The sequence below is a fragment of the Halorubrum salinum genome (assembly GCF_024494575.1).
GTDB classification, from domain to species: domain Archaea; phylum Halobacteriota; class Halobacteria; order Halobacteriales; family Haloferacaceae; genus Halorubrum; species Halorubrum salinum.
This window is the reverse complement of sequence record NZ_JANHDO010000003.1, coordinates 55,489-164,642: the sequence shown is the minus strand read 5'-3', so window position 1 is coordinate 164,642 and position 109,154 is coordinate 55,489. Positions and strand designations below refer to the sequence as shown.

Below are 109,154 nucleotides of genomic sequence, written 5' to 3'. Positions count from 1 at the left end.
CGAGCTACGACGACGAGACGGAGCGCTCTCGGAGCGTGTCGATCTCGCGTTCGAGCGCGTCGGTCTCGGCGACGCCCACGAACCGGGCGTCGACGGTTCCTTCCAGCGTGAACAGCGTCGTCGGCCCACCGACGACGTCGTACTCGGCGTCGAGCAGCGTCGCACAGTCGGGACCGTACACCGACAGCGCGAGCACGCCGTCCGGGGGATCCGCGCCGAACACCTCGCTCAGATTCGGCCGGATCGCCTCGCACGGCCGACAGTCCTGACGCCAGACGTAGACGACACATCGGTCACACAGGTCGACGAGCCGAACGGCGTCCTCGCCGTGAACCGGGACGAACCCCTTCGGGGCCCCCGACGCAGGCGGCTGGCCGGGGTTCGACGACGTGAGGAGCACCGCCGTGACGAGCGCCTGCGTCGACGAGACGCTCGGATGCCGCTCGCGCAGGGTCGCGTAGGCCGCGAGCAGTTCGGGATCGGCGTCGGCGGGCAGGGCGTCAGGCGGGTCCGGGAGGTCCGCGAGCGCGTCGTCGCCGCCGCCCTCTGCGATCGCCGTGGTGCGGTCCGACACGGTCTCGCGAAACTCCTCGCTCGGAGCGAGCCCGGACGGCGTCGCCTCGAATACGCCTGATGTCAGCAGTTCGTCGACGGTGTCGGTTGTAGTCGTCATCGTGTGATTGGATCGGTGTTCGAGGGTTGCAGACTCGATTCTCCGGACATCTCAGGGGTCTAAGCCGAGTTCGTCGATGCAGGGGAACTGTTCCGCCGAGGGGACCTCGCCCTGGGGCCAGAGGGGATCGAGGTCTGCGTCCGGCGGGTAGTGAAGGTTGCCGTCGCCGTCCCATCCCCATCCCTCCTCTTCGAGCATCGCGCGGGCCGCCTCGACGTCGCCGCCCGAATCGGGGTGCTCGTACAGCATGTCCTCGGGCGGGAACCGCGGGTGGTTCTCCGAGATGTACGTCGGGAACATGTCCGGTTCGACGCGGTTGTCGAACGCGGTGTTCACGAGCAGGTCCCGGTTGACCGACGCGCCGACGGCCTTGCGGAACTCCGTGAACTTGCAGGGCGCGGTGTGACAGATGTACTGGAGGTTGTAGGAAGTGTGGGTCCCGGTGAACTCCGCGTTGGCGTTGTCGATCTCCTCGTTCACCCGCGTCGCGTTGGGCGGTGAGATCTCCACGCCGACGTGGGCCTCGCCGGCCCCCAGCGCGTTGATCATCGACTCCTCGTTCCGGTACGCCTCGAAGATCACCGGCTGTGCGACCTGGTACTCCGGATGCCCGTCGTGCGGCTCCGTGACGACGCGTTGTCCCTGCTGGATGGAGGTGACTTCGAGCGGCCCCGACGAGACGATCGGCGTCTCGAACGTCGCGTCGCCCGGATTCTCCACCGCGCCGGCTTCCTCGAAGGATTCCTGATGGAGGATCCCCCAGCGCATGAGCGTCGTCTCGGCGAACGGGATGTACGGTTCGGTGAACGTGAACCGGACCGTCTGCTCGTCGACGGCCTCGATCGCGTCGTACGGCACCGGCGCTGCGCCGGGGTACGCGCCCGCGTCGCCGCCGCGCAGGATCTGTTCGAAGGTGAACTTCACGTCCTGTGCGGTGACCGGGTCGCCGTTGGTGAAGGTCGCGTCGTCGAACAGCTCGACCACGACCTCCTGACTGCCGACCACGTCGACCGACCCGAGGAGTTCGACGACCTCGAAGTCCTCGTTGTACTTGTGGACCGGCGAGTGGATCATGTGTTGCCACATCGCTTCCGGCATCGAGGCGGTGTGCGTCATCCAGTTCGTCGTCTCCGTCGCGATCGGGTCGATCCCGACGATCAGTTCCTCGCCGTCGGTCAGCTCCGACTTGAAGAGCCACTCCGCGTTCGAGCGGGCGAGCCCCCCGGTTCCGATCCCGTTTATCTCGACCATGTCCGTCCGCCACGCGCCGATGTTCGCCACCGGACAGAGGTTGTCGATCGCACAGTCTTGCGACATGTACGCGATCGTCTCGTTTAATCCCTCCTCGCGCTCTTCGGGGGTCTCGGCGTTCGTCTGTTCGATCAGACGCCGCGTGTACTCACAGTCGGCGTAGTTCGACGTGTTGCTCTTGCCGTTCGCGCCCGCCCAGTCGAGCCGCATGTTGTTCAGAAGCTCCTGCGGGTCGAGCCGGTCGGCCGCCGGAACCCACCACGTGAACGAGATGTTGTTGGCGCGGTTCGAGTCGTTCGCCTGTTGGCCCGTGTTCGTCCCGAGGTCCTTCGGGACGATGTCGACACCGGTCCCCAGACTCTCGATCCCCTGACTGATTATCGGGGCCATCTGCTCTTGGGTGGTGGTGAAGCCGCCGTAGTCGGACCAGTACTCCATCTGGAGCGTGGAGACGCGCTCGCCCAGTTCGCCGTCGGATCCGGACGAGCTGCCGCCGTCGCCCCCGTCGCCGCCGGAACAGCCGGCGAGGCCGACTGCTGCGGCCCCGCTGAGCGCCTGAAGGAGCGTTCTCCGTTCGATCGATCTCTCGCCGTCGCCGGTCTGCTTGGTGTGAGCAGCCATACCACAACACTATCTGGGTAGCTTATAAATTTTTCGTCTAAAATCGATAGACTGTAGCACTATGTGCGTAATTAGTGAATATAAACAATATTGAGTGCCGCCGCTGTTGGATTTCGTAAACCGAGCCGGATCGATAGGCCGCCTATCCTTCGAGCCGGATTCGCGGATCGATCACCCCGTACACGAGGTCGACGACGAAGTTCGAGACGATGACGAACGCCGCCACCACGAAGAACACGAACTGCACCGTCGGGTAGTCGCGCGCGAGCACTGCCTCGACGAGCGTGAAGCCGATCCCCGGCCAGTTGAACACCGTCTCGATGAGCACGAGCCCGCCGAGAGCGCGCGCGAGCGAGACGGGGTAGATAGTGAGCACCGGGATGCTGGCGTGTTTCGCGATGTGCCGGAGCCGCGTCAGCGTCGGAAGCCCGGTCAGCCGGTAGTACTCCGTGAAGTCCTCGCCCATCACTTCGACGACGCTGTTGCGCATGATCAGCGTCGGGATGAACAGGTACCGACAGACCACTGCGGTGAACGGGAGGACGTAGTGGGCGGCGAAGTCACGAGTGAGGTACGGCTCCCACCACGCCAGCCCCTCGGTCGACCCCGGAGACGTCATCCCCGAGGTGGGAAACAGGTTCAGCCAGACAGCGAACACGATGACTAGGAGGATCGCGGTGAAGAAGGCCGGCGAGGAGCCGACGCCGATGATCGGGACGGTTCCGAAGCGCTCGAACGCGCTCCCGCGGTTGCTCCCCGCCACGGTTCCGATCGCGACGCCGATCACGTACGTGAACGTCATCGCCGGCGCGACGAGGATGAACGTGTTGAAGATGCGGAGCTTCGTGAACTCCCACACGTCCACGCGGTACACCGGTGACTCCCCGAGGTTCCCCTGCACGAGGTTCGCGAGGTAGTGGTAATACTGCATGTACAACGGTTCGTCTAAGTGCCACTGCTCGCGGATCGCCTGCAGCGCCTCCTCGTTCGCCCCCGAGGCCGCCATCTGTGCGGTGAAGTCTCCCGGCATGGACCGGAACAGCACGAAAAGCGCCGTCATGACGAGCGCCAGCATCATCACGGTCTGTACCGACCGGACAGCGAAATACCGCCGCAGCGACGACATCTACCGCTCACCCCCGCCGTCGCGTCCGCCTCTTTCGTGATCGCCGGTGCTCCGCGCCGCGTCCATCGTTTCTGTGGTACGTGCTCTCATTGGTGCTCCGCGTGTGCCACGCTTCCGGTCGCGTCCGATCCGCTGTCACCCGTGGCGTCCGTTCCCCCGCCACCCGCGACCGTCGTTCGGTCGATCTCCGTGTGGTGGTGACACGCGACGTGCCACTCGGGCTCCGCCTCGACCTCCGGCGGAGTGGTCTCACAGACGCTCTCGAACCGCTCGCGAAGGCGCTCGATGGCGAGGTCCTCGTTGCCGTCGGCCAGCGACGTGAGCGCCGAGCGGAGCGTCGACTCGTTTTTCCCGGTGAGTTCGTGGTCGAAGTACTCGCGCTGGACCGCGTCGACGAGCGCCGACCGCTCGTTCACCTCGACGATCTTTTCGATCCGTTCGAGGCCGACCTCCTCGCGTTCGAGGAACTCCCGGAACGACATGATCTCCCGGTACGCCTGCTGGTCGATCTCGATGTCGTCCGGCGGAATGACCTCCGGACACCGGTCTCTGAACCGACACCCCTCGCCGATGTCGATCGGGTCTCGCGGCGCGCCGGACATCTCGGTCCGCTCCCGGTCGTACGTCGGGTCGGGCACCGGGATCGCCGAGACGAGGGCCTCGGTGTACGGATGTTTGGGATCTTCGAGGAGCCGTTTCGTCCGTGCGGACTCGACGAACCGACCGAGGTACATCACCTTCACCGTCTCGGCGATGTACGACACCGTCGAGAGGTCGTGTGAGATGTAGATCATGGAGACGTCGAAGTCGTTGATCAGCTCCTTCATCTTCGTCAACACCGCGGCCTGCGTGGAGACGTCGAGCATCGACACCGGCTCGTCGGCGAGGATGACGTCCGGGTCGAGGATCAGCGCGCGGCCGATGGAGACGCGCTGTTTCTCGCCGCCGCTGAGGTTCGTCGGCTTCCGGTCGAGGTATTTTTCTGCCGGCTGGAGTTCGACCTGCTCTAACACCTCTCGCACCCGCTCCTCTTTGTTCCCGATCCCGTGGATGTCGAGCGGCTCCGCGAGCGACTCCCGGACGGTCATCTTCGGGTTCAGGGAGTTGAACGGGTCCTGGAAGATCACCTGAACGTTCCGCCGGTACTCCTTCCAGTCCGCCTTGTCGAACTCGGAGACGGGAGTCCCCTTGTATACGATGTCCCCGGCCGAGATGTCGTGGAGCCCGATGAGCGTGCGCAACAGCGTCGACTTCCCGCAGCCGCTCTCGCCGATCACGGCGACCGACTCGTTTTCCTGCAGCGTCATCGAGACGCCGTCGACCGCCTGAATCTGGGACGGCTCGCGACGCATGATCATGTCGACGATGTCCGTGTTGCCCTCGAAGTACTTCTTGAGGTTCTTGATCTCCAACACGGGCTGGTTCGCGCTCATGGTCAGTCCACCTCTCCCATCTGTGCGATGCTCTGTGCCCCGGATCCGTCGTCGATCGGGGACGCGTCGGACCGGTACATCTCGTATGCCTCCTCCTTCCGGACGCAGGCGGTGACGTGGCTCGGATCGCCGTCTTCGACGGACTCGGTCGGCGGTGCTCCCTCCCGACACTCCGGCGCGGCCCACGGACAGCGGTCCGCGAAGCTACAGAAGTCGACTTCGCCCATCAGCTCCGGCGGGTGGCCCTCGATCACCTCGAGCTCCCGCTTCGGCTCGCGAATGTCGGGAAACGCCTCCTTGAACATGAACGCGTACGGGTGCCGCGGGTTGGCGTGGACCGCGTCCGTCGTCCCGCGCTCGGCGATCTGGCTCGCGTGCATGATGGCGACGCTGTCACAGGACTCGAAGATCACGCTGATGTCGTGGGTGATCAGAAGCAGGCTGATGTCGAGTTCGTCTTTCAGCCGGTCGAGGTACGTGAAGATCTGGTCTTGCATGATCACGTCGAGCGCCGTCGTCGGCTCGTCCGCGATGACGAGCTCCGGTTCGAGGAACAGCGCGAGCGCGATGATAGCTCGCTGTTGCATTCCCCCGGAGAACTGGTGTGGGTAGTCGTCGATCCGGCTCTCTTGGAGACCGACGATGTCGAACGTCTCCTTGAGCTTGTCCCGGATCTCCTCGTCCGGCAGGTCCGTGTGAACGTTGCCGATCTCGAGCGCCTGCTCGCTGACCCGCTGGAGCGGGTCGAGACTGCTCATCGCGCCCTGCGGAATCCACGAGATCTCCTTCCAGCGGATACGCTGACTGAGTTCTTTGTCGGAGAGGTCTTGTATCTCCTCGCCGCGGTAGGTGATCGTCCCGCTCGATACCTGACCGTTGTCGTCGAGCCCGCCGATGATCGCCTTCGCCAGCGTGCTCTTTCCGGAGCCGGACTCGCCCGCGAGTCCGAAGAACTCCCCTTCGGAGATGCTGAAGGAGGCGTTCGAGGTGGCCGTCAGCATGCCGTCGTCGGTCTCGTACTGTACGGTGAGGTCGTCGACTTCGAGTAGTGGCTCGCTCATGTTAGGCTGCGATCGCGTTGTTTGCGGTCTCACTGTCGCCTCCCTCGTAGCCGCGTCCGAACATGAACGTGGCCAGCACCGTGATCGCGATGAGCAGGCCCGGCGGGGCCGACCACCACCACGCGGTCGACATGTACCCGGAGTTGAACGCGTTCCGGATCATGACTCCCCACGAGGGGATGAACGGGTCGGCGACGCCGAGGAACGTCAGGCTCGCCTGCAGCATGATCGCGTACCCAACCCCGAGCGAGAGGAAGAACACCGCCATCGGGGCCACGTTGGGGAGGATGTGTTTGAAGATGATGTGGGGCGTGCTCGCGCCGCTCGCCTTGGCGACCTGCACGAACGGGTACTGTTTCACCTTCAGCGTCTGCGCCCGGATCACCCGGGCGGCACCGCGCCAGAGTATCAACCCGATCACCATGATCGACGGAATGAACCCCACGCCCAGGAACGTGATGAGCACGATCCCGAACGGGATCAGCGGAACGCCGTACACGAAGTCGGTAAAGCGCATCAACAGCGTCTCGGTGCGGCCGCCGACGTAGCCGGCAGTCACGCCGATGGCGGTCCCGATCGACAGGATCATGCCGCCGCCGATGATGCCGGTGAGGACGGTGGGACGAGCACCGATCAACAGCCTCGTCAGCACGTCGTACCCGTTGAACGTCGTTCCAAGTGGGTGCGCGAGCGACGGGGGTTCCGCCCGAAGCATCTGTCCCGTCTGCGGGTCGAAGTGGATCTCCTCGACGCCGTAGGGAGCGAGCATCGGACCGAATACCCCCATCAGGAGGATGGTGACGAGGATGCCGAAATAGAAGGCGGTCATCCGGTCGTTCACCATCGAGCGGATACCTCCCCAGAGGTTCCTGACGATGTAGTTGTCCCCGACGTTTTTCACACGACTCTGATCAGATATTGCGCGCACTAGCGCGTTATCTGAAACTTTCTTGGCGATATCCATCAACAATCCGGGGGAAACACGCCTACAAAAGTGCTTTGATTAAATCACCTAAAACACACAGGGAGACACACCAACTGATCCGAGTGGTCCTCAGTACGGTGGCCCGAAGTGCGGCTCCGATCGGAGCGACAGCGTTCGTCCGATGCCGTCAGCGACCGCGTTCCGGTACACCTCGATACCCCACGCGACGTCTTCCATCGGCAGCCCGAGCGACGATAGGATCGACCGCCCCGCCGTCGGTTTCGTGTCGGTCCCGGCGGCGAGTTCGTGCAGGGCGCGGACGTCGGAGAGCGCGAGCGGGCCGTCGTCGCTCTCGACGGCGGCGGCGTACGCGGCGGTGAACTCCCAGCCGACCTGCCGCTCGAACTCCAGCGGGTGCCGGCGAACGTCACAGAACACGCGGTCGTCGTCGAACGCGTGCAGGTCGACGCGGAGGTCGCCCAGCTGGATCACGGTCGAGTCGTCGTCGAGCCACGAGGCGTCGATCCGCGGCGGCGGATCCGGCGACGCGGCGGCGACGGTGACGTCTGCGCCGCGGACGGCCCCTCGGATCGAGTCTGTCGCCGTGACCGACGCCGCGAGCCGTCCGTTCATCGCGTCGCGGAAGGCGGTCGCCTTCCACTCGTCCGGGTGGTAGATCCGTATCTCCGCGAGCGACGGCAGGGTCGCGTCGAGCGCGAGCGCCGACGTCTGTCCGACCGCGCCGGGGCCGAGTATCGCCGCGGTCGTCGCGCGCTCGCCCTGTAGGTATCGCGCCCCGAGCGCCGCCATCGCCCCGGTCCGCATACCGCTCACGACCGCCCCGTCCATCACGGTCAGCGGTCGGCCGGTGTCGGGGTCGCTCAAGACGAGCACGGGGCCGGAGCGCGGTGCCGAATCCTCGTCCGGCCGGGCGGTGACGGAGCCGTACCACTTGACGCCGACCGCGTCGATGTCGCCGCCGACGTACGCGGGCATCGCACCGAACCGACTCCCCGGCCGGAGCCGCTCGGCGTCGGGGGCTGCCAGCCCGTCCGGAAACGTCGTCATGTGCCCGTGCAGGTAGTGGCCGTTCTCGCCCATCACCACCCGGTCTCGGTCGTACAGTTCGAAGACGTCGTCCATCCGTTCGACGCAGCGACTCGCGTCCGTCGCGCCGGCCTCGATCGCTGCCTCCTGTGAGAGGAACCGCACCTCGCCGGAACTGTCTGGCTCCATCGTCCGCCGCAAGGACGGAGGCCGGCATAGGTGTTCCGGCGGGAGACGCGAAGCGACGAGGCCCGGGACGAGCGGTCGCTCACGGGGGCGACGAGCATGTAGCGGCAACATATAGCGAATGCGACCGATATACAAGGGATGACGTGACAGCTACTGCCGTGTTACACCAAGAGCCATTGGCGGACGTCGCAGACGACCTGCGGAGCGGGCGGATCGACCTCGACGCGTACGTGGACGAACTCGAAGAGCGGGCTGCGGCCGTCGACCCGGAGATCGAGGCGCTGGTCGCCGAGGAGGGTCGGTGGGAGCGTCTTCGAGACCAGGCGGCCGCGCTCACCGAGCGGTATCCGGACCCCGCCGACCGGCCGCCGCTGTACGGGGTCCCCGTCGGGGTGAAAGACATCTTCCACGTGGAGGAGCTGCCGACGCGAGCCGGCTCCGATCTCCCGCCCGGGGTGATCACGGGCGACGAGGCGGCCGCGGTGACGGCGCTTCGGCGCGCCGGCGCGCTCGTGTTAGGTAAGACGGTGACGACGGAGTTCGCGCACATGTCGCCCGGACCCACCCGGAACCCGCACGACACGGACAGGACCCCCGGCGGGTCGTCCAGCGGGTCGGCGGCGGCGGTCGCGGCCGGGCTGTGTCCGGTCGCGTTCGGGACGCAGACGATCGGTTCGGTGATCAGGCCGGCGGCGTTCTGCGGAGTGGTGGGATACAAGCCGAGCTTCGGCCGAATCTCGACTGAAGGCGTCATCCCGCTGTCGGAGTCCGTCGACCACGTCGGCGTCTTCACGCAGGACACCGCCGGGATGAGCCTCGTCGCGCCTCTGCTCTGTGATTCGTGGCGGACGCTGCCCGCGCCGACGGAGCGTCCGACGATAGGCGTCCCGGACGGCGCGTACCTCGAACAGGCCTCAGATACCGCACTCGACGCGTTCGAGGACCACCTCGACGCGCTGACCGCGGCCGGGTACGACGTGGTCCGCGTCGACGCGATGTCCGACATCGACGCCGTCAACGAGCGGCACAAGCGGCTCGTCGCCGCCGACGCCGCCGTCGCACACGAGGACTGGTACCGCGAGTACGGCGAGCGGTACGCCGACGAGACGAGCGACCTGATAGTAGAGGGGCTGGAGGCGACGATGGAGACGGTCGCGGTCGGGCGACGGAGTCGGGGCGAACTCCGCGGTGACCTGACCGACTCGATGGACGACTGTGGGATCGATCTGTGGATCGCGCCGGCCGCGCCCGGATCGGCCCCGGAGGGAATCGACAGCACGGGCGACCCGGTAATGAACCTCCCGTGGACGCACGCCGGCCTCCCCACGGTCACGGTCCCTGCGAGCACGACGGACGAGGGGCTTCCTCTCGGCGTTCAGTTCGCGGGTCGACTCGGCGCCGACGAGGACGTGCTCCGGTGGAGTCACGGCGTCTCGGACGCGCTCTCGGCCTGAGAACTCGACTCGACGCAGGCCTCCTCGTCCGCGGAGGGCGAGGGCGGCTCCGTCGCGATGATATAGATCAGGCGCGTGCTCTTCGTCTCAGGTGCGCGCTCTTCGTCTTCTATCGGAACGGCTAGTCAGCCGTCGACGTCGCGGTCGCGAGTACGGCGTTCGCGACGGTGTTCGCCGCCCTATAGCAGTCGTCCCAGCTCGTGAACTCCTCGGGCGTGTGACTCTTTCCGCCCTCGCTGACCGCGAAGACCATCGCGGTGTCACACACCTCGTTGACGTGAGAGGCGTCGTGGTTCCCGCCGCTCAACAGACGCATGCTCTCGTAGCCGAACTCGTCGGCGACGTCTTGGACGGTCTCGACGCACCGGTCGTCGAACTCGGCGCTTCTGGTCCGGGCCGTTTCCTCGATTTCGCACTCGACGCCCTCTCGGTTTGCGGCCGCCTCGGCCTCCGAGGACAGTCGGTCGACCGCTCGGTCCACCACTTCGTCTGTCGGATCGCGGACGTCCCACGTCACCGTGGCCGTCTCCGGAATGATGTTGATCGAATCGGGCGTCACGCCGACGGAGCCGACCGTGGCGACGGTCCGCTCACCGAGCCGACCGGGGAGTCGTCTGATGTGAGCGAGTAGCTCGGCCGCCGGCACGCTCGCGTCGTGACGCAGGTGCATCGGCGTGCTCCCGGCGTGGTTGGCTTCGCCCGTGAACGTCACCTCGCCCCACGAGAGTCCGACGACCCCGGTCACGACGCCGACGTCGTTCTCGCTCTCGTCGAGGTAAGGACCCTGTTCGATGTGGAGTTCGAAGTAGGCCTCGTACGGTTCGGCGGGTTCGACGGGGGCGTCGCCTCGGTAGCCGATGCGCTCTAGCTCGTCGAGCAGGCGAACGCCGTCGCGGTCGGTGCGGTCGTACTCGGTCTCCAGATCGAACTCGCCAGACCACACGCCGCTTCCCTGTAGCCCGGGCTGGAACCGTGACCCCTCCTCGTTGGTCCAGTTGACTATCTCTATCGGGTGGGCGGTCTCAGCGTCCTCGTCGTCGAGTGTCCGGAGGAGTTCGAGCGCCGCGACGACGCCGAGCTGTCCGTCGTAGATGCCGCCGTTGGGCTGTGAATCGAGGTGCGAGCCGATCAGGACAGGGGACGCGTCGGGATCCGTTCCCGAACGCCGACCGAAGACGTTGCCGAACGCGTCGACCCGGACGGTCAGATCCAGCGCTCGAAGCTGTTCGACGAACCAGTCTCGCACGGCCTTGTCTTCGTCGGAGAGCGCGAGTCGGTGTAGCCCGCCGTCGTCTGTTCCGCCGATCGCCGCCTGCGTTTCCATCGCATCCACGAGGCGGTCTCTGTTGAGTGCAACCGTCACAGGTGCGTCAACAGGGACCACGATAATAACCGTATCGCTCATCACAGTAACCAGACTGCCGGTGTCCGTCCGTTCCGGTGTCATCGTCGTGTTCAGCCAGTCAGAACGGGTATGGCCCCGATCTGCGGGAAAGTGTGGTTCTACAGGGTTGTTCGAATTGTATCTGAATAAACGATCGTCTCTATTCGGAATCTATACCGAGTAATAGGTGTGATACAGAGTATTATTCCGTATATGCGAACAGTTAACACAGGCGCCGGCGGTTGATCGCCGTATGAACGACGCTGCCACGAGGGAGAACGCGGGGACGCGGAGGTCAGTGTCGAGGGCGATCGAGATAGTCGACACCCTCGCCCGTCGGGGAAGCCTAGGTGTGACAGACCTCGCCGGGGTGCTCGACCTCTCGAAGAGCACCGTTCACGCATATCTGAAAACGCTGGAGCAGTCCGGCTACGTGGTCAGAGACGGCGAAAAGTACGCGCTCGGGTACGAGCTGTCGCTTTTGGGAGAGTCGGTCAGGAATCAGAGTCAGCTCTATCAGATAGCTCGTGACGAGATCGACGATCTCGCGGCCGAAACCGGACTGTACGCACACCTCACGGTTGTGGAGAACGGACGCGGGGTCAATCTGTATCAGGCGAAAGGCGAAGACGTCGGGCGATATGACTACCAGACTGAGAAGATACAACGGCCCGAGCCGCTACACGTGACCGCCACGGGCAAAGCGATACTCGCGTCTCTCTCACGGGAGCGCGTCGAGTCGATACTCGATCGGCACGGACTGCCCCAGCGTACACCACACACGATCACCGACAGAGACGCGCTCTTCGAGGAATTGGCGGCGATCGACGAGCGGGGGTACGCGTACAACGACGAAGAAGAGGTCGAGGGGTTCCGAGCCGTGGGTGCGCCGATATGCGGACAGGACGGCGAGGTTCTGGGAGCACTGAGTGCGTCCGGCCCGACGAGCATCCTCCGCGGCGATTTCTTCCGCGAAGAGACCAGGGACGCCGTGACTCGGACCGCGAATCTGATCGAAGTGACGATCACCATGTCGAACACGTTCCCCTCGAACTCCTGAAGGGCCACACCAACCGTGATACGGAGTGCCAAGGAACTGTTCAGTCTGTGCGAACAGACACGCGGACCGGCTTTCCGTCAGTCACTTTCCTGAATCGCACCGCTGAGTGCGGATACATCTGCATCCCGAACGCCGGCGGGCCAAGCCGGTTCTCGGCGGAACCGAAGACGACGTCTCGCGACGTTCGTTGATGCTCATTACAAACGTACGAGTGTAATTTCGAGGCGGCAGCGCGTGCTGTTCGCATATGACGAACGTATGGATAGACTTCGTCGAACTCGCCGCACACTCACCAGAGGGCGGTATATTTTTAACAGATAACGATATTGTTCGGATTGGTGGTAGAGTGAGTATCTTCGCTCCACGTCCGTATCGCTCCCGCCGCGGGTCCGGTGAGCCACCACAAGAGACGAACACAAACTATGTTATCGATAAACATCGACGGAACGACGTTCACCGCAGATCTCCACGAGGATCGAGCGCCGGAGTCGGTCGCGGCCGTTCGCGAGTTCCTGCCGCTCGAATCGGAGATCATGCACGTCCGCTGGAGCGGCATCGCGACCTGGATCGACATCGACGAGATATCCCTCCCCGAGATCCCCCGAGAGAATCACACGGTTTACCCGTCGCGTGGGGAGCTCCTGTTGTACCCGGGGTATCGCAACGAACAAGAGATCCTCCTCCCGTGCGGGCCGACCTGCTTCAAGAGTCCGGCGGGCGAACTCGCCGGCAACCACTTCGCGACGGTAACGGCGAGCGCCGAGGCGTTGCGAGAGATCGAACGGGCCACGCTTCGCGACGGCGTCCACGACGTCCGGATCAGCGAGGTCGACCGGTAGCGGCTGGGTAACTTCGCGACAGTGCTCACGACGGAAGTACCGACGCACGTAGCAATAAGTACCATATACAAATATAGTCTGTATTTCTGGTATTTTTGACGCACGAAACGAGCGCCACGCCACAGATACTGCGGGCCTCCGTAGCCGATAGAGAGACTCATTCAGAGTCAGTGCCTCTAAGAGACACTATCCGCTCTACGGCTGCATACTGTTTCGGTGTTCGATTCGCAGATCATTGCACGAATTCGTACGAGATTAGTTGTACTTACTGACCCAATAATCGATATATATGAGTTCTTTGCTACGTTAATCAATATATTTACCTACGTATGTGCGTAAATAGCCACATATAGTCAGATTCAGAGAACCGTTTCGACTGCGCTGAGCGTTCGACAGTCAGAATAGTAAAAATACAGTTAGAAACAAATTATACTAAATATACTGTTAGAAAAGTCTGTTCTCGATTATTTCTGATATCGACTCATCGTTGCTGGTCGGTCGGCCGGACGAGCATCTCGTTGACGCTGACGTGCTGGGGTTGAGTCACCGCGTACGTGATCGCGCGTGCGATGTCTTCGCTCTGGAGCGGCGTCATCGAGTCGAGGAGACCTTCTTCGAGCTGTGCTTTGATCTCGTCGTCCGGGATGTGCTCCGGGAGTTCGGTGTCGACCGCGCCCGGTTCGATGATCGTCGTTCGGACGCCCTCGGCGGTGACCTCCTGACGGAGGGCCTCGGTGAACGCGTTGACTCCGAACTTCGTCGCGTTGTATCCCGAGCTGTTCGCGTTCGCGTTCCGGCCGGCCGTCGACGAGACGTTGACGATGTGGCCAGCGCCCTGTTCTTGCATCACCGGAAGGGCGGCGTGAGTGAGGTTCATCAACCCCAGAAGGTTCACTTCGACCATCTGCCGGAAGTTCGCGCGGTCGGCGCGCTCTACGGGTTCCAAGAGCATCACGCCCGCGTTGTTCACGAGGACGTCGATCGATCCGAACGCGTCGAGCGTCGACTCGACGAGCGCGTCGATGTCGGCTTCCTCCGTGACATCGGTCGGGACGGACAACGCCGTTCCGCCGTCCGCTTCGATGCGGTCGGCGAGCGCGTCGAGTTCGTCCTCGCGACGGGCAGCGAGGACGACGCTCGCGCCCCGAGAAGCGAGGGCTTCGGCCGTGGCCTCTCCGATTCCGGACGACGCGCCGGTCACGATCGCTACCCGTCCGTCGAGGTCGGAACTGAGATCCGTTGACATCGTCGTCCGCGACGGGACAGGACGAGATAACCGTGATGCTAGCAGTACCGAACAGTGCTACCGACACACGTATCCCGCGAGACTATGCGGGGCTGACGTTCGGTCTGACTGCGGCGATTCGGCAGCGCGAGACTCTCGCGGGCGGCGTCGATACGGTCGGATCTACTCCTCGGGGCCGTCGTCCACGGGCGCACGTCCGCAGATGCTCACGAGGTCGTGAAGGTCGTCGATCTCGTAGGTCGGGTGACAGGTGAGCTCCGTCGATCGGCGGTGGGGTCGCCGGATGAACGCGGAGTCGATGCCGGCGTTGTCGGCCGCGCGGATGTCGGACTCGTTGTCGCCGACGAATATCGCCGTCTCGGCGTCGAGCGCGTCGAGCGCGCGTTCGAGGTAGTACGGCGACGGCTTCTTCCGTGAGAGGCTCGCTATCGACGGTTCCCGTCCGTACGCGACCTCGAACCGGCCGGACAGTCCGAAGTGGTCGAGGACGGCCTCGACCGTCTCCTGCTGGTTCGAGGAGACGACGCCGAGCGAGGCGTCGAGGTAGCGAAGGGCGTCGACGTCCTCGTACGGGGTCTTCTGTCCCCGGCGTGCGGCGGCGATCTGTGCTGCCGCCGCGACCTCGTCGCGGATGCGCCAGAACTCGGTCGGATCGAGGCCGTACCGCTCGCAGATCGCCGATAGCGTCGCGGGGTCGACGCCCACGGCGATGTCGTCGACGTGGGCCAGATCCGGGTCTTCGACGCCGGCGCTCACGAACGCGTCCCACGCGGCCTCCCGGAGCGTGTCGAACGAGGTCCGTCCGACGAGAACTCCGTCCTTGTCGAGGACGACGGCGTCGTACACGTGCCAGTATCCGTCGGTAACCGGCAAAAACCTTTCACTATTCGGAGTACGCGCAGTTCGAGGCCTCAGGCGGCCGGACACCGCGTCGAGAGGGAGTGTCTCACTCGACGCGACGACTCCCGCACTTTCAATACCCGGCCCGTCGAACTTCCGAACTGGACCATGGACATCGTTGATATTGCAGCGCCGGAATACGTCGAGGTGGAGGTCGATGAGCGGCTCGCGAAGGTCCGTTCTATCTTCGAGCGGGAGAATCCGAAAGGGATCGTCGTCGTGGAAGACGGCGAGTACGCGGGCGTCGTCGGAGAAAAACAACTCATGCGCTCGCGGATGGAAGACGACACGAAAGTGTCGGCCGTAATGAAGCCCGCCCCGTCCGTCGACCGGCACGAGGACGTCCGCGAGACGGCGCGGCTCCTCGTCGAAGGCGACGTGAAGATCGCACCCGTGTACGAGGGCGAGAAGCTGTACGGGATCATCACGGTCGACCAGATCCTAGAGGCCGTCATTGACAGCCTCGACGCGATCACCGTCGCCCAGATCGCGACCGAAGACGTGATCGGGATCAACGAGAAGGACAGCGTCGGAAGCGCGATCAACCGCCTCCGCGAGAACGGGATTTCGCGGCTGCCGACGCTCGACGAGGACGGACAGCTCGTCGGCGTCGTCACCACGAACGACATCGTCGAGTTCGTCGTCCGCGACCAGGAGCGACAGGGCAGCGGCGACCGCGCCGGCGACATCGACCGGATGCTCGACATCCCCGTCTACGACATCATGTCGAGCCCAGTCGTCACGGCGACCGCCGACGAGACCGCACAGGCCGTCGTCGAGCGGATGTTCGACAACGACATCTCCGGGCTGGTCGTCACGCCAGACGACGCCGACACCGTCGCCGGGATGGTGACGAAAACGGACGTGCTGCGCGCGCTCACGTTCACCGAGCAGGACTCGATGGACGTCCAGATCACCAACGTCGAGCTGCTCGACACGACCAACCGGGAACACATCGTCGAGTCCATCGAACAGGTCGCGGACAAGTACGCCGCGATGCAGGTCATCCACGCGCACGTCCGCTTCCACGCGCACAAAGAGAAGCTCCGCGGCACGCCGCTCATCCAGTGTCAGATCCGGCTCCGGACGAACGAGGGGCAGGTCGGCGGCTCCGGTGAGGGGTACGGCGCGGAACACGCCTTCCACGTCGCGCTCGATAAGCTGGAGCGGAACGTCCTAGAGATCAAGGGCGTCAACGCCGACGAGGAGTACCGCGGGCAGCTCCTCCGCAAGCTCGGCGAGTTGTAGCCGGGACTCCTCCGTTTCGCCGCGCCTGAGACGGCGTCTGTGGACGCTCGCACCGATCACACTTCTCGCCTCGCGAGCAGCGCAGCCACGAGCAGTGCGGCGACGCCGACCGCGCCACCGAATCCGGGGACGCTCCCGTCGGTCGTCGCCGACCCGCCACCCGACTCGCCCCCACCGTCCACGTCACCGGATCCGGCCTCGGTTTCGGCTCCATCGCCGGCGGCGTTTGCGCCGCCGGCCGAGTCGTCCGTCTCGTCATCTCCGTCGGTGGCGTCTACCGGCGTATCCTCGCCCGCGTTTTGATCGGATTCGTCCGGGTCCGCCGTCTCGTTCGCGGTGGTGTTCTCCGGTTCGTCCGGTTCGTCGGTGGTGGGCGGAGCGATTCCGCCGCCACCACCTCCGCCACCGCCTCCGCCGCCGCCCCCTCCGCCTCCGCCGCCGGCCGTCGTCTCCTCGTCCACGCTCACGACCGAGAATGAGCGGGTCCGCGTGTCATGGGGTGTCTTCGCGGTCGCGTCGTACTGACCAGTCGAGGCGTCGTCCGCGACCGAAACGGAGAACGTCGTCGTCCGGCTCTCTCCTACGGGCACGCTGGAGAACGTGCGTGACTGTGAGCTTCCGCTCGGAGAGACGTCGAGCGAGACGGTCACGTCCCCGCGCGACCCGCCGGTGTTCTCGATCGTGACCGCGAAGTCGCCGCCGGAGCCCCGTTCGATCTCACTCGGCCCGGTGAACTCTGTGATGTCGAACTCCGGCGGGAGCGAGAGCGTGAAGTTCACGTCAGCCGAGCCGTTCGCCGACAGCGATACCGTTCGCCGCTCGTCCGCGTACCCGTCGGCCGACGCGGTCACGCGGTACTCGCCGCGATCCGTTTCAAGCGAGTATTTCCCTTCGGAATCGGTCGTGTCGGATGCCGTCCCGGCGGTCACCGTCGCGTCTGCGATCGGGTCTCCGCTGTCCGCCGCGGTCACGCCGCCGGAGAGCGTGGCGGGCAGCGGATCGAGTTCGATCGGCCGGGAGGTCGTACGGTTCGGTTCGATCGCCACGCCCGTCGCGTTCGCCGAGGCGAAGTCCGTCGCGTTCACGGAGAGGGTGTGCGTCCCCGGCCTGAGGGGCGTCTCGTACGCCCCGTCGTCGGTCGCCGTCACCGTCGCGACGGTCGCGTTCGTCTCGTTTCGGACCGTTACGGTCGCGTCCGTCGGCCCCGCCAGCCCGTCGGTCGCGCCGACGACGCCCGCGAGGGTGCCGTTCCGGAGCGCGAGCGAGAGGTTCGCGGTCGCGGTGTCCCCGGACCCGTTCAGACCGACGGTCGTGGTCGCCGGCGCGTACGTCGCGTTGCTCGCCGTGACGTTCAGGTCCGCCGCCGGCACGTCGACCGCGTACGCTCCGCGGGCGTCGGTCGCCGTCTCTCCGACGACCTCGGTGCCGTTCCGGACGACGACGTCGACGTCCGCGAGCGTCGCGCCCGTCGCCTCGTCGGTGACGGTGCCGTTAACCGTGCCGACGGCCGCGGCGACTCGGACCTCAGCCGCCGCCTCGTCGTCCGGCGACGCGACCGACAGCGTCGTCACGCCGGTACCGAACGCGTCCGGGACCGTCCCGTTCAGCGTCACGCTCGCGGCGTCGCCCGAGTCGAGCGAGACGTTCGCGTCGTCGAGCGTTCGGGTGTCGCTCGCGTTTTCGGGGTCCGTCAGCCGAAGCGAGACGGTTCGGTTGTCGCCGGCGACCACGCCCCAGTTCGTCGCGTTCGCCGTCGCTTCGAGCGTCGCGTTCCGCTCTACTATCGCGGGCGCGGAGACGTTCGTCACCTCGTAAAACGCCGTGTCGACGACGTCGACGTCGGCGGTCGCGTTCGAGTCGTCGGTGTACACGCCGTGCTCGTAGGTCACGTTCGTCGGCGTGTCGGCGGGAACGGCGTATTCGAACGACACCGTCGTCTCCTCACCGGGGTCGAGAGAGACGGTCGTTTCGTCGCCTGAGGTGCCGTTGAACCGGTAATCGACGGTTCCAGACCCCGGATCGAGCCCGGTGTTGTTGACCGTCGCGGTCGCCTCGATCGTCGCCCCCGGCGCGGTCTCCGCGGGTGCCTCGAAGCTCGTGACCGTCAGGTTCGAGTCAGGTTCCGTGATCGCCGACACCGCGGCGTACGCGTCGACGATCCCGGTTCCGTAGTCCGTGTCCGGGTCCGTGGCGTCCGAGGGGTGGTCGGCCGTGTCCCGGAGCGTGTCGTACAGCTCGTTGCCACCGACGTCCCGCGTGCTCGCCGAGATCATGAGGGCCGCGACGCCGGAGGCGTGTGGGGCCGCCATCGAGGTACCTGATTTCATTCCGTAGGTGCCGCCGGGCTCTGCCGAGTACACGTCGACTCCCGGTCCCGTCACGTCTGGAACGACGTACTCGTCGGGCCACTCTGCGGGGGCGTCGCTACCCCACGCGTCGCTCGTATCGACCCGTTCGCCACCCGAAAAGGAGGCGACGTCGCGGTTCGAGTCGACGGCTCCGACGGCCAGAGAGTCGTATACGTTTCCGGGGGTACTCGACGGGTCGGTGTCGTGATTCCCCGACGACGCAACGACGACTTTTCCCGCACTCCGAGCGTTCCTGACCGGATCGATGAACTCCGAGTAGTATCCGTCGGCACCGAGGCTCATTTGGAGCACGTCCACCTCCGAATCCTCCGTCGCGTGTTCCATGCCGCCGAGGATGCGCGTGAACGTCGTCGATCGTTCGTCGCCGGGAAACACCTTGATAGCGTGAACCGTCGCGTTCGGGGCGACGCCGATCGCGGTCCCACTCGCGTTGCCGCCGGCGACCGACCCGGCGACGTGCGTCCCGTGGCCGTTCAGGTCGTACGGAGTGTCGCTGGTCTGGTTAACGTCGCCATTCTCGTCGATCTCCGCCCACCCGGTCACCCTCAGGTCCGGGTGGTCGGGGTCGACCCCGGTGTCGAGTACGGCGACCGTCGCGCCCCCTCCCCGAGTGTCGAACTCCGCCCACACCTCGGGCGCGCGAACCATCTCGACGCCGTAGGTCGCGTCGACCGACGCGGTGGAGACGGTCTGGGCGGTCGGCGTCGGCGAGTCGAGCGAGCCGGCCGTCGGTCCGGTCCCGCCACTCCCCGCGCTCGCCGCCGCGGAGTCGAGTTCGACGCGGAAGTTCTCGTGGACGCGCTCGACGCCGGGAACGTCGAGGAGCCGGTCGATCGGCACGCGGTCGGTGTCGACCGTGACCAGCTTCGCGTTCGCGAGCCAGAATCCCCGGTCTACCGAGATCGCACCGTTACCAGCCGCAAATCGGTCGAACTCGGCCTGCGCCCCGGCGGCGTTCGTTTTGAGGTCGGCCGTCGAGACGCCGGTCCCTCCGTTCGCCCGGCTCCGTTCGATCTGTGCGGTGTCCTCGAACCGCACGACGACCTCCACCGTCCCGTTCGCCGACCGGAGTCCGGGTCCGATCGCGTTCCGGCCGGTGTGTGAGCCCCCGTCGACGGCAGCCGCGAGCGAGACGGACGGTGCGGTCGCTTCGTCGCCGACGGCGTCGTCCGCTCCCGCCCCGATACCGTCCCCGTCGGCGGCGACATCCGTGCCGCCGATCGGTTCGAGACCGGCCGCGACCGCCGCCGGCGTGACGGCCGCCGCGAGGACGCACGCGACGACGAGAACCACGACCGCGGGCGGTATGCGGCCCCTCCGATCGCTCATTGGAAGGTGGGCGGTCGCGGCGAGGTTAAATTTCACGGCTCACGTGAAGCCAAAAATGACAGTCGGACGGTACGAATCGCCGATCAGGCGTCGGTTCCCTCGGCGAGGCCGTCGGCCACGATCCTGAACGTGGCCGACTCGCCGGCGGGTTTCGACCGGTGTTTCTCCAGCGTCGCCCGGCGGTTCCCTCCCCTAAACCGGTCGACTCGGACGATCGCACCGGTCCAGTGGTTGAGGGTGTTGCCGCCGAGCGCGCGGTCTCGGTCGCTGTCGGGATCGCTGAACACCTGGTTCGTGATCACGACGGCCAGATCGTGTCTGCGGGCCAGAGAGAGGAGGTGCGTCACCTGTTTCGCCACCGCTCGGAGAGAATCGCCCGTCTCGGCGTCGTCGGCGCGTTCGAGACGGTAGAAGCCGGTGGCGGAGTCCACGACGATCAGGTCGACTTCCGGAGCGAGCTCCGCCGCGTCGCGGACCGCCTCGCGCTGGTCGTCGAAGTCGTACGCCTCCGTGATGATCACCCGAGAGGCGATCTCCTCGACCGTCTCGTCGGCGTCCGGGCGGTCCAGACGTCCGGACGCCACCTGCTCGAACCGGTCGATAGAGAGTCCCTCGGTGTCGACGTATAGCGCCCGGTCGCCGCGAGCCGCGACCTCGACCGCGGCCGCGAGCGCGAGATTGGTCTTTCCCGCCGCCGGCGGTCCGTACACCTGCGTGACGACGCCGCGCTCGAACCCGCCGTCCAACAGGTCGTCGACCGGACCGCAGCCGGTCGGGATCGGATCGGTCACGTCGGAGTCTCACTCGCCCTCGTATTTAAACGGTCGATCGCGGTGAGCCGTGTGCTGGCGAGGACGGAACACGATCCACGTGCTGTCGGGGACGAAACACGATGCGTCTTCGCGGCCGCGAACCGAGGGATGTCACTCGGGGTGTGGAGAGTACGTGAGAAATCGGAATCGGTCGCCGATCGCGTCGAGCGACGCCGGAATCCGGTAGTTAGTTGCGGACGAGGTTCGTCGCGCGGGGTCCCTTGGGCGAGGACTCGATGTCGAACTCCACTTCCTGACCCTCTTCGAGGTCCGGGCCGCCGACGTCTTCCATGTGGAAGAACACGTCTTCGTCGTCGTCGAGGTCGCCGTCGTCAGTCGAGATGAAACCGTAGCCGCCAGTGTCGTTGAAGAAATCAACCTTACCGTTTGCCATTGCAAACAAACGTACCGCCCGTTGGGGGATAACCCTTGCGAGGGTCACGGTACCACGACCTGTGGCGGCCGATCGTCACGCTCGGTGACCGACGTTCGACACGGTCGGGGAGCGCAGATCGCGGAGATCGGTTGTGCTCATCGCGTGCGATCAGCCGCGAGGTTCATTTACGAGCGTCCACGAACCCACCGTAACAATGGATCGCCGCACGTACCTTCGATCGGTCGCCGGTGCGACCGGCGTCGCCGCCAGCGCTGCGACCGCCGGCTGTCTCGGAGCGCTCGGGTCCTCCGGAGCCGAGGGAACGGTGCTCGGCCCTCCCGAGCAGGACCTGAGCGAGGCCTCACATCCCAGCTACGGAGACGAAATGCCGAACTTCACCGTCCCCGATCCGATCGCCGGCGAGGACGTCACCGTCGCGGACTACGAGGGCGAGCGCGCGGTACTGTGGACCTCCTTTTACACCAACTGTCCCGACGGCGTCTGCCCGGCGCTCATCCTCCGGCTCCGCAGGGCGCAGGCGGCCGCCGCCGAGGGCGGGTACGGAGACGAACTCGGGCTCCTCGCGCTCACGTTCGACCCCGAGCGAGACACCGCCGACGTGCTCCGCGAGTACGCCGGCCAGCAGGGCGTCGACTTGGACGCCGGCAACTGGCACTTCCTCCGACCGGAGAGCTACGAGGCGGGCCAAACGCTGCTAGACGAGAAGTTCGGACTCGTGATCGAGAAGACCGACTCGCCGTACGAGAACCTGGAGTACCAGTTCCCTCACTACGGGCTGATACTCCTCGCGAACAAGCAGGGGATCGTCGAGCGCGCGTACCCGAGAGGGCCGCAGACGGACATCGAGGCGCTCGTCGAAGACGTCGAGCGGGTGGTCACCGCGTGAGGCGTCGCCACCTCCTCGCCGGGCTCGCGAGCGTCGGCGCACTCGGTGGCGCGGGCGCGGTCGCGACCGGGAACTCTCCCGCTGCACTGGGGATCGGAGGCGACGGCGCAGAGCCCGTCGAACCGGTGACGCTCGCCACGATCGACGCGCCCGGGAGCCGCGACGGAGAGGTGAGGCTGCCCGCGGACGGACGGCCCACGTTCGTCGACTTCTTCGGCACGTGGTGTCCGCCGTGCGCGGAGCAGATGCCGGCCTTGGGAGAGGCACACGACCGCGTCGGCGACGAGGTGTTGTTCGCCTCGGTGACGACGGAGGACGTCGGCGGGTCCGTGAGCGAGTCGGACGTCGCGGACTGGTGGCGCGAACACGACGGCGACTGGCTCGTCGCCGCAGACGTCACCGCCGAGCTGGCGGCGAAACTCGACGTGGGGGGGTACCCCACCGCGGTCGCGCTCGACGCCGACGGACGGATCGCGTGGAGCGACTCCGGCGTCCACACCGCGGACGAACTCGTCGCCGGCATCGAAGCGGCACGGAACCGATGAACTCCCCGCACCTCCGTCGCGGCCGCGGCGATCGGCCACTCCGATGACCGACGTCTCGCTCGCGACCAACGTCCCGTTCGCGCTGGCCGCCGGCGTGGCGACGTTCTTCTCGCCGTGCGCGTACCCGCTGTTGCCCGGGTACGTCGGCTTCTACGTGAACTCCGTCGACGCCGAGAGCGCGTCGGTGCTCGGCGCGGGGGTCCGCGGGGTCGCGGCCGCCGTGGGCGTGCTCGCGACGTTCGCGCTGCTCGCGGGCGCGACCGTCCGCGTCGGGTACTCGACGCTCTCGAACATCACCGTCTTCGAGACGCTCGTCGGCGCGCTGCTCGTCGTCTTCGGGCTGCTCGTGGCCGCCGATCGGGCTCCGTCGCTCTCTGTCCCGCTCCCGAAGCGCCGCGCCGGCGTGCTCGGTTTCGGCGTGTTCGGGGCGGGATACGCCCTCGCCGGTGCCGGTTGCGTCGCACCGGTGTTCCTCGGCGTCGTCGCCCGCGCGATCGCGCTGCCGACGGAGACTGCGGTGCTCATCGTCGGCGTCTACGCCGGCACCGTCGCCGTCCTGATGGCCGCGACGACGGTCGCGACCGGCGTCGGTCTCGTGAGCAACGCGAACCGGGTGATGTCACACGCCGGAACCCTGAAACGGATCGCGGGCGCGGTGATGGTGATCGCGGGCGTCGGCCAGCTGTACCTCGCGCTCGTCGTCTACTGAGGGAGACACGCTCTACCGACTGTCGATGCGGATCGGGGCTGTCGATACGGCCGAGCACCGAGACCGCCGCCACGGCATGCCCACCATTAAAATACGATACGGGAGAATCATCACGCAGCCGAACCCGACGGCACACAGCCGGCACAGACGGTTCGGTCCCCGCACATGAAACTCGATCAGTTCACCGCCGCGAACGCACCGACGGACAGCGCAGAACCCTTCCAGCGCGAGAACAGCTACACCCTCGACGTCGACGTCGACGGCACCGTGATGGCGAAGGCCGGATCGATGATCGCGTACACGGGCGACGTGTCGTTCACCGGAAAGGCCTCCGCCGAGGGAGGAATTACCGGCTTCCTCAAGCAGGCAGCCACCGGTGAGGGGACGCCGATCATGGCCGTCGAGGGAGCGGGTCACGTCTACTTCGCCGACGGCGGCAAGAAGGTACAGGTCCTCGAACTGGACGCCGGCGAGTCGATCACGGTCAACGGCGAGGACGTGCTCGCGTTCGAGGAGTCGCTGTCGTACGAGATCAGCACGATAGACAGCCTCGCCGGCTCGTTCGCCGGCGGCTTCAGCAACGTCTACCTCCAAGGCCCCGGCTACGTCGCAGTGACGACCCACGGCGACCCGATCGTCTTGGAACCCCCGGTCGCGACGGACCCCAGCGCGACCGTCGCGTGGAGCGGCACCTCGCCGAGCGTCGAGGTGAACCGCAGCCTCTCCGACATGGTCGGTCAGGAGTCCGGCGAGCGATACCAGATGCGCTTCGACGACTCCGACGGGGTCGTCGTCGTTCAGCCGTACGAAGAACACGTCTGAGTGCGGGCATCGATGGACGAGACCGCCGACCGCGACGCTGACGCCGACCGCGACGCTGACGCCGACCGCGGGCGCGGAGAGCAGCGCGACGGCCGCGTGGCGGAGACCGACGACGACTCGGCCGGCGTCCTCACGCGGGTCAAGACGGTCGTCACGGAGGCGGTCGGCGTCGTCGTCGACGCCGTGATAGACGCCGTATGATCGGGGTCGATGGTGTGACCGGAGTCGACGACGGGACGCTGGCGGTCGTCGCCCACCGAGGATTCGCCGGCGAGAACCCAGAGAACACGGTCGCAGCCGTCGAGGCGGCGACCGCGACCACACCGAACGGGACAGCGGACGAGGCCGAGTCGAGCGGACCGAACCGCCGGCGAGCCGACTGGGTCGAGGTCGACGTCGTCCCCACCGCCGACGGCGACGTGGTCGCGATCCACGACGTCGAACTCTCGGGACGCGGCGGGCGCAGCGGAACGACCGGCCTCACCGACGCGACGGGCGTGGTCTGGGAGACCGACACAGAGACCGTCACGAGCGCGACGGTGTTGGAGAGCGGCGAGACCGTTCCGCTCCTCGCGGACGTGTTCGACGTCGTCCCGCCCGACGTCGGCGTGAACGTCGAACTCAAGAACCCGGGACGACGGGACCTCCGGCCGGGCGAGAAGCTGGATGGAGAGGCGCTCGCGGAGCGAACCGCCCTCTGGAGGCCGTTCGTCGAGCGCGTGCTCGACGTCGTCGACGGCCACCGGAACGACCACCTGTTCTCGTCGTTCTGTGAGGGGGCGCTCGCGGCTGTCAGGCAGCTGTCTTCGTCCCCGGTCGCGCCGTTGGTGTCGGATTCGATCGAGGACGGAATCGCGGTCGCTCGCGCGTACGACGCCGAGGCGATCCATCCCCCGATCGACGCGGTTCGAGGGACGCCCTTCTTCGACGCCGCGCGGTTCGGTCACGCCGACGACCTCGTATCCGTCGCGCACGCGGACGGCCGAGCGGTGAACGTCTGGACCGTCGAGACCTGGTATCAGGCCGCTCGGGTCGCGTCGGCCGGCGTCGACGGGATCATCGCCGACTACGCCGCGGTCGCGCCCGAGTGAGTGCCGGCGATCAGCGCGCGGCCAGCCACTCGGCGAAGTCGCCGGTGAGGAACTCGATGTAGTCGACGACACCGAGGTACAGCGAGATAGCCACGACGACGACGATCGGGACGCGGACGATCCAGATCCACGCGTCGCCGAAGGGTCCGAGGTCACCGATTCCCTGTGAGAGTTCCTCGCGAGCGATGTCCGGGACGACCCAGCCGACGAACAGCGCGAGAAGCAGCGACCCCAACACGAGCAGGACGCCGTCGGCGAGCAGGTCGAAGAGGTCGAGGAAGATCAGGTCGATCGTCACCGGAACCCCGAGGAGGAAGACCGCGACGCCGAGCGCGGCCGCCGCCGGAACGCGCGAGACGCCAAGCTCGTCGATCAGGTAGGAGACGAGCACTTCGAGGATGCTGATCGCAGAGGAGAGCGCCGCGATCCCGACCATTCCGAAGAAGACGACGCCGAGGAGGCGACCGCCGGGGATCCCGGCGAACGCCGTCGTGAGGCTCACGAAGATACCGCCAGGTCCGCCCGCGCCGGGTTCGAGGCCGGCCGCGAAGAGGAACGGGAAGACGACGAAGCCGACGAGAACCGCGACGAGGGTGTCGAGGCTGGCGATCACGCCCGCGTCAGCGACGAGATTTCGGTCCTCGCCGAGGTACGAGGCGTAGGTGATCATCACGCCCATCCCGAGAGAGAGAGTGAAGAAGGCCTGTCCGGCCGCGGCCGGGAGGATGCTGGTCCAGTTGGCGATGAGGTACCCGAAGTCCGGCGAGAGGTAGTAGCTGTACGCCGCCGCCGACGCGTCGAGGGTGAACCCGTACGACGCGAGGCCGACGAGGAGCACGAGGATCGCCGGTACCATGATCTTCACGCCGATCTCGATGCCACGGCGGACGCCGGCGGCGATGATGGCGATGACGAGCGCCATGAACACGGCGTGAAAGAGCAGGGTGTCGATCCCGGTGGCGACGGTGCCGAAAAGCGCCTGCGCCTCGCCGGTGTCGGCGATCGCGTAGCCGTCGAGAACGCCGATGAGCGTGTAGCGCAGGAACCATCCTGCGACGACGCTGTAGTACGATAAAATGACGAAGCCGATGGCCACGAACAGCCAGCCGAGAGAGTTCCACGCGCCGCTGCCGAGAGCGCGGATCGCGCCGACTGGGTTCAGTTCGGTGTGCCGCCCGATCACGAACTCGACGAGGATCGCCGGGAGACCGATCAGCGCGACGAAAAGCAGGTAGACGAGGAGAAACGCTCCGCCTCCCTCCTGTCCGGTGATGAACGGGAAGCGCCAGATGTTCCCGAGTCCAACTGCGCTGCCGACCGCGGCGAGGATGAACCCCGCCCGTGTCGCCCATGTCTCGCGTGCCATGTGTGTCGGATCGGCGACTCCGGACCGTCTAAAACGTGTCTCTCCGGCGCTCTAACCAGTAACGAACGACGATGAACGACCCGATCGCGGTCTCCGGACCGTGAATTTAATACTCGGACGGGAACCTCACGGGGTATGGAACGCGTAGACGTCGCAATCGTTGGGGGCGGGCCGGCTGGCTCCGCCGCAGCGCACGCCGCCGCGACCGGCGACGCGGGTGCCCTGGTCTTGGAGAAGGGGGTACCGCGGGACGATCGGGACCGCCTCGGTCCCGACTCCACAGACGCCGCCGGGATCTTGGACTACTGGGTCGATATCATGGGTATCCACCCCGACGAGTTCGACGACGGCGTCCTCCAGCGGGAGCTGAACCGCGCCGAGTTCCGTGGCCCCGACGAGGCCGCGACGCTCACGTCGACCGGGATCGACTCCTCGTACGACGAGTTCGGCTACACCTTCCACCGCGCGCGGTTCGACGACTGGCTTCGCGACCGAGCGGAAGACGCCGGAGCCGAGTACCGCGCCGGGGTGTCCGTCCGTGGCATCGACACCGATCCGTCGATCGAGCCCGGCGCGGCCGACGCGGACCGTCCCCGCCACGTCGTCGAACTCGCCTCCGGCGAATCGATCGGGGCCGACTTCGTCGTCCTCGCCGACGGCCCCCAGCGCACGGTCACGAACCGCGTCCTCGACGAGTACCTGCCCGCGGACGCGCCCGCCTCGGAGCGGCTCGCCTCGCGGACGGCGAACCACATCGCGTATCAGGAGTACCGCCGGGTCCCCGAAGCGGTGTACGAGGAGGTGAAGGACGCGATCGTCTTCTGGTGGGGCGTCATGCCCGGCGAGACCGCGTACCCGTGGATCTTCCCGAACGCGGACCGCGTCTGTCGGGTCGGGCTCACGATGCCGATCGGCTTGGACATCGACGAGTTCGACCGCGACGCGTACGCGCTTCTCGATTCCGACGACGACTCGATCCCGCAGGGCGGCGAGTACATCCGGCGACTGCTGGAGTGGCAGTACGGCGACGAGTACGACATCGAGGAAGACTTTCCGATCGTCGAGGACGCCGGCAAGCGCGACGGCACGGAGACGTACCCGATCTCCTCGACGCGTCCGATCGATTCACCGACGGACGCGGGGATCGCGGTCGCGGGCGGGGCGATGGGGACGACCTCCGCCTTCCACGAGGGGGGCGACCACGTGGCGGTCCGCACCGGCGCGATCGCGGGCGAACTGGCCGCCGAGGGCGACCTCGGATCGTACAACAGGCGGTGGAAGGAGGCGATCGGCGACGAGGTCGTCCGGAACGTGACGATGGCGGATATGGTGGCGGAGTACGACCCCGACGACTGGAACCGGATCATCGGCGCGGCCGACGCGATGCTCGCGGCGGAGGCGGGCGACGGCCTGCTCGCACAGCCGTACCGCTCCGGCTGGGAGTCCGTGAAGCTGCTTTTGGCGTACAAGTGGAACAAACGCCGCGTCAAGAAGAGCTACGTCGGCATCGACGAGAGCGAGTACGTCTACTGACCGAGCGGCCGGACCCGCCGGGCGTCACTCTCCGTTCTTCGCCGCGTCACCGGATCACCGGCGCGGTCAGCTCCCGCGACTCGGTCGAGACTCCGTCGACCGCGACGGGCTCGACCTCGTGTGTCGGCCACTGACCCGTCTTCGTGAGCGTCTCGGTCCGATCGCTCGCGACGAGGTGGGTGTCCTCGCTTTTCGTTCCCTGTACGGTGGGGTTCCACGCGTAGCCCATCGGACGGCTCACCGGCTCGTCGCTCTCGGGCGTCGCGATCCACTCGCGGCCCGCGAACCCGGCAGCGCCGCCCTGATGGTGTTCGCGCCACTCGCCCGGATGTCCCACGGCGTCGTACGCCTCGCGGATCGCCGCGAACACGTCTCCGGCGGTGCCGCCGTCGGCCGCGGCCGCCTCCGTCGCCGCGAGCGCGGTCGCCTCGACGCGGGCGGCCGCGCGGTGACGCTCTTTCAACCACTCCGGCGCGTCGAAGGCGACGGTGCGCGTGAGCGAGGCGTACAGCCCCGCGCGCTCGGCGGTGATAGAGACGAGCGCGTAGTCCCCGAGCGTGGCGTCCGTCGGCGTGTAGTGTCGGTACGCCTGCGCCCGCTCGCCGCCGCCGACCAACACGACGGGGGTGTTCACGTCCCGTGAGGAAAGCGAGATGTCGATGCCGGCGGCGACCTCGTACTCCGGGTCCTCGGGTTCGAGGTTCCGGCAGACGGTTTCGAGGGCGGCGGCCGCCTCGCGGCCCAGATCGCGGTACCGCTCGACGTCGCCGTCGGTGAGCGGCTGCCGGAGGCGGCCGCCGTCGACGCGCTCGAACTCGGGGACGTCGAAGTCCGCGGCCGCGGGGGCGGGCGATCGGGCGGCGACCTCCTCGGCGAGCGACGAGGCGTGCCACGGGAACGACTCGACGTGGAGCCGATCCGGCAACTCCTCGTCTGCGAGCCTGTCGGCCTCGTTGTTGGCCGCGATCACGCGGAGTTCGCCGTCGTAGCCGGCCGCGGCGACCCCGACGTCTGCGTCGCCGTCGACGACGTTGTCGCCGCCGGTGAGCCACGCGAAGCCGTTCGGCTTAGCGAACCAGACCGCTTCGAGTCCGCGACGATCGAGGTACTCGTCGAGCCTGTCGGTGCGAGCGGAGAGATCGACCATGCGAGCACACACTCGTCGAACGCAAAAAGGCGGTCGAAAGCGCGTCACCGGGGGAGACGTGTGGGCAGGCGGCGGCGCTCGGATCGACTGACCGCGCCCCACCGCGGGCGGCCGAAACGAAAGGTTCAATTATATCCCCCGGATACCACGAGATGCGATTGAACGCCCCGCGGGTTGGTAGTCTAGTCCGGTTATGACACCTCCTTGACATGGAGGAGGCCGGCGGTTCAAATCCGCCCCAACCCACTCACTTATAAGCGGAAACCGCACGACGGCGAGAGACACTTATACCGTCGGGAGGGGGTCTTTATGAGTGCCCCCGCGGAGACGACTGGCGAAACCCGCTCCATCTGCGAATTCTGCGGGTTCTTCATCGACGAACCGGAACAGATCTGTCCGGCTCGCGATGAGGGGGTGTGCCGGCCATGAGGTACTGTCCGGAGTGCGGAGCGAAGCTTAAGCGGACGTCGAAGCCCGGCAGTGCGATCCCGTACGACGCGTGCCCCAACTGCAGCTACGGGGGTGAGCTATGAGCGTCGAGACCTCCGTCGAGGAGCAGCGCGAGCAGATCGCGAACCAACTCGGCGAGCCCGAACAGCTGCGATTCCCGAGCGGATGGACAACGTCGACGAGCTGGCACCGCGCACAGGCGGCGAAGTCGGATGTCTCGCCGGCGAACCCGGCCGAGTTCGACGTGCTTCTCGGATACGTCGATGGCCGCGACGAGATCACGCACCATCGCGTTCTCTTCGCGCTCTACGGCGGCAATCTCGTCGCCGAATGCGAGTGCGACGGCTGGAGCTACCGCGGCTGGTGCGCTCACGTCGCGCTGCTGTGGTGGCGCTGGTCTCGCGACCAGCTCGGCGTCACAAATCTCGACACCGGTCGGACGTACCTCTCGCCGCCGTGGTGGTTCGACTTCTCCGGCGCGGAGGCGCAGGTCGAACTCCCCGTGACCGACCACATGGTCGTCACGGACGGGGGTGAACGATGAACCCCCGTTTCGACTGTTTCGTGTGGAACAACTGGAGTAATACAGAACTGTACACCTGTATTACAGCATATAACGCAGAATTAGAGGCCTTTGAAGCCTCTACCTCTCGAATCGGTTTCGTTAATACAGGTACGGGGGGGTACAGAAATCGGTGTCCACGTGGCGCAGGTGCGTGTGTGAGCGCGAACAGAGGGCGGCGCGCGCGCTGGGGCGCATTATGCGGCCGACTGGGCGTGCTCGCAGGCGAGGGGGTGGCAGCATGAGCGAAGACGGAACGGGGCTGGTGTCGTTCCGCGTCGACGATCCAGAGCTGGCGGGGGCGATCGAAGATGCAGCCGAGTCGGAAGGATCGAAGTCGGACGCGATTCGGAACGGACTGCGTGCGGCTTTCCTAGGCGATGGAGGGAGCGAGACCGGAGACGAGAGTGAGATCTCGGTGAAGGCCCGCGAAGGTCACCGTCTGCTCGTGGAGTGGACGGGCGTCGGCGGGTGGATGGAGCTGGAGACGGCCGAGTCGATGCTGGCGAACAAGATGAACATCAATACGGATGCGATTCGGCGGCTGGTGGTGAAGCCGCTGAAGGGCGGTGACATGGTCCGGCTGCACCAAGGCGTGAAACACGTGTGGCTCATCGTGGGTTCGGCGGAAGGGGGAGATGCGTCGTTCGTCGACGAGACGCCGGCGTCGACGTCCTCGACGGAGTCGGAAGCAGCAACCGACGGCGGGGAAGCACGCGAGCGCCTTGAAGAGCTTGCGAACGCGGAGGTGGGCGAATGAGCGCCACTGACGATGTTCGGAGCGGGCCACACGAATGTCCGTTCGAGGAGGACTACTACGCGTGGGTGGCCGGCGGGACAGCCTACGTCCGCGGATACCGCGTCGACGCGACGTGCGGAGACTGCGACTCGCAGCTCGACGTTCAGTTCGGAGAGCACACGTTCCTGTTCACGTGTCCGGAGTGCGTCGTCTGGGGTGATGACGCGGTCACGGAGTCGTCGAGAGCGATCCCGCTCGGATGGCGGGTTTCGATTCGGAATACGACGGATCTCACGGAGTGGTCGGTCTACCTCGCCGGTTCGCCTGTCGAGATGGAACCGGTGCCGCACGGCGTTGAGGCGCGCGGATCACTGACTGACGACGGCGACGAGGAGCACGTGCTCCACGTAGCGCTCCCGGAAGAAGGCCAAGAGTACGACGTGGAATCAAACGGAGGTGACAGCTGATGTCACCCGAGATCTCGGTCGTCGGTGCGGCCGAGAACGTGGACATGAGCGGTCCGTCCGATCCGGAGCCCTACGAGGTCGACACCGACGAGCGGCGGGTCGTCTCGTGCTACTGCTGCACGTGCGAGTCGACGGCGACGCTGCTGCTGGAGGTCGGAGACTCGGATCCGTGGGAGCACGACGCGGAGAACGCGAGCCACGTGGTCGACTACTGGAGGGAAGCATGAAGATCTCGAATGACTGGCTCGCGGGGATAGGAACGGGGCTCGGAGTCGGCGCTGGAGCCGCGATGGTCACGGCGCAAGGCGGCGCAGTGCTGGGTGGAATCGGCGTCGCAGCCGTGGCGTACGCCATCGGCGTTCGACGCGGACGCGACGACGTCGACGAGAACGCCGAGAACGGCGACACCGACGAGGTCGCGACGGACGGCGGCACAGCACCGCGCGAGCCACAGCCGGGGTCGGCGTCGACGCAGCCGACGGTCCTCGACGTCGAGATCTCCGGGGACCGAGTGCTCGGAACGGCCGAGCGGGGCGACGTCTCGATCGTCGTGGAAGCGCCGGCGGGGATCTCCGCAGACGAGTTAGAGCAGACGCTGAGCGGCGTGCCGGAGAGCATCGAGCGGACGACTGAGCGGTTTGCGGGAGCTACGACTATGAGTGCCAACACCACCGAGATCGACGGGAGTACCGACGCCGAGGACGCGACTGACGACGATGTCGGAGGTGGTGCGTGATGGCAGCCGCTGACGCGGACGTGGAGAGCACCGCAGACGACGACCAGACGCCGGAGACCGAGGCCGAACCGGTCGACAACATGACGGTCATCATTCGTGCCGAAGTGCTCCAGCAGGTGATCGACCAGCTGCTGACTGTCGTCGACGAGGCGATATTCCGGATCGGCCACGACGGGCTGTCGGTCGCGGCTGTCGACCCGGCGAACGTCGCGATGGTCGACCTCGAAGTGGAGGAGGGAGCGTTCGAGTCAGTCGGCGACGGGATGTTCCCGATCGGTATCAACATCCAGAAACTCGACGACTACGTCGACGGAGCGAGCGGCAGCGACCAGGTGAAGCTCTCATACAGTCCTGAGAAACGGTCGATCGAGATAGAGCACACGAACGTCGAAGTCGAAATGGCGGGGATCGACCCGGACGCGATCCGGCAGGAGCCGGAGATTCCGGAGATCGACCACAGAGCGGAGTTCGAAGTCGACGCGAAGGTGTTCCGCGACGCGGTCGAGAACGCCGACCTGGTGACCGATCACGTCAGGTTTGAAGCCGATGTCGACGCCGAAGCGCTCGCAGTCAGCGGAGAAGGTGACATCGACGAAATCCGGACAGTGATCGAATCCGACGATCTGCTCGATGCGAACTTCTCCGAGAGGGTCGAGTCTCTCTTCTCGGTCGCATATCTGATTGGTGGATCGAAGGGCGGGAGCAAGTACAAGGGGATGCTCAAGCCGCTGAGCAGTGGAACGGAACTGGCCGGTAAACTCGACGACGAGATGCCGGTGTTCCTGACCTACGAGTTCGCAGACGGCTTCGGCAACGTGCAGATGATGCTCGCCCCGCGGGTCGAGAATAAATGAGGTGATGATCGTGTGCAACACTATCACCTCGGCGAGAACCGCGTTCAGCCGTACGCTCGGTTCGAGCACGCGAAGGCCGGTGACGGGAGCGGAGCCGGCTACGAGCGCTGGCGGTCGACAGAGCACCGACCGCACACACCGACAGCCGGACGGGAGGACGTCTACGTCGCGCATCACCGGCTGCTCGCAGTCGTCGAGTGCTACTCGCTCGACGAGCCGATCGAGTCGGTCCTCGACGATCTCGCGGAGAAGGACGTTCACCACTGCAACGGCGTCAAGTGGGACAACCGCCCGGAGAACATCGAGCCGGTCGAGCACGCTCGGCACGCGTCGATCACGCAGGAGCAGGTTCGGGCGTGGGCCGAAGACGAGAAGCGCGAGCGCCGGCGGCGTGCAGCTGGCGTCTCGGACGACGATGTCTGCGACGGGTGCGGCGAGCCGGCGGAACCGCTCGCGACATCGCCCGGATTCGCCGGCGAGCGGTGTCTGGAGTGCGCGAAACAGGAGTCGGATGGAGAGCCGATCGAAGTCTAACGGAGGTCAGCCATGAGCAACGAGAACCTAGAGCGGATCGCGGATGCGATGGAGCTACAGAACGCGCTGTTGATGCAGTTGCTGCAGGATCAGCGGCGTGAAGCGGAGCGCGAGCGTCCGGGTGAAACGTCGAGGACAGACCGGGCGACAGCGACGGCAGTTGCTGACTCGTACGGCGACCTGTACGGTGGTTCGATCGGCTCGTGGGAGTTCAAGCCGGTGGCTGAGCAGGTGGAGAAGATGGGTGATTACGATGGGTGACGGCGGTGTCGCTGTCGGTTCCTACGCAGATCTCGGACCGGACCGCAGCCAGCCGGTCGATCGGAACCCGACGCTCTGCTGTGAGATCTGTGGCGACGCGCACAGCTGGATGGATTACTGGAAAGACCGCGTTCTCGACGGGAGTGGTCGGAGTGATGTGCCGCTGTGGTGCGTTGAGTGCGAAGATGAGATCCAGCGGATGCGGCGTCGGCTGTCGATGAACAGGTCGCTCGACGAGTGGGGTGGTGCCGATGCCTGAGCCAGATGCAGAATCAGAGGCTGAGATCGATCGACCCGCATGGCTTCCCGACGAGTACGACCCCGACGCGCCGCTTCACGAGCGGCTGAAGATCCTCGCGCCGATCGAGGGTGGGATCGAACTCCACGCCGAAGGCGACCGCGTTACGGAGGTTATCGGCGAGCCGCGCGAACTCACCGAGATCGGCTCCGGAGCTGTCCGACTCAAGACCGGAACCGGTCCCGATACTTTCAGTTGGGACTGGGAAGTGACGGCGCCGCCGGAGGGTGAGCCATACCTGCAGAAAGTCGACCCGGACCAAGATATGGAGGACTACATGGACTCCAAGAAGACGCGAATGGAGGGCATGGACATCCGCGTCTACGGCGTCGACGCCGAGGCGTGGCTTAACCGAGGTGACGCCTAATGGCCGCGGAAGACGACGGAGAGATTGCGCAACCGAAGGAGTACGACAACCCCGATCTTACCTGCGACCGCTGTGGAGTGACGGCGACCAAAGGGTACGCCGGACAAGACGAGTGGATCGACTTGTGCGATTCCTGCTTTAACACCCTTAAGGAGTGGTTCTAATGCCCTCTGATAAATTTGGAGACGGTACTATTCGTGCCGTCGACCTGTTCTGCGGCGCGGGCGGGACGCTCGAAGGGCTGTCGCAGGCGTGCGACGAGCTCGGCGTCGACCTCCAAGTCACCGCGGTCAACCACTGGGAGACCGCGATCGAGACGCACAAGCGAAACCACCCGAACGGCGATCACCACGTCTCGAAGGTCGAGGAACTTCACCCGCCCGATGTCGTCGAGGAAGGCGGCGTCGACGTGCTGATCGCGTCGCCCGAGTGTACCCACTTCTCTGTCGCTCGTGGCGGGAAGCCGGTGAACGAACAGAAGCGCGCGTCTCCGTGGCACGTCCTCGACTGGGTCGAGAAGCTCCAGCCGGAGAACGTGCTGCTGGAGAACGTTCGCGAGCTCCAGTCGTGGGGTCCGGTAGACGACGACGGCCAGCCGACGCGGAACGGCGAGATCTTCGAGACGTGGATCAACGCGTTCCACTCGATCGGTTACTCTGTCAGCTGGCAGGTGCTGAACGCCGCGAACTACGGCGACCCGACGACGCGGAAGCGGCTGTTCGTCGTCGGCCGCCGAGGCCAGCGCGCGTCGTTCCCCGAGCCGACCCACAGCGACGCCGACGACGAGCTGCCCGACTGGCGACCGGCCGCGGAAGTCATCGACTGGTCCGACGCCGGCGAGAGCCTCTGGAAGCGCGACCGGCCGCTCGTGAACAACACGATGCGCCGGATCGCCGAGGGGATCCGGCAGCACTGCGACGACCGCCTCGAACCGTTCGCTGACGCCGTCGCCGAGCTCGGGAAGGAAGATGTCGCAGCGCTTCAGGAAGACGTCGTAGACGCCGGCGAGGCGCACGAAGTTGCCGAAGAGCGCTGCGAGCCGTTCCTCGTGAAGTACTACGGGACGTCGACGGCGAAGCCGATAGACGAGCCGATGGACACGGTGACGGCACAGGGCGGGAAGTACGCGCTCTGTACGCCGTACCTGCTCGGGCAGCAGTCCGGAGCGACCGCGCGGAGCGTTCTCGACGAGACGGTTCCGACCGTCGCGACACGCGGCGCGATCGGCCTCTACAACCCGACGACGTTCATCCTCCCGCGGAACGGCTCCCGCGGCGGGCTTCACTCGAACGCGACGTACGAACCCGACGAGAGGCCGCTCCACACGGTCACGGCTCGGAACCAAGACGGCCACGTCGTGACGCCGTTTCTCGTCGAGTACTACGGGAACGGCTCCTCGAACAGTATCGATGAACCGGTGCCGACCGTGACGACTCGAGATCGCTTCGCGCTGGTCGTACCGGAGGCTTTCCCGTACGGGCTCGACATCCGCTTCCGGATGCTCCAGCCGCGTGAACTCGCGGCAGCGATGGGCTTCCCGTCGGACTACGAGTTCGCGGGTAACAAGACCGAGACGACGAAGCAGATCGGGAACGCCGTACCGGTGAACCTCGCGAAGTCGCTCACGAAGCAGCTGCTCGTCGGCGACGAACCGTCACTCCAGACGTTCGCCGATCAGGAGGTCGAGGCCGATGACTGATCGCGACCGTGCCTCGATAGCTCGCGAACACCTGCTCGGCGCGACGGTGTGGGCCTACGGGGGCGGTGCGGCCCGTGTCCGGCCGTGGACCAGTGCGAGAGACGTGCGGTCTCCAGGGAGATTAGCCGATGCCGAGTGAGGAATCCGCTGTAGGGGTTGTACGGACAGACATCACCACGGTCGATCACGGGGAGTGTTGGCTGTTCAAGTGCGAGAGGGATGCTCAGACATGGGTTTACAACGGAGACGAGTTCGCGGCGAAAGTCTGTGAACAGTGTCACGACCAACTGACAGACACGGCAAAATGGGAGGATGGGAATGAAGTCGTCTGATCAGTCTTCGGGCGCGATCTCGCGAATTGTCTCGTGGATCGACGAGTTGCTATCAGGCCCGAGAGTTGCGTTCGTCAGGGTGTGTGAGGTTTGCGGCAATGAGTTTCAACGCATCCAATTTGAACGGCCTGAAAAGGACCTCTGCCGGGAGCATTGGGAACAGAACAAGCCGCCGCGGTACAACGACTACTACCCGCCGAGAGAGTACTGGAGGTCTATCGACGATGCCGAGTGAGACGGCCATCAACCGCGCTGCGGCGGTGGCCACGTTCGCGATGGTCATCTTCGTCGCTGAGGTCACCGGCCACCCGGCGGCCGACCTCTTCTTCCAATCGGTCGAGGTGGCTCTCGCACCGCTCGTCGCATTCGCTGATGGTCTGGGGTCGCTCCTCTCTCCGGGAGCGGAAATAGCGTCGGCAGGCGGCAGTTCGATGTTCGAAGCCGTCTCGCAACTTCCGGTCCCTATTATGATGGCTGCCGTTTTAATCGTCTTCAAGGGCATTCTGGACACGGTTACTGAGCCGGTTACCCACGAACAGCCAGTGACCCTCACCGGAGATGAACAGTCCGAGACCGAGGACGAGCTGGCCGGGACGGTCACGGTATGGAGCGCCGACGGCGAAGCGCTCCGGTTCGATGAAGACGAGTTCGAGCCCCGCCGGCTCCGCGTCGGCGACCGCCTCACGTGGGTCGCAGATCACGAGGGAGAGCCGGTCGAGCTCGACGTAGACCGTCTCGGATTCGACCCTGCCGAGCGTGCGCGGCAGGCCTACGTCGACGACGAGATCGATGAGGACGAGCTGGAGCGCCGGCTCGGTCACGACTTGGAACTGGAGGTCGAGGATGTCGAGTGACGCGCCGTCTCTCGTTGAGAACCCAGTCCAGATGATTGTCGCTGGAGCAGTCCTCGGCATGGTGTTCTCGGCATTCTCGATTCTCTTCGAGCCGTTCTTCCAGGCGTTCGCTTTCTTCGGCCGTCTGATCCTTCAGTACGCGACGCCGAGCGGGCTGTTCAGCGTTCTCGTGCCGGGAGTACTCTCTCTCATCTTGATCTTCGCACTCCTGAACGTCGCAGCTTCACGCGCCCGTCTTGGGCCGGTGCTCACGCCGTTCGAGGCCTTCGCGAGTGCGCTGGTCTCGTTCTTCGACGCGGTCGCGGATAGGGCGCTGTCCCCGCTCCGCGAGTCGGACGATGACGCACAGCAGGTGATCGATGTCATCCACCGCGAGTACCGCGAGGGCGAGATCGGCGACGTCGAGCTGGAGCAACGTCTCGACGAGGCGCTCTCCGAGCAGGAAGATGTGGAGCCGGCTGTCGAGGTGGAACATGCCGAGTGGGCAAGAGACGGATGAAATAGAGTAGGACAGCCGACATACTTATTCGTTTGACCAACCAAGTAGGTAGTACAACGGAACCTACGGCGTCAGTCAGCACTCGGGGGGAAAACCTGCGAGTCAGATACCGATGGCCGTAGGTATCTCTGACCGCAATATCACTGTTCTTGGGGCTTCCCTTCTCGCCATCGGATATTATCTCAACGTGGTCGACGCTACTCTACTGAAATTCTGTGTGGGGATCCTGATTTTGAAATTCACGGACCAGATCTCGTACCGAGACGAGTAGGAGGTGCTAATCCGGGGGAGAGTCCCTACTGCTTTTTCACAGAGATATTATCCGAACCACAGTGAGGGCAGTAGGACCAGCTGACTGAATCACCGCTTCGCTCTGGGCTAACATTCGTTTTTGCGATACAGTCGTAGCACTCAATTACCGCTGCCTTCGTGACGCTGACCATGACTGGATTACCTGAATGAACACATTAGTTGTTTGGGTGGAATCCAGAACAGCGTTTGAGAAGTAACCTCTAGACTGCTGTTTTTGTAACACCGTTCTTTAAGTAACTGGCCGTGTGTTTCTACCCATGGCCGAAATTCTCGCCTACGCCCGCGTTTCGACTAGCGACCAGAGCCGCGACGGTCAGCTCGATTCGATCCGCGAGCACTACCCGGACCTTCCCGCCGAGAACATCTACGCCGATGTCGGCTCGGGAGACGACCCGACTCGTGACGAGTATGTCGAGCTCCGCGATCGCGTCGACGACGGTGACGCCGAGAAGGTGGTCGCGGCGAAACTCGATCGGCTCGGACGCTCGACCGCGGAGGTTGCCGACTTCGTCGACACGTGCTCTGACCAGGGGGTCGGACTTCACCTCGTGCAACAGGGGTTCAACGTCGACCCCGACGACGAGATGGGTCAGATGATGCTGAAGTTCATGTCGATGGTCGCGGAGATGGAGCTGAAGCTGAACCGCGAGCGTCGACAGGAGGGGATCGAGCGGGCAATCGACCGAGGCGTGCAGTTCGGAAAGGCACCGCACGGGATGACCAAGAATGAAATGGGCGTTCCGGTGCCGGGAGAGGGATTCGAGCGGGTGCAGGCGTTCATCCGGGAGGTACGGAAGGGACGGGCGAAGCGTCCGACGGCACGCTTCTTCGAGATCCCGGAAGGGAGCATTGCGACGATCCTCGAACGCGCCGACGAGCTCTACGGCGTCGAGTTCGATAACGATGAGTGGACGCTCGAACGCGCGAAGGTTGAGGCCGGAGAGAAGGATCTCTCTGACCTCGGTAAGTAGCGCTCTAAAAACTGGAACCGAGTCGGCCTACTGAACAGGCTCGACCCGAGCCGAACCGTCGTCGGTCTCCTCAAACGCGAGATGACCCTCGATGATGCTACCGTCGTCATCGACGAGTCCCATCTCACGGAGCGTCTCTTTCGGGACCGTCACTCGCCCACTACCGCTCCCGGTATCGCTAACCTTCCTAATCTCACACATCGAATTATATTATTCACGTAACTCACTTATAGGTTCTGTACAGTCTGGTCATATTTTGCAGATCTACCAGAATACGGACGTTTAGGCCCCCAACGACCGGATTTCGGGTCGCACCATGACCGGTGTAAACCCGATCGGAGGTGTGCGCTGCGCGTGAGCAGCGCCGCCGACGACGATGACGGCGCGGAGGAGCGGCGCTGGAGGGACTGGAGCGTGGTTTTTGCGGGGGCTGACTCGTGACCGACGGGCCTAGAGGGCTCGTCGTCAGCGATCGCTTCCGCGAGTACCTGCAGACCTTCAGACAGCGGTACCCGCTCGACACAGAATTGGCACAAAAATACGGTTTGCCCACCGGAAACGGGCATTTTCGGAATCCAATGACACGAATTCGCAGTAGCGGCGGCTACGGAGGTAGCGCATGAACATCGACATCAAGAAGGCGGGACTCGCGGCGCTGCTGGCGCTGACGGTACTCTCGTCGATGGTCGCGATGCCGGTCGCGGCGGCCGGCGGGATCGGCTGGGGTGGCGACGCGAAGACGCCGAACCCCGGCATCGAGACGGACGTGACGATCGACGAGTGGTCGAACGCGGAGTTCGACAGCGCGCTCGAATACTACGACGACTCGGGTGAGGCGGCTGAACTGCCGGCCTCGCTGAACGAGTCGAACGACAACCCGGTCACGCTGACGGCGACCGACATCGACTTCGACGACCGAGACCAGTTCCCGCGCCTCGACAGCGAGGACGGGGACAACTCGGCGTCGGCACTCGACGCGAGTGAGTGGACGACCTCGGGCGCGACCGTCTCCGACTCGACGACCGCGCCGGGCGTCGACGCGCTGAACTACGCCGGGACCGCATCGAGCGACTCGGCGACGTACAGCAACGTGAGCGTGGCAGACGGCGAGAAGTCGTACGTCACGATCGCGGCGGACATCAACTCGGCGAGCGGCACGCCGACGCTGCGGCTGACCGACGGTGACGGCGACTACGTCGAGGTCACCCTGTACGACTCGACCGCTGACGCAGACTCGGACATGGTCCTCGCGAACTCGACGGGCGAGGGCAAGGTGCTGCAGCAGCAGGTCGGCGACATGACCGTGCAGGGGACCGGCGACGGCTCCTTCGGCTCCACCGAGGAGATCTCGCTGCACGGCGACCTCGACGCGGACGTCTCGGTGCTCGACGCGGAGCGGACGCGAGCGCTGACGTTCGGCGAGCGGCTCGAAGACACGGACGACGACGACGAACTCGAAACGGTGACGATCACCGAGCCGCGCGGAGCGTACTCGGTGTCGGGAATGGACACGTTCGACGAGGTCATGTCGGATGCGACGATCTACGGCGTGACCGCGGACGCGGAGTTCGCCGCGAGCGACCTCGAAGACGACGAGGACGTGAGCGCGGAGTTCGGTGCGTCGAGCGACTACCCGCAGTGGGACCAGCTCGGTGAGCTGGCGTTCCGTATCGAACTGCCGACCGCGTTCGACCTGAGCTACGCGTCGCCGACGCTGGTCGACGAGCCGACGCTCCCGAGTGAGCGGTACAAGGCGGTCGACTTCGCGGAGGGAACGGGAGACACGGCGTTCGACGAGATCGACTACTCCTCGGTGGCGTCGAGCTACGACGGCTCGGAGACGATCACGCTCGACTCGACGGTGTCGACGGACACCGAATACGTGATCGCCTACGACGTCACGCTGACGAACGACGAGGTCACGGCGATCGAAGAGGCGGCCTCGGCAGCGGGCGGCGCGGGTATCATGGCCTCGAACAGTGGTGGCCCGATCTCTGGCTTCATCGGGTTCATCACCTCGATCCCCGGCATGATCCTCTCGGCACTCACTGGGATCGTCGGGATCCGCGCCTTGGGCGGAGGGTCGTAATGTCCTCGTCGGGACTGCCGTCGGGCGACAACCCATCTCCGAACGCCGTGCTCGGTGGGACGATCGAGTACCTCTCGAACGGGGGGTCTCTCGGGACGCTCCTGCAGGGAGCGATCTTCGGGACGATCGTGAGCTTCGCGACCGGCGGCGTGAACCTGATCCAGAGCGCGTTCGGGCTGGTGGTCGCACCGCTCGACGCGCTTAGGGCGTCGGTGAGTCAGTTCGTCGATTCGGCGATCCTCGCACCACTCGGCATCATCGAGACGACTGCGGAGGCGTCGGCGTCGGCGACGGCTTCGGAGTTCGGACCGTTCGCGATCATCGTCGGAGTCGGGCTCGTGCTCGCGTCGTTCTGGATGATCACGCAGTACCTCGAGGAGCCGGAGACCGGCGACACGCTCGCGATTCCGGGGCTCGGCGACGCACCGGACATCCCCGGCCTCCCGCTCGGAGTGACCGAGGAGAACGAGGACGAAGACTGATGCGGCACCCATCGCGATCCAACCGCGCGCTGGCGGGGGTGGGTAGCGGTGGCTGACGGCGACGACGTGACCGACGTGGATGTCGACGAGTCGTCGTTCCTCACGGGCGTCTCGTCGATCGAAGGCGTCGACTTCTCAGCGGCGTCGGGCGTCGACGTCCGACGGCTCGCACAGGCGATCGTCGGAACGGCGCTGTTCACCGTCGGTCTCGGCGTGAACACCGTCGTCTCCGGCGTGACGGGTGCGGTGGCCGGTCTTATCGACGGCGTGCGGGAGTTCGTCGCCGGCGGGACGAACGTCGAGTGGTTCGGCGGGGTGCGAGTCGAGACCGAGAGCGTCGGCCTCATCGACGTGATCTTCGGGACCGGGATCGCGGCGCTCCGCGGTATCTGGTCGTTCAACGTCGACACGTTCGGCGTGCTCGCGTACCCCGTCGGCCTCGCGATCGTGCTCGGGACGTTCGTCATCGTGAGCCGCGGGATCGGAGAGATCCGGGAGGTGACCTGATGTCGGGATCTGATGGCGGTGGCGGAATCACCGGCTGGGCTGACCTCTCGCCGCCGCCGATCATCGAGCAGCTGATCGACAATCCGCAGACGGTGATCCTCGGCGCAGTGCTGTCGGGTATCGTCGAGGCGGTGTTCGGCGTGGTCTCACAGCTGATCGACATCGTGCTGCTGGTCTTTGGTGGCACCCGACCGGGTCAGTTCAACGCGCCGGGAGAGACGATCGGGCTCGCGGACGTCCCCGTGGCGATCGCCGAGGGTATCGGCGGTGCGGGAGAGTCACTCGGGACCACGATCCTCGTGACGATCCGCGGGTTCAACGCGGGCGTGTTCGAGGCGGCTGGCGCGCTCGGACCGTTCGCGCCGCTCGTCGTGGTCACGGTGATCGTCGTCGAGGTCGTCGTCGCGGTCTGGCTGTTGCAGAGACTCGTGTATCTCCTCGCCGACTGGCTGCAGCTTGGAGGGCTGACTGAATGACACTGAAAGAAATCGCGAAGGATCCGCTGGCACAGGTGACCGCGGGGCTCGGCGGGATCGCCGCGGCGCTGCGGCCGGAGATCCTGCTCGGGGTGGCTGACGGGCTGTTCGTGTCGGCTCCGCAGTTGTTCACCTCGGTCACGGTGACGGGGCTGACGCTCCCGCAGGTGTTCCCGCCGGACTCGACGACCGACTGGGTCGTCGTGGTCGCCGGGATCATCCTCATCGGCTACCTCGGCCGGCAGATCCTGCAGAACATCGACAAAGAGGTATCATGACAACCACAGAGAGCGGACGAACCGAGTCGAATCGGACACGAACGAACGGAGGTGAATCATGTCGGCGCTGACGGTGGGGCTCGGCGTCCTCGCAGTGGGGGCGCTGGTGTACGCGCTCGGGGTCGAGCGGACTCGCGAGGCGGCGTCGACGGCCGGCTCGGCGGCCTCGACGGCGGGCGGTGCGGCGTCGCGGGCGGCCTCGTCGAGCGTGGCGGCAGGAGCGGCCGGCCTCGGTATCGGACTGCAGTTCGGGAACGAGCTGATCACGGCGATCCTCGCGGAGCCGGGGTTCGCGCTCGCGGGCGTTACCGGGCTGTTCGGAGCGCTCGGGACCGGCGGGTTCCTCGGCCTCTCGGGGCTGCAGTTCCTCTTGCTGGGTCTCGGCGTGTTCGCCGTCGGCTACGCGATGTTTGGAGGTGGAGAATAGTGTCTCCGTATCAATCAATCTCGGAGTCGCGCACTGGATGGATCTCCGCGGTCGTGATGGGACTCATAGGGACTGCAACCTTCGCGACCATGACTACGGCCGCTGACGATCCACTCGGTGCAGCAATCGCGGTGGGGAGCGTCGCTCTGGCGCTGCTGGCGTTCACGGATGCCTACCTGATCGCTGGTAAGCTCGACCGAGCGGAAGCGACGGAGGCGAGCCGATGAGCCGCGGCACCGCGGTCGCCGCGGTAAGTCTCGCGGTCCTGTGTGTGCTCTCCGCGCTCGGGGCGGCGATGCCCGCGATGGCGGCCGGGGTGCCGGCACAGGTCGAGGGCGGCGATGTCGAGTTCGACGCACCGGGACCGTTCGAGATCTCGGAGCTGCGGACGGGCGGGAACCAGCCGGCGGCCGCGCCGCCCGCGGTCCGATACGTGGGCGGGAACCCGCCGACCGGCGCGATGGCGCTGCGGTACACACCGGCGGGACCGCTCGAAAACGAGCGTGTTCACCTCGAACGCGGTCAGACACTGAACACGGACGAGATAGAACTCTACTCGACGGTGTTCGGGGAGGAGACGACCGGCGAGTACGAGGCGGTCATCGTGTTCTGGGAGCCGTCGACGCAGACCGTGAACGGGACGACGGTCGAGTACGCGGCGGACCAGGAGGTGCAGCGTGTGACGGTCGATGTCGAGTCGGGGTACGCGACCGCGCCGATCGCGTTGAACTCGCACTACAACGAGTCGGTGGAGGCGACGATGTGGCTCGAACGAGGCGGCGAGGTCGTCGACGGCGCTCGCTGGCGGTTCACGCACGCGTCGGCTCCGGCGTCTCAGCAGGTGGAGATAGAGACGCAGGCTGACGCGTGGTGGTACGTGTTCCGGACGGCGATCCTGCCGGGCGTGGCGTCGATCGTGATCGGGCTGTCGGCGGCGCGAGGGACGCTCAAGCGAGCGGGACGCGGACCGGGGTACTCGCTCGGGACGTACGGGATCTTGACCGGCGTCGGCGTCCTCCTCGCGCTCGCCGGACTCTACTACGAGCTGGCGGTCGTGGTGGAGCACGTCGACATCCTGTTCGGGCTGTCGTTGCTGCCGATCGCCTACGGCGGCGGGCTCCGGATGCGAGAGCCGACGGAGAACATCGCCTTCGAGCGGAAGGAACTGACCGACGCGTTATCGCTTCGGCGCGGTGAGACGGACAAAGAGCCGGACCCGGATGCGGTTCCAGACGGCGGAGAAACCTCGCCGTCGCCGACGGACCGCGTTACTCTTGACGAGGACGGTTACCATGATGAGCTGTACGAGGATCTCTCACTGCTGAAGACGATCCGAGCACCGGACGGAAGCGGTCGGCTCCTCCCGAAGAAGGGGTTCCGCCCGTTCTTTGCTCGGTTGTTCTCGAACGCAGCAAAGCTTGACCTCTCGGACCTTAGGACTCGAGTTCGGGTTCGAGGCTCGGCGTCACAGAAGGTGTACGTCGATCCGGACGAGGAACGTGCAGTTGAGCACAGACCGGCGCGGCTACGGCGGCGGATGCCGGTGTGGCACCGGCTTCCCGAGCCAGCGGAGGGCGAGAGTCTATCGCCGGTGACGAGAGGGCTCTACGGGCTCCTCACAGTCACGACGCTGGCGTTACCGCTCATCGGATGGCAGGCGGGGGCTGCGGCGGCCAACACGCCTGTCGTGGGCGCTGTGGTTGGCACTATGCTCCTCGCAGTGGAGAGCTACGAGGCTGTCGACGGGTCGATCAGCTTCACGCCCGCTCCGCGGCACGACATCACGGCGGACGCGTCGCTCACGGTCATGCAGAGCGAGCACGCCGACGCGAAGACTATCGACGAGTTAGAGGAGGTCGCGTGGTCCGAGCGGTCTCGCACGGCGTTGGAAGCCCGCGAGGTCGAACGGCGTCGCAACAAGACGCTCGTGCAGCGGCTCTCCGAGGGCGAGGTCGGGATGAACCTCGACATCCTCGGGATGGACTCGAACGCTGGCTCCGGGTTAGAGACGGATGGCTCGCTGTCGAATAGGGACACAGATACACGGAGTGCGGAGGCTGACGATGACGACTAACGAACACACCGAGGATCGGCGGACAACGCGGAGGGCGCTCGAAGTTCTCGACCGCGACCAAGACCGACTCTTGTACGATGGCGACGATCAGCGAGATCCACCGATACGGTCGTTGAGTGACGGATTCGACACGTATCGCGAGGCGCTCGTGTGGTATCAGGCGGCCGGAGTGCGAACGCTCGGACACGTCGAGACAGTTCTGAAACCGGAGTATATGCTCCCGCTGGCGGGTGTTCTTGAGCACCTCGTCGACGCGGACAGTCCCGAGTCGCAGTACGTCCGCCGGCGTCTCGTGGAGGAACTTGACGATACGTGCGATATGGCGTATCGCCAGTTCCGCGAGCGAGCGCAGGAGACGATCGAGTCGGACACGGAGCACGACAGGCAGGTGGATGGGTACGAGAAGAACCCGCTAAACAGACCAGCGTTCAAAGTGCTCGACGACACGCAGGCGTCGGCACTCGACAGTCTGTGGTCCGGTTTTGCGGACCGAGAGGCGCTCGGACGCTGGGTGCGGAGCCTATCAGCGCCGACGAATGGGGAGAAACCCGAACGGCTCCTCGAACGGATAATCTCGTCGCCGGTGATGCTTGAGGCGCTTCTCGACGAGGCGTCGAGCGAGTCAGTCGCGCTTCGGTACCGGTTCGCTGTCGGTATCATCATGCCGTCGTTTTTCAGCGCGGCTCGGTCGCTCAACGGGAGCGAGCGTTCGGAGGTGCAGACTGACACGAACCACGGAGAGTTCCAGCAGGGATAATCATGAGTTCAAAACATCAGGACGGCGGACGGCAGGGACGACCGCCAGACGGAGTCGAATGGGGCGAGAACACGAAACAGACGCACCCGGAGTACCCGGAGCCGGAGCCGAAACCACCGGGATGGCACAACAAGAACACGGACGCAGACAACATCCGGCGACGGTTCGGTATCGCCCCGTTCGAGAACGACTACAACTGGGATCCGTATCCAAACTGTTTGATCCACGAGACGCGGACCGAGGATCGCGGGACGGACCACGTCGGCGGAACGAACTGGCTCGCGGTCGGTGAGAAGGGCTCCGGAAAGTCGACGTGGGGTCTCTACTGGGCGACGCGGCTCATGGAGGTGAACGACGAGGCGGTCGTCTGGCGCGGCGCTCCGACGCGCTCGGAGTGGCTGCCGCTAAAACCGTGGACGCGGCTGTTCCTCCCGGAGAACGCAGACGTCGACGCGACATGGAAGCCGAAGGTGATCACGGAAGATCTCGACGGCGAGGCTGCCGACCTCGACGACGTCGTTCGCGAGGTGATCTACTACGAGGACCCACGCGACATCAACGAGCAGCTGCAGCCGGGAACGTTCAACGTCGTGTATCCGGACCCGTCCTTCAGCGGTTGCGGCGAGATCATGGCGGAGTCCGACTACATGGCGCAGCCGGTCGAGTGGACGCCGAAGTGGAACGCGACAGAGGGCGACGACGCGACGCCACTGGTCCACTGGTGGTTCGCGTACTGTATCGCGAAGCTCGAATACGGACCGTACGGGTGGGTCTCTCTCATCTTCGACGAGACGGCCGACTTCGCTCCCGACAACGTCCGAGCCGATCGACACGAGTCGTACGAGAAGGTGAACGCCCTCCGCCGGGTGATGGCCGACTCGCGGAAATTCCACTTCTCGCTGTTTTTCCTCGCGCATCACGAGGAGAACCTCCACTCGAAGATCCGACGGACGATCCAGTGGCGTGTCGATATGCCGGACGGGACGTCGAACCCGTGCAAAGAGAACCACGATCGTCCACCGCTCGGCTACAACCAGATCCCGATGAAACACGATCTCCTCTCGATGCGAGACGTCGGGCACTGCATCTTCTGGACCGAGGGGAACTTCAACCCGATAACGTGGGACGATATCCACGAATTTCCGGAGGATGACCACCGCTGGCTGAAGATTTCGCTCTCACAACCTTACGCACGCGCGGGTGGGGAAGTGACTGCACAGGGGGGGCCTGCCGATGACTGACGAGACAGATAGCAACTCCGACGACGACGAACAAAATCGAGAGCTGGTCGCGTGGCTGAAAGCGACACTGGTCGCGATCCTCACGCGGTCGAAAACAGCGGTCGAACAGTCGATCGACGAGATCGCGCCGCAGGTGCGTGGCGCGCTCGGTCGGCTGCGTGTGCCGTCGGGCGCGGTGAAACCGCTCGCGCTCGCGACCGTGCTCATCGTGGCCGCGGTCGCGTTCCCGGCCGCGCCGTTCGCGGGAGATACGAACAACTCGACGCAGGAGCCGGTCACGGGCGAGACGTACGAATCGGTCGGCAGTGACGACCTGCGGCAGGTGGTCGCCGACCGGCTCCGTGCAGCGACGACGCAGGCTCCGCAGGCTCCGAGCGAGGTGCGGACAAGTGCGGGCTCACAGACGATGCGCGTAGAGACGAGCGTCGTCGACGGCGATCCGGCGCTCGTGCTTGAGGACGACCGGACGCACGAGGGGCGCTGGGTCGCGATCGACACGGCGTGGTTCGAGAGCGAGATCGGCGAGGTGCCGCAGACCGCGCGGATCGAGCACGAGAGCGACGGGACGTACTCGACGCCGGTTGAGGTGCGTGGCGACGAGGCGACGTTCTACGTCGAGGGCTTCTCGACGAACACCGTCACCTTCGACGGCGTGCTCTCGGTGAGCGCGAGCCCGGCGGTCGACGGCGACACGATCAGCTACGACGCGCCGAACGGCGGCGACGACCTATCGATCGATCTGACGGGCGTCGCGAATACCGGGTCCGTCTCCGAGAGCGGATCGTCGACAGGATCAACGGCGATCGACGTGGCCGGCACCCAAGAGCCGACAGGACCGGCGGGCGGAGAGCCACAAATATCAGTCTCAACTCCGTCGACGGTCACATACTCGGAGGGGTGGTCGATAAGTGGCCCAGCGGATTATACCATCCCGTCTGATTGGGAATCGGGATCGACGTTTGTGAGAGTGACCGGAGAAGGAGCAGCAAACACAAACATAGATATTGAGCTGTTTAAAAATGGGAACTCGGTCGGAACAAAAACCGTTGAGACTGACGGGATCGGCTACGCTAACGCGGAATGGTCGGGAATATCGACGGCTCCGGGAGACACACTCACGGCGTCTGTGTCGAGCGGCAACGATCCGATCTTCAGGTCCGTCGAAGTGACGACCGATTATGACTATGACACGACGATCGAAACAGACACAGGACGGTCGGCGACCATCACAGGATCAGGCTCACAACCGATTGATCTAACAGGAGACGAGACGAGCCTGACGGTCTCACACAACGGCGATAGTTTAGAGTCGTGGTCACTCGATTACAATGCGACTGTCGAGACGACTGATCCCGTCGTGGAATATAACGGCAACTCTGTCGGCTACACCGGCACGCTCGCGGAAGGCGAAACCACGTCGCTCGCAGTGAACGACTCGTGGATCAACGAGGGGACGAACGACCTCTCGGTCTCGCTGCCGTCGGTGTCGAGCGGACCGGTGCCGCAGGTCGGCGTCGACGTGGCTCACGATGTCTCGGAGAGTCGGACGATCGACTACTCCGCGGAGGCGTTCAGCGAACGGTACACAACGAGTAAGACGTGGAGCGAGAACACGTCGAACGCGACGCTGACGGTCCCGTGGGCGTCGTCGAGCGTCGTCTCCGTACGGGACGTTTCGGTCACCTACGAGGACTCGACGGGCTCGGAGCCGTCGCCGCGACCGACGCCGACACACCGCCTCGAAAACGGCTCGGTGGTCGTCGAACTCGGCGACGTGCAAGCCGGGTGGACAACCACGATCTCGGCGACGGGCTCGAAGGTGCAGGTCGACGGCGCGGACCTCGAAGTGGTGAACGCGACGGCCGCGGGCGACGACCTCGACAGTCGTATCCGGCTGAACAACCCGTCGTCGGATGTCTACCTGCGAGTGGGCGAGACCGAACAGGGTCAGCAACTCCACTACCTCGCGAACGCGTCGTGGAGCAACGAGGAGGCGTCGCAGATCACGGCGGGCGGCGAGAACGAGATCCGCATACCGAACGCGCCGGATAACGGCGAGGCACAGCTGCGGACGCTCCCGCTCGCGTTCGATGTCGAGACCGGAGCGATCGACGTGGACATACCGGACGGACGGCTCAACGAGGAGGAGCCGGTATACCGGGTGTCGGCCGGTGATAGCACGGGCGACAGCTACGACGTGACGTTCGTCGACGCGGCGGACGGACAGCCGTACATCCTGTGGTCGGAGACGCGAGAGATCGTCCTCGACGAGGGGATCGCGTCGAGTCCGTTGACGCTGTCGGCGAGCGACTCCGACGAGACTCAGATCATCCAGTTCCGCGAGGACGACGGGGCCGTCACGAGCGACGGCGGGACGGGACCGGTCGGAGCGATCGGTCCGATGGTCACGACCTCGTCGCCGTTCAGCGGGCTCACGGGGCTGCTGCCGGGACCGAACGTGTTCCTCGTCGGGCTCATCGGACTCGCCGGGCTCGGCGTCGTGGCGAGGCAGACGCGGCTGTTCGACGACGGGACTGCCACGGGCGCGGTCGCGAACTCGGCCGAGGACGTGGGCGAGCGCGCTGGCGGGTTGCTCGGCCGCGCGCTCTCGAACGAGCTTGTGCTCGCGGCTCTGACGCTCGGGGGCGGCGTGTGGTTGCTCACGTCGGGGGCGTTCACGCCCACGGAGCGGCTTATCATTTCGATCGCGACGGTTCCGGTCGCGATGTTCCTCGTCTTGCAGCAGTTCGACTCGTTCGACATCCGCGTGTGGATCGGTTCGACGCTGCTCGTCGCGGGGCTCGGTATCGCGGCGATCGCACCGGAGGTGTTCGAGACGATCGCCGAGGAAGCGGGGATCGTGATCGTCGTCGTCGCCGGGTATCTGGCGTATCAGGCCATCTCTGCGTGGCGCGCAGAAGCGTCGACACCAGACTCGGTGACAAACCTCGAAATCCAGACGTCGGAGGACGACGATGGCAACTGAGGTGCCGCTCCTCGTGGCCGGGATTCTCTCGGACTACTTCCGAGAGAGCGTCGTCGTCGCGATCCTCGCGGGTGTCGTGCTGCTGCGGGTCCGGCGGTACAAGTCGGTCGCGGCTGGCGGCGCTGCGGCAGCTGGGTCGGCGGCGACGGTCGTGACGGGGGTGGTGGTGTCGCTGCTGCTGATCGTGGCGCTCGGCTACTGGGATCCGCCGGTCTCGGAGATCGTCGGTGACGCGCTCGGCGCGGGGCGAGCGCTGTGGTCGTTCGCTGGCGAGTGGCTCGTCGAGCAGACGCTGGGGCGGCTCGACTCGCTGGCTGGCGCGTAGGCGCTCTCAGAATATCGGCCATTTCTCGGCGCGTGCTGGCGCGCTGAGAGCGTTCGGCGAGCGACGAGGGGTTACGGACGTATTCCACAAACCCCGGTTATTTTACTCAACGGCTCAACAGTTCTCAACGTGCAACGTAGAAGTCTCCTCCAAGCGCTCGGCGTCGGTGGTGCGGCGTCAGTAGCAGGATGCGCGGATAGTTCGACTGTCGAACAGAGCGGCGGGCCTAACACGACGGAGCAGACCGAGGGCGGAGTCTCGATCGACGGTCTGAGCGACGAGCAACTCCATGAGGCGTACCTCTCTGATTCGCTTGCAGAGTTCGGTATCCTGACGTGGACGCGGAAAGAGCAAATTCGAGTCTACGATGAATCTGAGGACGATGTCGCGTTCGTCGACGCAGAGAACGGGTGGTTTCTAGAGGTCTCACTCACGGTGTACAACGCTGGCGGTGACGTGATGTCGGTTCCCGGACGAGACCGATTCAGTCTCTATCACGACGGAGAAGAGCACACGAGGATAACACAGCTCCCGAGCGATGAGTTCGGTTTCGAAGACACAAGAGAGAGCTATATCGGATTCTCAATCGATCCCGGATCGTGGTACGTGACTTCTGAGACTGAGGCAGATACATCTGCACAGGTTAATCTCCTATTCGATGTGGGTTCCGAGCCGATCGAGTGGGCGATCAACGTGACCGACGCGCTCGAATCACCGCCCGAGCAGGACCAGTACGTCTACTACGCGGAGTAACGCAGACTGATATCCGGGACGAAATTCTAAAGTAGTACCTGTCAGATTGAATTTGTGGTATGAGTAAACAGGATGGCGGGGTTATCCCCGCGCAGCGAGGGCTACACGCTTCATACAAGAAAAACCACCGTCTGGGTGTCTCGAATGCCTAAGAAGACGAGTTGGGAGGATCTCACAGACAAAGAGCAGGACATTATCGAAACGGCCGTCGAGAATCCCGACATGACGCACGAGGAGGTAGCAGAGGAAACGGACTCGTCGGTCTCGTACGTGGGTAAAACCCGCCGTGAGTACGAAGATCACGTCGAGGTCACAGAAGAAGACACAGGCGGCGGAGCTGGAGGCGCAGTTATTTTGCTGATTCTCGTCCTCGCTGCGCTCTATTGGGCGTCGAGCACGGGAATCATCTAAGAGCTACCCGAATCCGAACCACCAGTCGGGGCCCGTCGCTTGGCTCTAAATTCGAATAACATCCAGACCGACTCTATGATCAAATAACCGATTAGACTAACACAGACGCGAATCGATAGACAAGTAGACAGACGGCTACCCGAGATGAGCAACGCTCAGTACCAAGTTGACGGGACGCCAACATGGGCGGTAAGAAGGATCGTTGAGATAGCGGTCCTGCTACCCTTTGGTGTGCTCACGGTCGGGATGATGGCGTCGCCGGCACTTCTACTACTCTGGCTTTATTCCGAGGTGGCATTCACCGCGGGAGTAATCACGACTCTGTGGGTCGGAGCGCTCTCAGGAACAAAAATCGCCCGTGGAGCAGATATAGGGGAAGCCACGGATGGCAGTATTGAAGCTGAGCAACCGACAGATGCACTAGTGGCCCTCTTCGCGTTGTTAATCACGGTCGCAGCCATGATCTCATCACACGTTATCGGGGTAGCGATAATCTCGGCGGGGCTCACATCCGTGATGCCTGCCTCTATCGTAGTGGTTTTGCCACTTGTGGTGAGCCTCGCGGACATGGCTCTCGCGAGAAAGACTGGCTACTCGATTTTCGTTCTTGGATTCGGGCTCGCCTACGTGGCACTGCGCATAATCGAAATCGTGATAGATGTCGAAAAAGACGTATTCGCCGGAATCGGGAAGCCTGTGCTACGTCTGTTCAACTCCTCTCGTCATTCATTTCGTTAACCCACTGACCGAACCGTTCTGTGAGGGCATTCGGGCCTGTCGCTTCGGTCTGGTTCCACCGACAGAAAACGAATATTCCAGCGATAGCGCCTGCGACGGTAAACGCCGGTGCATCTGGGGGAACACCTGCAGCAGCTTCTAGAAGGCTCTCAAGTGGAACAATAAATCCGAGTATAAATGAAAGCGGGTACGCGATAATTGCAGTGAGGGCAATCTCAAACACGAGTTTCAACACTAATCCAGCAAGGAGCAAAAGCGTCCCACCTTCTTCGATCCACTTGCCGGCGGTTTTCCGAAGTGTCATCAGAAACCCGCCCACCGTTCAGGGCGCGTCGCGTGCGGCGGCCGAAGAGCGGGAAGCGGGCGGACGAGATCGGCGTCGAGGTGCCCGGCGAGGTACGCGAGGCCCCACGTCGTGATCGACCAGTAGTCGTCGAGGTCACCGCGATCGTGGTGCGCGACCCAGCCGGCCTTAGCGAGCACGCGGAGTCGAGTTCTGACGAGCCCGCCGAGCAGCTCGCAGTCGTGAGCGATCTGCCACCACGAGGACGCACCCTCTCGGTCGAGGTACTCAAGGATGCGATCGTCTTCGTTGACCATCCAGTTGGAGGACTTTTTCATATCAGGTGTGAGCGCTCTCGTCGCCGTTTTCGGGCCCGTCGGTGATTGTCTCTGGGTCAAGTTCGCCGTCGAGATAACTCTCACCTTCGGGAGTTGTGACGTAAACACCGTTTCCGAGAGGTTGGAGGAGGCCGTGCTCGGAGAGCTTTTTCAGTCGCTTTGAGACTTGAGAGGCTGAGATATGCACGTAGTCGTGCTCCGAAAGTGCAGTCGGGCTTCCGGAACCCTCCTCCCGGATAATCTCAAGGATCCGGTCATCCCAGATGGTCATCCAGTCGGCACTTTTCCTCATATTCACGAGATGTTATAGATGCATCTTTGTTTCATCGGATTTGTTATAGACAAATTACCGAGTTGCTGGCAACTTTCCATTAGATTTATAACATCAGCTTTCGTTGACGAAATCACGGAGCCCGAGTGAGAAACCGACGGCTCGCGAGATCTAGTAGGAATCCCGGCCGCGGTGTTGGAGCACCCGGCCGGGTCGGGTTCTGTGCCGATACCACAGAACCATGCCATCGAAGGCAACTGCGGGCGTGACAGCCCGCGCGACGGTCGAGGAACCGAGCGGACATAACAACGGCGGCTGCGCGTTTTGCCCAGCGGACGCCGACGGCTACGACGCTGCCGCAGAGGCGGCGCTGTGCAAGGAGTGTTCTGACGCGTTCGAGTCGTTCCGCGTCAACGTGCTGGGGGTGCGCGATGAGTAGCGCGACACGGGGTGACGGCGACGACGTCGAGCTGAGCGGACCGGGCTCGGTCGCGGATCTGACCGCGTTCCAGCGGGACATTCTGCGGCTCCTGGCTCGGGAGAACCACCAGAAGGGACTCTCGATCAAGGGGAAGCTCGAAGCGTACTACGGGACGAAGGTCCACCACGGAAGGCTGTACCCGAATCTCGACACGCTGGTAGATCGCGAACTCGTCGAGAAGTCGAAGCGCGACGAGCGGACGAACGACTACGCGCTGACTACTCGGGGTCAGCGCGCGCTGAAGCGCCACGATCAGTGGATCGACGGAGGTGGCGCATGAAGTTCGGTCGCATCCAAGACGGCAAGGCGACGGCCTACACAGCGGGCGTCGAACGGCTGCACCCGGACGTGGAGAAGTGCCTGAAGCGCGCGGGATACCATTCGGAGACGACGCTGTATGTCGTCATGGCAGGCGGTGAGACGTACGCGTCCCACGACCGCTACGCGATCGCTCGGGAGCTGCCCGGCGACGCCTCATGGGTAACCGATGCGCTGCTCGAACTCGAACAGGAGTACTTCGAGGTGGCAGTGTGAGCCGAGACGATCGCGACGGGTTCGACGCCCGCGACGTTCGGGAGGGCCGCCTCGACGACGTGACGGTGACGCAGGCAGTGGAGGGCTGGCGATGAGCCGGCGGGCCACCGTCGAACTGCGGACGGCTCGCGGTCGGATCGTCGAGGAGGTCGAGGCTCCGGTGGTCGCGACGGACGACGCGATCGTCGACCACGGCCGTCGACAGGCCGGAATCTCGCCAAGCGAGTTCAGATCTGGTCGGGTGGTTGAGCCGTGAGCGCGAAGCTGTGGCGGTGCGACCAGTGCGATCGGCTCGTAAACCGATTCGTGAACGGCTGTCTGTGCCCGGATTGCGGGTGGTACTGTGGCCAGAGCGTGAGGTTCGCATGAGTCGTGAGACTCCGGATTTCACTCCACGTGAGGCCGTCGACAGGTGGATCGACAGGCAGCGGATCGACAAGGCAGACCAGACAGTGATAGGTTACAGAGGTCGGCTCAAGCACTTCGTGGACTGGTCTGAGGAGAACAGGATCGAGTCGATGGGGGAGCTGACGGCGTGGGATATCGAGAGTTACGAGACCGCGAGACGCTCTCGGGATCTGGCGACGATAACGCTTCGAAACGAGATGCTCACGTTCCGCCAGTTCCTCCAGTACTTCGCTTCGATCGGCGTTGTTGACGAAGATCTTCCGGAGAAGGTTGAGCTCCCTGATGTGAAAAAGTCCGAGCAGACGGACGACACGTTCCTCGGTGAAGATAACGCTCGCTCGCTGATAGAGGCGTTCCGGAATGGCGAGACGAGTTTCGACCGAGGTCACGCCTTCCTCGAACTGGCGTGGTACACGGGTGCCCGGATGGGTGCTCTTCGGGGGCTCAACCTTTCAGACGTGGATTTGGAGGCTGGCCACGTCCATTTCCGGCATCAGCCGGACAAGGACACGCCACTGAAGAATACGATCGACGGAGAGCGTGTCGTCGGTATCTCACAAGACGTGTGCGATGCGCTCCGGAAGTACATCCGGAAGTCTCGGGTCGACTCGACGGACGAATACGGAGATCGGCCGCTGTTCACGACTCCACATGGCCGCATCTCGCGAAACGCAATGCGGACAACGAGCTACTACGCGACGGTTCCGTGTCGGTTTGGTGACTGTCCACACGACAAGGATCGGGAGACGTGTGAGTTCTTCTCGGTGAATCAGGCGAGCAAATGCCCGTCATCGAGGAGCCCGCACCAGATCCGTTCCGGGTCTATCACGTGGCAGTTGAATCGGGGCATGCGGGCGGATGTTGTCTCGGAGAGGGTGAACGCGTCGGTCGACGTGATCGAGGCGCACTACGATCAGGCGTCGCCGGTTGATGAGTTCCGGCAGCGGCGGCAACGGCATCTGAAAAAACTGCAGTTCAACGAGGAAGATCAAAATGAGTGACGACACAACAAGAACAGAGGAATCGCGAGACGGATGGGGCAAATCCGCCCCAACCCATTTTTGTCGACCCCGCAACCGCGAGCGGAGTGACCGTGACACCGCGAGTCTCACCGGTTCCTGGTGCGTCACGGGTTCCGAAATGACTATGCCTCGGACCGACGAACCGGCCCGCATGGACTGGCCACACGACCCCGACGGAGAACAGGGGAGCGAGGGAGGACGGAAGTACGGCCACGCCGTCCTCGCGAAGAAGATCGACGAGGAGGAGGACTTCCCGCTGACGGCGACGGAGTACGTCGAGCAGTACGGCGACCATCCCGTCCGGATCGACTTCGAGACCGTCGTTTCCGTCGAGGAGATATTCGACAGCGTCGAGAAAGAGGAGTTCGCGGATTTCGTGGAGTTCCACCAGGAACTCGGACGAGCGATGCGCGAGAACGGCTACTGGTTCTACGAGGGCGCAGAGCAGTTCGTTAGCGGCGACGCCTGAGGCGGGTTCGCTCCCGGTTTTCGCGGTGAGTCGCCGACCAGCCGCCTGCGTCAGGCCCCGCGGTACGTCTCTCCGAGGAGCTTTGCGAGCAGTCCGACCGTCGCGAGCCCGAGCGCCGCCGCGAAGGCGACGACGAGCCCGGTGAGGAGGTCGACCCCGCCGCCCACCTGTTCGACGACGAAGTTGACGGCCAGCCCCCCCGAGACCGCGAGCAGCGCGACGCCGCCGAGGTTCGCGAGCGTCGAGGTGCCCTGAGGCACGGCCTCGGAGTTCAGCAGGTACATCACGACGACGATCGCGAAGGGAGTTCCGACGGTGCCGAGCGCGAGGACGAGCACGAGCTGTCCGAGGACCTCGCCGCCGATGAACGCGCCCGGGGCGGAGAGCAGCGCGACCGCCACGAGCAGCCCGCGGTACCGCGGGTCATCGACCGTGGTCTCCCAGCCGAGCTTGTCCGCGACGAGGAACGGCGGAACGAGCGTGTTGCCGCCGAGCGTCGAGACGGCCGCGCCGCCGAGCCCGAGGAGGAACAGCCACTGGGCCGCCGGGCCCGCCAGCGGACCGAGCGCCTGCGCCGCGCCCACCGTCGAGAGGCTCGGGTCGGTGAGGACGCTCGCGGTGACGAGGAACGTCGCCACGCTGTAGACGCCGAAGGCGACGAGCATCGAGGCGACCACGTCGACCGTCGCGAGGCCGTACTCGCCGCCGGTCCACCTGCGCGCCCGCATCGTGTACGAGTGCATGGTGATGAGCGTGATGTGGACCGCACCGCCGAGGATGCCCGCGGCGACGACCCCGCTTCCGGCGGGCAGCGTCGGGACGAGCCCCGCGACAGCCCGTGACGGCTCGATCGGGACGACGAAAAGCGACGCGACGAACGCGACGACGACCGCGGTGACGAGCGCCTTCGCGACGAACTCGACGAACCGATACCCCTTGCCCGCGAGTCCCACCACGAGGACGAGCGCCCACACCGCGCCACAGATCCGCGCGTCGACGCCCGTGATGGTCGCCGAGACGGTCGCCACGGTGTTCATTATCACGAGCTGTGCGACTCCGGCGGCGATGACCACGTCGGCGACGAGGATCCACGCCCACCACTCGCCGAGGTGGCGCTCGACGACCGCGACGATGCCGCGCTCGGTCAGCAGCCCCAGCCGCATCGCGAGGTACTGTGCGAGCGTGCCCGCGGCGGCCGAGAGGACGACGACCCAGAGCAAGGCGTAGTCGAACCGCGCGCCAGCGGTGATCAGGCTCGCCATCGACGCCGGCCCGGCGGCGATGGCACCGGCGATCCACGACGGTCCCATGCCGCTGAGATACTCGCGAAGGCGGTCGCCCCACGGCGCGGTCGCACCCGAGACTGTCTGAGACATACTCCGGTGGTAACACCCTAGAATAATACGTTTGCCCTTCTCGTCGCCGACGTGGTGAGTGTCCACACCACTCGCGATCCTCGGCGACATTAAACACGGTTCAGGACCGAGAGGGCGACGCCATCGCCGCCTCGACTCTTTTAAGCGTTCCCGGGACGACGAACCGACCATGAGCGACGAACGGATCGTCATCCTCGCCCACGAGAAGTTCCCCGAGCGCGCGAAGACTGCCCTCGGCGTGATGCGCTACGGCGACCAAGACGTTCGCGCTATCCTCGACCGCGACCGCGCCGGCGACCGCGTGAGCGACCACGTCCCCGACGTCGCGGACGCGCCGATAGTCGAGTCGTTCGCGGACGCGCACGCGGCCGCCGACGGCGCTCTCGACGCCTTATACATCGGGATAGCCCCTATCGGCGGCGGCTTCGACGAGTCGTGGCGCGACGACGTCGAGGCCGCGATCGAGGCCGGCTGCGACGTGGTGAGCGGCCTCCACTACTTCCTCAACGAGGACGACGAGCTGGCCGCGTTGGCCGACGAACACGGCGTCGACCTCGTGGACGTCCGCGAGCCCGACGACGACCTCACGGTCGCGACCGGGGCCTCCGGCGACGTCGACGCCGACGTGGTACTGACGGTAGGGACCGACTGCTCGGTCGGGAAGATGACGGCGTCGCTGGAGATCGTCTCTGCGGCTCGCGATCGAGGGATAGACGCGGCGTTCGTCCCGACCGGCCAGACCGGCATCATGATCGCAGGCTGGGGGAACCCGATCGACCGGGTCGTCTCCGACTTCACCGCGGGCGCGGTCGAGGACATGCTCGTCGAGGTCGGCGACGACCACGACCTGCTCGTCGTCGAGGGACAGGGCAGCATCGTCCACCCCGCCTACTCGGCTGTCACCTGCGGGATCCTCCACGGGTCGATGGCCGACGGGCTCGTCCTCTGTCACGCGGCCGGCCGCGAGGCGATCCACGGGTACGAGTCGTTCGACCTCCGACCCGTCACCGAGTACGTCGACCTGTACGAGGGGCTCGCCGACCCGATCAACGAGACGGCGGTCGTCGCCGGAGCGCTCAACACGAAGGACGTCGCGGACGACGAGGCGGCGGCCGACGCGGTCGCCTCGTTCGCGGACGACGCGGGCGCTCCGGCCGCCGATCCGGTCCGCGACGGCGCGGAGGCGATCGTCGACGGTATCGTCGACGCGGGACTCGGGATCTCCGACGAGAGCGCGGCGAGCGCGGACGAGGGCTCCGCCGACGAATGAGCCTCGACACCGAGTTCGACCGGGTGTCGCTGCCGCTCTCTGACCCGTTCACCATCTCGCGGGGGACCCAGACCGAGGCGGAGAACGTGATCGTCCGCGTCACCGACGAGGGGGGCATGACGGGCGTCGGCGGTGCCGCCCCGTCGGCGCACTACGGCGAGACCGCAGCCACGGTCGAGGCCGTGCTCCCCGACCTGCTCGCGGTCGTCGAGGCGGTCGGCGACCCGCACGCGCTCCACGAGATCGAATCGCGGATGGCGGGCGTCGTGAACGACAATCCGGCCGCCCGCTGTGCCGTGTCGATCGCCGTCCACGACCTCGCGGCCAAGCGGCTCGGCGTCCCGCTGTACCGGCTGTGGGGGCTCGATCCGTCGTCGTCGCCGGCCACGTCGTTTACCGTTGGGCTCGACGAGACCGACCGCGTCAGAGAGAAGGCCGCCGACGCGGCCGCGGCAGGTTACCCGATACTCAAGCTCAAGCTCGGTACGGACCGCGACCGCGAGCTCGTCCACGCGGTCCGAGAGGCCGCTCCGGACGCCCGGCTCCGCGTCGACGCCAACGAGGCGTGGACGCCGCGGGAGGCCGTCGAGAAGAGCGAGTGGCTCGCCGACCGCGACGTGGAGTTCGTCGAGCAGCCGGTACCCGCCGAGGACCCAGAGGGCCTCCGCTTCGTCTACGAGCGGTCTGCGCTCCCGATCGCCGCCGACGAGTCGTGCGTGACCTCCTCCGATATCCCCGCGATCGCCGACCGGTGTGACATCGCGAACCTGAAGCTGATGAAGACCGGCGGGCTGCTGGAGGCGAGACGGCTGATCGCGGCGGCGCGCGCACACGGGCTGGAGGTGATGTGCGGGTGTATGATCGAGTCGAACGCGTCGATCGCGGCGGCCGCGCAGCTCGCTCCGCTCGTCGACTACGCCGACCTCGACGGATCGCTGTTGCTCGCCGAAGACCCGTACGACGGGATCAGCGTGGATAACGGCGACATCCGGCTCGGGGACCAGCGCCGGGCGGGGACCGGAGCCCGGAGACGTCCGGAGGAGTGAGCCGCTCCGTGCGGTACGGCGTCAGTTCCGCGGCTCGTCTGCGTCGGCCTCGGACTCCTCGAGCTCGACGTCGAGGTCGGCGTCGTCGACGCTCGCGTCGCCGTCGAGGTCGGCCTCGAGGTCGTCCGCGTCGATGTCGCTCTCGATGTCCGAGAGTTCGGCGTCGATCTCCTCGTCGGTGCTCTCGGACTCGGCGTCCGCCGCCCCGTCGCTCTTGCCGAGTTCGCCCTTGAGCGTCTCCAGTTCGGCGTCGACCTCGCTGTTCGTCGAGAGGCTTTCGAGCTCTCGGTCGATGCTGTCTTTATCCGAGAGCGCGTCCTCGAAGGCCCCGGAGTCTTCGAGCTCGTCCATCGCCTCCGCGCGCGCCTCCATCTCCTCGGTTCGCTCTTCGGCGCGCTCGATGGAGCGGCTCACGTCCTCCATCTCGTCGCCGACGCCCGTCATCGCCTCGGAGACGCGCGAGGACGCCTCGGCGGCCTCGTAGCGGGCCTTCATCGTCTCCTTTTTGGTGCGGAACTCCTCGATCCGGTTCTGGAGCTTGTTCTTCTTCTCGACGAGCTGCTCTTGGGTGTCGTTCAGGTCTGCGATCTGCCCTTCCAGCTCCTCTATCTGGCTCATCTTCGACTTCTTCTTTTCGAGGGCCTGACGGGCGAGGTCGTCGCGGTCCTGCTGGACCGCCTCGCGCGCCTGTCGGTTGTGCTTCTCGACGTTCTCTTCCAGCTTGCGCTTTTGAATCTCCAGGCGCTTCTTCTGGGTCGTCAGATCCGCGATCCCCTGTTTGACGTCCTGGAGTTCGTCGCGCATCTGTTCGTACGAGTAGTCGAGCGACTCCGTCGGGTCCTCCGCCCGGTTGAGGAGGGCGTTCACCTTCGATCGGATGACGTAGGAGGCGCGAGAGAGGATTCCCATATCCGGCATACACGCTCCACCGGTTAAAACCTCATGTGGTCCGCCCCGGAAGAGCGGGTGTGCCGGGATTTCAGCCGTTTCGGCGCGGGATCTCCGTCGGCGTACCGGTGCACGCTCGGGTCCCGAGTTGGGACGTCCTCGGACGTATCCTGAAGGCTTATTCGATACGTGGTACTAATATCCGTATGACTGTCGACGGGTTCCCTCATCGGGACGGCCCATCGGACGACGCGACGCCGGACCGGCTCACCGCGCCGGCGTCGAGACCCGGCCCGACAACGGCCGCCGGGCCGAGCGAGAGGCGATCATGACGCGGGAACCATTGCGGATCGGCGTCTTGGGGTATCGGTTCATGGGAAAGGCGCACGCGAACGCGCTGGCGCGGCTTCCGATGTTCTTTCCCGAAGCGCCGGCTGTCGAGCGTCACACGCTCGTCGGGCGCGACGAGGAGGCCCTCGCGGCCGCGGCCGATCGGTTCGGCTTCGCGAACGTCGCGACCGACTGGGAAGACGCGCTCGACGAGGTGGACGTGTTCTACAACCTCGGGCCGAACCACGTGCACGCGGAGCCGTCGATCGCGGCCCTCGACGCCGGCGTCCCGGTCCTCTGTGAGAAGCCGCTCGCGCCCACGCTTGAGGAGGCCGCGGCCATGCGTGACGCGGCGGCGGCGGCAGACGTTCCGGCGGGGACCGCGTTCAACTATCGCTTCGTCCCCGCGATCCGGCGCGCGAGAGAGATCATCAGGGACGGCGAACTCGGAGAGATTCGACAGGTCCGCGGCCGGTACCTGCAGGACTGGCTCGTCGATCCGGAGGCGGCTTGGGCGTGGCGGATGGACGCCGACCTCGCCGGTTCGGGCGCGCTCGGCGACCTGGGGGCGCACACGATCGACCTCGCGAACTTCCTCGTCGGCGACCGCGTCGGGGCGGTGGATCGAGTGTCCGGCCAGCTGACCACGTTCGTCGACGAGCGTCCGGTGTACGACGACGCGGGCGATGTCACGGAGTACCGGGACGTGACCGTCGACGACGCGTACGCCGCACAGGTCGCGTACGACTCGGGCGCGACCGGGAGCTTCGAGGCCAGCCGCGTCGCCGCGGGCCACAAGAACGACCACACGATAGCGGTGCACGGGTCGAAGGGGAGCCTGACGTTCTCTCTGGAGCGGCTCAACGAGCTGAAGGTGCTCCGGGAGGGGAACCGGGGGTACGAAACGGTGCTCGTCACGGAGGAGACCGATCCCTACGTCGGCCGCTGGTGGCCGCCCGGACACGTGATCGGCTGGGAGCACGCCTTCGTCCACGAGAGCTACGAGTTCCTCTCGGCGGTCGCCGAGGGCTGTGAGTTCTCGCCGTCGTTCGCCGACGGCTACGAGGTTCAACGGGTGCTCGATGCGATCGCGACGGCCGACGAGCGGGGGGCGTGGGTGTCTCTGGGGTAGACCGCGCCAAGCGAGAGCGGCCGAAGCCCGAAAATGCCGGCCTCAGACTCCGGTCGCGCCGAGCGGGTCGCGTCCGGAGCCCTCCTCGCTCCACGACTCGATGTCGGAATCCTCGCCGTTGTACCTCCCAAGCGTCTCGCGGGTGTCGAACGCCACCGGCTCCCAGACGATATCGAACTGCTCGTTGCCGGTCGCGTTCGGGACCGTCACTCGGTCTCCCGGCCGGACGACACCGTCACCGGGCCACCGCCCGAACTGAACGTTTCCGTCCGGATCCTCGCCGCGGACGTACAGCTCCTGTGCGGGGACCGGGTCGGGACCGTTGGCGACGATGACGAGGTCCGCACCGTCCCGTTCGGCCTCGAACTCGGCGTCCGGCGGGGCGACGCCGTCGATGAGGCCGATCATCGCGGCACCGACGAGCGCCAAGAGAACCACGACGATGCCGACGAGCAGCCCCGACCCGGCGAGCGGCGTGAACCCTCGATCGTCGTCTCGGAGCGCGCGCATTCGACCGTATCTCCGACGTGCTCTGTATAATCGTTTGCCCGCCGACTATCACGAGTGATACTCCGAGATCGGAACGGGGTTATTCCGTCCGCCCCAACCGGTCGACGTGACTTCGTGGATCGACGATCCGGCCGGTGGGCGCGCTCGCGGGCCGCGCGGGATAGCTCGCGCGTGGGCCGAGTCGCTGGTCCGCCCGCGGCGGCTGTTCGCGAACGGCGTGAGTCCCGGCGATCAGGCCCCCGCGCTGACGTTCGCGGTCACCGTCGCCGCCGCGTACACGCTGGGATGGATCCTCGCAGAGCCGGCGGCCGTACCCGGTGTGGTCGGATCCGTCGCGGTCTCAGCGGTCGTGGTACTGCTCCTCGTCGCCGCGCTCGCGGCACCGGTCGGGCTCCACCTGACCGCGGCGGTCGCGACGCTGTCTGTCGTGATCGCCAGCGTCGCGTACGACGACGGGTGGGGTTTCCGCGACCGGGCCGGCGTGAGCGAGACGGTGCAGGTGGTCGCGTACGCGAGTTCGCCGATGGCGCTCGCCGGGCCGCCGATCCCCGCCCTTCGCATCGCCTGCGGCGTGTACGCGGCGGCGCTTTTCGTGGTCGGAGTCCAGACCGTCCACCGAACCACGCTTCCTCGGGCGGTCGTTGCCGGACTCCCGCCGGCCGTGCTCGGATACGGCGTCGGATACCGGGTCATCGCGTCGGTTCGAACCGTGCTCGGGTGAGGGCGGCGCGACCGGACTCCGTGCGACACGCGATCTGTCACGGTCGGCGTCGGAGCCGCCACGCAGTTTTCCGCCGCGTGCTCTCACACGGGTTTCGACAACCGTTTTAGGCCCGAGACTCTCGGTGTACTCAAATGGGATCCTGTATCATCTGTGGCGTCGACGTCGACGGTGGCGGTCGCATCTGCGAGTCACACCAAGAGGACGTCGCCTTCGACTTTCGAGGGAACTCCCCGAACCAGCTCGTTCCGAGCAGATTCTACCGCGGCGTGGTCGACGGGTACGCCGAGTTCGGCGTCTTCATCGACCTCGCGCCCGGCGTGACCGGGCTCCTCCACCGCTCCGAACTCGACCGGCGGCTCGACAGCCTCGACTGGGAGCCGGGCGACGACGTGTTCGTCCAAGTGAAGGGCGTCCGCGACAACGGAAACATCGACCTGGCGTGGTCGATCCGACAGGCCGACCGCGAGTTCCGCGGCGTCCTCGTGCAGGACGGCGACACCGAGCACCTCCCCGAAGAGATCGACGGCGAAGACGGGTCGGACGGAGACGCCGCCGATCGGGACGAACCGGCCGAGACGGAGTCGAAAGAGGCCGACTCGGCCGCGTCAGACGCGAGCGAGTCGGAGCCCGCCGACGCTGACGACGCGGGCGAGACGAGCGAGGCGACCGACGCTGGCGCCGAGACGAGCGAGGCGGCCGCCTCCGACGCCGTGAGCGACGGTGTCGACGACGACTCGCAGTCCGACGACGGCGACGACTCGCAGTCCGACGACGACGCCGGTGCGGAAAGCGACGACCTCGAAGACGAGCGCGAGCGGGTCGAGATCGGCACGCTCTCCGAGGCGATCGGCGAGTCGATCCGGATCGACGGGGAGGTCGTCGGCGTCCGACAGACCGGCGGCCCGACGGTGTTCGAGATCGGCGACGAGACCGGTGTCGTCGACGTGGCGGCGTTCGTCGAACCGGGCGTGCGGGCGCACCCGAACGTCGAGGTCGGCGACGCGGTGCGGATCGACGGCGACGTCGAGAGCCACCGCGGCGACGTGCAGGTCGAATCGGAGGCGCTCGTCCTCCTCGACGGCGACGAGGCCGAGGCGGTCCGCCGTCGGCTCGCCGAGGCGCTCACCGACGAGGCGCGTCCCGACGGGCTCCAACCGCTGGCCGGCGACGAGGCGGTCGCCGAACTCGCCGACGGGTTGCTCGACGCCGCGGAGGCGCTCCGCCGCGCCGTCCTCGAATCGCGCCCGATCGTCGTGCGTCACCCGGCGACCGCAGACGGCTACGTCGCCGGCGCGGCCGTCGAGCGCGCCGTCCTCCCGCTGATCCGCGAGGAACACGCCAAAAGCGACGCCGAGTACCACTACTTCACCCGCCGGCCGCTGGAGGACCCGGTGTACGACATGGACGCGGCGACGAACGACGCGACCCGAATGTTACAGGACCGCGACCGGCACGACGAGAAGCTCCCGCTGTTCTTGCTCGTCGGTACGGGCTCCACGGTCGAGTCGGCGGACGGGATCGACCTCCTGTCCGTCTACGGCGTCGACGCGGTCGTCGTCGACGCGGAGGTCGCCGACGCAGAGACGCGAGAGGCGGTCGACACGCTCGTCTCGCCCGAGATCGACGGCGTCGACGCGAACCTCTCGACGGGTGCGCTCGTCGCGTCGCTGGCCTCGGCGGTCAACGACGAGGTCCGCGCCGACCTCCGGCACCTCCCCGCGGTGAGCTACTGGGACGACGCGCCCGACCGCTACGTCGACCTCGCGCGTGACGCCGGATACGACGCGGAGCGCGTCGCGGAGCTTCGCGAGGCCATCGCCCTCGAAGCGTACTACCAGTCGTATCAGGACAAACGCGAACTCGTCACCGACCTGCTGTTCGATGACGGCGGCAACCTCGCCGCGCACGTCTCCGAGCAGTTCCGCGAGAAGCTGGAGACGGAGGTTCACACCGCGACCGAGAACGTCGTCACCGAGGCGGTCGACGGCGTCGAGTTCGCGCTCCTCGACACCGACGGCTACACCCACCGCTACGACTTCCCGCCGACGCCGCTGCTCTTGGACGACCTGCACCGCCGGAACGCGAACGGCGAGGCGTACGCGACCGTCGGCATCGGGACGGACGAACTGTACCTGCGGACGACAGCGGACGTGTCGGTTCGCGACGTGGCCGAGCGGGCGTCGGAGCTTGCGCCCGCCGCCGACGTCGCCACGGCCGGCCTCCGCGAGGGCAAAATCGAGTTCCTCTCCGGCGAGCGCGACGCCGTCGAGGACGCCATCGTCGCCGCGGTCGCAGACGCGTTCTGAGCGGTCGAACCGAGACGCTAGGGAGACCCGAAGCGGCTCCGGCGGGGACGCTCACCGCCGCGTGAACGGTCCCGGCGGGAGGATGAGGTCGTCGAGTTCGGCGAGGTGTTTCACGTTGAACACGACTTGTAGCTCGTCGCTCACCGGATAGCCGTTACAGGAGAGCCGGAACCCGCGCTCCGCGAGGTCGTCGGGCATGATGTGGTTGGCGGGCTGTGAGATCTCCCCGTCGACGAGGTAGACGGCGCAGTTCGCACAGGCCCCGCCCCGACACGAGAAGGGCCACCCGAAACCGCGGTTTTCGGCCCCTTCGAGCAGGCTCTCGTCCGGCTGAACGAGCAGCCTCCCGTGCTCGCTCTCGTCGAGGTCGGCGTGTTCGGCCTTCCGGAACAGGTCGTCGTCGTCGAGCGACCAGCCGTAGTCGTCGAGCACCTCGTAATCGAGGAACTCCACGCGGACCGGCTCGACTTCGGCGTCGCCCTCCTCGTCGGTCAGGTCGATGTCGGCGACGTCGGTGTCGGCCGCGTCGGCCGCGCTCGCGTCGTCGTTCTCGTCTCTGTCGTCGAGTTCGCGGTACGCGCGCCTGACGAGCTGGAACTCTTCGAGGGTACCTCCTTGGTCTGGGTGCGCCTGCTTGATTCGCTCGCGGTAGGCCCGTTCGATCGTCGCCTCGTCGGCGTCCTCGTCGACTTCCAACACGTCGAACGGCGAGACCATTCGATACCCGTCCTAGTCGACAGACGCACATAAACGCCTCACAATCGGCAGGCGGAGCGGTCGATATTTCACCGACCGCCACGAGTACCGGGCATGGGAAACGCGGACCTGCGCGACCTCGCCGCCGTTCGCGACGTCTCCTTCGCGGAGATCGAAGGGAGCGTCGTCGCCGTCGACGCGCACAACTGGCTGTACCGCTACCTCACGACGACCGTGAAGTGGACGGCCGACGGGGCGTACACGACCGCGGACGGCACCGAGGTCGCGAACCTGATCGGCATCGTGCAGGGGCTCCCGAAGTTCTTCGAACACGACCTGATCCCCGTGATGGTGTTCGACGGCGACGTGACGGACCTCAAAGCGGACGAGGTGGCCGACCGCCGGGCGAAACGCGAGGCGGCAGAGGAGCGCCGGGTCGCCGCCGAGGAGCGCGGCGACGCCGTCGAGGCCGCCCGGCTCGACGCGCGCACGCAGCGGCTCACGGACGCGATCCACGAGACGACACGCGAACTGCTCCGGCTGCTCGACGTCCCGATTATCGAGGCTCCGGCCGAGGGGGAGGCGCAGTGCGCGCACATGGCCGCGACGGGAACGGTCGACCACGCCGGCAGCGAGGACTACGACACGCTGCTTTTCGGCGCGCCCACGACGCTCCGACAGCTGACGAGCAAGGGCGACCCGGAGCTGATGGATCTCGCGGCGACGCTCGACGAACTCGAACTCGACCGGCAGGGGCTGGTCGACGCCGCCATGCTGTGCGGGACCGACTTCAACGAGGGGGTCCACGGGATCGGCCCGAAGACGGCGGTGACGGCGGTGAGAGAGCACGGCGACCTGTGGGGCGTTCTCGCGGACCGCGACGCCGATATCCCGAACGCCGAGGCGATCCGCGAGCTGTTCATGGACCCGCCGGCGGTCGACGTCGAGGTCGACACGTCGGTGAACCCCGACGTCGAGGCCGCCCGGGCGTACGTCGTCGACGAGTGGGGCGTCGCGGCCGACGAGGTGGAACGGGGGTTCGAGCGGATCGCCGAATCGCAGGTCCAGACCGGGCTCGACCGGTGGACGTGACGGCTGTAGAGGACCGACTCCCGAGGACGGGCGCGGGTCTCGCGAACTCCTCGCGGGCCGCGAGGCGGCGCAGTGCGACCGAGAGTCGGAACATACCTTTTATTTCCTCGTCGTCAGAACGGTAGCCCACACGTGTCGTGGACCAGCGCTCGACGGCGACACCAGTCCGTTGACGGCCGGCCGAGTCGGCACGCCCGCGGCTCCGAGACGCGTCCGATCGCCACGGCCAGAGCGCGCCGCGACGACCCCCCTTACCAATGAGCTTCGAAGTTCTCGACGAGTTACGATACCTGGAATCGCACGAGTGGACCACGACGGACAGCGACACCGTTCGGATCGGCGTCTCCGACTTCGCACAGGACGAGCTCGGCGACGTCGTGTTCGTCGAGCTTCCGGACGTCGGCGACGAGGTCGCCGCCGGCGAGGCGTTCGGCGTGGTCGAGTCGATCAAGGCCGTCTCCGACCTGTACGCCCCCGTCTCCGGCGAGGTCGTCGCGGTCAACGAGGACCTGTTCGATCGTCCCGAACTCGTCAACGACGACCCGTACGGAGACGGCTGGCTGCTCGAAGTCGAGCGCGACTCGGAGTCCGACGACCTCCTCGACGCGGACGCGTACCGCGACCAGATCGCCTGACACAACGATGATAACGCAACCTTCCGACGGACGGACCGAGACCGGACGACGCGGACGGCCCGATGCCGAGCGCGTGACCGACGGCCGAGTGGAGAACACCGAGGCGGGCCGATGAGCGGAGCCGACGGCAGCCCGTACGCGCCCCACACCGACGCCGAGACCGCGGCGATGCTCGACGCCGTCGGCGTCGCCGACGAGGAGGCGCTCTTCGACATCCCAGACGCGGTCGCGTTCGACGGCGAGTTCGGGATCGACGCGCGCAGCGAACGCGACATCCGGGACGAGTGTTCCCGGCTGTTCGGCCGCAACCGTGACCTCACGGAGTTCCTCGGACGCGGTCACTACGGCCACTACGTGCCGAGCGTCGTCGACCACCTCTCGGACCGCGCCGAGTTCCTCACCAGCTACACGCAGTACCAGCCGGAGATCTCACAGGGGTTCTTGCAGGCGCTCTTCGAGTACCAGTCGATGCTCGTCGAACTCACCGGGCTCGAGGTGGCGAACTGCTCGATGTACGACGCCGCGACCGCGCTCGGCGAGGCGGCGACGCTCGCCGACCGCGTCCGGTCGACCTCGGGCGACGTCGTGCTCGTCCCCGAACAGCTGCGCGAGGGGAAGCGCGCGGTGCTTGAGAACTACTGTGCGGGAGCGGACCTGACGGTCGAGTCGTACCCCATGGACGACGGGAACGCCGACGTGGACGCGCTCGCGGAACGGGCGGACGCGGACGCGGTGATGGTGTACGCCGAGAACCCGACCGTCCGCGGCTGCGTCGAGGAGCGGCTCGCGGCGATCGGCGAGGTGGCCGACGACGCCGGCGCGCTGTTCACGCTCGGCTCGGACGTGGTCTCGCTCGCGGTGCTCCAGGAGCCCGCGAGCGTCGGGGCCGACGTCGTCGTCGGCGAGGCCGGCGCGCTCGGACTCCCGACCGCGTACGGTATGGGGCTCGGGATCTTCGCGTGCAGCGACGACTTCATCCGGCAGGTCCCCGGGCGGCTCGTTGGCGCGAGCGAGGACGCTCGCGGCGACCGGGCGTTCACGCTCACGCTTCAGACTCGCGAACAGCACATCCGCAAGGAGCGGGCGACGTCGAACATCTGCACGAACCAGGCGTGGGTCGCGCTGCGCGCGGCGATCCACGCGGCGACGCTCGGGCCGGGCGGGCTCGTCGACCTCGCGAACGACTGCGTCCGCGAGGCGGCCGACCTCGCCGAGCGAATCGACGACGTCGTCGGCGCGGCCGCGCCGGTGCACGACCGACATCACGTCCGCGAGTTCGCGGTTCACGTCGACCAGCCGGCGGCGGCCGTCGCCGAGGACCTGGAGACGAGGGGGTTCGCGGTGCACGTGATAGGCGAGCACCTGCTGCAGGTGTGCGTGACCGACCTGAACGCGGGGCGGGCTGACGACCTCGTCGCCGCGGTCGAGGAGGTGATCTGAGTTGATCCACGATCAGGCGCGATACACGCGCGAGGACGAGGCCGTCCACGAGCCGCTGCTCTCGGAGAAGACGGAGGAGTCCGTCGACGCGAGCGACGCCTCGCCGCTGCCGGACGACCTGACGCGCGACTCGCTCACGCTGCCCGCGCCGTCAGAGCCGGAGGTCGCCCGCCACTACACCCGGCTCTCGCAGATGAACTGGGCGATCGACTCGGGACCGTATCCGCTCGGGAGCTGTACGATGAAGTACAACCCGAAGTTCACCGAGGACGTCGCGGCCGACCCGAACGCGGCCGTCCATCCGGACCGCTCCGAGCGGTCGGTTCAGGGGTCCCTCGAACTCCAGTACCGCTTACAGGAGTTCCTCGGCGACATCGGGGGCATGGACGCGGTCACGCTTCAGCCGCCCGCGGGCGCGGCCGGCGAGCTGACCGGGATCCTCGTCGCGAAGGCGTACCACGAGCACCACGGTAACGACCGCTCGGAGGTCGTCATCCCGGCGTCGGCACACGGGACGAACTTCGCGACGGCCGCCACGGCGGGGTACGACGTGGTCGAGTTGCCCTCCGGCGAGGACGGCCGCGTCGACGTCGAGGCATTGGAGGCGGCCGTCGGCGACGACACCGCCGCCCTGATGTTAACGAACCCGAACACGGTCGGACTCTTCGAGCGCGACATCACGGAGATCGCAGACATCGTCCACGACGCCGGCGGACTCCTGTATTACGACGGCGCGAACCTCAACGCGCTGCTCGGCCGCGGTCGCCCCGGCGACATGGGGTTCGACGTGATGCACTACAACGTCCACAAGACGTTCGCGACCCCGCACGGCGGCGGTGGTCCCGGAGCGGGTCCCGTCGGCGTCGTCGACGAGCTGGCGGAGTTCCTGCCCACGCCCCGCGTCCGGAAGACCGAGGGAGACGGCGGCTACGAGCGGTTCGAGCCCGACAACACGATCGGAAAGGTCCACGGGTTCGCGGGCAACTGGCTCGTCCTGATAAAGGCGTACGCGTACATCGCCCGTCTCGGCGACGAGGGGCTCGCGGACGCGGCCGCGAAGGCCGTACTCAACGCGAACTACCTCGCAGAGCGGATCGACCTCGACGTGCCGTACGGCCCGTTCCACCACGAGTTCGCGGCGACGGCGGGCGACCGCGACGCCGCCGACGTGGCGAAGCGCATGCTGGATTTCGGCGTCCACCCGCCGACGACGAAGTGGCCGGAGATGGTGCCGGAAGCCATGCTGACGGAGCCCACGGAGATCGAGGGGAAGTCGTCGCTCGACGACCTCGCCGAGGCGTTCAACCTCGCGTACGCCGACACCGACGAGGCGCTCTCCACCTCGCCGAACCGCACTGCGGCGGGGCGGATCGATCAAGTCGCGGCCGCGCGGAGCCCGCGGCTCTCGTGGCAGGCGCTCGACGAGGAGTAGCAGAGCGCCGGGCGAGAGAACAGGCGCGCACAGGTCGGGCGGGCGTCGATCGGCCGAGCGGCCGCCCGCCGGGGTCGGCGGTCGGATCGGAACCACTACGGCCGGGGGTACCCACCCCGCGCACATGGAACTCGGCGTCATCGGACTCGGACGGATGGGACAGATCGTCGTGAACCGCTCGATGGACGCGGGCCACGACGTGGTCGCGTTCGACCTCTCGGCGGAGGCGACCGCGACGGCGGCGGAGAACGGCGCGGAGCCGGCGGACTCGGTTGCCGACCTCTGTGACCGGCTCACCGAGGATGGCGGTGAGCGCGACGACGACGGCGGCAAGCGGATCTGGCTCATGGTGCCCGCCGGCGACGCGGTCGACGCCACGCTCGCCGACCTCGAACCGCACCTCGACGGCGACGACGTGGTCGTCGACGGCGGGAACTCGCGGTTCCACGAGTCGGTCCGCCGCGCCGAGGAGACGGACGCGGCGTACCTCGACTGCGGCACGTCCGGGGGGCCGGCCAGCGCGGAGGAGGGGTTCTCGCTCATGGTCGGCGGCCCCGAGTGGGCCTACGAGGCGATGGTCCCCGTCTTCGACGCGGTGGCGACGGGCCCGGACGGCCACGACCGGATGGGCGCGTCCGGGTCGGGCCACTACGTGAAGATGGTGCACAACGGCGTCGAATACGCGCTGATGCAGGCGTACGGCGAGGGGTTCGAACTGCTCACCGAGGGCCGGTACGACCTCGACATGGAGTCGGTCGCGCGGACGTGGAACAACGGCGCGGTGATCCGGTCGTGGCTTCTCGAACTCTGCGAGGAGGCGTTCCGCGAGGAGGGGTCGGATCTCGGCGACGTCGCAGACCACGTCGCCGGCGGCTCGACGGGGACGTGGACCGTCGAGGAGGCGCTCGAACAGGAGGTCCCGGTGCCGCTCATCTATCAGGCGCTCGCGGAGCGGTTCGACTCCCGGAACGAGGGCCGGTTCTCTCGGCGGCTCGCTAACCGACTCCGGTACGGGTTCGGTCGCCACGAGGTCGCGCGGCGCTGACCGCGTGACCGGCCCACGGTCTGTCGAGCGCGTTGCGGGACCGGCGGTCTGACCGGCGCGAGGCTTTTATCAGCCGGGCGCGCGACGGCCTATCCATGCGTATTGGTATCGTCTCGGATACCCACGACGACCTCGCCGCCGTGGAGGCGGCCGTCTCGCTGTTCGACCGGCTTGACGCCGACGCCGTCGTCCACTGCGGCGACTTCGTCGCGCCGTTTTCGGTGACGCCGTTCGACGCCGGGTTCGACTTCTACGCCGTTCGGGGGAACAACGACGGCGAGTGGGCGGTCCAGTCCACCGTCGAGTCGTTCGGCACGTATCTCGGCGAGGCCGGAGTGATCTCGTTCGGGACCGTCGACGTCGCGGTCACCCACGGCACGAGCGGCGTCGTGGTGGACGCCCTCGTCGACTGCGGCGACTACGACTACGTCCTCCACGGCCACACCCACGCACACGGCGTCGAAGAGCGGGACGAGACGGTCCGCGTGAACCCCGGCGGGCTCCCGATCCCCGTCGACGGGGCAGACGACGCCTTCAGAGGGGCGACGCTCGACACCGACGCGCCGATCGGGGCCGGCGCGGTGACGCACCACGAGATCGAGCGGTGACGCGCCGGGATCACAGCGCCGATCCGCCCGCCACCCGGAGATTTATCCCCGGAGGCGCTCAGGGACGCCCATGAGACACGCGCAGGGGCCGCTCCTCACGGTCGATATGTCCGAGCGGACGGCCACGACGACCTCGATCGACGACCGACTCTCCGAGTTCGTCGGTGGGCGCGGGCTCAACACGTCGCTCGCGTACGACCGAATCCCGTTCGACGCCGACCCGCTCGGTCCCGCGAACAGGCTGTACCTCTCGACGGGACCGATGCAGCACTCCTCGACCTCCTTCACCGGGAGGATGGCCGCCACGGCGCTCTCACCGCTCACGAACGGACTCTGTTCGTCGAACGCCGGCGGGTTCCTCTCGCGGAACGTCACCGGTGCCGGCTACGCCGCCGTCGAGATCGTCGGAGAGAGCGACGAGCTGCTCGCGGTCCACGTGCGCGAGATCGGCGGCGACGGCGAGCCCGACGTGACGTTCGAGCCGGCGTCCGACCTCGAACAGGCCGAGGTGTCGGCCGTCTCGGACCGGTTCGCCGAGAGCCACGGCCTCTCGGCCGAACACGTCGCCTGCATCGGGCCGGCGGGAGAGAACGGCGTCCGGTTCGCGTCGATCATGACCTCCGACACCCGTGCGTTCGGCCGGGGCGGGCTCGGGGCCGTCCTCGGTTCGAAGGGCGTGAAGGCGCTCACGTTCGACGGCGACGCGGCGGCCGACGTCGACCTCGACTGGCCCGACGACGCCGCTACGGTCCACCGCGACGCCGCCACGTCGGACTCGATCATGAAGCGGCAGGGCACCGCGAGCGTGACGGAACTCGCGAACGAGGTCGGCGCGCTCCCGTCGTACTACTTCTCCGAAAGCTCGTTCGACGGCGTGGAGGGGATCTCCGGCGACCGCGTCGAGGAGAAAAAACACAAGAAGGGAACGTGTTCGCAGTGCGCGTTCGCCTGCAAGCTCCCGACCCGCGACGAGGAGGCCGGCGTCGAGACCGAGGGACCCGAGTTCGAGACCGTGATGGCGTTCGGCTCGAACGCCGGCGTCGACGACATCGTCGACGTGATGCGCGCGAACGAGCTCTGTGACGAGCTCGGGATGGACACAATCTCGTGTGGCGACGTCGTCTCGATGTTCTTAGAGAGCGAGGACGAGTTCGGCAACGCCGAGTTGGTCCGGTCGATCGTCGAACAGATCGCCTATCGGGAAGGAGTCGGTGACAAGCTCGCCGAGGGGGTCCACCGCGCCCACGAGGAGTTCGGAGCCGCCGACTGGACGGTCAAGGGGCTCTCCTTCTCCGGGCACGACGGGAGACACCTCAACGGGCAGGGGCTCGCGTTCGCGACCGCGAACCGCGGCGCAGACCACATGTACGGCGAGTTTTATCCGTACGAGTACCCGCTCGTCGACCCCGACGAGGCGCTCGATCCGACGGGGCTCGAGGGGAAGCCGCCGAAGCTCGTCGAAAAGGAGAACCGAAACGCCGTGCTCGACTCGGCGATCGTCTGCAAGTTCTCGCGCGGGATCGTCACGGACGACCAGCTCGCGGCGCTCCTCGACGCCGACTACGCGGACCTCCAGGCGCTCGGCGCGCGCGTCGTCGAACGAGAGCGCGCGTTCAACAACGCCCGCGGCTTCGACCGCGACGACGACACGCTCCCGTACGCGGACGAGATCGCGGGATTCGAGGCCGCCCTCTCCGAGTACTACGCCCTCCGCGGCTGGAACGACGACGGGACGGTGCCGGACCGCGACGCGGACCGCGGCGCGACCGGCGGAGAGGCGAGCGCCGACGACTGATCACCGCGCGGCGAGCGCGTCGGTCAGACCACCGTCGGCGTGACCGCGTGGCGAGCAGGCCTCGCTCGACGGTCCGGCCGAGTCAGTTGTCGGCCGCGACGACGTCGGCGGTATCGACGTCGCGGAACTCGAATCTGGTTCCGCCGTCCTCGCCGGCGGCGATGGTCACGGTCCAACCGTGGGCCTGCGTCACCTCGTCGACGATCTTCAGGCCGAATCCCGTGCCGTCGGGTTCCGTCGACACGCCGGCTTCGAACACCTCCTCGCGGCGGTCCGAGGGTATGCCCGGGCCGTCGTCGGCGACGTAGAACCCGCCGCGGTCGTCGAGGCGCCCGACGGTGACGCGGACCGACTCGCCGACGTGTTCGACCGCGTTCGCGAACAGGTTCTCTAACGCCTGTCTGAGTCGGCTCCGATCGGCGCGCAGGCGACAGTCGCTCGCCACGGTGAGTTCGGCGTCGGCGGTGTCGACGCCGCCCCACGCCTCCGCGGCGGCCGATTCGAGAGAGACCCATTCGAGGTCGTCTATCGCAGCGCCCTGTCGAGCGAGCGTCAGCATGTCCTCGACGAGCGCCTCCATCCGGTCGAGCGATCGAATGACCGCGTCGAGTTCGGGCTGGTCCGTGTGTTCCGAGTCGAGTCGGTCGGTGATCAACGCGAGGTTACCGCGGGCGACGTTGAGCGGGTTTCGGAGGTCGTGTGACACCAGACTGGCGAACTCCTCCAGCCGGTCTCGCTCGCGAGCGACCTCCGCCTCGCGCTCTCGGAGCTGCTGTTCCCGTTCGATGCGAACGAACACCATCGTCACGGTCGCAGCCCAGAGGCGAGCGACCGCGAGCGCCGACTCGCCGAACGCGTCGGCCTCCGTCGCGCCGATGTTGATGACGCCGTACCGCCCGAGGGGAAGCACGAGTTCGCTTCGGATCGGGGAACTCAGGTTGTACCGGTCGGGGTCGGCGTGAGTGTCGGGGACGTATATCGGATCGCCGGAGTCGAACGCCTCCCACGTGATGCTCCGCTCGTCGGCGTCGAACGTCGGGTGATCGCCGATGAGTTCGTCCGCGGGATCGGTCCAGACGATCGGTTCGAGGACGTTTTCCGGCTCGTCGTAGAGCCAGAGTCCGGCGATCGAGTGCCCCAGCGTCTCCTCGACGTACGTGATGGCGGCCTGCGCCGCGACCTCCCTGTCGGTCGTCTTCAGAAGGTCCTGTGTCGCCGTGTGGAGCGCTTCGAGAATTTCGGTCCGGCGGTGGAGCGCCGCGCGCTCGGCCTTCTCCGCTCTCACGTCGACGATGGTGACTACGAGGAACGTCTGGCCGTCCTGCTCGAATGGGCCGAGGCTGAGCGTCACGGGGATGACGGTGTCGTCGTCGCGACGGGCACAGAGGTCGAGGCTGGCAGACATCGACCGCGGCTCGGGGTCCGTGACGTATCGGTGGAGCGTGTCGCCGGCCGACCCCTCGTCGGGATCGAAGATCAGGGATTCGATCGCGGTCCCTTCGAGTTCGTCGGGACGGTACCCGAGAACGTCGGTTGTCCGGTCGTTTCCGGCCTGAATCGTTCCGTCGGTGTCGACGATGACGACCGGGTCCGGGAGTCCGTCGAGCGCATCCGGAAATCGGTCCATGGTCACTCTTCGCTCGGTTCGTGGACGTGCCCGCACTCGGGGCAGCGGACTTCCTCGCCGCGGAGGTCGGCGGAGGAGGCCCGGACCTCGCGCATCACCTCGCTGATCCGGTCTTCGGCGTCGAGTTCGTCCGCGACCGCGAGGTCCACGTCCTCGACTTCGAGGAGGAACTTCGCGACCTCCGTGACTTCGTACATCATCTCGTCTACGTCCTCCGCGGTGAAGAACCCCGACATCGCGCCGTAGAGGAACGTCGCCCCCGCCTTCGTCACCTTCTGCTCGAAGGAGTACCGCGCCTGATTGACCGCCTGCGGCGTGTAGGTGTCCGTCATGAACGGGACGAGTTCGGGAAGGTTCTCGCCGATCTTCGTCATCTCGACGCCGGTTTCGGTCCGGAAGTCGGCACACAGCCGGGCGATCGCCCACTCGCGGGCGGTGATGTACGTCCGATCGCGGAGGAACTCGTTGACGCGCTCGTACCGGGCTCCGTCCATCTTCTTGAACCGCTCGTACTTTCGGACGTCCGGGGGAACCTCGTCGCCGTCCGCGTTGCCGTCTCCCCTCTCGTCTCCCGCGCCCTCATGACCCGGATCGTCTCCGGCGGGCGCTTCCGCGTCGGTCTCGCCGGTCGGCCCGTCCGTCTCCGCATCCGCAGGGGGATCCGCGTTCGACGTCTCGGGGGGGTCCGATCCGTCGCCAGTAACCTCGGGCGACGGATCGGTCGGGTCGTTCATATCAATAACAACCCCACCCTGAACAAAAGGGTTGTCGGTGGATTTTCCGCGCTGTGCCGCGTTGCCCGAGGATCTCTCTCCACGGGTCGATCCGACGACCGCGCTCGCCTCTCGGAGAACGATTTTTGTATCGGGGACTGGACGTGGACCTATGAAGGTGCTCTGCGGGATCGGTGGCAGCGACGATTCGTTCCGGGCGCTCGATCGGACCGTCGATCGCGCGGCGATCGCCGGCGACGATCTCACCGTCGTCGTGGTCGACAACGAAGACGCCGATCCGACGGTAGAGGAGGTCGTCACGCGCGTCGAAAACGCCGTCTCCGAGGCCGGCGTCGACGCCGAGGTCCGCCGTGTCGAAGGCGACCCGGGGAGTCGTCTCGTCGAGCTCGCCGAGACCGAGGGGTTCGACGAGATCGTTCTCGGCGGCGGTCACACGAGCCCGATGGGGAAGATCACGCTCGGGTCGATCGCCGAGTTCGTCTTGTTGAACGCCAAGACGTCAGTCACGCTGGTCCGATGACCGATCGAACGTATCCGGACGCGGTGGCAGACGACTTCCCCGCCCCCCCGAGTTCGTTCACCGATCGGGAGGGACGGACTATCGAGATACGCCCGTACGAGGGGACGGACGAGGAAGACGAGGCGCTCGTCGAGATGTACGACTCGTTCGACCCCGCCGACCGCGCGCAGGGGATCCCCCCGAGCGGCGAGTCTCGCATCCGCGAGTGGCTCGACGCGATCCTCGGTGACGACTGTTACAACGTCATCGCGTGGTGTGACGACGAGGTGGCCGGCCACGCGACGCTCGTTCCCGACGAAGACGCCTACGAACTCGCTATCTTCGTCCATCAGACGTACCAGCGCGCCGGGATCGGTACCTACCTCATCCGAGGACTGCTCGGGCACGGGCAGGCGGTCGGCGTCGGGAAGGTGTGGCTCACCGTCGAGCGGTGGAACCGCGCCGCCGTCTCGCTGTACAAAAAGATCGGCTTCGAGACCTCGAACGCCGAGAGCTTCGAACTCGAGATGGGGCTTCGGCTGACCGACGACGCGGAGTGAACTCCTCGCCGGCGGGACCGAGGCGGGATCTTCAACGCTTTTACGTCAGGCGAGCGAGCGCCCCGGTATGAGTCACCGAATCCTTCTGCTGGGTGCACCGGGTGCCGGAAAGGGGACGCAGAGCGCGAAGCTCGCCGACGAGTACGGCGTCGAGCACGTCACGACGGGCGACGCGCTCCGCGCGAACAAGGACATGGAGACGGAGTACGGCACGCCGCGCTCGTTCATGGAGGCCGGCGAACTCGTCCCCGATCCGGTCGTCAACGAGATCGTCGAGGCCGCGCTCGCCGACGCCGACGGGTTCGTCCTCGACGGCTACCCGCGCAACCTCGATCAGGCCGAGTACCTCTCCGAGATCACGGATCTCGACGCCGTCATCCTCCTCGACGTCGACGACGAGGTGCTCGTCGATCGGCTCACCGGTCGCCGGGTCTGTGACGACTGCGGCGCGAACTTCCACGTCGACTTCCAGCCGCCGGAAGAGCCGGGCGTCTGCGACGAGTGCGGCGGCGACCTGATCCAGCGCGACGACGACACCGAGGAGACCGCCCGCGAGCGGCTGGGCGTCTTCTACGAGAACACCGAGCCCGTCATCGAGCACTTCCGCGACGAGGGCGACCTCGTCGAGGTCGACGGCGAGGCGGCCCCGGACGAGGTCTTCGACCGAATCCGCGACGTGCTCGACGAGTAGCGACGGCCGCGCGAGATCGCCGCGATGACCGCGCGAGATCGTCGAGACGGCCGCCGCCGATCCTACAAGGTTCTTAACAGTCGGCCGCTAACCGGCCGGTAATGAGCAAGGTCGAACGGAGAGTCCGCTCGCTCGTCAGCGGGGACAGCGAGATGCGGGACGCGATCGAGGTCGTCCTCGACCGCGCCACCGACGGCGAGGTCCAGTGGATCGACGTCCGCGACGAGATCACGAGCGGACAGTGGGGTCGGCTCATCGAAAAGGAGATCCTCGTCGACGGCGAGACCGGGTTCGCGCTGGCCGACCCGGACGCCATCGAATCGGGGCTCGAAGACGACGGCGGCGACGGCGCGTCCGGCGGCGACGCCGAGACGCCGGAGACGACGTCGTGGACGAAGTGGGACAAGATCGCTGGCGTCGCGACGATCGGTGCCTTCGTCGGCTACGCGGTCAACCCGGTCCGGAACGCGATCGCCGGCGCGATCGACGTCGTGCTCGGTCCGCTCCTGAACATCGTCCCGTTCTACGTCGTGGTGATGGTGATCGCGCTCGCGACCGGCCTGTACTCCACGCTGTTGCGCGCGGGGCTCATGGATATGGAGAAGATGAGCGCGTACCAAGACCGGATGAAAGAGATCCAGGAGCGGCGCAAGGACGCGAAAGAGCGCGACGACCAGGCCGAACTCGACGCCATCCAAGAGGAGCAGATGGACGCGATGGGCGACCAGCTCGGCATGTTCAAAGAGCAGTTCCGCCCGATGGTGTGGATCATGTTCCTCACGATCCCGGCGTTCCTCTGGATGTTCTGGGTGATCGGCTACCGCGGCTCGGACGCCGCGTACCCGGCGGTCGCCGCGCAGGAGATGATCGTCCCGATCGCCGGCACCGTCACGTGGGACACGGGGATCGTCGGCCCGATCCAGATGTGGATCCTCTGGTATTTCCTGTGTTCGATGGCGTTCACCCAGCTCGTCCAGAAGAGCCTCAACATCCAGATGTCGCCGTCGTAGTCGGGAAGACACGCTCTCGACGCGGCGTGACCCGAACGCGCTTTTTCCGACCCGTCGTCAGATCACTGCTCGTCAGCCGATCCCTCACTACTCGTCAGCCGACTCCTCACGCCCGGTCACCTTCCGGATGCACGAGGAGCCGAACGGCCCGAGTTCGCCGGCGTCCAAGCGCACGAAGTGGCCGGTGGTGAGCCCCGAGCCGCAGCGGCGACACTCGAAGGAGCCCTCCCGGGTCACCACCTGCGTCTCGTAGTTCACGTGGGTGCCGCCGCGCTCGACGCGGAGGCGGGCACCGTCGCGGTCGATGACGCCGCGTTTCTCGGCGGTGTCGAGGATCTCTCGGGTGAGCGCGGGGCTCGTGGTCACCGTCTCGATCCGGTCGATCGCCTCCGGGAGCGTCAGCTCCTCGCGTTCGAGGTGTGCGAGAAGCTCCACGCCGAGTTCGACCGTCTCGGTGCGCGTCGACGGCGCGGTCACAGCCGCCACCACGACGGCGAGCCTCTTAACTTCCACACTGTCGGCCCCCATCGTCCCGAGAGTGGTGCTGTCGCGGGCGCGTCGTCCGAGCCGTCAGCCGATCGAAGTCCCGTAAGACAGTTATCGGGTGGGACGCTGGAGTTCGTATGGACGTACTCGACGTCGCGGCGCGAGCGGCCGAGACCGGCCCGGTCTGTGACGCCTGCCTCGGCCGGCTCGTCGCTGAGCGGAGCTTCGGGTTATCGAACGCCGAGCGGGGGTCCGCGCTGCGCACCGCGCTGGCGCTGCGCGACGACGAGGACTACGAGCCGGTCGAGACGGTCGACTGCTGGGTCTGTGAAGGTCGGTGCGGGGAGTTCGACGCGTGGGCCGAACGCGCGGCCGACGCGGTCGGCGACGCCGAGTTCGAGACGTACAACGTCGGGACGCGGACGCCGCCGCTGATCGAGGAGAACGAGGCGCTGCTCCGCGAGGAGGCCGGCCTCGACGCCGACGCGGGCGAGCCGTTCAAATCGGAGTTCAACCGCGAGGTCGGCAAGCGCGTGGGTCGCCTCACGGACACGGAGGTCTCCTTCGACCGCCCCGACGTGCAGTTCACGATCGATCTGGCCGAGGACGCGGTCGACGCGAAGGTGAACTCGACGTTCGTCTACGGTCGGTACCGGAAGCTGGAGCGCGACATCCCGCAGACCGAGTGGCCGTGTCGAGAGTGTAGCGGCTCCGGCCGGCAGGGCGCGGACCCGTGTGACCACTGCGGCGGCTCGGGATACCTCTACGACGACAGCGTGGAGGAGTACACGGCACTGGTCGTCGAGGACGTGATGGACGGGACGGAGGCGACGTTCCACGGCGCGGGCCGCGAGGACGTCGACGCGCTCATGCTCGGGACGGGCCGGCCGTTCGTGATCGAGGTGGAGGAGCCGCGTCGCCGGCGCGTCGACACCGATCGGCTCCAGTCGGACATCAACGCGTTCGCCGACGGGGCCGTCGAGGTCGAGGGGCTCACGCTCGCGACGTACGACATGGTCGAGCGCGTGAAGGAACACGACGCCTCGAAGCGCTACCGGGCGCAGGTCGCCTTCGACGCCGACGTCGACGCCGACGCCCTCGCGGACGCGGTCGAGAGTCTGGAGGGGACGACGGTCGAGCAGTACACGCCGAACCGGGTCGACCACCGGCGGGCGGGGCTCACCCGCGAGCGCGACGTGTACGAGGCGAGCGCGGACCTCGACGACCCGCGACACGCGACCGTGGAGATCCACGGGGCCGGCGGGCTCTACATCAAGGAGCTGATATCGGGAGACGAGGGGCGGACGGAGCCGAGCCTCTCCGGACTCTTGGGCGTCGGTGCCGACGTCACCGCGCTCGACGTCGTGGCCGTCGAAGGCGAGGAAGAGCCGTTCGAGGACGAGGCGTTCTTCCGCGAGTGACGAGCCGGCGGACCGCCGGGATTTATCCGACGCGCGTCAGACGTCCCGCGCATGAACGGGCGCGACGCCGACGGCGGAGCCGCGGACGACGCGGCCGTCGAAGCGGCCGGTGCGACCCCGGACCCCGGCGAACCGATCGTCGAACGAGCCGTCAGGGAGGCGGCCGAGGTGACCCCGACCGCGACGCACGCCCGGATCGAGGGGGTAGATCGGTTCAATCGAGGGGACAGAGTCGCCTCGATCCTCGTCGCGGTCGGTCCGGGACCGCACTCGGGCGCGACGGTCGACTTCGCCCGGTCGGTCGCCGAAGCGGCCGACGCGTGGCTCGACCTGTTCCACGTCGTCCCCGAGGACGCACCGACGTCGGAGAGCGACGAGTCCGTCCCTCGGGACGCTGACCCCGCGGCCGACACCGCCGGCGAAGCGACGACCGACACGACGACGAGCGACGACGACCCGGCAACCGGTGACGGTCCGACGACCGGTGACGACTTGCTCTCGGCCGCGTGCGACCGCGTCGACGACTTCGAGCGCGTCGACCGGTGGCTGGTCGAAGACCAGCGGGCGGCGGACGCGATAGTCGAGCAGTCGCCGTACTACGACCTCGTCGTCGTCGGCGAGACGACGACGGGAACGGTCGGGCGGTTCGTGTTCGGCTCGACGACCGACGCCGTGGTCGACGAGGCGGCGGTCCCGGTCGTCGTCGTCGAGGCGGACGGGCCGACACCGATCGTCGGCGACTGACCGGTTGGCCCCGGCGGCCGTGCTTGCGACATCGACGCACGGACAGCGGCGGCGACAGCGTTAAATTAGTGTACATACTTGTACATCACAACGCGGAATACTACATTGGTGAACACGATGAATCTCAACGAGACGGTCGAACGCGTGACCGAGGGAGAAGACCTGACGGTCGAACAGGCGCGAGAGGCCGCGAGCCTCGTCTTCGAGGAGGCGACGGAGGCGCAGATCGGTGCCCTTCTGGCTGCGCTTCGAGCGAAGGGGGAAACGGAGGCCGAGATCGCCGGCTTCGCACAGGGTATGCGCGACGCCGCGCGGACGATCGACCCCGATCGAGCACCGCTCGTCGACACCTGCGGGACCGGCGGGGACGACTACAACACGATCAACGTCTCGACGACGGCGGCTATCGTCGCCGCGGGCGCCGGCGTTCCGATCGCCAAGCACGGCAACTACTCGGTGTCGTCGTCCTCAGGGAGCGCGGACGTGCTGGAGGTCGCGGGGGCCGACATCGAGGCCGAACCGCCCGCGGTCGAAGCCGCAATCGAGCGAGACGGGATCGGGTTCATGCTCGCGCCCGTGTTCCACCCGGCGATGAAGGCCGTCATCGGCCCGCGGAAGGAGCTCGGCATGCGGACGATATTCAACGTGCTGGGCCCCCTGACGAACCCCGCCGGTGCCGAAGCGCAGGTGCTCGGCGTCTACGACCCCGACCTGGTCGGGACGATCGCCCGATCGCTCGCGCACATGCCGGTCGAGCGTGCGCTCGTCGTCCACGGCGACGGCATGGACGAGATCGGCATCCACGGCGAGACGGTCGCCGCCGAGGTCGACGGCGAGGACGTGCGGGAGTTCACGATCGAGCCCGCCGACCTCGGACTCGAACGCGCCCCGATCGAGGCGGTCGCGGGCGGGACGCCCGAGGAGAACGCCGCGGACCTCCGCGGGATCGTCGAGGGAACGGTGACGGGGCCGAAACGGGACCTCGTGCTCGCGAACGCCGGCGCGGCGATCTACGTCGCGGGCGAGGCCGAGTCGCTCGACGCCGGCGGCGAGCGCGCCGCCGACGCGATCGACTCCGGCGGGGCCGCGACGAAGTTCGCGGCGCTCTGTGGCGACGATTCGGCGACGGACGGGGCCAGCGGGGATACGGCGTCTCCGGCCTCGGAGGACGACTGATGGCTCGGGTGAAGGTCTGCGGGCTCGCCCGCGACGCCGACCTCCGGGCGGCGATCGACGCCGGAGCCGACGCGGTCGGCGTCATCACCGAGGTGCCCGTCGACTCCCCCCGAGAGGTGGAGCCCGCCGCGGCGGCAGACCTCCTCGCGGACGTGCCGCCGTTCGTGACGGCGACGCTCGTCACGATGCCGGACTCCGCCGAACGCGTCGTCGAACTCGTCCGGACGATCGGTCCCGACGCGGTTCAGATCCACGGCGAGTGGACGCCCGACGAGATCCGGTACATCCGCGCGGAGACCCAGCGGAAGGTGCTCCTCGCCGTCGACGCCGCGGAGCCGGGGCGCGCGGAGGAACTCGACGCGGTCGCCGACGCGCTCGTGCTCGATTCGACGGACGAGTCGGGCGCGGGCGGAACCGGCGAGACGCACGACTGGACGCGCGCCGGAGAACTCGCCGACCGGCTCACCTCGCCCGTCGTCCTCGCGGGCGGGCTGACGCCCGACACCGTCGCGGAAGCGATCCGAGCCGCCGACCCGTTCGCTGTCGACGTGGCCTCCGGCGTCGAACTGGAGGGCGGCCGGAAGGACCACAACGCGGTCGCCCGCTTCGTCGCGAACGCGGGTCGGGAGATGGAGCTAGCATGAGCGACTCGACGCCTCTCGACACCGACAGGGAGACGTTCGTCGACCTCGCGAGCGACGCCGACGCCGAGGGACCGGTCGTCGTGCGCGTCGCCGCGTCGCTCGACGCGGACGTCACGCCGCTCGCGGCGTACGCGACGCTGGTCGGCGACAGCCCGTACGGGTTCTTGCTCGAATCCGGCGAGAAGGTCGCGTCGAGCGACCCCGACGGCGCGTTCACCGCGGGCGGAAAGGCGGACAAACACGCCCGCTACTCGTTCGTCGGCTACGACCCGGAGGCCATCGTCTCCGTCCACCCCGACCGAACCGAAGTGACCGAGCTCGGACCGGCCGCGTCGTTCGTCGGAGGCGCGGACGGCGGAGATGTCGACGGCGAAACGGGCGGCGGCGGGACCGCCGCGGCGGGAGCGACCGACCTCGGCCCCGCCGAGGGAGACGCGATCGACCGGATCCGGGCGGCGTTTCCGGACGTGCGCCTCCGCGGCTTTCCCGACACCGACCGGCAGATACTCTCCGGGGGGTTCGTCGGCTTCCTCGCGTACGAGGCCGTCTACGACCTCTGGTTGGACGAGGTCGGCGTCGACCGCCCCGAGACCGAGTTCCCGGACGCCGAGTTCGCGCTCACGACCCGGACGGTCGTCTTCGACGAGGTGGAGGGGACGGTCGAACTCGTCTTCACGCCCGTGGTCGGCGGGGACGACGACCCGGAGGCGGTGTACGACGACCTCGTCGCCGAGGCCGAGCGCGTCGCCGACGAACTGCGGGCGGCGTCTCAGCCCGACCCCGACGGCGTTCGCGTCGAGTCCGAGTCGGCCGGCGCGCAGGCCGACTACGAGGCGGCCGTCAGAACGGCGAAACAGCACGTCCTCGACGGCGACATCTACCAGGGCGTCATCTCGCGGAGCCGCGAGCTTCGCGGCGAGGTCGATTCGCTGGGGCTGTACGCGGCGCTGCGCGAGGTGAACCCCTCGCCGTACATGTACGTGCTGCGCCACGACGACCGCAGCATCGTCGGCGCGAGCCCCGAGACGCTGGTGTCGGTCCGGGGCGACCGCGTCGTCTCGAATCCGATCGCCGGCACCTGTCCGCGCGGGACGAGCCCCGTCGAGGACCGCCGACTCGCGGGCGAGATGCTCGCGGACGCGAAAGAGCGCGCGGAACACACGATGTTGGTCGACCTCGCGCGCAACGACGTGCGCCGCGTCTCGGAGCCCGGCTCGGTCCGCGTCGAGGAGTTCATGAACGTGCTGAAGTACAGCCACGTCCAGCACATCGAGTCGACGGTGACGGGCACCCTCGCGGACGACGCGGACGCCTTCGACGCGACGCGCGCGACGTTTCCCGCCGGCACGCTCACGGGCGCGCCGAAGGTGCGGGCGATGGAGATCATAGAGGAGCTCGAAACGACTCCCCGCGAGGCGTACGGCGGCGGCGTCGGGTACTACGCGTGGAGCGGTGACGCCGACTTCGCGATCGTGATCCGGACGGCGACGCTGGAGGACGCGGGCGAGGAATCGGTCGTGACCGTCCGGGCCGGCGCGGGACTCGTGGCCGACTCCGATCCAACCGCCGAGTACGAGGAGACCGAACAGAAGATGGACGGCGTGTTGGCCGCGATCGACCGCATTCGGGAGGGCGACTCGCCCGAGATCGACCCGCTCGCCCCCGGCACGGAGGTCGACGAATGAAGGTCGTCGTGATCGACAACTTCGACTCGTTCACCTACAACCTCGTCGAGTACGTCTCCGACCAACCCGACGACGACGAAGCGATCGAGATCGAGGTGTTCAAAAACACCGCGTCGCTCGCCGACGTCGAGGGAGCAGAGCCCGACGCGATCCTCATCAGCCCCGGTCCCGGCCACCCGAAGAACGAACGCGACGTGGGCGTCACTGCGGAGGTTCTGCGGGAGCTGTCTCCCACGGTACCCACGCTCGGCGTCTGTCTCGGCCTCGAAGCCGCCGTCTACGAGTACGGTGGCGTGGTGGGACACGCGCCGGAACCGATCCACGGGAAGGCGTTCCCCGTCGACCACGACGGCGAGGGCGTCTTCGAAGGACTCGATCAGGAGTTCCGCGCCGGGCGGTACCACTCGCTCGCCGCGGTCGAGGTGCCGGACGTCTTCGAGGTGACCGCGACGACCGATCACGACGGTGAGTCCATCGTGATGGGCGTCCGACACCGCGAGCACCCGATCGAGGCGGTGCAGTTCCACCCGGAGAGCGTGCTCACCCCGTCTGGCCACGACCTCATCGCGAACTTCCTCGCGTCGGTCTGAGGCGGGTGTGCTGAGGGCGTGTCGTCTCGAAAGAGCGTCGGCGGGAACCTGACCTGACACCCTCGTTTATCCGGGCAGCGAACGCGCTCCGGCCGCCACACCGGGACGCATATACGATTTCGGCCGCAGGGTTCGGAGTATGAGCAACGACACGGCGGGGGCGGGCTGGTTCGAGACCGGACCGCCCGACGACCGCGACGCGGCGCGGAACGCTATCGATAGCGGCGACGCAGACGGGCCGGAAGACTGGCCCGCCCGCGCCGTCGACTCCGGCTTCGCAGAAGACGAGTCGGCGTACTACGACGCCCTTCACGATGCCACCCTCCACGCCACGCGCGAGGCCGTCGAAGAGCGAGAGCGAGCGGACGATCAGCAGTTGATACACGGCGTTCGGGCGATGGACGACTGCGAGCGCACCGCGAACGAGCTGGCCGAACGCGCGATCGAGTGGGCTGGCAGCCTGTTCGACGACGTGGAGCCCGGGATCGAGGGCGCACGCGAGGTTGCCGAGCGCGAGCCGACCGGAGAGATAGAAGAGCGAGCGGTCTCGCTCGCGGCGCGCGCGGCCGACGTGAGCGACGAGCGCGACGCGATCGCGGCGACGATCGAGCGGGTCGCGCCGGCGGTCGCGCCGAACCTCGCGGAGATGGCCGGACCGGAGCTCGCGGCGCGGCTGATCGCGCTCGCGGGGGGACTGGAGTCGCTGGCGAAAAAGCCGTCGGGCACCGTGCAGGTGCTCGGTGCCGAGGACGCGCTGTTCGCGCACCTCTCCGGGCGCGCCCCGTCCCCGAAACACGGCATCATCTACACCCACGAGTACGTCCGCGGCACGCGACCCGAAGACCGCGGGTCGGCCGCGCGAGCGCTCGCGGGGAAACTGACGCTCGCGGCTCGGGCGGACCACTACGCGGGCGAGCGCCGCGAGACGCTCCACGACGACCTCCGCGAGCGGATGGCGACGATCCGCGGGCGCGCCGACGGTCCGAACGGAGGGGACGGCTCCGAAGGGGCGACCGACGGAGACGAGTCGGAGGGGAGCCGATGACCGAACCGACGCTCCCGGACGGGGTCGAGCGCCGCGAGATGGACGGCGAGAACCGGCTCGCGACCCGCGGCGAGCCGGTGTACGGCGAGCCGACCGCCGGCGGCTGGCGGGCCTGGGACCCCCGACGGTCGAAGCTCGGCGGCATGCTCGAACTCGGCTTCGACACCGGGCTCTGCGGCGGCGAGACCGTCCTCTATCTCGGCGCCGCGAGCGGGACGACGGTTAGCCACGTCGCGGACTTCGCGGGACCGACCTACGCCGTCGAGTTCGCGCCGCGACCGGTGCGCGACCTCCTCGACGCCGCAGAGCCCCGCGACCGGCTGTTCCCGCTCCTCAAGGACGCCCGGAAGCCGCAGACGTACGCGCACGTCGTGGAGGCCGACGTGGACGTGATCGTACAGGACGTGGCGACCCGAGGGCAGGCGACGGTCGCAGTTCGCAACGCGCAGTTCCTCGCGGACGACGGGCGGCTACTGCTCGCGATCAAAGCGCGCAGCGAGGACGTGACCGCCGCACCCGACGAGGTCTTCAGCGAGGCACTGGATCGGCTCCGTGACGCCTACGACGTACTGGAGACGCGGCGGCTCGACCGGTTCCACGAGGACCACCTCGGCGTCGTCGCGACGCCGAAGTAGCTCACCACGTCGGCGGCGTGAAGCCGGCGTCCTTCAGGATCGGTTTCCAGCGCTTCTGAACCGAGAGCCGCGAGACGTCCATCGCGTCGGCGACGGCGGACTGCGAACGCTCCTGACCGCGGATCAGCGCGGCGGCGTAGAGACTGCCGGCGGCTGTGACGCGTTTCCCTCGCTCGTCGTCGGGCGCTCTGGAGAGGAAGAGGTCGGTCGCGGTCGAGAGCGCTTCCTCGTCGAGTTCGAGGGTCGTACAGGCGTCGTCGAGCCGGTCGATCCAGGCCGCGTTGTCGACGCGCTCGCTCGCGCGATACATACCCGGAGTACGCGGCGTGAGGTACATAAGTGCCCGCGTGGCCGCCGCGCTCAAGTCGACCCCGTTCGTAAGAACCCTATGCCGACGCAAGCGTGGACGGAATCACGGGTTCGCGCGCTCCACGACGACCTCGTGGACCAGTACGAGCCCGTCGATCGAGAGGCCGAACACGGCGCGGACCCGACCGCGGATCCCGGCGAAGGAGTCAGACAGCTGGTGACGACGATCCTCTCACAGAACGTCGCTGACGAGAACACGACCCGCGCGTCTGCGGCGCTTTTCGACCGCTACACGGACTTCGCCGCGATCGAGGCGGCGGATCACGACGAGCTGGCCGAGACGATCCGCGTCGCCGGCCTCGCCGACCAGAAGGCAGCTCGCATCCAGCGAGCGCTGGCCGCGGTCCGCGAGGAGACGGGCGGTGCGTACTCGCTGGCGTTTCTCGACGCCATGGAGACCGAGGAGGCGAAGGCGTGGTTGACAGAGATCAAGGGGGTCGGACCGAAGACCGCGAGCGTCGTGTTGAACTTCCACTTCGGCAAGCCGACGATGGCGGTCGACACCCACGTCGAGCGCGTCTCGAAGCGGTTCGGGCTGATTCCCGAATCGGCCTCGAACTCGGCCGCCCACGACCGGCTCGACGAGCTGGTTCCCGACGACCTGATCTACCCGCTTCACGTGCTGTTGATCCGCCACGGTCGAGAGCGCTGTTCGGCCCGCGACGCCGACTGCGCGAACCCGGTATGTGAGACGTACTGCGACTGCGAGTTCTGTCCGTGAACGACCTGCTGAGCTACGTTCGGTGGATCGACCTGCGCGCCGCCGAGTTCGTCACCGCGATACGGACGCCGGCGCTCACGGAGGCGATGACGTCGATGACGGGCCTCGGGTCGGTCACGGCGGGCGTCGTGCTCGTCGGACTGTTCCACCTCGCCGGGTGGCGCGAGGAGTTCCGCACGAGCGTGGTGGCGCTGTCGATGCTCGGCGTCGTGGTCTGGGGACTGATGTCGGTCGTCGAGCGTCCGTTCCCGTCGAATCCGGTCTGCGTGACCGAGGGGTCCTCGGGCACGACGAGCTCGTTCCCGTCGGGTCACGCGGCCGCCGTGACCGCGTACGCGATGGTGGCTCGCACCTCCGAGGAGCTGCCGTTCGCGGCCACGGCCGCGCTCGCGGCGCTGATCGCGTTCTCGCGGATCTACCTCGGCACGCACTACCTCTCTGACACCGTCTTCGGGGTCGGACTCGGGATCGCGGCGGTGTTGGTCGCCGAGCGGATTCTCGATCGGATCGACGTCGACGTGCTGGTGGATAGGCTGCCGTTCGACGCGAACCGCTGATCGGCGGCCCCGAGTCCGGAGCGACAGCTATTTTTGGGCCACCCGGGTACGATAGCTCGCGCGCGGGTTGCCGAGCCAGGCCAAAGGCGTAGCGCTTAGGACGCTATCCCGTAGGGGTCCGCCGGTTCGAATCCGGTCCCGCGCACTGAGCGACGGAGCACAAGGGCAGAGCGAGAGCAGGAGCGGATTCGAAGCAGGGAACGGAGTGAAGCGGAGTGACTGAGGTTCGAATCCGGTCCCGCGCGTGCAACGGGTTCTGCGAGAAGGGCTCTGTTGAAATCCTCAACAGGCGGTACGTTTTGAGCCCGCGTGGCCGGTACAGAGTACGCGATCGTCGACCGAAGATACTTAATCGAGATAGAAATATCTACAACAGTGGAACAAAATCCATTCACCTATCTGAAGGGAGTTGGGTTGGTTCTCGCTCTGTTTTTAGCTCTCTATCCAGCGATCCTCATCGTTCAATTACTGACGAACACAGTGACCGAGTCCATTGTCCAAATACTGGTTCTCTTGGCCCTGTCCAGTATCGCGTGGTTCTGGATAATTCGTCTGTATCGGGCGTATCGGTCCGTTGGGTTGACAATGAAATCCTCCGAATGACAGCGGGACGTACTATCTTGGTGGTCGGTTCGCAGTCTTCAGCGAGCAGCTGTTTCAGACGGTGATATCTCTGAAGAGTAGGAACTCACAGAGGCGAGTGAAGCGAACGGAACGAAGCGCTCACCGCTCGATCCCGCCCTGCGCTTTGATCTGCATGATGTGACGGACGTTGAGGTAAATCTCTTCGGGCGACGTCTGCTCGTCGGTGTCGTACAGGTCCGACACTCGATAGAGGATCGCCGAGAGCTGTTTGCTCTCGGAACTGTCGGATCGGACGTCGTCGGCGACGGTGCGGAGGAACGCTCGGACCTCGGCGTCGTCCGCGAACTCGTCGGACGCCGCGTCCGCCGCCGCGGCCTCGGGAACGACCGGATCGACGCCCGCGGCGTCGAGCGGATCTGCGGGATCGTCGTTCCGTCCGTCTCCGTCGATATTGTCTTCCCCGGTCATCGCTTCTCGGACGCCTTCCGGCGGCGGACGACCCCGGCGTTGTTCGCGACGTTCTCGACTATCAGTTTGAACGCGTCGGCGGTTTCGCCGTCGTCGAGCACGACCGGATCGCCGTCGTCGCCGCCGGTGCGGACCGCGGGATCGAGGGGGACGCCGCCGAGGAACGGGAGGTCGTGTTCGGTCGCGAGGGCCTTCCCGCCGCCGGAGCCGAATATCTCGTGGAAGCCGCCGCAGTCGGGACACCTGAAGCCGGCCATGTTCTCCGCGACGCCGAGCACGTTCGTGTCGTGTTTGCCGAACATCCGCAGCCCCTTCACCGCGTCGTCGAGCGCGACCTCCTGTGGAGTCGTGACGATCACGGCCCCGGTGAGCGGGAGCGTCTGGAGGATGGTGAGTTGCGTGTCGCCGGTGCCGGGCGGCAGGTCCATCACGAGGTAGTCGAGTTCGCCCCACTCGACGTCTTCGACGAGCTGCGTGATGATCTTGTGGACCATCGGGCCGCGCCAGATGACGGGGTCGTCCTCGCCGGTGAGAAAGTCCATGCTCATCAGTTTCACGCCGAACTTCTCGGGCGGGACGATCGTCTCTCCGTCCGTCTGCGGGCGCTCCTCGGCGGAGACCATCCGCGGGACGTTCGGTCCGTACACGTCGGCATCAAAGAGCCCGACGCGCGCGCCGATCTCCGAGAGTCCCGCGGCGATGTTGACGGCCATCGTCGACTTCCCGACGCCGCCCTTCCCGGAGGCGACCGCGATCACGTTCTGGACGCCCGGGAGGACCTGATCGTCCGTCGAGAGATCGTCCGGAATCGACGCGGAGAGTTCGACCTCGAAGGACGCGTCGGCGAGCGCGTCTCGCACGTCGCCCGCGATCTCGGACTCGTGTGGCGAGAAGGGTGCACCGAGCGCCAACGACACGCGGACGACGGCCGCTTCGGCGTCGACGTCGATGTCGTTCACCAAGCCGAGAGAGACGATGTCGTCGCCGAGATCGGGGTCCTGCACGGTCGCAAGGCGCTCTCGCACGTCCGCTTCGTTCATGTCCGAACGGAGGGTGGTGGGTCGAATAAGGGTTCGGTACGGTGGCCGATAATTCGAGACAAGCGTTTATTGTCCGGCTCGATACAGGCTCACACATGCTCAAGCGAGTGAGGTCGGACGAAGCGATAGACGTCCTCCACGTCGAAGACGACACCGCGTTCGCAGACCTCACCGCGTCGTATCTCGATCGCCTCGGTTCGGGGTTCGACCACGAGTCGGTGCGGACGGTCGCCGACGCAAACCGCCGGTTCGACGAGGGGTCGTTCGACGCCGTCGTTTCCGATTACGACCTTCCCGACGGGACGGGAATCGGTTTTCTCGAAGACGTGCGCGAGAGCGATCCCGAGTTTCCGTTCGTGCTTTTCACCGGAAAGGGAAGCGAAGAGGTTGCGAGCGAAGCGATCTCTGCGGGGGTCACGGACTACCTGCAGAAGCGGGGCGGAACGAACCAGTACGAGGTGCTCGTCAACCGGATACGTAACACCGTCGACCGTCACCGGCTGATGAAACACGTCGATCGGAGCATCGCCGCGCTGGAGGCGGCGAGCGAACCCATCGCAATCTTGGGCTCTGAGGGAGAGTACCTGTTCGCCAACGAGCCGTACGCGTCAGTGTACGGCGTCGGTGCCGCCGAGCTGGTGGGCACCCACTGGGAGGAGTTCTACCCCGAAAGCGAGATCGAGCGTTTCACCGACACGGTCTTGCCGCGCGTGGCCGCCGACGGTCACTGGAGCGGCGAGGCGACGGTCGAGACGACGGAGGGACATCGCGTCCGCGAGACCCTCTCGTTGACCCACACGACCGACGGCGGCCACGTGTGTATCATTCGAAAGACAGACCGGATCACCGATTCGTAGCGCGGGCTCGCCGTCCCGCTCGGCGGTCGGCGAGACGCGACGCTATCACGGCCACCATCCCCGCCAATCCCACCAGCCGCCGTCCCCGTCATCACCGTCGTCTTCTTCGCCGTCATTGTCATCAGCATCGCCGTCGCGGTCGTCACCACTGGCGTCGTCACCACCACCGGTCAGCCATTCCCACCACCACGGATAGCCGTCGTCGCTGTCGTCGCTGTCGTCATCCCCGTCGTCCTCGTCGTCTCCGCCGTCGCCGGTTTCGTCACTCTCGTCGTCCTCGTCGCCGGTCTCGTCTTCGTCTCCCCCGTCGTCCTCGTCACCGGTCTCGTCCTCGTCGGACGGTGTCACGGTCGCCCGACAGATCACCGACTGCTCGGTGACGACCAGCACCTCCGTCTGGGATCCGACCGGTCCGAGCCTCGCGGACTCGCCGGTCTCGAAGGTGGTATCACCGTCTCCGTCGTCGACGGCGAAACCGACACGCGATTCGCCAGAGGCGTTTCGGAACACCACGTCGAGGGCCGATTCGTCGACGGGATCACCGCCGGTCTGGGTCACCACGACCGCGTCGTCGACGTACTCGATCTCGCAGTCGACGAAGTGCTCGGACGACTCGGGAGCCTGTGTGAGCGTGTAGAGACCGTATCCACCGACGAGCGTCGCACCCACGACTACGAGACCGAGGAGTAGAATGGATCCGACGATCGAGGACTGTCCGCGGTTCGGTAGGTCGGTCATTGACGCTGTCACACAGAACACGCACTGCGCTGTCGAGGGGTCCGCGGTCCCGCGGCATATACTGTTTCCCCCAGGTATCAGCGACGATATCGGGAGCTACGGCCGACCCGTCCCGCCGTCGATCCGCGTACCGGCGTCCTCGCCCCGCAGGAACGCCGCGAGTCCGTCGGCACCGAACACCTGTGCCGGCGCGTCGAGAGCGAGCAGTTCGCGGACCTTTCCCGCCATCCCGCCGGAGACGTCCGTCTCGTCACTCGCGCCGAGCGCGTCCGCGACCGGATCGAACGCGTCGATCGCGTCGATCACGTCGCCGTCTGCGTCGAGAACCCCGGAGACCGTCGAACAAACGCCGACGCGCTCCGCCCCGAGCGCGTCGGCCAGTTCGACGACCAGTTCGTCGCCCGAGACGACGGTCACGCCCGCGCCGGCGGTCGCGACGCCGTCGCCGTGGAGGACGGGAACGAACTCCTCGTCGAGCAGGGTCGCCGTCGAGCCGATCGGCAGGTCCAGATCCCCGCCCGCGCCGTCCGGGCGGGAAGAGACCGAGAGGGGGTGGACCGGAACGGCCGGCACGTCGCGGTCGTGAAGCCGAGAGAGGACGTGTCGGTTCAGCGTCGTCATCGCGCCGTGGACGTCCATCACCGCCGTTACGTCGCTCGTGCCGGCGGTCGTCGAGACGCCGTGCTCGCTCGCGTGGTGGTGGCCGAAGCTACCGCCGCCGTGGACGACCACGAGACGGGAGACGGATCCGGCGTCGCGGGCCGCGGCGATCGCGTCGCAGGCCGCGTCGAGCGCGGCCGTATCGAGGGTTTCGGGACGACCTTTCTCCGTGATCAGGCTCCCGCCGAGCTTGAGCACGACGGGCGACGTCGACGCGTCGGAGTTCGGGACCGCCGAATCGCCCGTCACGGCTCCACCACCCGGACTCCCTCCGTCGCGAGCGCCGCCCGAAACGTCTCCTCACAGCCCTGCGTGAACGAGAGCGCGGTCTCCGTCTCGTCGCTCGGGTCGAGTGCGACGATACAGCCGCCGCCGCCCGCACCGGTGAGCTTCGCGCCGTGTGCGCCCGCGTCCCGAGCGGCCCACACCATCGTGTCGAGCGAGCGCGCGGAGACGCCGAGGGCGGCCAGAAGGCCGTGGTTGAAGTCCATCAGATCACCGAGTTCGGAGAGGAGGGCCGCCGAAGGAGCCTCGCCCGGCTCGGCGTCGGCGAGCAGGTCTTCGCCGGTCCGGACCACGTCGCCGATCGCGGTGACCGTGTCGGCGGCGAACGCGTACTCGTCCCTGAGCTGGCCGACGCCGGCCACGAGCTCACCCGTGTCGCCCGCCCCGCCGTCGAAACCGACGACGAACGGGAGGTTGGGTGCGTCTATCGGGTCGCAGTCGTCGCCTTCCACTCGCACCGCACCGCCCATCGTCGAACAGAACGTGTCGGCCCGGGAGGCCTGCCCGTCCTGCACCTCGTGTTCGGCGCGATAGGCCCTGTCGGCCAGCTCCCGTGGGTCGAGCGGTTCACCGAGCGCGCGGGTCGCCGCGTCGATTCCGGCGACGACCACGGCCGCGGAGGAACCCAGTCCGGCCCCGAGCGGGATGTCGCTCTCGACGGTGATGTCGAACCCGGCCTCGGGCGCGTTCGCCGCGTCGCGGGCCTGACGGACCGCGGCGTCGACGTAGCCCATAGCGGCCTCGACGAGCGGGGTGGGCACGTCGACGTCCGGTCGATCGTCGGTCCCGCCGGCGTACTCCACGGTGAACCCGTCGAGAGAGAGGTCCTCGGCCTCGACGCGGACGTGGTCGTCGTCGCGGAGCTCCGCGCTCACGGTCGCCCGGCGTTCGATCGCCGCGGGGACGGCCGGCTCGCCGTACACCACGGCGTGTTCGCCGAAGAGGTACACCTTCCCCGGCGCGTCACAGACGGTCATACGAACCTCCTCTCTCCGCGTGCTTACAGGCGTTGCGCTTGGCCGTCCCCACTCTCGACGCTACCTGCTCGGCTGCTCCGGTCGCCGGCCGGAGATCGGTTCCCCGCGCCGGATTGCGCGACGTATCCCGACCTCCGCGACGTTGCCGCCACACTCCGCGGTCCGCCGCAGCCGACGCGAGACGCATCGAAGCTCCGCGACGTCTGCGGCGTCTGCGTCGGCCCCCGCCAGGTCCCGATCGAACGCGTCGAGCCGCTCGCGGGTCCCGTCGAGGTCGTCGAGCGCACGCCGGGCGGCGCCGACGCCGGCGTCGTCGAGGACCACGCTCACGCCGTCGGACACGATGTCGCGAGCAGCGCGGCCAATCTCTCGACACGACTCCAGCCGAGGCTCGGACGTCGGCGCGTCCAACCGCTCCGCGGCGGCACAGATCTCCGCGGCGGCCTCGCGGACGCGTATCAGCTCGCGCATCGCGGTCCACGCCTCGAAAAGCTCCGACCGGCTCGTCCCGAGCGCGTCGACCTCGGCTAGATCGGCCGTTCCGCGGGTAACGGATCGCTCGATCATCGCCGACAGCCGATCGGCCTGCTCGTCCCGGGAGTCGAACGTCGACTTCCCTCCCGCTGCGTCTGCACTCGCGAGGGCCTCGACCGCGTCGCGGTGCATCGAGCGCACGACGAACCCGAGCTGGCGGACCGACTGGCCGACCGAGACCTCCTCGGAGTTCAACAGCATGCGCACGGTCGTGTCTGTGTCCGACTCTTCGGTCACGGACATCCCGATCCGGCCCCGTGCGACGCGGTCCACGACGCGTCGTCGCTCCGCGGAGAACGATCTGTCCCGTTCGAGAATGACTTCCCGCACACCGGCGGTGTACGCCGCGTGCAGCGTACGTTCGATCGCCGTCGCGTCTCCGGCCTCGATCCGGACTGCCACCGTCGCGCCGTCATCGGTCCGGTCGCGCGTCTGTACCGCGAGCACCCCGTCGATGTGCTCGTGGAGCGTCACAGTGTCGCCGGCATCGACGCCCTGCGACTCGGCCCACTCCTTCGGGAGCGAGACGGTGTACGTTCCGTTTCCGACCGTCTGGACCTTGCGCGTTTCCATGGTCAGTATATCAGCTCCGGGTCGCTTTCGACCATGTACAGCGTCCGTGCCGCGATGTTCACGGCGTGGTCCGCGACCCGTTCTAAGTCCCTGATCGTCAACAGTACCCGAGAGACGTCGTCCAACAGTCGCTCGACTGTCCACGAGTCGTCGTCACCCTGCGCTATCAGCTCTCGAGTGACACCCTCGCTGGCGCGCTGACAGAGCGCGTCGACCTCGTCGTCGTCCGCCGCGATCGCCCGACACGCGTCGGCGGCTTCCGACTCGTACGCCGCGAGGCTCCGTTCGAGCAGCGACTTCGCAGCCTCGCCGATCGCGTCGATCTCCGGCGCCTCCGGAGCCGCTCGGCTCTCGGCCCGCGAGTAGTTCGCGAGGTTGACCGCGAGGTCACCGATCCGCTCGAGGTCGGTGATGATCTTGAACGAGGCGGTGACGAACCGGAGATCGCTCGCGACGGGCTGCTGGAGCGCGAACAGGTCGACGCATCGGTCCTCCAGCCGCAGGTACGTCTCGTTTATCTCGTCGTCGCCGTCGGCGACCGCCCGGGCCAGCGACCGGTCGCCGGCCTCGACGGCGTCGAGGCTCTCGTCAAGCCGCTCGGTCACCAGCTCGCCCATCGTGAGCACCTCGGCCCGGAGCTCGTCGAGCGACTCCTGATAGCGTTCCCGTGGCATGCGGTTACCCGAACTTCCCCGTGATGTAGTCTTCGACGCGCTCGCTGTGCGGGTTCTCGAACACCTGGTCGGTGTCGCCGTACTCGACCAGCTCGCCGCCGGTGAGGAACACGGCGGTCTGGTCCGAGATGCGCGCCGCCTGCTGCATGTTGTGCGTGACGATGACGACCGTGTACTCCTCCGCGAGGTCGTCGATCAGGTCCTCGATCTTCGCGGTGGCGATCGGATCGAGCGCGGACGCCGGCTCGTCCATCAGGATGACCTCGGGGTCGACGGAGAGACAGCGGGCGATACAGAGCCGCTGCTGTTGCCCGCCCGAGAGCCCGAGCGCGTTGTCGTCGAGCCGGTCACTCACCTCGTCCCAGAGGGCGGCGTCGCGGAGACACCGCTCGACGAGCTCGTCGCGCTCGTCGGCGTCGCTCCGGTTCAGCAGGCGGGCGAGGAGGCCCGTTTCGAGGTCGCCGTGCTTCTTCGGCCCGTAGGCGATGTTCTCGCGGATCGTCTTGGGGAATGGGTTCGGCGACTGGAACACCATCCCGACCCGCTTCCGGAGCTCCACGAGGTTGACGCCGTCCTGGTAGATCTCTCGGCCGTCGAGCCTCACCGAGCCGTCGATCCGGGCGGAGCTAACCCGGTCGTTCATCCGGTTGAGACTCCGGAGATACGTCGACTTCCCGCAGCCGGAGGGACCAATCAGGGCGGTGACGCTCTTCTCGGGGATCTCCATCGAGACGCCCTTCAGGGCATGATCGTCGCCGTAGTGGACATCGAGGTCCTCGACGGCTATCTTCGTCTCTCCCCGGAACTCGTAGTCGGTCCACTCGTCGCGGGTCTGCTCGACGGTCTCGCCGGTCGTCGTGGTGGGCGAGGGGTCGGCGTCTGGCTGTGCGGTCTGCGTCTGTTGGGTGGTTTTCTCGCTCATTGTGATCAAGTGTGCTTGAGCCGCCGCCGGAAGTAGTAGCGCGTCGCGATCCCGATCGCGTAGAAGGAGAGGACGACGACGAGCAGCACCAGCGCCGTCGCCCACCGGAACTCGTCCGCGTTGCCGACGTTGCTGCTGGCACCGACGCCGGCCGAGATGAGGGCGTACAGCTGGTAGGGGAGCGCCGACGTGGCCTCCAGAAGGGCCGGGTTGGCGACGAACGGCGGCGCGGACGTGAACTGGAAGCTCCCGAGGACATCGACCGTCTGCGAGCCGGGAACGAACGTCCCGCCGGCCATCGTCAGCAGGATCGGCGCCGTCTCGCCGGCGATCCGACCGACGCCGAGGATGACGCCGGTGACGACGCCCGGCAGCGCCGCCGGGAGAACAACGCTCCGGATCGTCTGCCACTTCGACACCCCGAGCGCGGCGCTCGCGTCGCGGTACTCGTCGGGGACCGAGAGCATCGCCTCGCGGGAAGTGATCACCACGAGCGGGAGGAGCATGAACCCGAGCGTGACCATCCCGGAAAGGAGCGACTTCCCGTTGCCGAACCGCGGGATGAGGAAGGCGAACCCGAACAGCCCGAAGACGATACTGGGGGTACTCCATAACCCGTTGGTCGCGATCTCGACGACCTGCGTGAACCGACCGCGGTCCGCGTACTCGGTGAGGAAGAGGGCCGCGCCGACGCCGAGCGGGACCGCCAGCACGACGGCGCCGAGGACGAGCCAGACCGTTCCGACGATCGCTGGCAACACGCCCTGGAAGTCGTTGAAGAGGGCGACGCCGTTCATCACGAACGGGACGGACACCGGTAGCGTGACCGAGACGCCGAGGATCGTCGTCTGCGGCCCGGAGCCGAGGCCGAGTTCGACGCCGTTCAACAGCCCGGGAATCCCCTGAACGACCACGAAGGCGACGAGGATGAACAGGAAGGCGACGATCGAGAGCGCGTTCAGGTACACGAGGACGTACGCGCCCATGTGCCGACCGCGGGCGCCGAAGCCGCCGTACGCCTTCGCCGAGGCCCAGCCCCCGTACAGCGCGCTGAAAAGCGTCGCCACCGGGATGAGGAACTCCGCGGTGATTGCGGCCTGCTGGGCCCAGTCCAGCTCCCACACCCACGCCGGCCCGATAACGCCGGTGAGGAAGACGAGCCCCGTCAGCGCGAGGAGGCTCCCGAGCGGGAGCGTCGATCCGACGTCCTCGCGCGGGAGGACGGTGAGCGCGAACGCGACGCCGCCGACGGCCATCCCGGCGACGACACCGACGGCCGTCCCGAGGGCGAGCGTCTGGCTCGCAACGCTCCCGCCGACAACGATCCACGGAACGGCGGCGCCGAAGCCAGCGACGAGCCCGGCGCTCGGGTCGGGGTCGGTCTCGACGTACCCCAACCGCGACCCGGCCCCGAAGGCGACCACCGCGACGCCGAGCGCGGTCAGGAGCCCGCCGAGCAGCGTCACGGTCGGTAGCCCAAGCAGCGACCCGGTGAGACTGACTCGCTCGAACATCGCCGCGACGGAGAGCGAGAAAAGGACCGCGGAGAGCCCGACAGCCACGCCGGCAACGGCGTCCGTCTCCGTGGTCTCCGACTCGACCAGCTTGGCGTCCGTCTGGCTCGCGTCAGCCATCAGATCTCACCCCCGAGCCGCTTGTGCATCCGCCATTCGATGTACTGCGCGCCGACGGAGATGACGAGAACGGTGATGAACAGGATCACGCCCGCGACGAACAGCGCGTCCATCTGGAGCCCGTCCGCCTCGCCGTAGTTCCGCGCGATGATCGACGTCAGCGTCTCCTGTCCGTAGAAGACGTTGACGAGCGGCTCCGTCAGCCGCGGCACGCCGCGGAGCATCACCGTGGCGGCCATCGTCTCGCCGATGGCGCGACCGACGCCGAGCAGAACCGCCGCGGAGACGCCGGAGAACGCGGCCGGCAGCGTGATCGAAGTCATCGTCTGCCAGTCCGTCGTCCCCATCGCCAACGAGCCGCTCTTCATCGACTCCGGGACGCTGCTCAGGGCGTCTTCGGCCACGGAGACGACGGTCGGGAGCGCCATCAGCCCGACGACGATGCCGACGAACAGGTACGACCCCTGCCCGGTCGTCCGGAACTGGTCGGAAGCCCACGGGCCGAGCACGGTGAACCCGATGAACCCGTAGACGATCGAGGGGATCCCGGCGAGGATCTCGACGCCGGGCTTGACGACCTCGCGGACGGTCGCGGGGGCGATCTCCGAGAGGAAGAGCGCCGCGGAGACGCCGAGGGGCGCGGCGACGGCCGACGCGATGAGCGTGACCATCACCGTCCCGTGGATCATCGGCACCATCGAGTACCGGATCGGCGGCGAGACGGCGTCCCACTCAGGCTGGATGAACATCCGGATCCCCGGGACCGTGATCCCGAACACCGTCGCGCTCTCGTACCGGATCACCGGGATCGACTCCCGGAAGATGAACACGATGATCAGGCCGAGGATGAGGATCGTCGACACCGTCATCATCAGCGCGATCGTGTACGCGGTCTCCTCCTGATACCGGAACCAGCCGATCCCCGCGGCGGCGAGGAAGACGGAGAAGGGAACGATGGTGAGGTCGGAGACGGCGAGGAACCCGACGAGCGTGGCCAGAAGCGACAGCGTCATCGCGGAGATGATCGCCAGCGCGGGGGGTTCCGTCTCGTCGGCGAACTCCATGACCCGTCTGAGCTGCGCGCCGAGCGCGTCGATCACCCGGCCGCCGAGAGCGTCTGTTACAGTTGGCATCTGTCTGTTATCGAGAGCATTCGCGTGTTGTGTGTCGTAGAAGCGATATTCGTATGTAGCGTGAACGCCGGCGGCCGCGGAGCGACGGGCGGTCGCGGGGGGTCAGTCGGCGGGGACGGCGCCCGTCTCGGGTCGACCGACCGTCGGTCGTCGGACTACGGCGAGAGGAGGTCCTCCGTGGCGACGGACGAGACCTTGTCTTTCATCGACTGGAGGTCGCTCGTCGGGAGCGGGATGTAGTTGTTCCCCTCAACGAAGACGGTCTGTCCGAACTCGTTGAGGAACATATTGACGAACGCCGCCTCGCGCCGGTCGTAGCCGCCGCCGTCGGGGTTGTTCTCCTCGATGAGCGTGTACATGTGGAGGTCGCGGTTGAGCGGGTACTCGCTGTCGAAGATGGTGTTCTCCGCGTCGCGGCTGGTCTCGTACAGCGTGCCATCGAACTCGATGGAGATCGGGATGACCGTTTCGCTGGTGAACGCGAGCGCCATGTAGGCGATGGCGCCCTCGTTCTGGGAGACTGCCTGCGCGACCTGTTGGTTCTGCCCGAAACGCGTGTCGACGCCCGACATCGAGGCGTCGGCGGCGCCGAGCATGTTCAGGCGGAACGAGGTGTCCGTCCCGGAGCCCTCGGCGCGGCCGATGGCGTAGATCTCTTGATCGTAGTCGACGCCGTCGATCTGGTTCCAGTTGGTAATCTCGTTCTGGTATATGCCGCGGATATCCTCGCCGGTCAGCTGCGTGACGCCAGCGTCGGAGACGTCGGAGCTGACGACGACGGGCTGGCCGTCGCGACCGACGACGTTGTCGACGACCGTGTTCTGGGCCTTCTCCTCGCTCCAGTCGAGTTCCGCCGTGATCGGACCGGAGGAGTTGCCGATGTCGACGAGGCCGTCGGTAACGGCTTCACAGCCGGTCCCGGAGTGGCTCAGGCCGACCGTGGTCGGGAACGGCGGCGAGGAGCGCTGGTCGGTCGGCTCGAAGCCGAACTTCGAGGCGAAGTAGTCGGCGATGAGCATGTCGCCCGCGCCGTCGTCGGCGAGCTGATCCCAGCCGGGGACGGAGGTCTCGTCATTGGCGCCCCAGTACTCGCCGTCGCTCGGCGGCGCGTTGGAGTTCCAGTACGAGCTCCCCGTGTTCGAGATGGGGTACACCGTCGAGGAGCCCTCGGCGTTGAGCAGCGCCGTGCTCTGCCCGGAGCCGTCGTCACCGTCGACGCCGGATCCGCCGTCGCCACCATCACCGCCGGATCCGCCGTCGCCGCCGTCACCGCCAGATCCGCCGTCGCCGCCGTCGCTGCTTCCGCTACAGCCCGCCAACCCCGCAGTTCCGAGCGCTCCGGACGTGATGAGAACTTTCCGCCGCGACACGCCGCCGTCGACCCAGTTCCGGTCTGACATCAGGCGTAGCAACGGACAAGTATATTAAACTGGTTTATATTTTTAATATAGGTGTCTATTATCACGCGAAGAGTCCACAGTATCGGTGGTGAGTGAACGAGAGAATTCTGACGGCTATATATCATCACGTAGCGCTCTGTTTGCCTCCGTCCCCGAACACACCGCTCTTAGGAAGGTATAACACCGCACTACACCGAAATCGGCGTATGAGTGAGAGCGCGCCCGCGGAGACGCCCCTCGACGAACTCGTCGACGACGTGGTCGACAGAACCGACGAGGAACCGGAGTCGATCCGGACGTGGCTCGAACCCTTCACCGAGGACGGGAAGGTCACACCCGCGGCGATCGAGTCAAGCGTCACCGACGTGTCGCAGATACTCGCGACCGCGGAGACGCGGATCGACCTCGCGACGCGGACCCACGACGAGGCGACCGCCGCCGGCAACGCGCCGGATCTCGACATCGTCGACGTCCGTCGGCGGGCGTTCGGGGATCGACTGGACGGCCTCCGGGCGGACGTGGAGGCGCTCGGCGACGACCTCGGCGCGGCGTGGTCGGGGCTCGACGAACCGGTGGCGGTGTACCGCGCAGCGGTCGCCCTCCACGAGATCACGACCGACGCGCAGGATATCGTCCGCGTCGCCCACGACCTCGAAACCGAACTGGAGGCGTTCGAGGCGTGGCTCCGCTCGGCCAATCGACGCCACGACGCGCTCGTAGACGAGGTCGAGGCCGCCGAGGAGTCCGCCGCGGCCGTCGCCGAGACCGTCGAGTCGCTGCGGGACGCGGACGACGCCGACCCAGAACGGTGGTTCGACGCCGTCGTCCAGACGCGCGTCCTCGACCTCGTCGTCGCCGACCTCCGAGCCGAGGCCGACGACCTCCGCGCGTGGGCCGACCGCGACGGCGTCTCCTTCCCGGACGACGTGGACGCGCGGATAGACGACCTCGAAGCCGAGGTGACGGACCACGTCGAGGCGCTCGGCGACGGGACGGACGGGGACGACGAGTTCGGCGAACGGCTCGACGCGCTCGACGCGGAGCTCGAGGCGGTCGAGCCGCCCGTGGCGTGGGCGCGCGTGGACGACACCGTCGCGGAGGCTCGGTCGGCGCTGTGCGGGGACGGGGCGCCAGTCGACGAGACCGCGGATTCGGGGCGCTAGTAACGTCATCACTGCGAGACCACGAGTGAAAGACGTGTCTCAGCGGGCCCGTGCCACGGACGAGCGGTCGGGACGAGAGACGGATCCCCGGCGCGACCCGAGCGTCGACCTCGACGGCGTGTTCATCCCGAGACGGACGCGAACTGAGCCGTCGGCGCCCTCACCTTTTCGACCCTCGGCCGTGTGCGGTTCGGCATGACCCAGATCCCGTTGCTCGTCTCCCGCTCGCTTTCGAACTTCCTCGACGGCCTGATAGTCGCGATACCGAGACTGCTCTCGGGGCTGGTCTTCCTCGCGCTGGCGTATCTGACGGTCCGTGCCGCTCTCGCCGTCGTCCGCGGGTCGATCGAGCGCGTGTACGTCGGCGACCGCGAGCTGGTCGGCGATCTCATCGTCACGCTCGTCTCCGTGTTCCTCTGGTTCGGTGTCGCGCTGACGTTCCTGAAAGTCGTCGGCATGGGCGACATCGCGGCGAGTCTCGGTACCGCCGTCGGATTCATCGCGCTCGGCGTCTCCTACGCGCTCTCAGAGATGATCGAAGACACGGTCGCCGGCGTGTACCTCCTTCGAGACCCGGATTTCAATCCGGGCTACCGAGTCGAGGCGAAGGGGGTGACCGGAACCGTCGCCGCCATCGAGCTCAGGAAGACCCGGATCGACACGGACGCCGGCGACCGGGTCGTCGTCGCGAACCGCGAGATCGAACCGCGCTGGACGTACGACACGTCCGCGCCGGCAGACGAGGGGGCGGGAGATCAAAGTGGGATGGACACCGCCAACACATAAATACCAAGCCGCGGACATCGCATCCATGGGATCTACAGCGGCCGGCGTCGATACCGGCGGAACCGGAGACAACACCACCATGGCAGCGCTGACGCACGTCCTCGCCCTGTTCACGTGGCTCGTCGGACCACTCGTGGTCTACGTCGTCACCGACGACGCGTTCGTCAAGGAGAACGCGCGAAACGCCATCAACTGGCAGATCTGGTTCACCGTCTACTCGCTCATCGCGCTCGTGTTGGTGCTCGTCGGTATCGGACTCCTGGCGCTGCCCGTTCTCGGCATCGTCGACACCGTGTTCATCGTGATCGCTGCGGTGAAAGCCTCTGACGGGGAGGCGTGGAGCTACCCACTCACGATCGACGTGTTGTAGATCGGGAGGCTCGAATCCGTTGTCGGTTCTCCGGTGAATCGTGGCTGTTCGGTGGCTCTGCCCGCAGAAAAGTCGAACTCGAAGCCGGCCGACTTAGAGTTCGTCCTCGAAGTCGTCGAGGGCGAACACGGTGTCGGCACCGCGGCGGTCGAGCGTCTCGTTGGCGAGCAGCCAGTAGACGACCGACAGCGCGCGTCGACCCTTGTTGTTGGTCGGGATGACCAGATCGACGTTCGAGAGCTGGTTGTTAGAGTCGCACATCGCGATAACCGGGATGCCGACGGTGATGGCCTCCTTGACGGCCTGCGCGTCACCGATCGGGTCGGTCACCACGACGACGTCCGGCTCGATGTAGCCGGCGTAGTCGGGGTTCGTCAGCGTGCCCGGGATGAACCGTCCCGTGCGAGCGCGAGCGCCGATGGCGTCCGCGAACTTCTCGGCCGGGAACCGACCGTACTGCCGCGAGGACGTGACGAGGATCTGCTCGGGGTTGTAGTTCTCGAGGAAGTCCGCGGCGGTGCGAATGCGCTGGTCGGTCGTGCTCACGTCTAGCACGTAGAGCCCGTCGTCGCGGACGCGGTGGATGAACCGCTCCATGTCCGCGGTCTTCTGTTGGGTCCCGATGTGGACACCCGCGGAGAGGTAGTCCTCGACGGGGATCAGTAGGTCGACGTCGTCATCGGGCATGACGTCGTCGTCGAACGGGGAGGCGTCCTCCTCGTCGGCGTCGTCTGCCGTCGCGTCGGCGGTCTCGCTCTCGGCGTCGGCGGACGCCCCCTCGGCGGCCGCGTCGGCGGTCGGTTCCTCGGTCGTGTCGGCCTCCTCCTCGACCGCCGCGTCGACCGCCTCGGTCTCCGCGTCGTCGAGTTCGACCGCGTCGTTGTCTTCACTCATGCGTATGGGTGTCCGTCATACCGCGCCGTCCGCGATGCGGACCAGTTCGTTCAGCTTGGCGGTGCGCTCGCCGCCGACCGTGCCGGTCTTGATGTATCCGGCGTCGGTCGCCACGGCGAGGTGTGCGATGGTCGTGTCTTCGGTCTCTCCCGACCGGTGCGAGATGACCGTCTCGTACCCGTTTCGGGCGGCGAGTTCGACCGCGTCGAACGCGTCCGACAGGGTCCCGATCTGGTTCGGCTTGATCAGGATGCTGTTTGCCGCTCCGACGTCGATCCCCTCTCGGAGCCGTTCGACGTTGGTGACGAACAGGTCGTCACCGCAGATCAGCGTCCGGTCGCCGACCCGGTCCGTCAGCTCCGCGAACGCCTCGTAGTCGTTCTCGTCGAGCGGGTCCTCGACGTACGCGAGGTCGTACTCGTCGACGAGTCCTGCGACGTACTCGACCTGCTCGTCCGTCGACTTCGTCTCGTCGCCGTACACGTACGCCTCGGCCTCCTCGTCGTACAGCTCTGCGGCCGCCATGTCGAGGCCGAAGCGGATCTCGAAGCCAACCTCGCTCTCGACGCGGTCGACCGCCTCCTCGACGACCTCGAACGCGTCGGCGTCCGAGATCGGTGGTGCCCACGCGCCCTCGTCACCCTTCGCCGCCGGAACGCCGCGTTCGTCGAGCACGTCCGCGACCGCCGCGTGGACCGCGGCGTTCGCGAAGACGGCCTCCGAGACGCTCGGCGCGCCGACCGGCGCGGCGAGGAACTCCTGAATGTGGGTGGCCTCTTTGGCGTGTTCTCCGCCGCCGACGACGTTGCCGAGCGGCACGGGGAAGTTGTCTCCGCGGAACGCGCCGCCGAGGTGCTGGTACAGCGGTGCACCGAGCACGTCTGCGGCGGCCTTCGCTGCCGCCATCGATATCGCGACGGCGCTGTTCGCACCGATCGCGGAGAAGTCGTCGGTGCCGTCGGCCGCGCGAAGCGCGTTGTCGACGGCTCGCTGGTCGCCGGCGTAGAGGCCTTCGAGCCGCGGAACGGCGTGCTCTCTGGCCTTCGCGATCGCCTCGCTCGCCGGCAGTTCGATCGCCTCGTACTCGCCCGTAGAGGCCCCACTCGGGGCCGCTCCGCGGCCGAAGCCGCCGGACTCGGTGAGCACGTCGGCCTCGACGGTCGGGTTTCCACGCGAATCGAGGACGCGCCGAAGCGAGACGCTCGTGATTCGCGTCATTTCTCGCCCTCCCTGCGGACGGTGAAGGGGAGCACACCCGCGTCGTACTCCTCCGCGGCGACGAGGATCGGCTCGGTCTGATCCGAGTCGATCAGCACGGGCGCTCCGTACGATACCTGCAGCGCTCGCGCGCCGAGGATGCGTGCCTTCTCGTATCGGTTGTATCGTTGTGCAGACATGTTACTGGTACGGCGAGACGACGTCGACGAGGTCCCGATGGCTGACCATCATCCGGCGACAGCAATGCCGGTCGACCCCGAGGTCGTCGAGGACCGCGCCGGGGTCCTCGTCGCCCTCGCGGGCTCGCTCCTTGAATTCTTCCCAGTGTTCACCCACGACGTTGCCGCACGTGAAACACCGAACGGGGATCATCATGACTGGATCACCTCAGCGGTAGGACTTCTGGTAGCGAGCGCGCGCGCCCGGTCCGCCCCACTTCTTGGGTTCGGACTGGCGAACGTCGTTGACCAAGAGCGTCCGGTCGAAGTTCATGTAGGCGTCGCGCAGCTCGGCGTCTCCGAGGTGCTGAACGATGCCGCGGGCGATGGCCGTGCGAGTGGCGTCGGCCTGACCGCTGAACCCGCCGCCTTCGACGGTGACGTCGATGTCGACGTCGTCGCGGAGTTCCTCACCGGCGATGCGGAACGGCTCCAGCATCTTGAGCCGCGCCTGTTCCGGTTCGACCAGCTCGACGGGCTGGGAGTTGATGCGAACGCGACCCTCGCCGTCACGCACGGTTGCGCGGGCGACGGCCGTCTTCTTCTTGCCTGAGGTGTTCGTTACCATGTGACGTTGGCTCCCAGAGACTCGGAGATGTCACCGAGCGTGGTGAATTTGATGTTCGAGAGTCGGTCCAGCGAGGTGCCGTCCAAGACGACGCTCTCGGCGTCTTCGTCGCGCTCGTAGGGGTTGCCCACGTAGACGCGAACGTTCGAGAGCGCCTCGCGGCCGTCTTCCGTCTTGTAGGGCAGCATGCCGCGGATGGCACGCTTGAATATCCGGTCGGGCCGTTTCGGGTAGTACGGGCCGCTGTCGGATCCGAGTTCGGCGCGCTTGTGGTACGTCTCCATCGTCGCCTCTTCGTTGCCGGTGATGACCGCTCGCTCGGCGTTGACGACGGCGACGGACTCCCCGGCGAGGGCGCGCTGGGCGACCTCCGAGGAGACGCGGCCGAGAATGCAGTCTCGGGCGTCGACGACGACGTCCGCGTCGATCTTCGCGAGACTCATCGAATCACCCGGACGTTGCTGCCTTCGGGGTTCTGTTCGACGAACTGTTCTAGCGACACCGCTTCGCCGGCCTGGTCGATCTTCGTGCGGGCGGTACCCGAGAAGTCGACGGCGGCGACGGTGACGTTCTTTTCGAGCACACCGCTGCCCAGCACCTTGCCGGGGACGACGACCGTCTCGTCTTCCTGCGCGTATCGTTCGATACGGCCCAGGTTGACCTCAGCGTGCGTGCGCCGTGGCTTCTCCAGTCGGTCCGCGATATCCTGCCACACGTTGGCACCGGAATCGCGCGAGACCGACTTCAGATCGGCGATGAGGTTCTGTAGTTTCGGATTCGTCTTGCTACTCATAGCTCCCTCCTATGGAGAGGTTCTGAAAAACGGAGTGCAGGGAGCAGGATTTGAACCTGCGGACCTCTACAGGACAGCGCCCTGAACGCTGCGCCGTTGGCCTGACTTGGCTATCCCTGCGTGCACTCCTGCGTAATCCGGCTCCCTTCAAACCACTTTCGGTCCCGGTGTCGCCGGGACCACGCGGCCGTTCGGCGGCGCGAGCGTCGGCGTCGCGACTACGGGCAGGGGCGAGCGCCGACCGGGTGGTTCGAAGGTCCGTCATTACGTTAGACCGTGACTTTCGTCTGTAGTTCGTCCGCGCGCACCTCGATGGAGTCGATCGCGCGGAGCAGCAGTTCTTCGACGCTGAAGGATCCGTCCGTCTCGATGTGGAAGACGAACGCGCCAGGCACGT

At 66.6% G+C, this 109,154-nt stretch carries 125 protein-coding genes and 3 tRNA genes (1 of these 128 running past the window's edge); 81 read left to right on the top strand and 47 right to left on the bottom strand.

From position 1 onward, the window contains the following. Positions 1-4: 4 nt before the first annotated feature. The 7 genes from NO930_RS09525 to NO930_RS09495 form a co-directional block, all read right to left on the bottom strand. On the bottom strand, positions 5-673 hold the full coding sequence (locus NO930_RS09525; protein ID WP_256403292.1) for a TlpA family protein disulfide reductase: 669 nt from the start codon (positions 671-673) through the stop codon (positions 5-7). Between the two features lie 51 nt (positions 674-724). Continuing rightward, entirely contained in the window at positions 725-2,545 is a 1,821-nt protein-coding gene (locus NO930_RS09520) for an ABC transporter substrate-binding protein (RefSeq protein ID WP_256403291.1), read from the bottom strand. Between the two features lie 142 nt (positions 2,546-2,687). Further along, positions 2,688-3,671: an ABC transporter permease gene (locus NO930_RS09515; RefSeq protein ID WP_137783989.1), complete on the bottom strand. Its 984-nt coding sequence runs from the start codon at positions 3,669-3,671 to the stop codon at positions 2,688-2,690. 86 nt (positions 3,672-3,757) lie between these two features. Further along, positions 3,758-5,104, bottom strand: coding sequence for an oligopeptide/dipeptide ABC transporter ATP-binding protein (locus NO930_RS09510; protein ID WP_137783990.1), 1,347 nt, complete (start codon positions 5,102-5,104; stop codon positions 3,758-3,760). Between the two features lie 2 nt (positions 5,105-5,106). Further along, the gene (locus NO930_RS09505; protein WP_256403290.1) at positions 5,107-6,165 is read right to left on the bottom strand and encodes an ABC transporter ATP-binding protein; all 1,059 of its coding nucleotides are present in this window, start codon (positions 6,163-6,165) and stop codon (positions 5,107-5,109) included. 1 nt (position 6,166) lies between these two features. Next, the gene (locus NO930_RS09500) at positions 6,167-7,009 is read right to left on the bottom strand and encodes an ABC transporter permease (protein WP_256403289.1); all 843 of its coding nucleotides are present in this window, start codon (positions 7,007-7,009) and stop codon (positions 6,167-6,169) included. A gap of 210 nt (positions 7,010-7,219) precedes the next feature. Next, positions 7,220-8,326 carry a Rossmann-fold NAD(P)-binding domain-containing protein gene (locus NO930_RS09495; RefSeq protein WP_256403288.1) on the bottom strand — a complete coding sequence of 369 codons (1,107 nt, stop codon included), beginning with the start codon at positions 8,324-8,326 and terminating at the stop codon, positions 7,220-7,222. A 143-nt stretch (positions 8,327-8,469) separates the two neighbouring features. On the opposite strand from NO930_RS09495, the gene NO930_RS09490 reads away from it, so the two are divergent. After that, complete coding sequence (locus tag NO930_RS09490; RefSeq protein WP_256403287.1) at positions 8,470-9,780, top strand: amidase; 1,311 nt, start codon at positions 8,470-8,472, stop codon at positions 9,778-9,780. A 121-nt stretch (positions 9,781-9,901) separates the two neighbouring features. On the opposite strand, the gene NO930_RS09485 is transcribed toward NO930_RS09490, so the two are convergent. Next, positions 9,902-11,143, bottom strand: coding sequence for a Zn-dependent hydrolase (locus NO930_RS09485; RefSeq protein WP_137783221.1), 1,242 nt, complete (start codon positions 11,141-11,143; stop codon positions 9,902-9,904). Positions 11,144-11,417: 274 nt separating this feature from the next. Here NO930_RS09485 and NO930_RS09480 point away from each other — a divergent pair, with 274 nt between their 5' ends. Next, the gene (locus NO930_RS09480; protein ID WP_137783220.1) at positions 11,418-12,224 is read left to right on the top strand and encodes an IclR family transcriptional regulator; all 807 of its coding nucleotides are present in this window, start codon (positions 11,418-11,420) and stop codon (positions 12,222-12,224) included. Between the two features lie 422 nt (positions 12,225-12,646). Then, complete coding sequence (locus NO930_RS09475) at positions 12,647-13,063, top strand: DUF3830 family protein (protein ID WP_256403286.1); 417 nt, start codon at positions 12,647-12,649, stop codon at positions 13,061-13,063. A 481-nt stretch (positions 13,064-13,544) separates the two neighbouring features. On the opposite strand, the gene NO930_RS09470 is transcribed toward NO930_RS09475, so the two are convergent. Together NO930_RS09470 and NO930_RS09465 are read right to left on the bottom strand one after the other, a co-directional pair. Beyond that, a complete protein-coding gene (locus NO930_RS09470; protein ID WP_137783218.1) occupies positions 13,545-14,309 on the bottom strand; it encodes an SDR family NAD(P)-dependent oxidoreductase in 765 nt (254 codons plus the stop codon). Positions 14,310-14,471: 162 nt separating this feature from the next. Next, complete coding sequence (locus NO930_RS09465; RefSeq protein ID WP_256403285.1) at positions 14,472-15,155, bottom strand: HAD family hydrolase; 684 nt, start codon at positions 15,153-15,155, stop codon at positions 14,472-14,474. Between the two features lie 162 nt (positions 15,156-15,317). Here NO930_RS09465 and NO930_RS09460 point away from each other — a divergent pair, with 162 nt between their 5' ends. Then, on the top strand, positions 15,318-16,457 hold the full coding sequence (locus NO930_RS09460; RefSeq protein WP_137783216.1) for a CBS domain-containing protein: 1,140 nt from the start codon (positions 15,318-15,320) through the stop codon (positions 16,455-16,457). 56 nt (positions 16,458-16,513) lie between these two features. Here the strand turns inward: NO930_RS09460 and NO930_RS09455 are convergent, their stop codons facing one another. From NO930_RS09455 to NO930_RS09445, 3 genes are all read right to left on the bottom strand, one after another. After that, entirely contained in the window at positions 16,514-20,155 is a 3,642-nt protein-coding gene (locus tag NO930_RS09455; protein WP_256403284.1) for a S8 family serine peptidase, read from the bottom strand. An 83-nt stretch (positions 20,156-20,238) separates the two neighbouring features. After that, entirely contained in the window at positions 20,239-20,946 is a 708-nt protein-coding gene (gene radB, locus NO930_RS09450; protein ID WP_256403283.1) for a DNA repair and recombination protein RadB, read from the bottom strand. A 208-nt stretch (positions 20,947-21,154) separates the two neighbouring features. Next, a complete protein-coding gene (locus NO930_RS09445; RefSeq protein ID WP_004595330.1) occupies positions 21,155-21,361 on the bottom strand; it encodes a cold-shock protein in 207 nt (68 codons plus the stop codon). A gap of 196 nt (positions 21,362-21,557) precedes the next feature. Between NO930_RS09445 and NO930_RS09440 the strand changes: the two genes are divergently transcribed. The 6 genes from NO930_RS09440 to NO930_RS09415 all read left to right on the top strand — a co-directional run bounded on the left by NO930_RS09440 (position 21,558) and on the right by NO930_RS09415 (position 25,417). Beyond that, complete coding sequence (locus NO930_RS09440; protein ID WP_256403282.1) at positions 21,558-22,250, top strand: SCO family protein; 693 nt, start codon at positions 21,558-21,560, stop codon at positions 22,248-22,250. Beyond that, on the top strand, positions 22,247-22,795 hold the full coding sequence (locus tag NO930_RS09435; protein WP_256403281.1) for a TlpA family protein disulfide reductase: 549 nt from the start codon (positions 22,247-22,249) through the stop codon (positions 22,793-22,795). Before NO930_RS09440 ends, NO930_RS09435 begins: the two co-directional genes overlap by 4 nt. 43 nt (positions 22,796-22,838) lie before the next feature. Next, complete coding sequence (locus tag NO930_RS09430) at positions 22,839-23,504, top strand: cytochrome c biogenesis CcdA family protein (protein WP_256403280.1); 666 nt, start codon at positions 22,839-22,841, stop codon at positions 23,502-23,504. Between the two features lie 165 nt (positions 23,505-23,669). Then, the gene (locus NO930_RS09425) at positions 23,670-24,326 is read left to right on the top strand and encodes an AIM24 family protein (RefSeq protein ID WP_256403279.1); all 657 of its coding nucleotides are present in this window, start codon (positions 23,670-23,672) and stop codon (positions 24,324-24,326) included. A 12-nt stretch (positions 24,327-24,338) separates the two neighbouring features. Further along, a complete protein-coding gene (locus tag NO930_RS09420; protein WP_256403277.1) occupies positions 24,339-24,527 on the top strand; it encodes a hypothetical protein in 189 nt (62 codons plus the stop codon). After that, complete coding sequence (locus NO930_RS09415; protein ID WP_256403276.1) at positions 24,524-25,417, top strand: glycerophosphodiester phosphodiesterase; 894 nt, start codon at positions 24,524-24,526, stop codon at positions 25,415-25,417. Before NO930_RS09420 ends, NO930_RS09415 begins: the two co-directional genes overlap by 4 nt. A gap of 10 nt (positions 25,418-25,427) precedes the next feature. Here NO930_RS09415 and NO930_RS09410 read toward each other — a convergent pair whose 3' ends face one another. Beyond that, positions 25,428-26,783 (bottom strand): sodium-dependent transporter, encoded by a 1,356-nt coding sequence (locus NO930_RS09410; protein WP_137783875.1) that lies wholly within the window; start codon positions 26,781-26,783, stop codon positions 25,428-25,430. Positions 26,784-26,918: 135 nt separating this feature from the next. Here NO930_RS09410 and NO930_RS09405 point away from each other — a divergent pair, with 135 nt between their 5' ends. Then, positions 26,919-28,316 (top strand): NAD(P)/FAD-dependent oxidoreductase, encoded by a 1,398-nt coding sequence (locus NO930_RS09405; RefSeq protein ID WP_256403275.1) that lies wholly within the window; start codon positions 26,919-26,921, stop codon positions 28,314-28,316. A 46-nt stretch (positions 28,317-28,362) separates the two neighbouring features. Here NO930_RS09405 and NO930_RS09400 read toward each other — a convergent pair whose 3' ends face one another. Then, on the bottom strand, positions 28,363-29,463 hold the full coding sequence (locus NO930_RS09400; protein ID WP_256403274.1) for a M24 family metallopeptidase: 1,101 nt from the start codon (positions 29,461-29,463) through the stop codon (positions 28,363-28,365). A gap of 171 nt (positions 29,464-29,634) precedes the next feature. On the opposite strand from NO930_RS09400, the gene NO930_RS09395 reads away from it, so the two are divergent. The 18 genes from NO930_RS09395 (at position 29,635) to NO930_RS09310 (ending at position 39,398) form a co-directional block, all read left to right on the top strand. Continuing rightward, a tRNA-Val gene (locus NO930_RS09395) sits at positions 29,635-29,709 on the top strand. 283 nt (positions 29,710-29,992) lie between these two features. Continuing rightward, positions 29,993-30,457 (top strand): hypothetical protein, encoded by a 465-nt coding sequence (locus NO930_RS09390; protein ID WP_256403273.1) that lies wholly within the window; start codon positions 29,993-29,995, stop codon positions 30,455-30,457. Positions 30,458-30,716: 259 nt separating this feature from the next. Next, positions 30,717-31,235, top strand: a complete 519-nt coding sequence (locus NO930_RS09385; protein ID WP_256403272.1) for a hypothetical protein — start codon at positions 30,717-30,719, stop codon at positions 31,233-31,235. Beyond that, on the top strand, positions 31,232-31,681 hold the full coding sequence (locus tag NO930_RS09380; protein ID WP_256403271.1) for a hypothetical protein: 450 nt from the start codon (positions 31,232-31,234) through the stop codon (positions 31,679-31,681). The genes NO930_RS09385 and NO930_RS09380 overlap by 4 nt, the downstream gene beginning before the upstream one ends. Then, positions 31,681-31,908: a hypothetical protein gene (locus NO930_RS09375; RefSeq protein ID WP_256403270.1), complete on the top strand. Its 228-nt coding sequence runs from the start codon at positions 31,681-31,683 to the stop codon at positions 31,906-31,908. The genes NO930_RS09380 and NO930_RS09375 overlap by 1 nt, the downstream gene beginning before the upstream one ends. Next, complete coding sequence (locus NO930_RS09370) at positions 31,905-32,417, top strand: hypothetical protein (protein WP_256403269.1); 513 nt, start codon at positions 31,905-31,907, stop codon at positions 32,415-32,417. The genes NO930_RS09375 and NO930_RS09370 overlap by 4 nt, the downstream gene beginning before the upstream one ends. Further along, on the top strand, positions 32,417-33,271 hold the full coding sequence (locus tag NO930_RS09365) for a beta clamp domain-containing protein (RefSeq protein WP_256403268.1): 855 nt from the start codon (positions 32,417-32,419) through the stop codon (positions 33,269-33,271). The genes NO930_RS09370 and NO930_RS09365 overlap by 1 nt, the downstream gene beginning before the upstream one ends. 12 nt (positions 33,272-33,283) lie before the next feature. Then, entirely contained in the window at positions 33,284-33,805 is a 522-nt protein-coding gene (locus tag NO930_RS09360) for an HNH endonuclease (RefSeq protein WP_256403267.1), read from the top strand. A gap of 12 nt (positions 33,806-33,817) precedes the next feature. After that, the gene (locus tag NO930_RS09355; protein ID WP_256403266.1) at positions 33,818-34,066 is read left to right on the top strand and encodes a hypothetical protein; all 249 of its coding nucleotides are present in this window, start codon (positions 33,818-33,820) and stop codon (positions 34,064-34,066) included. After that, positions 34,059-34,325 (top strand): hypothetical protein, encoded by a 267-nt coding sequence (locus tag NO930_RS09350; protein WP_256403265.1) that lies wholly within the window; start codon positions 34,059-34,061, stop codon positions 34,323-34,325. Before NO930_RS09355 ends, NO930_RS09350 begins: the two co-directional genes overlap by 8 nt. Beyond that, a complete protein-coding gene (locus NO930_RS09345) occupies positions 34,318-34,731 on the top strand; it encodes a hypothetical protein (RefSeq protein ID WP_256403264.1) in 414 nt (137 codons plus the stop codon). Before NO930_RS09350 ends, NO930_RS09345 begins: the two co-directional genes overlap by 8 nt. Beyond that, positions 34,731-34,895, top strand: coding sequence for a hypothetical protein (locus NO930_RS09340; protein WP_256403263.1), 165 nt, complete (start codon positions 34,731-34,733; stop codon positions 34,893-34,895). Before NO930_RS09345 ends, NO930_RS09340 begins: the two co-directional genes overlap by 1 nt. Beyond that, positions 34,895-36,430 (top strand): DNA cytosine methyltransferase, encoded by a 1,536-nt coding sequence (locus NO930_RS09335; protein ID WP_256403262.1) that lies wholly within the window; start codon positions 34,895-34,897, stop codon positions 36,428-36,430. Before NO930_RS09340 ends, NO930_RS09335 begins: the two co-directional genes overlap by 1 nt. Positions 36,431-36,558: 128 nt before the next feature. Next, on the top strand, positions 36,559-36,762 hold the full coding sequence (locus NO930_RS09330; protein ID WP_256403261.1) for a hypothetical protein: 204 nt from the start codon (positions 36,559-36,561) through the stop codon (positions 36,760-36,762). Next, a complete protein-coding gene (locus NO930_RS09325; protein ID WP_256403260.1) occupies positions 36,749-36,997 on the top strand; it encodes a hypothetical protein in 249 nt (82 codons plus the stop codon). Before NO930_RS09330 ends, NO930_RS09325 begins: the two co-directional genes overlap by 14 nt. Positions 36,998-37,037: 40 nt before the next feature. Next, positions 37,038-37,616, top strand: coding sequence for a hypothetical protein (locus NO930_RS09320; protein ID WP_256403259.1), 579 nt, complete (start codon positions 37,038-37,040; stop codon positions 37,614-37,616). Further along, positions 37,606-38,115 carry a hypothetical protein gene (locus NO930_RS09315; RefSeq protein WP_256403258.1) on the top strand — a complete coding sequence of 170 codons (510 nt, stop codon included), beginning with the start codon at positions 37,606-37,608 and terminating at the stop codon, positions 38,113-38,115. Before NO930_RS09320 ends, NO930_RS09315 begins: the two co-directional genes overlap by 11 nt. Positions 38,116-38,684: 569 nt before the next feature. Continuing rightward, positions 38,685-39,398, top strand: coding sequence for a recombinase family protein (locus NO930_RS09310; protein WP_256403257.1), 714 nt, complete (start codon positions 38,685-38,687; stop codon positions 39,396-39,398). A 27-nt stretch (positions 39,399-39,425) separates the two neighbouring features. On the opposite strand, the gene NO930_RS09305 is transcribed toward NO930_RS09310, so the two are convergent. Continuing rightward, positions 39,426-39,599 carry an AbrB/MazE/SpoVT family DNA-binding domain-containing protein gene (locus tag NO930_RS09305; RefSeq protein WP_256403256.1) on the bottom strand — a complete coding sequence of 58 codons (174 nt, stop codon included), beginning with the start codon at positions 39,597-39,599 and terminating at the stop codon, positions 39,426-39,428. Positions 39,600-40,017: 418 nt separating this feature from the next. Here NO930_RS09305 and NO930_RS09300 point away from each other — a divergent pair, with 418 nt between their 5' ends. The 15 genes from NO930_RS09300 to NO930_RS09230 all read left to right on the top strand — a co-directional run bounded on the left by NO930_RS09300 (position 40,018) and on the right by NO930_RS09230 (position 52,942). Continuing rightward, positions 40,018-41,487, top strand: a complete 1,470-nt coding sequence (locus NO930_RS09300) for a hypothetical protein (protein WP_256403255.1) — start codon at positions 40,018-40,020, stop codon at positions 41,485-41,487. After that, complete coding sequence (locus NO930_RS09295) at positions 41,487-41,969, top strand: hypothetical protein (protein ID WP_256403254.1); 483 nt, start codon at positions 41,487-41,489, stop codon at positions 41,967-41,969. The genes NO930_RS09300 and NO930_RS09295 overlap by 1 nt, the downstream gene beginning before the upstream one ends. 48 nt (positions 41,970-42,017) lie before the next feature. After that, complete coding sequence (locus NO930_RS09290) at positions 42,018-42,476, top strand: hypothetical protein (RefSeq protein WP_256403253.1); 459 nt, start codon at positions 42,018-42,020, stop codon at positions 42,474-42,476. Next, positions 42,476-42,952: a hypothetical protein gene (locus NO930_RS09285; RefSeq protein ID WP_256403252.1), complete on the top strand. Its 477-nt coding sequence runs from the start codon at positions 42,476-42,478 to the stop codon at positions 42,950-42,952. Before NO930_RS09290 ends, NO930_RS09285 begins: the two co-directional genes overlap by 1 nt. Continuing rightward, complete coding sequence (locus NO930_RS09280) at positions 42,949-43,230, top strand: hypothetical protein (protein ID WP_256403251.1); 282 nt, start codon at positions 42,949-42,951, stop codon at positions 43,228-43,230. Before NO930_RS09285 ends, NO930_RS09280 begins: the two co-directional genes overlap by 4 nt. Before the next feature lie 58 nt (positions 43,231-43,288). Then, the gene (locus NO930_RS09275) at positions 43,289-43,657 is read left to right on the top strand and encodes a hypothetical protein (RefSeq protein WP_256403250.1); all 369 of its coding nucleotides are present in this window, start codon (positions 43,289-43,291) and stop codon (positions 43,655-43,657) included. Between the two features lie 89 nt (positions 43,658-43,746). After that, the gene (locus NO930_RS09270) at positions 43,747-43,884 is read left to right on the top strand and encodes a hypothetical protein (RefSeq protein WP_256403249.1); all 138 of its coding nucleotides are present in this window, start codon (positions 43,747-43,749) and stop codon (positions 43,882-43,884) included. Then, on the top strand, positions 43,881-45,731 hold the full coding sequence (locus tag NO930_RS09265; RefSeq protein WP_256403248.1) for a hypothetical protein: 1,851 nt from the start codon (positions 43,881-43,883) through the stop codon (positions 45,729-45,731). The genes NO930_RS09270 and NO930_RS09265 overlap by 4 nt, the downstream gene beginning before the upstream one ends. 169 nt (positions 45,732-45,900) lie before the next feature. After that, positions 45,901-46,488 (top strand): hypothetical protein, encoded by a 588-nt coding sequence (locus tag NO930_RS09260; protein ID WP_256403247.1) that lies wholly within the window; start codon positions 45,901-45,903, stop codon positions 46,486-46,488. 2 nt (positions 46,489-46,490) lie between these two features. Continuing rightward, on the top strand, positions 46,491-47,729 hold the full coding sequence (locus tag NO930_RS09255; RefSeq protein WP_256403246.1) for a hypothetical protein: 1,239 nt from the start codon (positions 46,491-46,493) through the stop codon (positions 47,727-47,729). Then, the gene (locus NO930_RS09250) at positions 47,722-50,715 is read left to right on the top strand and encodes a serine-rich family protein (RefSeq protein WP_256403245.1); all 2,994 of its coding nucleotides are present in this window, start codon (positions 47,722-47,724) and stop codon (positions 50,713-50,715) included. Before NO930_RS09255 ends, NO930_RS09250 begins: the two co-directional genes overlap by 8 nt. After that, positions 50,705-51,040 (top strand): hypothetical protein, encoded by a 336-nt coding sequence (locus tag NO930_RS09245; protein ID WP_256403244.1) that lies wholly within the window; start codon positions 50,705-50,707, stop codon positions 51,038-51,040. The genes NO930_RS09250 and NO930_RS09245 overlap by 11 nt, the downstream gene beginning before the upstream one ends. A 129-nt stretch (positions 51,041-51,169) precedes the next feature. Next, the gene (locus tag NO930_RS09240) at positions 51,170-51,793 is read left to right on the top strand and encodes a hypothetical protein (RefSeq protein ID WP_256403243.1); all 624 of its coding nucleotides are present in this window, start codon (positions 51,170-51,172) and stop codon (positions 51,791-51,793) included. 144 nt (positions 51,794-51,937) lie between these two features. Further along, on the top strand, positions 51,938-52,204 hold the full coding sequence (locus NO930_RS09235; RefSeq protein ID WP_256403242.1) for an RNA polymerase sigma factor sigma-70 region 4 domain-containing protein: 267 nt from the start codon (positions 51,938-51,940) through the stop codon (positions 52,202-52,204). A gap of 144 nt (positions 52,205-52,348) precedes the next feature. Continuing rightward, entirely contained in the window at positions 52,349-52,942 is a 594-nt protein-coding gene (locus NO930_RS09230; protein WP_256403241.1) for a hypothetical protein, read from the top strand. On the opposite strand, the gene NO930_RS09225 is transcribed toward NO930_RS09230, so the two are convergent. From NO930_RS09225 to NO930_RS09215, 3 genes are read right to left on the bottom strand one after another with little or no spacing between them, the layout of a single operon-like run. Next, positions 52,914-53,246: a hypothetical protein gene (locus NO930_RS09225; protein WP_256403240.1), complete on the bottom strand. Its 333-nt coding sequence runs from the start codon at positions 53,244-53,246 to the stop codon at positions 52,914-52,916. The genes NO930_RS09230 and NO930_RS09225 overlap by 29 nt on opposite strands. After that, positions 53,246-53,563, bottom strand: coding sequence for a winged helix-turn-helix domain-containing protein (locus tag NO930_RS09220; RefSeq protein ID WP_256403239.1), 318 nt, complete (start codon positions 53,561-53,563; stop codon positions 53,246-53,248). The genes NO930_RS09225 and NO930_RS09220 overlap by 1 nt, the downstream gene beginning before the upstream one ends. Before the next feature lies 1 nt (position 53,564). After that, on the bottom strand, positions 53,565-53,855 hold the full coding sequence (locus NO930_RS09215; protein WP_345780036.1) for an ArsR family transcriptional regulator: 291 nt from the start codon (positions 53,853-53,855) through the stop codon (positions 53,565-53,567). Positions 53,856-54,075: 220 nt separating this feature from the next. Between NO930_RS09215 and NO930_RS09210 the strand changes: the two genes are divergently transcribed. The 6 genes from NO930_RS09210 (at position 54,076) to NO930_RS09185 (ending at position 56,748) form a co-directional block, all read left to right on the top strand. Continuing rightward, positions 54,076-54,273, top strand: a complete 198-nt coding sequence (locus tag NO930_RS09210; RefSeq protein WP_256403237.1) for a hypothetical protein — start codon at positions 54,076-54,078, stop codon at positions 54,271-54,273. Beyond that, entirely contained in the window at positions 54,266-54,595 is a 330-nt protein-coding gene (locus tag NO930_RS09205) for a PadR family transcriptional regulator (protein ID WP_256403236.1), read from the top strand. The genes NO930_RS09210 and NO930_RS09205 overlap by 8 nt, the downstream gene beginning before the upstream one ends. Then, positions 54,592-54,849, top strand: a complete 258-nt coding sequence (locus NO930_RS09200; RefSeq protein WP_256403235.1) for a hypothetical protein — start codon at positions 54,592-54,594, stop codon at positions 54,847-54,849. Before NO930_RS09205 ends, NO930_RS09200 begins: the two co-directional genes overlap by 4 nt. A gap of 91 nt (positions 54,850-54,940) precedes the next feature. Next, a complete protein-coding gene (locus NO930_RS09195) occupies positions 54,941-55,105 on the top strand; it encodes a hypothetical protein (protein WP_256403234.1) in 165 nt (54 codons plus the stop codon). 109 nt (positions 55,106-55,214) lie between these two features. Next, a complete protein-coding gene (locus NO930_RS09190; RefSeq protein ID WP_256403233.1) occupies positions 55,215-56,258 on the top strand; it encodes a tyrosine-type recombinase/integrase in 1,044 nt (347 codons plus the stop codon). Positions 56,259-56,430: 172 nt separating this feature from the next. After that, positions 56,431-56,748, top strand: a complete 318-nt coding sequence (locus NO930_RS09185) for a DUF5785 family protein (protein ID WP_256403232.1) — start codon at positions 56,431-56,433, stop codon at positions 56,746-56,748. Between the two features lie 50 nt (positions 56,749-56,798). Here NO930_RS09185 and NO930_RS09180 read toward each other — a convergent pair whose 3' ends face one another. Then, positions 56,799-58,124, bottom strand: a complete 1,326-nt coding sequence (locus NO930_RS09180) for a divalent metal cation transporter (protein ID WP_425601446.1) — start codon at positions 58,122-58,124, stop codon at positions 56,799-56,801. A gap of 169 nt (positions 58,125-58,293) precedes the next feature. Between NO930_RS09180 and NO930_RS09175 the strand changes: the two genes are divergently transcribed. Beyond that, entirely contained in the window at positions 58,294-59,394 is a 1,101-nt protein-coding gene (locus tag NO930_RS09175) for an N-acetyltransferase DgcN family protein (protein WP_256403231.1), read from the top strand. Next, positions 59,391-60,440 carry a dipeptide epimerase gene (locus NO930_RS09170; protein ID WP_256403230.1) on the top strand — a complete coding sequence of 350 codons (1,050 nt, stop codon included), beginning with the start codon at positions 59,391-59,393 and terminating at the stop codon, positions 60,438-60,440. Before NO930_RS09175 ends, NO930_RS09170 begins: the two co-directional genes overlap by 4 nt. Positions 60,441-60,461: 21 nt before the next feature. Here the strand turns inward: NO930_RS09170 and NO930_RS09165 are convergent, their stop codons facing one another. Continuing rightward, a complete protein-coding gene (locus NO930_RS09165) occupies positions 60,462-61,349 on the bottom strand; it encodes a PspA/IM30 family protein (protein ID WP_137783297.1) in 888 nt (295 codons plus the stop codon). 307 nt (positions 61,350-61,656) lie between these two features. On the opposite strand from NO930_RS09165, the gene NO930_RS09160 reads away from it, so the two are divergent. Further along, a complete protein-coding gene (locus tag NO930_RS09160) occupies positions 61,657-62,790 on the top strand; it encodes a Gfo/Idh/MocA family protein (RefSeq protein WP_256403229.1) in 1,134 nt (377 codons plus the stop codon). Between the two features lie 42 nt (positions 62,791-62,832). Here NO930_RS09160 and NO930_RS09155 read toward each other — a convergent pair whose 3' ends face one another. Beyond that, on the bottom strand, positions 62,833-63,300 hold the full coding sequence (locus NO930_RS09155) for a type IV pilin domain-containing protein (RefSeq protein ID WP_137783299.1): 468 nt from the start codon (positions 63,298-63,300) through the stop codon (positions 62,833-62,835). 106 nt (positions 63,301-63,406) lie between these two features. Between NO930_RS09155 and NO930_RS09150 the strand changes: the two genes are divergently transcribed. Together NO930_RS09150 and NO930_RS09145 are read left to right on the top strand one after the other, a co-directional pair. Beyond that, positions 63,407-64,021: a YIP1 family protein gene (locus tag NO930_RS09150; protein WP_256403228.1), complete on the top strand. Its 615-nt coding sequence runs from the start codon at positions 63,407-63,409 to the stop codon at positions 64,019-64,021. Positions 64,022-64,155: 134 nt separating this feature from the next. Then, on the top strand, positions 64,156-66,330 hold the full coding sequence (locus tag NO930_RS09145; RefSeq protein WP_256403227.1) for a DHH family phosphoesterase: 2,175 nt from the start codon (positions 64,156-64,158) through the stop codon (positions 66,328-66,330). A 51-nt stretch (positions 66,331-66,381) separates the two neighbouring features. Here NO930_RS09145 and fer read toward each other — a convergent pair whose 3' ends face one another. Continuing rightward, complete coding sequence (gene fer, locus NO930_RS09140) at positions 66,382-67,047, bottom strand: ferredoxin Fer (RefSeq protein WP_256403226.1); 666 nt, start codon at positions 67,045-67,047, stop codon at positions 66,382-66,384. A 93-nt stretch (positions 67,048-67,140) separates the two neighbouring features. Here fer and fen point away from each other — a divergent pair, with 93 nt between their 5' ends. The 7 genes from fen (at position 67,141) to NO930_RS09105 (ending at position 75,073) form a co-directional block, all read left to right on the top strand. Next, positions 67,141-68,118: a flap endonuclease-1 gene (gene fen, locus NO930_RS09135; protein WP_256403225.1), complete on the top strand. Its 978-nt coding sequence runs from the start codon at positions 67,141-67,143 to the stop codon at positions 68,116-68,118. A 257-nt stretch (positions 68,119-68,375) separates the two neighbouring features. Continuing rightward, on the top strand, positions 68,376-68,753 hold the full coding sequence (gene gcvH, locus NO930_RS09130; protein ID WP_256403224.1) for a glycine cleavage system protein GcvH: 378 nt from the start codon (positions 68,376-68,378) through the stop codon (positions 68,751-68,753). Between the two features lie 111 nt (positions 68,754-68,864). Further along, positions 68,865-70,193 (top strand): aminomethyl-transferring glycine dehydrogenase subunit GcvPA, encoded by a 1,329-nt coding sequence (gene gcvPA, locus NO930_RS09125; RefSeq protein ID WP_256403223.1) that lies wholly within the window; start codon positions 68,865-68,867, stop codon positions 70,191-70,193. 1 nt (position 70,194) lies between these two features. Continuing rightward, positions 70,195-71,625: an aminomethyl-transferring glycine dehydrogenase subunit GcvPB gene (gene gcvPB, locus NO930_RS09120; RefSeq protein ID WP_256403222.1), complete on the top strand. Its 1,431-nt coding sequence runs from the start codon at positions 70,195-70,197 to the stop codon at positions 71,623-71,625. A 124-nt stretch (positions 71,626-71,749) separates the two neighbouring features. Then, a complete protein-coding gene (locus NO930_RS09115; RefSeq protein ID WP_137784471.1) occupies positions 71,750-72,670 on the top strand; it encodes an NADP-dependent phosphogluconate dehydrogenase in 921 nt (306 codons plus the stop codon). 95 nt (positions 72,671-72,765) lie between these two features. Continuing rightward, positions 72,766-73,278, top strand: a complete 513-nt coding sequence (locus tag NO930_RS09110) for a metallophosphoesterase (protein ID WP_256403221.1) — start codon at positions 72,766-72,768, stop codon at positions 73,276-73,278. Positions 73,279-73,348: 70 nt separating this feature from the next. Continuing rightward, on the top strand, positions 73,349-75,073 hold the full coding sequence (locus NO930_RS09105; protein ID WP_256403220.1) for an aldehyde ferredoxin oxidoreductase family protein: 1,725 nt from the start codon (positions 73,349-73,351) through the stop codon (positions 75,071-75,073). Positions 75,074-75,155: 82 nt separating this feature from the next. On the opposite strand, the gene NO930_RS09100 is transcribed toward NO930_RS09105, so the two are convergent. Together NO930_RS09100 and NO930_RS09095 are read right to left on the bottom strand one after the other, a co-directional pair. Then, positions 75,156-76,700, bottom strand: a complete 1,545-nt coding sequence (locus NO930_RS09100) for a GAF domain-containing sensor histidine kinase (RefSeq protein ID WP_256403219.1) — start codon at positions 76,698-76,700, stop codon at positions 75,156-75,158. Positions 76,701-76,702: 2 nt separating this feature from the next. Beyond that, entirely contained in the window at positions 76,703-77,434 is a 732-nt protein-coding gene (locus NO930_RS09095; RefSeq protein WP_256403218.1) for a DUF5806 family protein, read from the bottom strand. A gap of 151 nt (positions 77,435-77,585) precedes the next feature. On the opposite strand from NO930_RS09095, the gene NO930_RS09090 reads away from it, so the two are divergent. The 4 genes from NO930_RS09090 to NO930_RS09075 all read left to right on the top strand — a co-directional run bounded on the left by NO930_RS09090 (position 77,586) and on the right by NO930_RS09075 (position 80,194). Continuing rightward, positions 77,586-77,954, top strand: coding sequence for a universal stress protein (locus NO930_RS09090; protein WP_137784434.1), 369 nt, complete (start codon positions 77,586-77,588; stop codon positions 77,952-77,954). Further along, a complete protein-coding gene (locus tag NO930_RS09085; protein WP_137784435.1) occupies positions 77,951-78,493 on the top strand; it encodes a GNAT family N-acetyltransferase in 543 nt (180 codons plus the stop codon). The genes NO930_RS09090 and NO930_RS09085 overlap by 4 nt, the downstream gene beginning before the upstream one ends. Before the next feature lie 67 nt (positions 78,494-78,560). Beyond that, positions 78,561-79,184, top strand: a complete 624-nt coding sequence (locus tag NO930_RS09080) for an adenylate kinase (RefSeq protein WP_256403217.1) — start codon at positions 78,561-78,563, stop codon at positions 79,182-79,184. Between the two features lie 101 nt (positions 79,185-79,285). Continuing rightward, the gene (locus NO930_RS09075; protein ID WP_256403216.1) at positions 79,286-80,194 is read left to right on the top strand and encodes a DUF106 domain-containing protein; all 909 of its coding nucleotides are present in this window, start codon (positions 79,286-79,288) and stop codon (positions 80,192-80,194) included. A gap of 87 nt (positions 80,195-80,281) precedes the next feature. Here NO930_RS09075 and NO930_RS09070 read toward each other — a convergent pair whose 3' ends face one another. Then, a complete protein-coding gene (locus tag NO930_RS09070; protein ID WP_256403458.1) occupies positions 80,282-80,671 on the bottom strand; it encodes a DUF5830 family protein in 390 nt (129 codons plus the stop codon). Positions 80,672-80,817: 146 nt separating this feature from the next. Between NO930_RS09070 and NO930_RS09065 the strand changes: the two genes are divergently transcribed. From NO930_RS09065 to NO930_RS09030, 8 genes are all read left to right on the top strand, one after another. After that, on the top strand, positions 80,818-82,101 hold the full coding sequence (locus tag NO930_RS09065) for a tRNA pseudouridine(54/55) synthase Pus10 (protein WP_256403215.1): 1,284 nt from the start codon (positions 80,818-80,820) through the stop codon (positions 82,099-82,101). A gap of 51 nt (positions 82,102-82,152) precedes the next feature. After that, a complete protein-coding gene (locus NO930_RS09060) occupies positions 82,153-82,845 on the top strand; it encodes a universal stress protein (RefSeq protein ID WP_256403214.1) in 693 nt (230 codons plus the stop codon). Positions 82,846-82,962: 117 nt separating this feature from the next. Next, entirely contained in the window at positions 82,963-84,021 is a 1,059-nt protein-coding gene (gene trpD, locus NO930_RS09055; protein WP_256403457.1) for an anthranilate phosphoribosyltransferase, read from the top strand. Next, positions 84,021-84,665 carry a phosphoribosylanthranilate isomerase gene (locus tag NO930_RS09050; RefSeq protein WP_256403213.1) on the top strand — a complete coding sequence of 215 codons (645 nt, stop codon included), beginning with the start codon at positions 84,021-84,023 and terminating at the stop codon, positions 84,663-84,665. The genes trpD and NO930_RS09050 overlap by 1 nt, the downstream gene beginning before the upstream one ends. Continuing rightward, positions 84,662-86,350, top strand: coding sequence for an anthranilate synthase component I (trpE, locus tag NO930_RS09045; protein ID WP_256403212.1), 1,689 nt, complete (start codon positions 84,662-84,664; stop codon positions 86,348-86,350). Before NO930_RS09050 ends, trpE begins: the two co-directional genes overlap by 4 nt. Continuing rightward, on the top strand, positions 86,347-86,940 hold the full coding sequence (gene trpG, locus NO930_RS09040; protein WP_137783661.1) for an anthranilate synthase component II: 594 nt from the start codon (positions 86,347-86,349) through the stop codon (positions 86,938-86,940). The genes trpE and trpG overlap by 4 nt, the downstream gene beginning before the upstream one ends. A 139-nt stretch (positions 86,941-87,079) precedes the next feature. After that, a complete protein-coding gene (locus NO930_RS09035; RefSeq protein ID WP_137783660.1) occupies positions 87,080-87,985 on the top strand; it encodes an NOP5/NOP56 family protein in 906 nt (301 codons plus the stop codon). Beyond that, positions 87,982-88,620: a fibrillarin-like rRNA/tRNA 2'-O-methyltransferase gene (locus tag NO930_RS09030; RefSeq protein WP_137783659.1), complete on the top strand. Its 639-nt coding sequence runs from the start codon at positions 87,982-87,984 to the stop codon at positions 88,618-88,620. Before NO930_RS09035 ends, NO930_RS09030 begins: the two co-directional genes overlap by 4 nt. Position 88,621: 1 nt before the next feature. Here the strand turns inward: NO930_RS09030 and NO930_RS09025 are convergent, their stop codons facing one another. Next, positions 88,622-88,930 (bottom strand): cyclin family protein, encoded by a 309-nt coding sequence (locus NO930_RS09025; RefSeq protein ID WP_137783658.1) that lies wholly within the window; start codon positions 88,928-88,930, stop codon positions 88,622-88,624. 78 nt (positions 88,931-89,008) lie between these two features. Here NO930_RS09025 and NO930_RS09020 point away from each other — a divergent pair, with 78 nt between their 5' ends. From NO930_RS09020 to NO930_RS09010, 3 genes are all read left to right on the top strand, one after another. Next, positions 89,009-89,710, top strand: a complete 702-nt coding sequence (locus NO930_RS09020) for an endonuclease III domain-containing protein (RefSeq protein ID WP_137783657.1) — start codon at positions 89,009-89,011, stop codon at positions 89,708-89,710. Beyond that, positions 89,707-90,267 (top strand): phosphatase PAP2 family protein, encoded by a 561-nt coding sequence (locus NO930_RS09015; protein WP_256403211.1) that lies wholly within the window; start codon positions 89,707-89,709, stop codon positions 90,265-90,267. Before NO930_RS09020 ends, NO930_RS09015 begins: the two co-directional genes overlap by 4 nt. Before the next feature lie 60 nt (positions 90,268-90,327). Then, positions 90,328-90,412 (top strand) — tRNA-Leu (locus NO930_RS09010). A 578-nt stretch (positions 90,413-90,990) separates the two neighbouring features. Here the strand turns inward: NO930_RS09010 and NO930_RS09005 are convergent. Continuing rightward, on the bottom strand, positions 90,991-91,320 hold the full coding sequence (locus NO930_RS09005; RefSeq protein ID WP_137783947.1) for a DUF7976 family protein: 330 nt from the start codon (positions 91,318-91,320) through the stop codon (positions 90,991-90,993). Continuing rightward, positions 91,317-92,360 carry an Mrp/NBP35 family ATP-binding protein gene (locus NO930_RS09000; RefSeq protein ID WP_137783948.1) on the bottom strand — a complete coding sequence of 348 codons (1,044 nt, stop codon included), beginning with the start codon at positions 92,358-92,360 and terminating at the stop codon, positions 91,317-91,319. Before NO930_RS09000 ends, NO930_RS09005 begins: the two co-directional genes overlap by 4 nt. Before the next feature lie 95 nt (positions 92,361-92,455). Here NO930_RS09000 and NO930_RS08995 point away from each other — a divergent pair, with 95 nt between their 5' ends. Further along, on the top strand, positions 92,456-93,217 hold the full coding sequence (locus NO930_RS08995; RefSeq protein ID WP_137783949.1) for a response regulator: 762 nt from the start codon (positions 92,456-92,458) through the stop codon (positions 93,215-93,217). A 45-nt stretch (positions 93,218-93,262) separates the two neighbouring features. On the opposite strand, the gene NO930_RS08990 is transcribed toward NO930_RS08995, so the two are convergent. From NO930_RS08990 to NO930_RS08950, 9 genes are all read right to left on the bottom strand, one after another. Beyond that, positions 93,263-93,955 (bottom strand): type IV pilin domain-containing protein, encoded by a 693-nt coding sequence (locus NO930_RS08990; RefSeq protein ID WP_256403210.1) that lies wholly within the window; start codon positions 93,953-93,955, stop codon positions 93,263-93,265. A 96-nt stretch (positions 93,956-94,051) separates the two neighbouring features. Then, complete coding sequence (locus NO930_RS08985; protein ID WP_256403209.1) at positions 94,052-94,864, bottom strand: isopentenyl phosphate kinase; 813 nt, start codon at positions 94,862-94,864, stop codon at positions 94,052-94,054. After that, the gene (gene mvk, locus NO930_RS08980; RefSeq protein ID WP_256403208.1) at positions 94,861-95,877 is read right to left on the bottom strand and encodes a mevalonate kinase; all 1,017 of its coding nucleotides are present in this window, start codon (positions 95,875-95,877) and stop codon (positions 94,861-94,863) included. The genes NO930_RS08985 and mvk overlap by 4 nt, the downstream gene beginning before the upstream one ends. Positions 95,878-95,937: 60 nt before the next feature. Beyond that, the gene (locus tag NO930_RS08975; RefSeq protein ID WP_256403207.1) at positions 95,938-96,984 is read right to left on the bottom strand and encodes an AbrB/MazE/SpoVT family DNA-binding domain-containing protein; all 1,047 of its coding nucleotides are present in this window, start codon (positions 96,982-96,984) and stop codon (positions 95,938-95,940) included. A gap of 2 nt (positions 96,985-96,986) precedes the next feature. After that, the gene (phoU, locus tag NO930_RS08970; RefSeq protein ID WP_256403206.1) at positions 96,987-97,658 is read right to left on the bottom strand and encodes a phosphate signaling complex protein PhoU; all 672 of its coding nucleotides are present in this window, start codon (positions 97,656-97,658) and stop codon (positions 96,987-96,989) included. A 4-nt stretch (positions 97,659-97,662) separates the two neighbouring features. Continuing rightward, positions 97,663-98,580, bottom strand: a complete 918-nt coding sequence (pstB, locus tag NO930_RS08965) for a phosphate ABC transporter ATP-binding protein PstB (protein ID WP_256403205.1) — start codon at positions 98,578-98,580, stop codon at positions 97,663-97,665. A 5-nt stretch (positions 98,581-98,585) separates the two neighbouring features. Beyond that, positions 98,586-100,214, bottom strand: coding sequence for a phosphate ABC transporter permease PstA (gene pstA, locus NO930_RS08960; RefSeq protein ID WP_256403204.1), 1,629 nt, complete (start codon positions 100,212-100,214; stop codon positions 98,586-98,588). After that, positions 100,214-101,347, bottom strand: a complete 1,134-nt coding sequence (pstC, locus tag NO930_RS08955) for a phosphate ABC transporter permease subunit PstC (protein WP_256403203.1) — start codon at positions 101,345-101,347, stop codon at positions 100,214-100,216. The genes pstA and pstC overlap by 1 nt, the downstream gene beginning before the upstream one ends. A gap of 155 nt (positions 101,348-101,502) precedes the next feature. Beyond that, positions 101,503-102,747: a PstS family phosphate ABC transporter substrate-binding protein gene (locus NO930_RS08950; protein WP_256403202.1), complete on the bottom strand. Its 1,245-nt coding sequence runs from the start codon at positions 102,745-102,747 to the stop codon at positions 101,503-101,505. Between the two features lie 206 nt (positions 102,748-102,953). Here NO930_RS08950 and NO930_RS08945 point away from each other — a divergent pair, with 206 nt between their 5' ends. The 3 genes from NO930_RS08945 to NO930_RS08935 all read left to right on the top strand — a co-directional run bounded on the left by NO930_RS08945 (position 102,954) and on the right by NO930_RS08935 (position 105,066). Continuing rightward, a complete protein-coding gene (locus NO930_RS08945; protein WP_256403201.1) occupies positions 102,954-103,910 on the top strand; it encodes a halo transducer protein in 957 nt (318 codons plus the stop codon). 195 nt (positions 103,911-104,105) lie between these two features. Next, positions 104,106-104,696: a mechanosensitive ion channel domain-containing protein gene (locus tag NO930_RS08940; protein ID WP_256403200.1), complete on the top strand. Its 591-nt coding sequence runs from the start codon at positions 104,106-104,108 to the stop codon at positions 104,694-104,696. A gap of 25 nt (positions 104,697-104,721) precedes the next feature. Continuing rightward, positions 104,722-105,066, top strand: coding sequence for a DUF4870 domain-containing protein (locus tag NO930_RS08935; RefSeq protein WP_256403199.1), 345 nt, complete (start codon positions 104,722-104,724; stop codon positions 105,064-105,066). A gap of 93 nt (positions 105,067-105,159) precedes the next feature. Here NO930_RS08935 and rpsB read toward each other — a convergent pair whose 3' ends face one another. The 9 genes from rpsB to NO930_RS08890 form a co-directional block, all read right to left on the bottom strand. Then, positions 105,160-105,960, bottom strand: a complete 801-nt coding sequence (rpsB, locus tag NO930_RS08930) for a 30S ribosomal protein S2 (protein WP_256403198.1) — start codon at positions 105,958-105,960, stop codon at positions 105,160-105,162. Between the two features lie 15 nt (positions 105,961-105,975). Further along, positions 105,976-107,178 (bottom strand): phosphopyruvate hydratase, encoded by a 1,203-nt coding sequence (gene eno, locus NO930_RS08925; RefSeq protein WP_256403197.1) that lies wholly within the window; start codon positions 107,176-107,178, stop codon positions 105,976-105,978. Further along, positions 107,175-107,357, bottom strand: coding sequence for a DNA-directed RNA polymerase subunit K (locus tag NO930_RS08920; protein ID WP_049982065.1), 183 nt, complete (start codon positions 107,355-107,357; stop codon positions 107,175-107,177). Before NO930_RS08920 ends, eno begins: the two co-directional genes overlap by 4 nt. Before the next feature lies 1 nt (position 107,358). Further along, positions 107,359-107,553, bottom strand: a complete 195-nt coding sequence (locus tag NO930_RS08915) for a DNA-directed RNA polymerase subunit N (protein WP_049982064.1) — start codon at positions 107,551-107,553, stop codon at positions 107,359-107,361. 12 nt (positions 107,554-107,565) lie between these two features. Next, positions 107,566-107,964: a 30S ribosomal protein S9 gene (locus NO930_RS08910; protein WP_049982063.1), complete on the bottom strand. Its 399-nt coding sequence runs from the start codon at positions 107,962-107,964 to the stop codon at positions 107,566-107,568. Beyond that, positions 107,958-108,407, bottom strand: a complete 450-nt coding sequence (locus NO930_RS08905) for a 50S ribosomal protein L13 (protein WP_137783682.1) — start codon at positions 108,405-108,407, stop codon at positions 107,958-107,960. Before NO930_RS08905 ends, NO930_RS08910 begins: the two co-directional genes overlap by 7 nt. Then, positions 108,404-108,757, bottom strand: a complete 354-nt coding sequence (locus NO930_RS08900; RefSeq protein WP_049982061.1) for a 50S ribosomal protein L18e — start codon at positions 108,755-108,757, stop codon at positions 108,404-108,406. The genes NO930_RS08905 and NO930_RS08900 overlap by 4 nt, the downstream gene beginning before the upstream one ends. A gap of 35 nt (positions 108,758-108,792) precedes the next feature. Continuing rightward, a tRNA-Leu gene (locus tag NO930_RS08895) sits at positions 108,793-108,877 on the bottom strand. A gap of 149 nt (positions 108,878-109,026) precedes the next feature. Further along, on the bottom strand, positions 109,027-109,154 hold the 3' end of the coding sequence (locus NO930_RS08890; RefSeq protein ID WP_256403196.1) for a DNA-directed RNA polymerase subunit D. 625 nt of this gene lie beyond the right edge of the window; the window shows 128 of its 753 coding nt (coding positions 626-753); the start codon falls outside the window, past its right edge; the stop codon is at positions 109,027-109,029.

What these genes read in the sequence shown, in the direction of transcription:
- NO930_RS09250 (WP_256403245.1), top strand. Translation starts at nt 47,722, where the DNA reads ATGACTGACGAGACAGATAGCAACTCCGACGACGACGAACAAAATCGA.
- NO930_RS09255 (WP_256403246.1), top strand. Translation starts at nt 46,491, where the DNA reads ATGAGTTCAAAACATCAGGACGGCGGACGGCAGGGACGACCGCCAGAC.
- NO930_RS09310 (WP_256403257.1), top strand. Translation starts at nt 38,685, where the DNA reads ATGGCCGAAATTCTCGCCTACGCCCGCGTTTCGACTAGCGACCAGAGC.
- NO930_RS08935 (WP_256403199.1), top strand. Translation starts at nt 104,722, where the DNA reads ATGGGATCTACAGCGGCCGGCGTCGATACCGGCGGAACCGGAGACAAC.
- NO930_RS09385 (WP_256403272.1), top strand. Translation starts at nt 30,717, where the DNA reads ATGAGCGAAGACGGAACGGGGCTGGTGTCGTTCCGCGTCGACGATCCA.
- NO930_RS09270 (WP_256403249.1), top strand. Translation starts at nt 43,747, where the DNA reads ATGACTACGGCCGCTGACGATCCACTCGGTGCAGCAATCGCGGTGGGG.
- NO930_RS09210 (WP_256403237.1), top strand. Translation starts at nt 54,076, where the DNA reads ATGCCATCGAAGGCAACTGCGGGCGTGACAGCCCGCGCGACGGTCGAG.
- trpD (WP_256403457.1), top strand. Translation starts at nt 82,963, where the DNA reads ATGAATCTCAACGAGACGGTCGAACGCGTGACCGAGGGAGAAGACCTG.
- NO930_RS09335 (WP_256403262.1), top strand. Translation starts at nt 34,895, where the DNA reads ATGCCCTCTGATAAATTTGGAGACGGTACTATTCGTGCCGTCGACCTG.
- NO930_RS08910 (WP_049982063.1), bottom strand. Translation starts at nt 107,964, where the DNA reads ATGGTAACGAACACCTCAGGCAAGAAGAAGACGGCCGTCGCCCGCGCA.
- NO930_RS09190 (WP_256403233.1), top strand. Translation starts at nt 55,215, where the DNA reads ATGAGTCGTGAGACTCCGGATTTCACTCCACGTGAGGCCGTCGACAGG.
- NO930_RS08920 (WP_049982065.1), bottom strand. Translation starts at nt 107,357, where the DNA reads ATGTCTGCACAACGATACAACCGATACGAGAAGGCACGCATCCTCGGC.
- eno (WP_256403197.1), bottom strand. Translation starts at nt 107,178, where the DNA reads ATGACGCGAATCACGAGCGTCTCGCTTCGGCGCGTCCTCGATTCGCGT.
- NO930_RS08915 (WP_049982064.1), bottom strand. Translation starts at nt 107,553, where the DNA reads ATGATGATCCCCGTTCGGTGTTTCACGTGCGGCAACGTCGTGGGTGAA.
- NO930_RS09025 (WP_137783658.1), bottom strand. Translation starts at nt 88,930, where the DNA reads ATGTATCGCGCGAGCGAGCGCGTCGACAACGCGGCCTGGATCGACCGG.
- NO930_RS09400 (WP_256403274.1), bottom strand. Translation starts at nt 29,463, where the DNA reads ATGGTCGATCTCTCCGCTCGCACCGACAGGCTCGACGAGTACCTCGAT.
- NO930_RS09495 (WP_256403288.1), bottom strand. Translation starts at nt 8,326, where the DNA reads ATGGAGCCAGACAGTTCCGGCGAGGTGCGGTTCCTCTCACAGGAGGCA.
- NO930_RS09020 (WP_137783657.1), top strand. Translation starts at nt 89,009, where the DNA reads ATGCCGACGCAAGCGTGGACGGAATCACGGGTTCGCGCGCTCCACGAC.
- NO930_RS09265 (WP_256403248.1), top strand. Translation starts at nt 43,881, where the DNA reads ATGAGCCGCGGCACCGCGGTCGCCGCGGTAAGTCTCGCGGTCCTGTGT.
- NO930_RS08975 (WP_256403207.1), bottom strand. Translation starts at nt 96,984, where the DNA reads ATGGAAACGCGCAAGGTCCAGACGGTCGGAAACGGAACGTACACCGTC.
- NO930_RS09035 (WP_137783660.1), top strand. Translation starts at nt 87,080, where the DNA reads ATGAGCAACGACACGGCGGGGGCGGGCTGGTTCGAGACCGGACCGCCC.
- NO930_RS09375 (WP_256403270.1), top strand. Translation starts at nt 31,681, where the DNA reads ATGTCACCCGAGATCTCGGTCGTCGGTGCGGCCGAGAACGTGGACATG.
- NO930_RS09100 (WP_256403219.1), bottom strand. Translation starts at nt 76,700, where the DNA reads ATGGACCGATTTCCGGATGCGCTCGACGGACTCCCGGACCCGGTCGTC.
- NO930_RS09455 (WP_256403284.1), bottom strand. Translation starts at nt 20,155, where the DNA reads ATGAGCGATCGGAGGGGCCGCATACCGCCCGCGGTCGTGGTTCTCGTC.
- NO930_RS09460 (WP_137783216.1), top strand. Translation starts at nt 15,318, where the DNA reads ATGGACATCGTTGATATTGCAGCGCCGGAATACGTCGAGGTGGAGGTC.
- NO930_RS08900 (WP_049982061.1), bottom strand. Translation starts at nt 108,757, where the DNA reads ATGAGTAGCAAGACGAATCCGAAACTACAGAACCTCATCGCCGATCTG.
- fer (WP_256403226.1), bottom strand. Translation starts at nt 67,047, where the DNA reads ATGGTCTCGCCGTTCGACGTGTTGGAAGTCGACGAGGACGCCGACGAG.
- NO930_RS09245 (WP_256403244.1), top strand. Translation starts at nt 50,705, where the DNA reads ATGGCAACTGAGGTGCCGCTCCTCGTGGCCGGGATTCTCTCGGACTAC.
- NO930_RS09105 (WP_256403220.1), top strand. Translation starts at nt 73,349, where the DNA reads ATGAGACACGCGCAGGGGCCGCTCCTCACGGTCGATATGTCCGAGCGG.
- gcvH (WP_256403224.1), top strand. Translation starts at nt 68,376, where the DNA reads ATGAGCTTCGAAGTTCTCGACGAGTTACGATACCTGGAATCGCACGAG.
- NO930_RS09095 (WP_256403218.1), bottom strand. Translation starts at nt 77,434, where the DNA reads ATGAACGACCCGACCGATCCGTCGCCCGAGGTTACTGGCGACGGATCG.
- fen (WP_256403225.1), top strand. Translation starts at nt 67,141, where the DNA reads ATGGGAAACGCGGACCTGCGCGACCTCGCCGCCGTTCGCGACGTCTCC.
- NO930_RS09090 (WP_137784434.1), top strand. Translation starts at nt 77,586, where the DNA reads ATGAAGGTGCTCTGCGGGATCGGTGGCAGCGACGATTCGTTCCGGGCG.
- NO930_RS09475 (WP_256403286.1), top strand. Translation starts at nt 12,647, where the DNA reads ATGTTATCGATAAACATCGACGGAACGACGTTCACCGCAGATCTCCAC.
- NO930_RS09085 (WP_137784435.1), top strand. Translation starts at nt 77,951, where the DNA reads ATGACCGATCGAACGTATCCGGACGCGGTGGCAGACGACTTCCCCGCC.
- NO930_RS09410 (WP_137783875.1), bottom strand. Translation starts at nt 26,783, where the DNA reads ATGGCACGCGAGACATGGGCGACACGGGCGGGGTTCATCCTCGCCGCG.
- NO930_RS08905 (WP_137783682.1), bottom strand. Translation starts at nt 108,407, where the DNA reads ATGAGTCTCGCGAAGATCGACGCGGACGTCGTCGTCGACGCCCGAGAC.
- NO930_RS09275 (WP_256403250.1), top strand. Translation starts at nt 43,289, where the DNA reads ATGTCGGCGCTGACGGTGGGGCTCGGCGTCCTCGCAGTGGGGGCGCTG.
- NO930_RS09315 (WP_256403258.1), top strand. Translation starts at nt 37,606, where the DNA reads ATGTCGAGTGACGCGCCGTCTCTCGTTGAGAACCCAGTCCAGATGATT.
- NO930_RS09280 (WP_256403251.1), top strand. Translation starts at nt 42,949, where the DNA reads ATGACACTGAAAGAAATCGCGAAGGATCCGCTGGCACAGGTGACCGCG.
- NO930_RS09005 (WP_137783947.1), bottom strand. Translation starts at nt 91,320, where the DNA reads ATGACCGGGGAAGACAATATCGACGGAGACGGACGGAACGACGATCCC.
- NO930_RS09145 (WP_256403227.1), top strand. Translation starts at nt 64,156, where the DNA reads ATGGGATCCTGTATCATCTGTGGCGTCGACGTCGACGGTGGCGGTCGC.
- NO930_RS08990 (WP_256403210.1), bottom strand. Translation starts at nt 93,955, where the DNA reads ATGACCGACCTACCGAACCGCGGACAGTCCTCGATCGTCGGATCCATT.
- NO930_RS09515 (WP_137783989.1), bottom strand. Translation starts at nt 3,671, where the DNA reads ATGTCGTCGCTGCGGCGGTATTTCGCTGTCCGGTCGGTACAGACCGTG.
- gcvPA (WP_256403223.1), top strand. Translation starts at nt 68,865, where the DNA reads ATGAGCGGAGCCGACGGCAGCCCGTACGCGCCCCACACCGACGCCGAG.
- NO930_RS09320 (WP_256403259.1), top strand. Translation starts at nt 37,038, where the DNA reads ATGGTCATCTTCGTCGCTGAGGTCACCGGCCACCCGGCGGCCGACCTC.
- NO930_RS09030 (WP_137783659.1), top strand. Translation starts at nt 87,982, where the DNA reads ATGACCGAACCGACGCTCCCGGACGGGGTCGAGCGCCGCGAGATGGAC.
- NO930_RS09300 (WP_256403255.1), top strand. Translation starts at nt 40,018, where the DNA reads ATGAACATCGACATCAAGAAGGCGGGACTCGCGGCGCTGCTGGCGCTG.
- mvk (WP_256403208.1), bottom strand. Translation starts at nt 95,877, where the DNA reads ATGACCGTCTGTGACGCGCCGGGGAAGGTGTACCTCTTCGGCGAACAC.
- NO930_RS09050 (WP_256403213.1), top strand. Translation starts at nt 84,021, where the DNA reads ATGGCTCGGGTGAAGGTCTGCGGGCTCGCCCGCGACGCCGACCTCCGG.
- pstA (WP_256403204.1), bottom strand. Translation starts at nt 100,214, where the DNA reads ATGGCTGACGCGAGCCAGACGGACGCCAAGCTGGTCGAGTCGGAGACC.
- NO930_RS09225 (WP_256403240.1), bottom strand. Translation starts at nt 53,246, where the DNA reads ATGACACTTCGGAAAACCGCCGGCAAGTGGATCGAAGAAGGTGGGACG.
- NO930_RS09185 (WP_256403232.1), top strand. Translation starts at nt 56,431, where the DNA reads ATGGACTGGCCACACGACCCCGACGGAGAACAGGGGAGCGAGGGAGGA.
- NO930_RS09440 (WP_256403282.1), top strand. Translation starts at nt 21,558, where the DNA reads ATGGATCGCCGCACGTACCTTCGATCGGTCGCCGGTGCGACCGGCGTC.
- NO930_RS09080 (WP_256403217.1), top strand. Translation starts at nt 78,561, where the DNA reads ATGAGTCACCGAATCCTTCTGCTGGGTGCACCGGGTGCCGGAAAGGGG.
- NO930_RS09350 (WP_256403265.1), top strand. Translation starts at nt 34,059, where the DNA reads ATGGGTGACGGCGGTGTCGCTGTCGGTTCCTACGCAGATCTCGGACCG.
- NO930_RS09175 (WP_256403231.1), top strand. Translation starts at nt 58,294, where the DNA reads ATGAGCGACGAACGGATCGTCATCCTCGCCCACGAGAAGTTCCCCGAG.
- pstB (WP_256403205.1), bottom strand. Translation starts at nt 98,580, where the DNA reads ATGAGCGAGAAAACCACCCAACAGACGCAGACCGCACAGCCAGACGCC.
- NO930_RS09235 (WP_256403242.1), top strand. Translation starts at nt 51,938, where the DNA reads ATGCCTAAGAAGACGAGTTGGGAGGATCTCACAGACAAAGAGCAGGAC.
- NO930_RS09405 (WP_256403275.1), top strand. Translation starts at nt 26,919, where the DNA reads ATGGAACGCGTAGACGTCGCAATCGTTGGGGGCGGGCCGGCTGGCTCC.
- NO930_RS09205 (WP_256403236.1), top strand. Translation starts at nt 54,266, where the DNA reads ATGAGTAGCGCGACACGGGGTGACGGCGACGACGTCGAGCTGAGCGGA.
- NO930_RS08950 (WP_256403202.1), bottom strand. Translation starts at nt 102,747, where the DNA reads ATGTCAGACCGGAACTGGGTCGACGGCGGCGTGTCGCGGCGGAAAGTT.
- NO930_RS09295 (WP_256403254.1), top strand. Translation starts at nt 41,487, where the DNA reads ATGTCCTCGTCGGGACTGCCGTCGGGCGACAACCCATCTCCGAACGCC.
- NO930_RS08945 (WP_256403201.1), top strand. Translation starts at nt 102,954, where the DNA reads ATGAGTGAGAGCGCGCCCGCGGAGACGCCCCTCGACGAACTCGTCGAC.
- NO930_RS09390 (WP_256403273.1), top strand. Translation starts at nt 29,993, where the DNA reads ATGAGCGTCGAGACCTCCGTCGAGGAGCAGCGCGAGCAGATCGCGAAC.
- NO930_RS09305 (WP_256403256.1), bottom strand. Translation starts at nt 39,599, where the DNA reads ATGTGTGAGATTAGGAAGGTTAGCGATACCGGGAGCGGTAGTGGGCGA.
- NO930_RS09500 (WP_256403289.1), bottom strand. Translation starts at nt 7,009, where the DNA reads ATGGTGAACGACCGGATGACCGCCTTCTATTTCGGCATCCTCGTCACC.
- NO930_RS09160 (WP_256403229.1), top strand. Translation starts at nt 61,657, where the DNA reads ATGACGCGGGAACCATTGCGGATCGGCGTCTTGGGGTATCGGTTCATG.
- NO930_RS09110 (WP_256403221.1), top strand. Translation starts at nt 72,766, where the DNA reads ATGCGTATTGGTATCGTCTCGGATACCCACGACGACCTCGCCGCCGTG.
- NO930_RS09000 (WP_137783948.1), bottom strand. Translation starts at nt 92,360, where the DNA reads ATGAACGAAGCGGACGTGCGAGAGCGCCTTGCGACCGTGCAGGACCCC.
- NO930_RS09060 (WP_256403214.1), top strand. Translation starts at nt 82,153, where the DNA reads ATGAACGGGCGCGACGCCGACGGCGGAGCCGCGGACGACGCGGCCGTC.
- NO930_RS09115 (WP_137784471.1), top strand. Translation starts at nt 71,750, where the DNA reads ATGGAACTCGGCGTCATCGGACTCGGACGGATGGGACAGATCGTCGTG.
- NO930_RS09470 (WP_137783218.1), bottom strand. Translation starts at nt 14,309, where the DNA reads ATGTCAACGGATCTCAGTTCCGACCTCGACGGACGGGTAGCGATCGTG.
- NO930_RS08940 (WP_256403200.1), top strand. Translation starts at nt 104,106, where the DNA reads ATGACCCAGATCCCGTTGCTCGTCTCCCGCTCGCTTTCGAACTTCCTC.
- NO930_RS09445 (WP_004595330.1), bottom strand. Translation starts at nt 21,361, where the DNA reads ATGGCAAACGGTAAGGTTGATTTCTTCAACGACACTGGCGGCTACGGT.
- NO930_RS09200 (WP_256403235.1), top strand. Translation starts at nt 54,592, where the DNA reads ATGAAGTTCGGTCGCATCCAAGACGGCAAGGCGACGGCCTACACAGCG.
- NO930_RS09065 (WP_256403215.1), top strand. Translation starts at nt 80,818, where the DNA reads ATGGACGTACTCGACGTCGCGGCGCGAGCGGCCGAGACCGGCCCGGTC.
- rpsB (WP_256403198.1), bottom strand. Translation starts at nt 105,960, where the DNA reads ATGAGTGAAGACAACGACGCGGTCGAACTCGACGACGCGGAGACCGAG.
- NO930_RS09325 (WP_256403260.1), top strand. Translation starts at nt 36,749, where the DNA reads ATGAAGTCGTCTGATCAGTCTTCGGGCGCGATCTCGCGAATTGTCTCG.
- NO930_RS09525 (WP_256403292.1), bottom strand. Translation starts at nt 673, where the DNA reads ATGACGACTACAACCGACACCGTCGACGAACTGCTGACATCAGGCGTA.
- NO930_RS08995 (WP_137783949.1), top strand. Translation starts at nt 92,456, where the DNA reads ATGCTCAAGCGAGTGAGGTCGGACGAAGCGATAGACGTCCTCCACGTC.
- NO930_RS09330 (WP_256403261.1), top strand. Translation starts at nt 36,559, where the DNA reads ATGCCGAGTGAGGAATCCGCTGTAGGGGTTGTACGGACAGACATCACC.
- NO930_RS09075 (WP_256403216.1), top strand. Translation starts at nt 79,286, where the DNA reads ATGAGCAAGGTCGAACGGAGAGTCCGCTCGCTCGTCAGCGGGGACAGC.
- NO930_RS09340 (WP_256403263.1), top strand. Translation starts at nt 34,731, where the DNA reads ATGGCCGCGGAAGACGACGGAGAGATTGCGCAACCGAAGGAGTACGAC.
- NO930_RS09170 (WP_256403230.1), top strand. Translation starts at nt 59,391, where the DNA reads ATGAGCCTCGACACCGAGTTCGACCGGGTGTCGCTGCCGCTCTCTGAC.
- trpG (WP_137783661.1), top strand. Translation starts at nt 86,347, where the DNA reads ATGAAGGTCGTCGTGATCGACAACTTCGACTCGTTCACCTACAACCTC.
- pstC (WP_256403203.1), bottom strand. Translation starts at nt 101,347, where the DNA reads ATGCCAACTGTAACAGACGCTCTCGGCGGCCGGGTGATCGACGCGCTC.
- NO930_RS09345 (WP_256403264.1), top strand. Translation starts at nt 34,318, where the DNA reads ATGCCTGAGCCAGATGCAGAATCAGAGGCTGAGATCGATCGACCCGCA.
- NO930_RS09505 (WP_256403290.1), bottom strand. Translation starts at nt 6,165, where the DNA reads ATGAGCGAGCCACTACTCGAAGTCGACGACCTCACCGTACAGTACGAG.
- NO930_RS09365 (WP_256403268.1), top strand. Translation starts at nt 32,417, where the DNA reads ATGGCAGCCGCTGACGCGGACGTGGAGAGCACCGCAGACGACGACCAG.
- NO930_RS09415 (WP_256403276.1), top strand. Translation starts at nt 24,524, where the DNA reads ATGATCGGGGTCGATGGTGTGACCGGAGTCGACGACGGGACGCTGGCG.
- NO930_RS09180 (WP_425601446.1), bottom strand. Translation starts at nt 58,124, where the DNA reads ATGTCTCAGACAGTCTCGGGTGCGACCGCGCCGTGGGGCGACCGCCTT.
- phoU (WP_256403206.1), bottom strand. Translation starts at nt 97,658, where the DNA reads ATGCCACGGGAACGCTATCAGGAGTCGCTCGACGAGCTCCGGGCCGAG.
- NO930_RS09380 (WP_256403271.1), top strand. Translation starts at nt 31,232, where the DNA reads ATGAGCGCCACTGACGATGTTCGGAGCGGGCCACACGAATGTCCGTTC.
- NO930_RS09195 (WP_256403234.1), top strand. Translation starts at nt 54,941, where the DNA reads ATGAGCCGGCGGGCCACCGTCGAACTGCGGACGGCTCGCGGTCGGATC.
- NO930_RS09220 (WP_256403239.1), bottom strand. Translation starts at nt 53,563, where the DNA reads ATGAAAAAGTCCTCCAACTGGATGGTCAACGAAGACGATCGCATCCTT.
- trpE (WP_256403212.1), top strand. Translation starts at nt 84,662, where the DNA reads ATGAGCGACTCGACGCCTCTCGACACCGACAGGGAGACGTTCGTCGAC.
- NO930_RS09230 (WP_256403241.1), top strand. Translation starts at nt 52,349, where the DNA reads ATGAGCAACGCTCAGTACCAAGTTGACGGGACGCCAACATGGGCGGTA.
- NO930_RS09480 (WP_137783220.1), top strand. Translation starts at nt 11,418, where the DNA reads ATGAACGACGCTGCCACGAGGGAGAACGCGGGGACGCGGAGGTCAGTG.
- NO930_RS09370 (WP_256403269.1), top strand. Translation starts at nt 31,905, where the DNA reads ATGAAGATCTCGAATGACTGGCTCGCGGGGATAGGAACGGGGCTCGGA.
- NO930_RS09285 (WP_256403252.1), top strand. Translation starts at nt 42,476, where the DNA reads ATGTCGGGATCTGATGGCGGTGGCGGAATCACCGGCTGGGCTGACCTC.
- NO930_RS09215 (WP_345780036.1), bottom strand. Translation starts at nt 53,855, where the DNA reads ATGAGGAAAAGTGCCGACTGGATGACCATCTGGGATGACCGGATCCTT.
- NO930_RS09520 (WP_256403291.1), bottom strand. Translation starts at nt 2,545, where the DNA reads ATGGCTGCTCACACCAAGCAGACCGGCGACGGCGAGAGATCGATCGAA.
- NO930_RS09155 (WP_137783299.1), bottom strand. Translation starts at nt 63,300, where the DNA reads ATGCGCGCGCTCCGAGACGACGATCGAGGGTTCACGCCGCTCGCCGGG.
- NO930_RS09165 (WP_137783297.1), bottom strand. Translation starts at nt 61,349, where the DNA reads ATGGGAATCCTCTCTCGCGCCTCCTACGTCATCCGATCGAAGGTGAAC.
- NO930_RS09430 (WP_256403280.1), top strand. Translation starts at nt 22,839, where the DNA reads ATGACCGACGTCTCGCTCGCGACCAACGTCCCGTTCGCGCTGGCCGCC.
- NO930_RS09510 (WP_137783990.1), bottom strand. Translation starts at nt 5,104, where the DNA reads ATGAGCGCGAACCAGCCCGTGTTGGAGATCAAGAACCTCAAGAAGTAC.
- NO930_RS09425 (WP_256403279.1), top strand. Translation starts at nt 23,670, where the DNA reads ATGAAACTCGATCAGTTCACCGCCGCGAACGCACCGACGGACAGCGCA.
- NO930_RS09355 (WP_256403266.1), top strand. Translation starts at nt 33,818, where the DNA reads ATGAGCAACGAGAACCTAGAGCGGATCGCGGATGCGATGGAGCTACAG.
- NO930_RS09420 (WP_256403277.1), top strand. Translation starts at nt 24,339, where the DNA reads ATGGACGAGACCGCCGACCGCGACGCTGACGCCGACCGCGACGCTGAC.